Annotated in this window: 112 protein-coding genes, 1 pseudogene and 4 riboswitches; of the genes and pseudogenes, 102 read left to right on the forward strand and 11 right to left on the reverse strand. The window is 47.5% G+C overall.

Features of this window, described 5'->3' with window-relative positions; translation table 11 throughout:
- Positions 1-33: 33 nt before the first annotated feature.
- The 4 genes from AS034_RS17380 to AS034_RS23430 all read left to right on the forward strand — a co-directional run bounded on the left by AS034_RS17380 (position 34) and on the right by AS034_RS23430 (position 4089).
- Positions 34-198 (forward strand): IS3 family transposase, encoded by a 165-nt coding sequence (locus tag AS034_RS17380; protein ID WP_082641752.1) that lies wholly within the window; start codon positions 34-36, stop codon positions 196-198.
- A gap of 360 nt (positions 199-558) precedes the next feature.
- The gene (locus AS034_RS17385) at positions 559-1623 is read left to right on the forward strand and encodes an SDR family oxidoreductase (protein ID WP_058299670.1); all 1065 of its coding nucleotides are present in this window, start codon (positions 559-561) and stop codon (positions 1621-1623) included.
- 147 nt (positions 1624-1770) lie between these two features.
- Positions 1771-3537 carry a TOTE conflict system archaeo-eukaryotic primase domain-containing protein gene (locus AS034_RS17390; RefSeq protein ID WP_336433376.1) on the forward strand — a complete coding sequence of 589 codons (1767 nt, stop codon included), beginning with the start codon at positions 1771-1773 and terminating at the stop codon, positions 3535-3537.
- Positions 3538-3597: 60 nt separating this feature from the next.
- Positions 3598-4089 carry a DEAD/DEAH box helicase gene (locus AS034_RS23430; protein ID WP_336433377.1) on the forward strand — a complete coding sequence of 164 codons (492 nt, stop codon included), beginning with the start codon at positions 3598-3600 and terminating at the stop codon, positions 4087-4089.
- 102 nt (positions 4090-4191) lie between these two features.
- On the opposite strand, the gene AS034_RS17395 is transcribed toward AS034_RS23430, so the two are convergent.
- On the reverse strand, positions 4192-4602 hold the full coding sequence (locus AS034_RS17395; RefSeq protein WP_058299538.1) for a coiled-coil domain-containing protein: 411 nt from the start codon (positions 4600-4602) through the stop codon (positions 4192-4194).
- 237 nt (positions 4603-4839) lie between these two features.
- Between AS034_RS17395 and AS034_RS17400 the strand changes: the two genes are divergently transcribed.
- From AS034_RS17400 to AS034_RS17435, 9 genes are all read left to right on the forward strand, one after another.
- Complete coding sequence (locus AS034_RS17400) at positions 4840-5766, forward strand: manganese-dependent inorganic pyrophosphatase (protein ID WP_058299539.1); 927 nt, start codon at positions 4840-4842, stop codon at positions 5764-5766.
- A 199-nt stretch (positions 5767-5965) separates the two neighbouring features.
- Complete coding sequence (gene gloA2 / locus AS034_RS17405) at positions 5966-6352, forward strand: SMU1112c/YaeR family gloxylase I-like metalloprotein (protein WP_058299540.1); 387 nt, start codon at positions 5966-5968, stop codon at positions 6350-6352.
- A 207-nt stretch (positions 6353-6559) separates the two neighbouring features.
- On the forward strand, positions 6560-7462 hold the full coding sequence (locus AS034_RS17410) for a helix-turn-helix domain-containing protein (RefSeq protein ID WP_058299541.1): 903 nt from the start codon (positions 6560-6562) through the stop codon (positions 7460-7462).
- Positions 7463-7684: 222 nt separating this feature from the next.
- Entirely contained in the window at positions 7685-8581 is an 897-nt protein-coding gene (locus AS034_RS17415; RefSeq protein ID WP_058299542.1) for a helix-turn-helix transcriptional regulator, read from the forward strand.
- A gap of 219 nt (positions 8582-8800) precedes the next feature.
- Positions 8801-9703, forward strand: a complete 903-nt coding sequence (locus tag AS034_RS17420) for a helix-turn-helix domain-containing protein (RefSeq protein WP_058299543.1) — start codon at positions 8801-8803, stop codon at positions 9701-9703.
- A 1-nt stretch (position 9704) separates the two neighbouring features.
- Complete coding sequence (locus AS034_RS17425) at positions 9705-10421, forward strand: CBS domain-containing protein (protein WP_058299544.1); 717 nt, start codon at positions 9705-9707, stop codon at positions 10419-10421.
- A gap of 109 nt (positions 10422-10530) precedes the next feature.
- Positions 10531-10992, forward strand: a complete 462-nt coding sequence (locus tag AS034_RS17430) for a hypothetical protein (protein ID WP_074440075.1) — start codon at positions 10531-10533, stop codon at positions 10990-10992.
- Positions 10993-11065: 73 nt separating this feature from the next.
- Complete coding sequence (locus AS034_RS23370) at positions 11066-11191, forward strand: hypothetical protein (protein ID WP_269751569.1); 126 nt, start codon at positions 11066-11068, stop codon at positions 11189-11191.
- A gap of 120 nt (positions 11192-11311) precedes the next feature.
- Complete coding sequence (locus AS034_RS17435) at positions 11312-11869, forward strand: class I SAM-dependent methyltransferase (RefSeq protein ID WP_058299546.1); 558 nt, start codon at positions 11312-11314, stop codon at positions 11867-11869.
- 40 nt (positions 11870-11909) lie between these two features.
- Here the strand turns inward: AS034_RS17435 and murB are convergent, their stop codons facing one another.
- The 3 genes from murB to AS034_RS17450 form a co-directional block, all read right to left on the reverse strand.
- Positions 11910-12830, reverse strand: a complete 921-nt coding sequence (gene murB / locus AS034_RS17440; RefSeq protein WP_058299547.1) for a UDP-N-acetylmuramate dehydrogenase — start codon at positions 12828-12830, stop codon at positions 11910-11912.
- Positions 12831-12960: 130 nt separating this feature from the next.
- The gene (locus tag AS034_RS17445) at positions 12961-13674 is read right to left on the reverse strand and encodes a hypothetical protein (RefSeq protein WP_032086749.1); all 714 of its coding nucleotides are present in this window, start codon (positions 13672-13674) and stop codon (positions 12961-12963) included.
- 92 nt (positions 13675-13766) lie between these two features.
- Entirely contained in the window at positions 13767-15839 is a 2073-nt protein-coding gene (locus AS034_RS17450; RefSeq protein WP_082641742.1) for a bifunctional 2',3'-cyclic-nucleotide 2'-phosphodiesterase/3'-nucleotidase, read from the reverse strand.
- 236 nt (positions 15840-16075) lie between these two features.
- On the opposite strand from AS034_RS17450, the gene AS034_RS17455 reads away from it, so the two are divergent.
- From AS034_RS17455 to AS034_RS17695, 48 genes and pseudogenes are all read left to right on the forward strand, one after another.
- On the forward strand, positions 16076-16978 hold the full coding sequence (locus AS034_RS17455; protein WP_058299548.1) for a DMT family transporter: 903 nt from the start codon (positions 16076-16078) through the stop codon (positions 16976-16978).
- A 240-nt stretch (positions 16979-17218) separates the two neighbouring features.
- A complete protein-coding gene (locus AS034_RS17460; RefSeq protein WP_058299549.1) occupies positions 17219-18070 on the forward strand; it encodes a DegV family protein in 852 nt (283 codons plus the stop codon).
- Positions 18071-18320: 250 nt separating this feature from the next.
- A complete protein-coding gene (locus tag AS034_RS17465) occupies positions 18321-18872 on the forward strand; it encodes a transposase (RefSeq protein WP_074440069.1) in 552 nt (183 codons plus the stop codon).
- 162 nt (positions 18873-19034) lie between these two features.
- Positions 19035-20519, forward strand: coding sequence for an ATP-dependent helicase ComFA (locus AS034_RS17470; protein ID WP_074440070.1), 1485 nt, complete (start codon positions 19035-19037; stop codon positions 20517-20519).
- Positions 20512-21213 (forward strand): ComF family protein, encoded by a 702-nt coding sequence (locus AS034_RS17475; RefSeq protein ID WP_058299551.1) that lies wholly within the window; start codon positions 20512-20514, stop codon positions 21211-21213. Before AS034_RS17470 ends, AS034_RS17475 begins: the two co-directional genes overlap by 8 nt.
- 64 nt (positions 21214-21277) lie before the next feature.
- Positions 21278-21685, forward strand: coding sequence for a TIGR03826 family flagellar region protein (locus tag AS034_RS17480; protein WP_058299552.1), 408 nt, complete (start codon positions 21278-21280; stop codon positions 21683-21685).
- A gap of 114 nt (positions 21686-21799) precedes the next feature.
- Complete coding sequence (gene flgM, locus AS034_RS17485) at positions 21800-22063, forward strand: flagellar biosynthesis anti-sigma factor FlgM (protein ID WP_058299553.1); 264 nt, start codon at positions 21800-21802, stop codon at positions 22061-22063.
- 12 nt (positions 22064-22075) lie between these two features.
- Positions 22076-22570, forward strand: coding sequence for a flagellar protein FlgN (locus AS034_RS17490; RefSeq protein ID WP_058299554.1), 495 nt, complete (start codon positions 22076-22078; stop codon positions 22568-22570).
- Between the two features lie 23 nt (positions 22571-22593).
- Entirely contained in the window at positions 22594-24150 is a 1557-nt protein-coding gene (flgK, locus tag AS034_RS17495) for a flagellar hook-associated protein FlgK (RefSeq protein WP_058299555.1), read from the forward strand.
- 15 nt (positions 24151-24165) lie between these two features.
- Positions 24166-25071, forward strand: a complete 906-nt coding sequence (gene flgL, locus AS034_RS17500; RefSeq protein WP_058299556.1) for a flagellar hook-associated protein FlgL — start codon at positions 24166-24168, stop codon at positions 25069-25071.
- A 75-nt stretch (positions 25072-25146) separates the two neighbouring features.
- Positions 25147-25737, forward strand: a complete 591-nt coding sequence (locus AS034_RS17505) for a DUF6470 family protein (protein WP_058299557.1) — start codon at positions 25147-25149, stop codon at positions 25735-25737.
- Between the two features lie 17 nt (positions 25738-25754).
- On the forward strand, positions 25755-26201 hold the full coding sequence (gene fliW / locus AS034_RS17510) for a flagellar assembly protein FliW (protein WP_058299558.1): 447 nt from the start codon (positions 25755-25757) through the stop codon (positions 26199-26201).
- A gap of 4 nt (positions 26202-26205) precedes the next feature.
- Complete coding sequence (gene csrA / locus AS034_RS17515) at positions 26206-26427, forward strand: carbon storage regulator CsrA (RefSeq protein WP_058299559.1); 222 nt, start codon at positions 26206-26208, stop codon at positions 26425-26427.
- Positions 26428-26580: 153 nt separating this feature from the next.
- Positions 26581-27342, forward strand: coding sequence for a flagellin Hag (gene hag, locus AS034_RS17520; RefSeq protein WP_058299560.1), 762 nt, complete (start codon positions 26581-26583; stop codon positions 27340-27342).
- A 343-nt stretch (positions 27343-27685) separates the two neighbouring features.
- Positions 27686-27799 (forward strand): annotated as a pseudogene (locus tag AS034_RS17525) (flagellin); the annotation flags it as partial.
- Between the two features lie 510 nt (positions 27800-28309).
- Complete coding sequence (gene flaG, locus AS034_RS17530) at positions 28310-28666, forward strand: flagellar protein FlaG (RefSeq protein ID WP_058299561.1); 357 nt, start codon at positions 28310-28312, stop codon at positions 28664-28666.
- Between the two features lie 15 nt (positions 28667-28681).
- A complete protein-coding gene (locus tag AS034_RS17535; RefSeq protein WP_058299562.1) occupies positions 28682-30214 on the forward strand; it encodes a flagellar hook-associated protein 2 in 1533 nt (510 codons plus the stop codon).
- A 34-nt stretch (positions 30215-30248) separates the two neighbouring features.
- Complete coding sequence (fliS, locus tag AS034_RS17540) at positions 30249-30653, forward strand: flagellar export chaperone FliS (protein ID WP_058299563.1); 405 nt, start codon at positions 30249-30251, stop codon at positions 30651-30653.
- Entirely contained in the window at positions 30653-31000 is a 348-nt protein-coding gene (gene fliT / locus AS034_RS17545; RefSeq protein ID WP_058299564.1) for a flagellar protein FliT, read from the forward strand. The genes fliS and fliT overlap by 1 nt, the downstream gene beginning before the upstream one ends.
- A 10-nt stretch (positions 31001-31010) precedes the next feature.
- On the forward strand, positions 31011-31406 hold the full coding sequence (locus AS034_RS17550; protein ID WP_058299565.1) for a DUF8042 domain-containing protein: 396 nt from the start codon (positions 31011-31013) through the stop codon (positions 31404-31406).
- Between the two features lie 329 nt (positions 31407-31735).
- Positions 31736-32314: a ribosome hibernation-promoting factor, HPF/YfiA family gene (gene hpf, locus AS034_RS17555; RefSeq protein ID WP_058299566.1), complete on the forward strand. Its 579-nt coding sequence runs from the start codon at positions 31736-31738 to the stop codon at positions 32312-32314.
- Positions 32315-32434: 120 nt separating this feature from the next.
- On the forward strand, positions 32435-33565 hold the full coding sequence (locus tag AS034_RS17560) for an aminopeptidase (protein WP_058299567.1): 1131 nt from the start codon (positions 32435-32437) through the stop codon (positions 33563-33565).
- 29 nt (positions 33566-33594) lie between these two features.
- Complete coding sequence (locus tag AS034_RS17565) at positions 33595-34431, forward strand: DUF1028 domain-containing protein (RefSeq protein ID WP_058299568.1); 837 nt, start codon at positions 33595-33597, stop codon at positions 34429-34431.
- Between the two features lie 130 nt (positions 34432-34561).
- Positions 34562-34930: a hypothetical protein gene (locus AS034_RS17570; protein ID WP_058299569.1), complete on the forward strand. Its 369-nt coding sequence runs from the start codon at positions 34562-34564 to the stop codon at positions 34928-34930.
- Positions 34931-35288: 358 nt separating this feature from the next.
- Positions 35289-36398 carry a YecA family protein gene (locus AS034_RS17575; protein ID WP_058299570.1) on the forward strand — a complete coding sequence of 370 codons (1110 nt, stop codon included), beginning with the start codon at positions 35289-35291 and terminating at the stop codon, positions 36396-36398.
- 612 nt (positions 36399-37010) lie between these two features.
- Complete coding sequence (gene secA / locus AS034_RS17580) at positions 37011-39521, forward strand: preprotein translocase subunit SecA (RefSeq protein WP_058299571.1); 2511 nt, start codon at positions 37011-37013, stop codon at positions 39519-39521.
- A gap of 495 nt (positions 39522-40016) precedes the next feature.
- Positions 40017-41118 (forward strand): peptide chain release factor 2 gene (gene prfB, locus AS034_RS17590; RefSeq protein WP_141687760.1). Its coding sequence is split into 2 segments (ribosomal slippage): positions 40017-40088 and positions 40090-41118, totalling 1101 coding nucleotides; the frame shifts between segments, so codons are not numbered across the junction.
- Between the two features lie 563 nt (positions 41119-41681).
- Positions 41682-42554: a YitT family protein gene (locus AS034_RS17595; protein WP_058299574.1), complete on the forward strand. Its 873-nt coding sequence runs from the start codon at positions 41682-41684 to the stop codon at positions 42552-42554.
- 80 nt (positions 42555-42634) lie between these two features.
- The gene (cccB, locus tag AS034_RS17600; RefSeq protein WP_032086717.1) at positions 42635-42952 is read left to right on the forward strand and encodes a cytochrome c551; all 318 of its coding nucleotides are present in this window, start codon (positions 42635-42637) and stop codon (positions 42950-42952) included.
- A 480-nt stretch (positions 42953-43432) separates the two neighbouring features.
- Positions 43433-44119 carry a cell division ATP-binding protein FtsE gene (gene ftsE, locus AS034_RS17605; protein ID WP_032086716.1) on the forward strand — a complete coding sequence of 229 codons (687 nt, stop codon included), beginning with the start codon at positions 43433-43435 and terminating at the stop codon, positions 44117-44119.
- Entirely contained in the window at positions 44109-44993 is an 885-nt protein-coding gene (gene ftsX / locus AS034_RS17610) for a permease-like cell division protein FtsX (protein WP_058299575.1), read from the forward strand. Before ftsE ends, ftsX begins: the two co-directional genes overlap by 11 nt.
- A 37-nt stretch (positions 44994-45030) precedes the next feature.
- Positions 45031-46374, forward strand: coding sequence for a murein hydrolase activator EnvC family protein (locus AS034_RS17615; RefSeq protein WP_058299576.1), 1344 nt, complete (start codon positions 45031-45033; stop codon positions 46372-46374).
- Between the two features lie 266 nt (positions 46375-46640).
- Positions 46641-46729: riboswitch (cyclic di-GMP riboswitch) on the forward strand.
- 133 nt (positions 46730-46862) lie between these two features.
- Complete coding sequence (locus tag AS034_RS17620; protein ID WP_032086713.1) at positions 46863-47135, forward strand: hypothetical protein; 273 nt, start codon at positions 46863-46865, stop codon at positions 47133-47135.
- Positions 47136-47344: 209 nt separating this feature from the next.
- Entirely contained in the window at positions 47345-47920 is a 576-nt protein-coding gene (locus AS034_RS17625) for a class I SAM-dependent methyltransferase (RefSeq protein WP_058299577.1), read from the forward strand.
- A gap of 353 nt (positions 47921-48273) precedes the next feature.
- Positions 48274-48987 carry a cytochrome c biogenesis CcdA family protein gene (locus AS034_RS17630; protein ID WP_058299578.1) on the forward strand — a complete coding sequence of 238 codons (714 nt, stop codon included), beginning with the start codon at positions 48274-48276 and terminating at the stop codon, positions 48985-48987.
- A 12-nt stretch (positions 48988-48999) separates the two neighbouring features.
- Entirely contained in the window at positions 49000-49686 is a 687-nt protein-coding gene (locus tag AS034_RS17635; protein ID WP_058299579.1) for a response regulator transcription factor, read from the forward strand.
- The gene (locus AS034_RS17640; protein ID WP_058299580.1) at positions 49679-50767 is read left to right on the forward strand and encodes a HAMP domain-containing sensor histidine kinase; all 1089 of its coding nucleotides are present in this window, start codon (positions 49679-49681) and stop codon (positions 50765-50767) included. Before AS034_RS17635 ends, AS034_RS17640 begins: the two co-directional genes overlap by 8 nt.
- A complete protein-coding gene (locus AS034_RS17645; RefSeq protein ID WP_058299581.1) occupies positions 50748-51362 on the forward strand; it encodes a hypothetical protein in 615 nt (204 codons plus the stop codon). The genes AS034_RS17640 and AS034_RS17645 overlap by 20 nt, the downstream gene beginning before the upstream one ends.
- A complete protein-coding gene (locus AS034_RS17650; RefSeq protein ID WP_058299582.1) occupies positions 51355-51942 on the forward strand; it encodes a redoxin domain-containing protein in 588 nt (195 codons plus the stop codon). Before AS034_RS17645 ends, AS034_RS17650 begins: the two co-directional genes overlap by 8 nt.
- 147 nt (positions 51943-52089) lie before the next feature.
- Complete coding sequence (locus AS034_RS17655; protein ID WP_032086689.1) at positions 52090-52470, forward strand: DUF302 domain-containing protein; 381 nt, start codon at positions 52090-52092, stop codon at positions 52468-52470.
- Positions 52471-52633: 163 nt separating this feature from the next.
- On the forward strand, positions 52634-53770 hold the full coding sequence (locus AS034_RS17660; protein WP_058299583.1) for a trans-sulfuration enzyme family protein: 1137 nt from the start codon (positions 52634-52636) through the stop codon (positions 53768-53770).
- Between the two features lie 378 nt (positions 53771-54148).
- A riboswitch (SAM riboswitch) is annotated at positions 54149-54271 on the forward strand.
- 206 nt (positions 54272-54477) lie between these two features.
- Complete coding sequence (locus tag AS034_RS17665; protein WP_058299584.1) at positions 54478-55773, forward strand: O-acetylhomoserine aminocarboxypropyltransferase/cysteine synthase family protein; 1296 nt, start codon at positions 54478-54480, stop codon at positions 55771-55773.
- Positions 55774-55846: 73 nt separating this feature from the next.
- Positions 55847-56929: a homoserine O-acetyltransferase MetX gene (gene metX, locus AS034_RS17670; RefSeq protein ID WP_058299585.1), complete on the forward strand. Its 1083-nt coding sequence runs from the start codon at positions 55847-55849 to the stop codon at positions 56927-56929.
- A gap of 250 nt (positions 56930-57179) precedes the next feature.
- Positions 57180-58646 (forward strand): S41 family peptidase, encoded by a 1467-nt coding sequence (locus AS034_RS17675; protein ID WP_419184993.1) that lies wholly within the window; start codon positions 57180-57182, stop codon positions 58644-58646.
- Positions 58647-59140: 494 nt separating this feature from the next.
- Entirely contained in the window at positions 59141-59902 is a 762-nt protein-coding gene (locus AS034_RS17680) for an SDR family oxidoreductase (RefSeq protein ID WP_058299586.1), read from the forward strand.
- 15 nt (positions 59903-59917) lie between these two features.
- Positions 59918-60130: a hypothetical protein gene (locus tag AS034_RS17685; RefSeq protein WP_058299587.1), complete on the forward strand. Its 213-nt coding sequence runs from the start codon at positions 59918-59920 to the stop codon at positions 60128-60130.
- A 14-nt stretch (positions 60131-60144) separates the two neighbouring features.
- Positions 60145-61173, forward strand: coding sequence for an alpha/beta fold hydrolase (locus tag AS034_RS17690; protein WP_058299588.1), 1029 nt, complete (start codon positions 60145-60147; stop codon positions 61171-61173).
- A gap of 351 nt (positions 61174-61524) precedes the next feature.
- Positions 61525-62721: a PDZ domain-containing protein gene (locus tag AS034_RS17695; RefSeq protein WP_058299589.1), complete on the forward strand. Its 1197-nt coding sequence runs from the start codon at positions 61525-61527 to the stop codon at positions 62719-62721.
- Between the two features lie 44 nt (positions 62722-62765).
- Here AS034_RS17695 and AS034_RS17700 read toward each other — a convergent pair whose 3' ends face one another.
- A complete protein-coding gene (locus tag AS034_RS17700) occupies positions 62766-63992 on the reverse strand; it encodes a dicarboxylate/amino acid:cation symporter (protein ID WP_058299590.1) in 1227 nt (408 codons plus the stop codon).
- Positions 63993-64250: 258 nt separating this feature from the next.
- On the opposite strand from AS034_RS17700, the gene AS034_RS17705 reads away from it, so the two are divergent.
- The 3 genes from AS034_RS17705 (at position 64251) to AS034_RS17715 (ending at position 67392) form a co-directional block, all read left to right on the forward strand.
- Entirely contained in the window at positions 64251-65375 is a 1125-nt protein-coding gene (locus AS034_RS17705) for an MBL fold metallo-hydrolase (protein WP_058299591.1), read from the forward strand.
- 113 nt (positions 65376-65488) lie between these two features.
- A complete protein-coding gene (locus AS034_RS17710; protein WP_058299592.1) occupies positions 65489-66361 on the forward strand; it encodes an ABC transporter permease subunit in 873 nt (290 codons plus the stop codon).
- The gene (locus AS034_RS17715; protein WP_058299593.1) at positions 66361-67392 is read left to right on the forward strand and encodes an ABC transporter permease; all 1032 of its coding nucleotides are present in this window, start codon (positions 66361-66363) and stop codon (positions 67390-67392) included. The genes AS034_RS17710 and AS034_RS17715 overlap by 1 nt, the downstream gene beginning before the upstream one ends.
- 242 nt (positions 67393-67634) lie before the next feature.
- On the opposite strand, the gene AS034_RS17720 is transcribed toward AS034_RS17715, so the two are convergent.
- A complete protein-coding gene (locus AS034_RS17720) occupies positions 67635-68216 on the reverse strand; it encodes a VTT domain-containing protein (protein WP_058299594.1) in 582 nt (193 codons plus the stop codon).
- 130 nt (positions 68217-68346) lie between these two features.
- Complete coding sequence (locus tag AS034_RS17725) at positions 68347-69201, reverse strand: DUF1206 domain-containing protein (protein ID WP_058299595.1); 855 nt, start codon at positions 69199-69201, stop codon at positions 68347-68349.
- A 178-nt stretch (positions 69202-69379) separates the two neighbouring features.
- Positions 69380-69581: riboswitch (cyclic di-AMP (ydaO/yuaA leader) on the forward strand.
- Positions 69582-69732: 151 nt separating this feature from the next.
- Here AS034_RS17725 and AS034_RS17730 point away from each other — a divergent pair.
- A complete protein-coding gene (locus tag AS034_RS17730; protein ID WP_032086677.1) occupies positions 69733-70389 on the forward strand; it encodes a potassium channel family protein in 657 nt (218 codons plus the stop codon).
- A 3-nt stretch (positions 70390-70392) separates the two neighbouring features.
- A complete protein-coding gene (locus AS034_RS17735) occupies positions 70393-71715 on the forward strand; it encodes a TrkH family potassium uptake protein (RefSeq protein WP_058299596.1) in 1323 nt (440 codons plus the stop codon).
- 50 nt (positions 71716-71765) lie between these two features.
- On the opposite strand, the gene AS034_RS17740 is transcribed toward AS034_RS17735, so the two are convergent.
- The 3 genes from AS034_RS17740 to AS034_RS17750 are packed head-to-tail and all read right to left on the reverse strand — an operon-like array spanning position 71766 to position 74294.
- On the reverse strand, positions 71766-72377 hold the full coding sequence (locus tag AS034_RS17740) for a hypothetical protein (RefSeq protein WP_058299597.1): 612 nt from the start codon (positions 72375-72377) through the stop codon (positions 71766-71768).
- Entirely contained in the window at positions 72364-73407 is a 1044-nt protein-coding gene (locus AS034_RS17745) for an ABC transporter permease subunit (RefSeq protein ID WP_058299598.1), read from the reverse strand. Before AS034_RS17745 ends, AS034_RS17740 begins: the two co-directional genes overlap by 14 nt.
- Entirely contained in the window at positions 73404-74294 is an 891-nt protein-coding gene (locus tag AS034_RS17750; RefSeq protein ID WP_058299599.1) for an ABC transporter permease subunit, read from the reverse strand. The genes AS034_RS17745 and AS034_RS17750 overlap by 4 nt, the downstream gene beginning before the upstream one ends.
- Positions 74295-75081: 787 nt before the next feature.
- On the opposite strand from AS034_RS17750, the gene serC reads away from it, so the two are divergent.
- The 36 genes from serC to trxB all read left to right on the forward strand — a co-directional run bounded on the left by serC (position 75082) and on the right by trxB (position 115035).
- The gene (gene serC / locus AS034_RS17755; RefSeq protein WP_058299600.1) at positions 75082-76167 is read left to right on the forward strand and encodes a 3-phosphoserine/phosphohydroxythreonine transaminase; all 1086 of its coding nucleotides are present in this window, start codon (positions 75082-75084) and stop codon (positions 76165-76167) included.
- Complete coding sequence (locus AS034_RS17760) at positions 76167-77339, forward strand: phosphoglycerate dehydrogenase (protein ID WP_058299601.1); 1173 nt, start codon at positions 76167-76169, stop codon at positions 77337-77339. Before serC ends, AS034_RS17760 begins: the two co-directional genes overlap by 1 nt.
- 76 nt (positions 77340-77415) lie before the next feature.
- Positions 77416-78186 carry an alpha/beta fold hydrolase gene (locus AS034_RS17765; RefSeq protein WP_058299602.1) on the forward strand — a complete coding sequence of 257 codons (771 nt, stop codon included), beginning with the start codon at positions 77416-77418 and terminating at the stop codon, positions 78184-78186.
- 50 nt (positions 78187-78236) lie between these two features.
- A complete protein-coding gene (locus AS034_RS17770; protein WP_032086669.1) occupies positions 78237-78878 on the forward strand; it encodes an HD domain-containing protein in 642 nt (213 codons plus the stop codon).
- A gap of 73 nt (positions 78879-78951) precedes the next feature.
- Entirely contained in the window at positions 78952-79182 is a 231-nt protein-coding gene (locus AS034_RS17775) for a CsbA family protein (RefSeq protein WP_058299603.1), read from the forward strand.
- Between the two features lie 771 nt (positions 79183-79953).
- Positions 79954-81936, forward strand: coding sequence for an excinuclease ABC subunit UvrB (gene uvrB, locus AS034_RS17785; protein WP_058299604.1), 1983 nt, complete (start codon positions 79954-79956; stop codon positions 81934-81936).
- 7 nt (positions 81937-81943) lie between these two features.
- The gene (uvrA, locus tag AS034_RS17790; RefSeq protein WP_058299605.1) at positions 81944-84817 is read left to right on the forward strand and encodes an excinuclease ABC subunit UvrA; all 2874 of its coding nucleotides are present in this window, start codon (positions 81944-81946) and stop codon (positions 84815-84817) included.
- 349 nt (positions 84818-85166) lie between these two features.
- A riboswitch (SAM riboswitch) is annotated at positions 85167-85271 on the forward strand.
- A gap of 121 nt (positions 85272-85392) precedes the next feature.
- Positions 85393-86418 (forward strand): methionine ABC transporter ATP-binding protein, encoded by a 1026-nt coding sequence (locus AS034_RS17795; protein WP_058299606.1) that lies wholly within the window; start codon positions 85393-85395, stop codon positions 86416-86418.
- Positions 86408-87070, forward strand: coding sequence for a methionine ABC transporter permease (locus AS034_RS17800; RefSeq protein ID WP_058299607.1), 663 nt, complete (start codon positions 86408-86410; stop codon positions 87068-87070). The genes AS034_RS17795 and AS034_RS17800 overlap by 11 nt, the downstream gene beginning before the upstream one ends.
- Before the next feature lie 11 nt (positions 87071-87081).
- Positions 87082-87918, forward strand: coding sequence for a MetQ/NlpA family ABC transporter substrate-binding protein (locus AS034_RS17805; protein WP_058299608.1), 837 nt, complete (start codon positions 87082-87084; stop codon positions 87916-87918).
- A gap of 12 nt (positions 87919-87930) precedes the next feature.
- Positions 87931-89133, forward strand: coding sequence for a M20 family metallopeptidase (locus AS034_RS17810; RefSeq protein WP_058299609.1), 1203 nt, complete (start codon positions 87931-87933; stop codon positions 89131-89133).
- 154 nt (positions 89134-89287) lie between these two features.
- Complete coding sequence (locus tag AS034_RS17815) at positions 89288-89980, forward strand: ABC transporter ATP-binding protein (RefSeq protein ID WP_058299610.1); 693 nt, start codon at positions 89288-89290, stop codon at positions 89978-89980.
- Positions 89977-94560 carry an FtsX-like permease family protein gene (locus AS034_RS17820; protein ID WP_058299611.1) on the forward strand — a complete coding sequence of 1528 codons (4584 nt, stop codon included), beginning with the start codon at positions 89977-89979 and terminating at the stop codon, positions 94558-94560. Before AS034_RS17815 ends, AS034_RS17820 begins: the two co-directional genes overlap by 4 nt.
- Positions 94561-94741: 181 nt before the next feature.
- The gene (locus AS034_RS17825; protein WP_058299612.1) at positions 94742-95188 is read left to right on the forward strand and encodes a hypothetical protein; all 447 of its coding nucleotides are present in this window, start codon (positions 94742-94744) and stop codon (positions 95186-95188) included.
- Between the two features lie 503 nt (positions 95189-95691).
- The gene (locus tag AS034_RS17830; RefSeq protein WP_321174903.1) at positions 95692-96012 is read left to right on the forward strand and encodes a magnetosome magnetite crystal formation protein family; all 321 of its coding nucleotides are present in this window, start codon (positions 95692-95694) and stop codon (positions 96010-96012) included.
- Between the two features lie 182 nt (positions 96013-96194).
- Positions 96195-97310 (forward strand): DUF4097 family beta strand repeat-containing protein, encoded by a 1116-nt coding sequence (locus tag AS034_RS17835; protein WP_058299614.1) that lies wholly within the window; start codon positions 96195-96197, stop codon positions 97308-97310.
- Positions 97311-97478: 168 nt separating this feature from the next.
- Positions 97479-97685 carry a PspC domain-containing protein gene (locus AS034_RS17840; RefSeq protein ID WP_032086655.1) on the forward strand — a complete coding sequence of 69 codons (207 nt, stop codon included), beginning with the start codon at positions 97479-97481 and terminating at the stop codon, positions 97683-97685.
- Entirely contained in the window at positions 97682-98032 is a 351-nt protein-coding gene (locus AS034_RS17845) for a phage holin family protein (protein ID WP_032086654.1), read from the forward strand. The genes AS034_RS17840 and AS034_RS17845 overlap by 4 nt, the downstream gene beginning before the upstream one ends.
- Before the next feature lie 103 nt (positions 98033-98135).
- The gene (locus AS034_RS17850) at positions 98136-98786 is read left to right on the forward strand and encodes a hypothetical protein (protein WP_058299615.1); all 651 of its coding nucleotides are present in this window, start codon (positions 98136-98138) and stop codon (positions 98784-98786) included.
- Positions 98787-99165: 379 nt separating this feature from the next.
- The gene (hprK, locus tag AS034_RS17855) at positions 99166-100101 is read left to right on the forward strand and encodes an HPr(Ser) kinase/phosphatase (RefSeq protein ID WP_032086651.1); all 936 of its coding nucleotides are present in this window, start codon (positions 99166-99168) and stop codon (positions 100099-100101) included.
- A 187-nt stretch (positions 100102-100288) separates the two neighbouring features.
- Positions 100289-101125, forward strand: a complete 837-nt coding sequence (lgt, locus tag AS034_RS17860; RefSeq protein ID WP_058299616.1) for a prolipoprotein diacylglyceryl transferase — start codon at positions 100289-100291, stop codon at positions 101123-101125.
- A gap of 43 nt (positions 101126-101168) precedes the next feature.
- On the forward strand, positions 101169-102134 hold the full coding sequence (locus tag AS034_RS17865; protein ID WP_058299617.1) for a nucleoside recognition domain-containing protein: 966 nt from the start codon (positions 101169-101171) through the stop codon (positions 102132-102134).
- Positions 102106-102756: a pyrophosphatase PpaX gene (gene ppaX / locus AS034_RS17870; RefSeq protein ID WP_032086648.1), complete on the forward strand. Its 651-nt coding sequence runs from the start codon at positions 102106-102108 to the stop codon at positions 102754-102756. Before AS034_RS17865 ends, ppaX begins: the two co-directional genes overlap by 29 nt.
- On the forward strand, positions 102753-103292 hold the full coding sequence (locus AS034_RS17875) for an acyltransferase (protein WP_058299618.1): 540 nt from the start codon (positions 102753-102755) through the stop codon (positions 103290-103292). Before ppaX ends, AS034_RS17875 begins: the two co-directional genes overlap by 4 nt.
- A gap of 98 nt (positions 103293-103390) precedes the next feature.
- A complete protein-coding gene (locus AS034_RS23215) occupies positions 103391-103570 on the forward strand; it encodes a hypothetical protein (protein WP_074440071.1) in 180 nt (59 codons plus the stop codon).
- 33 nt (positions 103571-103603) lie between these two features.
- The gene (locus tag AS034_RS17880) at positions 103604-104785 is read left to right on the forward strand and encodes a MalY/PatB family protein (RefSeq protein WP_058299619.1); all 1182 of its coding nucleotides are present in this window, start codon (positions 103604-103606) and stop codon (positions 104783-104785) included.
- A gap of 421 nt (positions 104786-105206) precedes the next feature.
- Positions 105207-106400, forward strand: a complete 1194-nt coding sequence (locus tag AS034_RS17885) for an ATP phosphoribosyltransferase regulatory subunit (protein ID WP_058299620.1) — start codon at positions 105207-105209, stop codon at positions 106398-106400.
- Positions 106397-107023 carry an ATP phosphoribosyltransferase gene (gene hisG, locus AS034_RS17890; RefSeq protein WP_032086644.1) on the forward strand — a complete coding sequence of 209 codons (627 nt, stop codon included), beginning with the start codon at positions 106397-106399 and terminating at the stop codon, positions 107021-107023. The genes AS034_RS17885 and hisG overlap by 4 nt, the downstream gene beginning before the upstream one ends.
- Before the next feature lie 37 nt (positions 107024-107060).
- Positions 107061-108335 (forward strand): histidinol dehydrogenase, encoded by a 1275-nt coding sequence (hisD, locus tag AS034_RS17895; protein ID WP_058299621.1) that lies wholly within the window; start codon positions 107061-107063, stop codon positions 108333-108335.
- A gap of 54 nt (positions 108336-108389) precedes the next feature.
- Positions 108390-108977, forward strand: coding sequence for an imidazoleglycerol-phosphate dehydratase HisB (gene hisB, locus AS034_RS17900; RefSeq protein ID WP_058299622.1), 588 nt, complete (start codon positions 108390-108392; stop codon positions 108975-108977).
- 3 nt (positions 108978-108980) lie between these two features.
- Positions 108981-109619: an imidazole glycerol phosphate synthase subunit HisH gene (hisH, locus tag AS034_RS17905; protein WP_058299623.1), complete on the forward strand. Its 639-nt coding sequence runs from the start codon at positions 108981-108983 to the stop codon at positions 109617-109619.
- Positions 109616-110356: a 1-(5-phosphoribosyl)-5-[(5-phosphoribosylamino)methylideneamino]imidazole-4-carboxamide isomerase gene (hisA, locus tag AS034_RS17910; RefSeq protein ID WP_058299624.1), complete on the forward strand. Its 741-nt coding sequence runs from the start codon at positions 109616-109618 to the stop codon at positions 110354-110356. The genes hisH and hisA overlap by 4 nt, the downstream gene beginning before the upstream one ends.
- Complete coding sequence (hisF, locus tag AS034_RS17915; RefSeq protein ID WP_058299625.1) at positions 110350-111108, forward strand: imidazole glycerol phosphate synthase subunit HisF; 759 nt, start codon at positions 110350-110352, stop codon at positions 111106-111108. The genes hisA and hisF overlap by 7 nt, the downstream gene beginning before the upstream one ends.
- Entirely contained in the window at positions 111105-111758 is a 654-nt protein-coding gene (hisIE, locus tag AS034_RS17920) for a bifunctional phosphoribosyl-AMP cyclohydrolase/phosphoribosyl-ATP diphosphatase HisIE (RefSeq protein ID WP_058299626.1), read from the forward strand. Before hisF ends, hisIE begins: the two co-directional genes overlap by 4 nt.
- 703 nt (positions 111759-112461) lie before the next feature.
- Positions 112462-113970 carry a tetratricopeptide repeat protein gene (locus AS034_RS17930; protein WP_058299628.1) on the forward strand — a complete coding sequence of 503 codons (1509 nt, stop codon included), beginning with the start codon at positions 112462-112464 and terminating at the stop codon, positions 113968-113970.
- Between the two features lie 117 nt (positions 113971-114087).
- The gene (gene trxB / locus AS034_RS17935) at positions 114088-115035 is read left to right on the forward strand and encodes a thioredoxin-disulfide reductase (RefSeq protein WP_032086637.1); all 948 of its coding nucleotides are present in this window, start codon (positions 114088-114090) and stop codon (positions 115033-115035) included.
- A gap of 88 nt (positions 115036-115123) precedes the next feature.
- On the opposite strand, the gene AS034_RS22825 is transcribed toward trxB, so the two are convergent.
- Positions 115124-115273 carry a hypothetical protein gene (locus AS034_RS22825; protein ID WP_156416154.1) on the reverse strand — a complete coding sequence of 50 codons (150 nt, stop codon included), beginning with the start codon at positions 115271-115273 and terminating at the stop codon, positions 115124-115126.
- Positions 115274-115343 lie beyond the last annotated feature (70 nt).

Below are 115343 nucleotides of genomic sequence, written 5' to 3' on the forward strand. Positions count from 1 at the left end.
GAATCATTTCATGCGACAATCAAAAAAGAACTTATCTATCGTTCTAGATTTAAAACAAGGGATGAAGCGACAAAAGTCATTAACCACTATATTTCAAACCGGTACAACGAGAGAAGAAAACATTCAAAGCTGGGGTATCTTTCCCCAAACAATTTTGAGAGAAATTATCAGCGTTCAAACCTGGACTCAATCTCATAAATTCATCTTAGGCGTTAGAGGCAATCAATCTTGGTTTTAGATTGATTGTTTCTAATGCCCCACCAAACGAAAGTGCGGTAGGGATTTCAGCTAAAACATTCTCATTTTTAGGTGTCCATTTTCTTGACAGAAGTCCAAAAATTAAAAGATTCCGCTCCCCAACCACACAGAACGGGGAGCCAATCAATCATATAGAGACCCTAATCAACTATAAATCCAGTATGCAGCGGTAAACCTCCTTCCTTAACCTGGAAATCCCACAACATTGGCGGTAAAATCCCTCACTCTTACCAAAAAGCGCTCCGAATTATGCTATGATAGTGGAAATCTAAGAACCGACACACATCAGGAGTGATTATGTTGAATCTATTTTTAACAGGAGCTACAGGTTTTCTTGGCGGCAGGCTCATCAAGAACCTTTTACTAGATAAACAGAATGAAATCTATATTTTAGTAAGAAATGTGCAGAAAGCAGAGACTCTTCGCGAATCATTCCCGACCACAGACCAACGCAGGATCCATATCTATCAAGGCGATATCACCCAGGCGATGGCAGGGCTGTCACCTGATGATATCGAATGGCTGACCAATAAAATCGACGCTGTCTATCATCTGGCAGCGCTGGTGAAATTCGATCTCGATTTACGCGGCGAATTATTTGCAGCCAACTATGATGGCACGAAACATATTCTCGAATTGGCATCGCGACTAAATGCCAGTACGTTTTATTATGTAAGCACGGCCTACACAGTCGGGACGCTCCCGCATGGAGTGGAAGAACTTTATCCGACAGATGGAAGATTCAACAACCCGTACGAAGAGAGCAAAGTGAAATCGGAACATCTCGTTTTTAGCTACCGCGACCAGATGGACATCTCCATTTTCCGGCCGGCCATCATCGTCGGGGATTCCAAAACCGGAGAAGCCGATTCACAGTTCACATTGTACGGATTCATGCGTGCCTTGGCTGTTTTTAAAAGAAAGACGGCGAGGAGAAGCAACGAAGACCGCACATATAGACTGCTGGCTGCCAAAGAGGGAACTTCCAATCTCGTCCCGGTCGATTATGTCGCCGATATCCTGAGTCTGGCACCGCAAAAAGCAGAAAAGGATAAGATCTATCACATCACGAACCCAAATCCGCCGACAAACGCCGAACTCCTGCAGATGGTGAAAGAAGCCCTCGAGTTTCACAGTTTGTCTGTTGTGGAAAGTTCAGATGAGCAGCTGGATGAAGAAGAGATTCGCCTCAACAGTCTGATTGATGTGTTCAAAGTCTATCTTGCGGGGAACCTTAAATTTGATGATGGGAATACGCAGGAGCTGATCCAAGGGACTGACGTTAAGCACCTCAACATGACGGAAGCAATGATTGAGATGATTATCCGTGCCGGGTCCAGGGCGCCGGGGAAAGTTATGCTGTAACCAAGAAAAAGCAGGGAGGCACCCCTGTTTTTTTTATGGTTTACGAATAATAGGTTGTGACCATACTGCTAATACCTACCTTTGACTACTCGGGAAATTCTAGTATCCTTTAAATTAACTAAACTTTTAAAAAGTTGAGGTTTTAGTATGCCTGATTCTCAAATTTCTTATCAGCAGGTACTCAAAGAATGTGAGCGATTAAGACAGGAGAACCTTCGGCTGAAACAGCTTTTAAAGAAACATAAGATTCAATATGATCCGCAGCCAAACACCCCCGTCTCTTCTAAGCAGGAAATAATCAATGAACGAATGAAAATTTACAAACGTTACTTCAGGGGAAGGAACGATGTCTTTGCCCTCAGGTGGGAGTCCAAGAAAGGTCACTCGGGTTATTCTCCCGCCTGTGAACATGAATGGCATCCCACTATATGCAAGAAGCCCGAGATTAAATGCAGCGCATGTCCGCACCGAAGTTACCTGCCCCTGACAGATTCAGTCCTGTATGACCATTTAAGCGGGCGTAAAACGGTTGGCATTTATCCGATCCTTGATGACGATACATGTTATTTTCTTGCGGTGGATTTTGATAAAGGGGGCTGGAAAGAGGATGTACGGGCCTTTATCGAAACATGCAGGTTTCACCGAATTCCTTGTGCGGTTGAGCGGTCTCGTTCTGGGAACGGTTGTCATGTATGGGTGTTTTTTAACGAAGCAATTCCGGCTTCGATGGCAAGAAAGATGGGGTCGCTTTTATTAACTAAGACGCTTGAAAAGCATTATGCTTTAGGAATCGATTCCTACGACCGGCTTTTCCCAAATCAGGATAAGCTGCCTAAAGGAGGATTTGGAAATCTCATTGCACTCCCGCTTCAGGGGAGGTCCAGAAAAGAAGGGAACAGCTTATTTCTTGAAGATAATCTTGAACCCACCGCAGATCAATGGAGATATCTTGCTTCCATTCCTAAAATGAGCAGGGGGCAAATTCAGCAGTTTATTGCGAATGCCGGTGAGGAGACATTCACCCAAAAGCATACTCAAACAATGCCGGAAGAACTTATTATCGTCCTTAAAAACGGCATCGCTATAAAAAAAGATAAACTTTCTTCTTCCCTTATTAAAAAACTCATAGATCTGACGGTTTTCAACAATCCTGCTTTCTACAAAGCTCAAGCCAATAGAATGTCCACCAGCCAAATTCCACGTCTGATCAAATGTTCCGGTGAGAACGAAAAGGAAATCATCCTGCCTCGGGGCTGTCTGGAAGAAGTTCTGAAGCTGTGTGAAGATCATGATATTAAACCTATTTTGCAAGATGAAACGATAAGGGAGTTGCATGAAATAGACTTCAATGGAAGCTTGTTTCCCCAACAACAGGAAGCTGTTGAAATGTTATCCGATCATAAGTATGGAGTATTGTCTGCCACTACCGGTTTCGGTAAGACGGTTGTCGGGGCTGCCATGATTAACAAGAGACAGACCAATACTTTGATTATTGTCCATAGAAAACAGTTGCTCGAACAGTGGAAGGAAAGTCTGTCTGCTTTTCTTGGCTGTGAGAAAGATGAAATAGGCATTATCGGCGGAGGAAAGAACAAGCCGAGCGGAAAGATTGATATCGCAACGATTCAGACGTTGACATCCAAACACGAAAATCTTATGAAAGTAAGAGGGTATGGCCATATCATTGTTGATGAGTGCCATCATATCTCTGCTTTTACGTTTGAAAAAGTGATGAAAGAAGCCCGCGCCGGCTTTGTGTTGGGATTGACCGCAACCCCGACGAGAAAAGACGGCCTGCACCCGATCATGACCATGCAATGCGGCCCGATCCGACATAAAGTAAATGCGAAATCACAGGCAAAGGTCCACCATTTCGACCACTTGCTTATTCAAAGAAACACCGTCTTTCATTAAAAAAAAGAGACCATCCAGTCCCTGTTTAATGAGCTCCAAGAAGATGAGAAACGAAATGAGATGATCTTCAATGATATTTTGAAATCTCTCGACGAGGACCGCAGTCCCATCGTTTTGACAGAGAGACAGAAACATATCGATATACTGACAGAGCGTCTGCAAGGTTTTGCCAAGAACGTTATCGTATTAAAAGGCGGCTTGAGTAAAAAAGACGAGAGGGCGAGGCTGCAGCGGTTGAAGGAGATTCCTGACTCTGAAGAAAGAATCATCATTGCCACAGGGAAATATATAGGTGAAGGATTTGACGATTCGAGACTGGATACATTGTTTCTGACCATGCCGGTCTCCTGGAAGGGAACCTTGCAGCAATATGGAGGCAGGCTCCACCGTATCCATCATCTAAAGCAGGATGTAAAGGTATATGACTATGTCGATCGAAAAATCCCGGTACTGAAGAAAATGTTCGAAAAAAGGTTGAAAGGCTACAACTCTTTAGGGTATAAAGTTCAACAGGAGAAGACGGATACGAGTGAGCAAATGCAGTTATTCTAAAATAATATCCCGCCATAAATTTCACATGGCGGGATTCTTTATGGAGTATTCAATTTGAAGATATAAGAGGAATAATATTGAAGTGTTAAGAAGAAATCAGAATCAGATCAAATCCATCCCCACTCGCCGCTTCACCTTCTGAAGCTCTTTCTTGTGATCCCAATTTTCTTTCACGAGGGTCATGATGTTATCCTGGGTCTCGCGCTGGCTTTCATCGATGAGGTCCATTTTTGTTTCCAACTTGTCCATTCTGTTCTCAATGTTGTCCATCCGCACTTCCACCCCGTCCAGTCGATGCTCCAATTTATCCATCCGGCTTTCCAGGTTATCCATTCGAACTTCTAAACTATCCATCCGGTTTTCCAAGTTAGCCATTCGACCTTCCAAACTATCCATGCGAGTTTCCAACTTGTCCATACGACCTTCCAGTCTATCAAATCGTTCATTCACATTGGCTTCAAATCGGGTCATCTGATCTTGCAGTTCTTTTATCGCCTGTAATACCTGATCCATTATCATTCACCTCCTTCTACTAAAATCATACCATATATAAAATAACTTAGCCGCTTTTCCATCTGGTAAATTTCTTCCTTTTATTTGTCTTTCACACCGATATAAGATAAAATATGTACCATTTTCCTGTCTCCAAAAATCAACAAACTGACGAAAACGGCCGTGAAATATGGTACTATAAGAAAATGTAAAGAGTGAAATTCAATCATTAAAATACATAGAGTAAGGAGAATGATCATGAGTAAAACACTTATTTTCGGTCACAAAAATCCTGATACGGATACAATCACTTCGGCAATTGTATATGCCGACCTTAAATCCAAAATCGGCATGGACGTTGAGCCGGTCCGCCTGGGGGAAGTAAACGGTGAAACACAATACGCGCTGGACTATTTCAAGGTAGAGGCACCGCGTCTTGTTGAGACGGTTGCAAACGAAACGGATACGGTCATCCTTGTTGACCACAACGAGCGTCAGCAAAGTGCGAGTGACATCGAAGAAGTCCGTGTGCTCGAAGTCATCGACCACCACCGCATCGCGAACTTTGAGACAGCGGATCCGTTGTATTACCGCGCAGAGCCGGTTGGATGTACGGCAACAATTTTAAATAAAATCTACAAAGAAAAAGGCGTTGAAGTAACAAAGCAAATGGCCGGATTGATGCTGTCAGCAATCATCTCGGATTCCCTGTTATTCAAATCACCGACTTGCACAGACGAAGACGTAGCAGCAGCAAACGAACTGGCTGAAATCGCTGGAGTCGACGCTCAGGAATACGGCCTTGAAATGCTGAAAGCAGGAGCGGACATGAGCTCCAAGTCAATCGCAGAGCTTGTGACCCTTGATGCAAAAGAATTCTCCATGGGTACTTCCAAAGTGGAAGTCGCACAGGTGAACGTTGTTGATACAAATGATGTGCTTGGACGCCAGGCTGAGCTTGAGGCTGCAATGGAAACACTGATCAAGGAAAAAGGATTGGACCTTTTCTTATTGGTTGTGACAGATATCCTTGAAAACGACTCGACTGCATTGGCTCTTGGAAGCAAGCAGGCAGAAGTAGAGGAAGCGTTCAACGTAAAGCTTGAAAACAACACAGCAGTGTTGAAAGGTGTTGTTTCCCGTAAGAAGCAAATCGTACCTGTTTTGACGGATGCGATTAAGTAATATGTTATGGGAGGAAGCGGTCTTTTTAGGCTGCTTCTTTTTTTCGTAGTGATATTTCATCACGTACGCTGTTGTGCCAGGAACAAAAGGACGTGTTTGTGCCAGGCACAAATGCAGGGTTCTGTGTCTGGCACAACTCCCTTACCACAACTACCCGCTATGGTGCCGGGCATCACTATAAAACGCAAAGGGGATTACCATGAACTTAAAACGCATTCACCATATTGCCATCATATGCTCGGACTACGAAGCATCAAAAGATTTTTATGTAAACAAACTGGGGCTGGAACCGATCAGAGAAATGTATAGAGAAGAAAGACAGTCATATAAATTGGACCTTGCTTTAAAATGGGAGTACGTCATCGAACTCTTTTCATTCGCGGAAGTCCCTGACCGGCCAAGTTACCCGGAAGCACGCGGTCTGCGCCACTTAGCGTTTGAGGTGGATGATATAGAAGAGTCCATCTCGGAACTGAAGCGGAACGGCATTGAGACCGAAGAAATCAGGCTGGATCCTTATACTGAAAAACGATTCACCTTTTTTCAAGATCCGGATGGTTTGCCTTTGGAGTTATATGAAAAATAGGTCCATAAAAAAGGACACTTCCCATAAAGAGAAGTGCCGTCAACAGGTATTGTAATTTGTCGTTATGGTTATTAAAACATAGATAAGAAATCCCTGCATTCTCATTCTCGGTCGATTAACTGTCGAAATGTCAGTCGATTTGAAATTTATTTACGGTTATCTGGTAAAATATAAAGATATTAATATTTAAAGAATGGAGGGATGGACTTGGACTATTCAGCCATTGGGACAAAGATTCGTGAGCTAAGGAAAGAGGTTGGACTCACGCAGGGGGAGCTGGCAAAAGATATTTGTACCCAGGCATTGATCAGCCGTATCGAAAAAGGGGACATCTATCCAAGTGCTGCATCTCTCTATCAGATATCCAAGAAATTAGGGGTGGATGTCAATTATTTCTTTGAAATTGGTTCTACACCGAGGCTGGATTATATCAAAGAAGTCGAACGTCAGTTAAGGGCCTTGAGAATTAAGTTGAAATACAACGAAATGATGGATGTTGTAAAACTGGAGGAAAGAAATCCCCTTTTTTATAATGAACCCGCTAATCTGCAGCTTCTTTTGTGGCATAAGAGCATTTTTCTCTTTGAAGTGGAAAAGAATCATGCGAAAGCGATCCAGCTTTTAAAAGAGGCATATGAACTCACTGCAGGACCCAAAAAGCTGCTGAGTGAACGGGAAATTGAAATCCTTATGACCCGCGGGGTTTTTGAATTTAATCTTGGTAACCTTGAAGAATCAATGGTCCTCTATGAGCAAGTAAATGACGCCCTAAAAACGCTGGAGCATCTTGCTGATAAATCGATCAAAACAAGGCTCCTTTATAATATTGCCAGAAGTTTAACCCGTTCAGGGAAGTATGAGGAGTCAACCAAGTATTGTCAGGAAGGCATACGATGGTGTGTGGAAGAGGAGCATTTCTGGGGGCTGGGTGAACTCTATTATCATATCGGACACAACTATGAACAGGAAGGGAAGCTGGACGAGGCACTGCCCTTTATAGAAAAAGCAATGGTCATATTCGAAATGCGTAATAACAACGGATATCATTCATTCCTTGTGAAGAAAAAAGAGCAAATCATGGTTATGATGAAGGAGAGAGCCGAAGGTTAAAAAAGAGCACTTCCCATAAAGAGAAGTGCCGTCAACAGGTATTGTAATTTGTCGTTACCTTCATTAAAACATATACAAACAAACCTTGAATTCACGAATATGGTGCATGTGCAGTGGTTAAGGGTGGTCTGAGGATTCTTTTTGGCTCTTTTCTCAAACAATATAAAAATATTAATATTTCGTTTATAACGAAGAACTTTCATTTTCTGGGGAAGTGATTAAATGGATTATTCATTGATTGGCAAGAAAATAAAAGAGCTTAGGAATATCTCAGGATTGACCCAGGGTGAACTGGCTGAGGGGATTTGCACCCAGGCACTGATCAGCCGTATTGAAAAAGGAGCTGTCGATCCCAGTGCTGACGTTCTTTATAGAATTTCAACCAGACTTGGTGTTGATGTAAACTACTTTTTTGAAATCGGGTCTACTCCAAGATTGGATTATATCAGGGAAGTGGAGAGGCAGCTTCGGAAACTGAGGGGGAAATTATTATATGAGGATATTATGGACATCGTCAAAGCGGAAGAAAAAAATCCGTTGTTCATGAATGATGCTTATAATAAACAACTTCTCCTTTGGCACCGAGGCATTTACGCTCAAGAAATAGAAAAAGACGGGGATAAGGCGTATCGCTTGATGGAAGACGCCTTGATGCTCACTTATGATCAGAAGAGAGCGATGTCAGAACGTGAAATGACCATTTCCATCAGTCTCGGCATCATTGAATTCAGCAGGTGTCATTATGAGGAAGCGCTGAAGATGTATGATAAAGTGGGGCAATCGATACGCCTTGCAGTGTATTTGCATGATAAATCGATAAAGACCCGTCTCTACTATAATATCGCCAGGGTTTTTACGAGACAGGGGCGTTATAAGGAATCAATCGAATATTGCAAAGAGGCATTGAAATGGAATATTAAGGTGGAGAACTTATATGGATTTGCCCATTTGAATTATCACATTGGTTATAATCTTGAACTGCAAGGGTTATGGGAAGAGGCCTTGCCATATCTCAACAAAGCAGAAATGCTTTTCAGAATCCAGGGCAATCAGAAGCTCGTTTCCTTCATTCATTCAAAGAAGGAAGAGCTGTTAGAGAAAATAAAAGATAACACCTAAAAAAAAGCACTTCCCATAAAGAGAAGTGCATCAACAGGTATTGTAATTTGTCGTTGAATCTATTAAATCATAGTATGAAAGAAGATGGATTTGGACTCTGGCGTCATGAGAGGGGACTCCTGCTTCTTTTTCAAAGCAATCGACAGGTTTCCTTATAAAATATAAAAATATTAATATTCCACCTAACAAAGGCTGGGGAGAGTGAAGGGGAGTGGATGTGTGGATTATTCCTTGATAGGTACGAAAATCAATGAACTACGCAAGGTTGTCGGACTGACACAGGGGGAGCTTGCAGAAGGCATTTGCACTCAGGCCCTGATCAGCCGGATTGAAAAGGGCGATATTTTTCCAAGCTCCACCACCCTTTATCAAATCTCCAGGAAACTGGGAGTGGACGTAAACTATTTCTTTGAAATCGGCACAACGCCAAGGCTTGATTATATAAAAGAGGTCGAGCGGCAGTTGAGGAAGCTGAGAATACAGCTTAGGTATGAAGAAATGGTGGAGGTGATTTGGGCCGAAGAGAAGAATCCCATCTTCTTCAAGGATGATTACAACCTGCAGCTCCTCCTTTGGCATAGGGGGATCTATACGTTTGAAATTGAAAAACAGCGAGAAACCGCGATAACTATTTTCTGGGAAGCATTCCACCTCACTTATGACAGTAAAAAAGCGCTTTCTGAAAGAGAAATGGAAATTCTCCTCAGCATAGGTGCAATGGAACTTACCGGCGAAAATTATGAAAAAGCACTGGAGATCTACAATAAAGTACGCCAAGGGTTAAAGAAGTTTGACCAATTAAATGATAAGTCAATAAAAACAAGGATGCTTTATAATATAGCGAGAGTTCAAACCCGTCTGGGCAATTACGAGGAATCAACAGCACGGTGCCAGGAGGCAATCAGGTGGTGTCTTGAAGAAGAGAATTTATACGGATTGGGACAATTGCACTATCAAATCGGTTATAATTATGAATTGGAAGGGCAGTTCGAGAAAGCACTGGACTATCTGGAGAAGTCTATATTGATTTTCGAGATGGTTCAAGATGATCAGCACATGCCTTATTTGGTAAAGAAAAAGGAAGAGATCTTATCCAAGCTGGACGTACAGGAAGGAATTTAAGATGAATACAACGACCTACTCACTATCCGAGCGATACGAAGTGGCATTCAATCAAATCCATGATGCATTAAAAAAGCAGTTGAAATCCAGATCGGACAGATTCACAAGCCTTGTTCATTCGGGGCGGCATCATAAGATCATCAGTACCTATCAGGATGAACTCTTTCAATATGCCAAACTGCGAAATGCGCTTGTTCATGAAAAAACGGAGCTGGGCTATTACATAGCGGAACCCCATCCGGAAGTAGTGGAAAGAATCGAGAAAATCGCAAGGGTCTTACACAGCCCCAATTATGCATTGACAATTGCGACAAAAGAAGTGATTTTCTTTCACCTGGAAGATCGTATAGAAGATGTCATCAGTGCGATAAAGGCATGTAACTATTCTCAATATCCAGTGTATGAAGGAAATAGATGCCTTGGTCTGCTCACCGCTAAAAGCATCGTGAAATGGCTCGCTGAGCGTATGATGGGAAGCATTGTCGATTTATCCGATGTCAAGATACAAGATGTATTTGAAGTTGAGAAGAGACCACCGTTAACGTTTCAGGCTAGAACCTCCACCATTTTTGATGTAGAAGAATGTTTTGAACACTATCATCAGCAAAAACTGGACATTGAAGCCGTCATCATCACGGAAAATGGCAGGGATGATGAAACTCCACTTGGGATCGTCACAGCCTGGGATTTGATCGAAATTGACTATACGTCAGACTAACCTTCTTGATTATTTTCAGGGAGGTTTTTTATTTAATCTCTGAATACCACATACGGGAGGGCAGTCCATCATAAAAATGATTGTAAAAGATCAAGACAGGGGTGAAAGGATGCGGAGACGGAAAAATCCGATTCCTCTTTTACTAATGGGCATCGTCGGTATGATTCTCCTCTTCCTTTTCGTAAGTGTGCTTGGGAGCGGTGAGGGGGATTCGCCTGAGCAAGTCATTGAGGAATTTTACGATTATGAGCGGAAGGGTGACTTTGGGAATTCGTGGGAGCTGTTTCATTCTGAAATGAAGAAGAAATTCGGAAAAGCATCTTATGTCCAAACGAAGAATCATGTGTTCCTCGGCCATATGGGAGTGGATTCCTTTGAAGTGGAAGTGGGGGACATCGAAGAAATAGAGGATTTTGAGTTCAGTAAAGATGGACCGACGTTCAAGGATGTGAGGTCTGCGAAGGTGGACCTGCTGTTTGACAGCCAGTTTGGCGAGATGACGATCAGCCAGATTTGTTATGTGGCGCGGGAAAAAAATGAATGGAAAATTTTGTGGGACTATGATTTTTAAACTTTTGAGTTTTAGAGTTTACTCGCTGGGTATACAGAAACTAACTAACCAATTTTAAAAGGAGGGCTAGGCTGTGTCCCTTTTATACGTGAAGGCCCGCGAAATGATGGAATTCGATGCGAAAGTCCAGCAGTCGCAAAACACGAACATCCGCCTCTTCCGTAAACCGAAGCCTGCACCTGTTCAGAGAAATAAATAAAGCCAGCGGAACCTTCAGGCAGTCTAATTTTATTAGGCTGTTTTTTTATGTCTGCAAGTCTTTTAAAGGTATTTCGTGTTTAATATAGAATGAATATAGAACGAAAAGGAGTGAAGGGAAATGCCTGGACAAAAGGAAAGCCGTGTGGTGATAGGTGCAGGAGAGTATTCCAACAATCCAACATGGATGCAAACACAGGAAGAAGTACTTAACCTATTAAATCAAGAAGATTGGGCAGGTTTATTCAATGAGCACAGCATACAAGCTATCTTGGCAGAGCATGTATGGGAGCATTTGACTTATGAAGAAGGTGTGAAGGGTGCCAGGAATTGCTACACCTATTTAAAATCAGGTGGATACGTGCGTTGTGCGGTGCCGGATGGCAACTTTCCGAATGAAGAATATCAAAAGGGGGTTCAGGTTGGAGGGCCGGGACCAGCCGATCACCCAGCAGCAAGTCATAAAATTGTACATACTTATCAAACTCTTGCCAGGATGTTTGAAGAAGCCGGATTCGAAGTCCGGCTGTTGGAATATTGCAATGACAAGGGAGAATTCATTTATAATGATTGGGATGAAGAACACGGTTTTATTTATCGATCGAAACGCTTTGATCATCGGAATAAAAATGGGGAATTAGGTTTCGTATCCTTGATCGTCGATGCGGTGAAGAGATAAAAAAATCAGGGCCCACTAGTTGGGACCCTGATTTTCTTCTTTATTCCAAATCCTCACCAATGATACGGACTTCACGCTCCAGCTCCACATCGAACTTCTCTTTCACCGTCTTCTGCACATGCTCGATAAGTGAAATATAATCCTTCGCCGTTGCATTGTCTTTATTGACAATGAACCCGGCATGCTTTGTGGAAACCTCGGCACCGCCAAAGTTCGTCCCCTGCAGGCTGCTGTCCTGGATCAGTTTACCGGCAAAGTATCCCGGCGGTCGTTTAAAGACACTTCCGCAGGATGGATATTCAAGCGGCTGCTTCGATTCCCTTTTATACGTAAGGTCATCCATGACGGCCTTGATATCCTCGTATTCCCCCGGCTTTAAGCTGAAGGTAGCCTCAAGGACGATATCGCCATTTTCCGAGATATTGCTGTGACGGTAATCAAGCTCGAGGTCCGCAGCCGTGCGTTTAACAAGTTCACCGTGACGGTCGACCACGTAGCAGTAGTCGAGTACGTCCTTGATTTCCCCGCCGTAAGCGCCGGCATTCATAAATAGCGCGCCGCCGACAGTACCAGGGATCCCGCATGCAAATTCAAGTCCTGTCAGGCGTTCAGCCAGAGCCCTTCTTGAAACATCAATGATCGCTGCCCCGCTCTGTGCCACGATCTGCTGGTCGTTTGACTTGATATCGTCGAAGTTTTTCAGGTGAAGCACAATCCCACGGATCCCGCCGTCCTTGACAATCAGGTTCGAGCCGTTCCCGAGCAGCGTGAACGGTACGTCCACCTTATTGGAAAGCTTCACGATGTTCTGCACTTCTTCATACGTTGTCGGAGTGAGGAAGAAATCGGCCTTCCCGCCAAGCTTCGTATAAAGATGGTCCCTCAGCATTTCATCGCGCTTGATATTCTCTTCATGCATCACATTCAATAATTCTTTATAAACAGTTTCTTTATTGTACATTCCTGATCAGTCCCATAATTAATTTTTCTCTGGTTATAAATTCTACCCTCCCATTATATGATGAAAACCCATGAAAGTTAAATGGTTTCGATTGGCAGGGTGAAAACTACTTCTAAGGTAGGATGTTCATTTATAGTCCGTCAGAAAAATAGTAAGCATCATTGAAGATATGCCTGAAAGAAGTATTCCCGTCGAAGAATCGCGATTTGAGCCCTTCATCCGCATCCGGATCCTTCCCGTTTCTCGTGATGGCAATTCCGCTTATCGACTGAAAAACGGCTCCGTGGGTGAAATAAATCACGTCCCGGTCTGCTATGATGATCGAGTAAATGCCTCCGGATTCCCTCAGGCGCCCCATCTTGTCAATCGCCCTGGCTGATAAAATAGGTCTTAGTTTTTCCTGGTCATATGTATGTGTAGAGAATTCATCTCCAATGCTGATCTGCCCATTATCTACTGCCTGAAACAAGGCATCGGAAACAGTTGTATAGTCAGCCTTATGGAATATGAAGGTTGTCTCCTGGTTTAGTCCGATTAAAAACAGGAAGGGAGTAATAAAACAAAATGCTGTGGTCTTCAGCAGTTTTTTCCCAATCCCTTTCTTCCCCACACTCAAAATGAAAAGCCATAAGAGGGCTACTCCAAGAATGCCGAGAGCGGGCAGGATGAGCAGAAATGTGATAAAGAATTCCCCGACAGCCAGTTTTGCATACAACACCATGAAAGTTCCGCCCATATAAAGGAGAAGGGGTACTTTGATTCTGTTCCAATCGCTCTTTCCGTTTAGTAAAAAAGCGATATATCCAAGGAGCAATGTGACGAATAAAATCAGTATTACAATCATCGATTCTACCTCTCTCAGTTTATATTAACCCCAGTCTAACAGTTTGAAGGAGATAAATGTAAAAAGAACCCCCGTCAGGAGGTTCTTTTCTGCTATTTAATGAAGTTAAACGTCTGCGCAACGGAAGAGATGAAGTTTGTCAGGAAATTCCCTTTGGACTCTTTCTTTTCCTGTCCCGGATTGGTTGCATCGCTTTGCTTGAACTTGATGGAGTACTTGGCAAAACCGCTGTCTTCTGTTCCGAGATACTTAAACGTTCTGGAATCATGGATATATTTCTGCGCCTCAGGTGAACTTTGGAATACGACATTCACATCATCTTTGATGGCAGCGAAATTCCAGTTGCCGTCCGCCTCAGGGTTGATTGTGCCTTTCTCCATGATATAGTCGATGATGACGTTTCTATTCTCGTCCGGCGACTGGATGATGATATTCGAGCCGTCGATGCCAGGGAAGTGACCGCCGCCGCTTGCACGGTAGTTATTCGTCGCGACGATGAATTTTTGATCGGGATCAATCGCTTGTCCATTGTATTTAAGGTTCTTGATTCTATGTGAATCTTCATTAATCAATTTTCCGTCAGTATTATATCGGAGTGGTTTTGTCACATCGATTTCATATGTCACTCCGTCGATGACATCAAAGTTATAGGACCTGAAATCCCCATTAACCAGCGGCTGCTCTTCGGTCGTTGAAGTGTTGATTTGATTGAACTGACCTGCTGACATTTCGAGCCATTCCTTCACCTGTGCACCATCGATCAGCACGGCTTGGAGTGTATTAGGATATAAATACAGGTCTGCAACGTTTTTGATGGCAAGTTCGCCTGCCGGGATATCCGTGTAATAGGAAGCGTCACCGCGTGTACCCGCTTTGAACGGTGCACCTGCTGAGAGCACCGGGATGCCTTCATATTCAGTGCCCTGGATGTATTTCTCTACGTACCATTTCTGCGCATTCGTCACGATCTGGATGGAGGGATCGTCCTTTACCTGAGCAAAATAACTGTTGATTGGTGCTTCGGTTTCCCCGACGGCACTTCTGACCCAGTCGATTGTGTGATTGTGATCTTCTTCAATTGCGCCGAATACTTCTTCGTCACGGTCGACCAATGGATTGCCGTCTTTATCTGCAATTCCACGGGTGGATGATTGTGAATCGGCCACGGACCATTCCCCATTATTAAGCTGAAGTTCTAAATCAACCAGGCCGAGATGGCTTCCCCAGTAGCCGGGCATGACGGATGCAGTGCCATTGATCGTGCCTTTCGCAGTATCGACACCTTCAATCCCTGCATATGATTCAGATGGGAAAACCCCGTGAGAATGACCGAACAGGATTGCATCGATGCCGTCCACTTTTGACAGGGAATACGTGACGTTCTCTTCCATGCCTTCATCCGTGACGCTGCCGATACCGGAGTGAGGGATTGCAACGATGATATCGGCTCCTTCTGCCTTCATCTGCGGAACGAATTTATTGGCCGTCTCTACGATATCTTTTGTGATCACTTTTCCTTCGAGGTTGGCCTTGTCCCACTGCATGATCTGAGGCGGAGTGAATCCGATGACGCCAACCTTCAAAGTGTGTTTTTCACCGTCTTCATCGACGACTTCCTTATCAAGGATTGTATAAGGGTTAAAATAGTTTTCGTCGTTGGTCGGGTCACTGTCCCCGTCATCCTTGTATACATTCGCATTGACATAAGGGAAGTTGGATCCCTTCAATGATTTTCCGAGAAAGTCCAGACCGTAGTTGAACTCATGATTTCCGATATTCGCTGCGTCGTAATCAAGGAGGTTCATCGCTTTATATACAGGGTGGGTTTCCCCATCCTGAAGCGGGTCTACTTTGGCAACATAATCACCAAGCGGATTTCCCTGGAGGAGGTCTCCGTTGTCGAACAGAAGGCTGTTGGCGGCTTCTTTTCGTGCATTTTTAATGAGGGTGGCTGTTTTCACAAGGCCATAGCTGTTTGTCTCTTTATCCTGGTAATAATCATAATTGGCAAGGTTTACATGTATATCCGTCGTTTCAAGGATACGAAGCTTCACCACATCCTGGTCCATCACATCTGCGTACGTTATGGAAGGTGCGGCTGCAGGGATAATAAGTCCTAAGGCTAGAGCGGCAGAGGCTGCTTTTTTCATGTTCTTCTTCATCATGATCTCCCCTAAAATATGTATTTAGTTGCAAACACTTACATAGTAGCATTTTGTTGTAAAAATAGAATGGTTGAAAAGTAGTGTTTTTGTAATTGTTTGTAAATGCGGGGTGTAAATTGGGGCTACCTTTCAGGGGGAAAATAAGATAGGATGGAAAATATATAGTATAACATCTATTTAACTATTAAATTGTACAACGTAAACATACACTTAAAGATAAGAAAGGAGGCGCCGCCATGGCACGCCTATACACAGCCTTAATCGGACTCAGTCTCATCTGGGGTATGTCCTTCGTCTTCATCAAATGGCTCATCGAACCGGCCGGCGTCTGGGGTACGGTATTTCTTCGCTGCATCGCGGGGGCGCTTGTGCTGCTGCCGATCTTCTTCATTCAAAGACGAAAAGGGGAGAGAAAGCCGCTTCCAATATGGAAACTGATTGTGGTGGGCATTGGGAACGCAGCCCTTCCATGGACGCTGATTGCACTCAGCGAAACGCAGATTAACAGCAACACCGCGTCGATCCTGAACGCAACGACCCCGATCTGGACCGGGCTCCTCGGATTCCTGCTGTTCTCAGCCGTGCTGACAAGCTTTCAGTGGATCGGCATCCTAGTCGGCTTCTTCGGCATTTTAGTGTTGATGAATTTTGAAGTGAGCGGGATCTTCAGTTCTGATTTCGTCGGCGTGGGGACGATGATTCTGGCCACCGTGAGCTACGCATTTTCCTCTCATTTCACAAAAAAATACCTGGCCGGAACAAGCGTCGTGACCATCTCGACTTTTCAGCTGCTGATCGGTGCCGCGATTGGTTTCATCGGGATACTTGTGACCCAGCCGATTGATGTTGGCAGCCTTTTAACGGGGGAAGCATTACTCGGTATCATCGGTCTTGGCTGCTTCGGATCGGGAATTGCTACATTATTGTATTTTTATATCATGACCAACGGAAGTCCCGAGTTCGCCTCGACGGTTACATACCTGATCCCGGGAACGGCGATGATCTGGGGATTTTTGCTGCTGGGGGAACCGGTCACGCATAACCTGATCCTCGGCCTTCTCATCATTTTTGCAGGGGTATTTTTATCATCCCGGAAGTCGAAAAAAACGATCGCTTCCCTTACGGTGGGGACGCGGTGAGAATTTAAACAAACGTTTGATTAAAGTCTGAAACCTCAGTGTTGACGGGGTTACCGGACTTAAACAAACGTTTGTTTTATTTTCAGGGTGGTTGTTCTTCGGGAAAGAGGTGCATTCGAAACAACTTTCATATAAAATGGTTAAGATACATAGGTTAGAGTAGACGAGCTGTCGGCAGGTGCTTATTAGGGCATGCTGCCGATCGACATAAAAGACTAAAGAATAAGAGAGGTAACTATTATGAAAACGGCAATTGTAACGGATAGTACAGCCTACATCCCGAAAGAATTGCGCGAGTCTCTAAACATACACATGATCCCGCTGAGCGTCATCCTCGGCGGCGAATCATATCGCGAAGAAATTGACATCACAGCCGGTGAATTCTATGAAGAAGTCACAAACCAGGACAAGCTCCCGACCACATCCCAGCCGCCGGTCGGCGAATTCGTCGAGCTGTTCGAAAAATTGTCCCGTGACTATGATGCGGTCATTTCCGTACACCTTTCAAGCGGCATCAGCGGTACCTATCAGGGAGCCGTGCAGGCAGGCGAAATGGTGGACGGAATCAAGGTCTATCCTTATGATTCGGAAATCAGCTGCATGATACAAGGGTTTTATGCTCTTGAAGGTGCCAAGCTTGCGCGTGAAGGCAAGGGAGCCGAAGAGATCGTTCGGCTGTTGGATGAAATGAAGGAGACGGTCCAAGCATACTTCATGGTTGATGACCTGGCGCACTTGCAGCGCGGTGGACGTTTGTCGCAGGCTCAGGCGATCATAGGAAGTCTGCTGCAGGTAAAACCTTTGCTGCACTTTGTGGATAAAGTGATCGTTCCTTTTGAGAAGATCCGTACTCGTAAGAAGGCGTTGAAAAGGGTGGAAGGATTGCTGGAGGATGCAGTGAAGGACGGAGGATCTTATCAGGCTTCGATCATACATGCGAATCGTGAGGAAGAAGCGATTGAGTGGATGAAGGAACTGGCTGAGAAGTATCCTAATGTTGAGTTTAATGTGAGTTATTTTGGTCCGGTGATCGGTACCCATTTGGGTGAAGGCTCGATGGGGATGGGCTGGGCTAAGAGGCTGGCGGAATAGGTTGTTTGGGGGTCAGGTGCTGGTTTGGGTGCCTGGCTTTTTTGTGGAGTTGTGCCAGGAACAAAACGGGGTGATTGTGCCAGGAACAATTCAGGTGGTTTGTGCCAGGAACAAATACGACAAATTATGCCTGGCACAAATCGACCAATCTGTGCCAGACACAGACTTTATTTAATATGAAAAGCAGGAAAATGAAGAAGAGTGTCGAATATATGTAGTTGGTCATTATTAATCTAGAAAGGATGATTCAATGGGAAGAAAACCTCGAGTATGGTCACCTGGTACGATTTATCACATTACTGCACGAGGGAACAGGAAAAATAATATTTTTAGGGAAAGCAAGGATTACCACCACTATCTATCACTTCTATTAAGAGCAAAACTCCGAATGCCCTTCATCTTACACTCTTTCTGCCTAATGCCTAACCATATCCATTTAGTAATCGAAACCATCAATCATTCCCCTACTGAGATCATTCATTATATCCATTCCATCTATGCAAGATATTTCAATAGAAAATACAATTATGTTGGACATGTGTTTCAAGGTCGCTACTATTCCAAGGAAATTAAAAATATGAAGCAGCTTCTGGATACCAGCAGCTATGTTCACTTAAACCCTGTGAAATCCAGGAATTCTAATATGCCTGAGGAATACCGCTGGAGTAATTATAAGAGTTATATCAGTAAGTTTGATGACAAACTTACTGATAAGGAAAAGCTCTATGAGACTTTAGGTGAAAATCCCCAGCAAAAGTATCAGTTCTATGTTGAATCAAAATTGAAAATTAAAGATTGGTAGAAAACACCTACTTAGAATATTGAAGATTTGCATTTGCTGGGGCCAGGCACAATTAACATGTATTGTTCCTGGCACAAAACGTCCAAATTGTGCCAGGAACAAATAGGGCATTCTGTGCCAGGCACCACCCCTTGAATTTACTTAACCAAAGGAGGAACCAAAATGAGGTTTAAACAAGAATCCACCCACCTAACCCCAGAACAGCTACTCCCCAACCAATCAACACCTCTCAAAAAAATCTCCACGATACAAATCCCGCCACCAACCCCACCAAACCCATCATTCCAGTATTCCACCGAACTCCAACACTACCTATCCGGCCGCTCCCTCCTCCCAGACGAACTGTCATTCTCGATAGAGGACCTCCACGAACACTACCTCAACGGATACATCACTTACGGAAAAGGGCTGAATAACTATCACTGCCACCGCTGCGGCAATAGAAAAAAACATTTATTTGCACGTTTTAACTGTTTTCGCTGTCAGGGAGAGTGCACCTACTGCAGAAACTGCATCATGATGGGGAGGGTATCGGAGTGCACCCCACTTATTTCCTGGACTGGACCACCGCCGACCTCCGTCAATTTAACGCTCTTTGACTGGACCGGCACCCTCTCCAAAGCACAGCAGGAAGCATCAAATAGAGTAGTAGACACTGTCAAAACCAACGACAATCTACTAGTCTGGGCAGTCTGCGGAGCAGGAAAAACGGAAGTCCTGTTCCAAGGTATCCACGAAGCTCTCTCCAAAAACAAGCGGGTCTGCATCGCAGCCCCGAGGACCGATGTCATACTCGAACTTTCTCCGCGTCTTCAAAAAGTCTTTCCCAACACATCTATCACCACCCTGTACGGAGGCTCTGATGACCGTCACGAATACGGCCAGCTCGTCCTCACAACTAGCCATCAGCTGTTCCGATACAAAAGAGCCTTTGACTTCATCGTCATAGACGAAGTAGATGCCTTTCCCTACAGTTACGACCCAACACTGAAATACGCTGTGGAAAAAGCGCGCAAATCCAAGTCGGCCATTGTCTATTTAACAGCGACCCCTGACTCCCAGACCCAGAAAAACTGCTCTTCAAAAAAGCAAAACCACATCCGCATCCCAGCCCGTTACCACCGACATCGCATCCCTATGCCCCGGCTCGTCTGGTGCGGCAATTGGAATAAGGCTTTTGAGAAAAACAGAATCCCATCCATATTGAAAAAATGGACGCTTCAAAGACTCCAGCAAAACAAACAGGCCTTTATCTTTTTTCCTTCAGTGAAAATAATGGAAAAGGCACTCCCTCTTTTTCAAAAGTTGAATCCCGCCATAGAAGCTGTGCATGCAGAAGAACCCCACCGAAAAGAGAAAGTTCAAAAGATGAGAAGCGGGGAAACCCCGATCCTTCTCACCACCACCATTCTAGAAAGGGGTGTTACCATTCCCAATATCGATGTCGCCGTATTGGGAGCTGAAGAATCTATTTTCACCGAAAGTGCTCTCGTCCAAATTGCTGGCAGGGCAGGGAGAAGTGCCGAATATCCAAAAGGGGATGTGGTCTATTTTCATTACGGTAAAACAAAAGGAATGATTAATGCCATCATGCACATTTACAGCATGAACAAAGAAGCAGGGAAGCGGGGGTTGATCGATGGGTAATCATTGTCTGTACTGCCAAAGTACCATTAAAGAAATCATCACATGGAAAGGTCTCTTTCGCAGCGATCCTCAATACCTTTGTGGGGAATGTCAAAAAGGACTGCAGCCGATAGAGGGACAGAGGTGCTCCTACTGCTCACGCTCGCTTGAAAAACTTCCGGATGAATTGAAAAAAGATGAGGTGTGTTTAGACTGCTACCGTTGGGAGGAAGAGCCAAGCTGGAAAGGCATCCTTCAAAAAAATACATCGCTCCTTGAATACAACGACTTCCTCAAGGAATATCTAGCACGATATAAATACCGGGGCGACTACATACTGGCAAAAGCATTCGGAACTCAACTTGCTAATCACCTTAAGCCACTCCAATTCGACCACATCATCCCCATCCCACTCAGTAACGAACGCCAATACGAACGAGGATTCAACCAATCAGCTGCCCTTTTAGAAGAAGCAGGAATCTCTCTCACGCATCTCCTAACCAGATCACACTCCGAAAAACAATCCAAAAAATCACGCCAAGAAAGGTTGCAACAGAAACAGATTTTCACTCTAACTGAAGTAAACCTCACCGGCCAATCCATCCTCCTCTTCGACGACATTTACACCACTGGCACCACCCTGAGACAAGCAGCCAAACTGCTAAAAGAAGCGGGTGCCAAACAAGTCACATCCCTAACTCTCGCACGGGGCTAACAGATTTCATTTTCCTTCCGATATAAGATATAAGAAGAAAGAAGAACACCGGGAGGAAACCAAGATGTCAGAAATCACAAATTGCCCGCGCTGTAATGCGCTTTTTATGAAAAATAAATTCCGAGATGTATGCGAGAACTGTTTTAAAGAAGATGAGAAGATGTATGAGAAGGTATATCAATTTTTAAAGAAAAGAGAGAACCGTGCGGCAACGATGGAGACGGTCATCTCCCAAACTGGGGTTGAAGAAGAACTTCTATATAAATGGGTGAAAAAGGGACGGATTCAGACGAAACTGTTCCCGAATCTGGGTTATCCTTGTGATAAATGTGGAAAGGTTATAAATAGTGGCAAGCTATGTCAGGGATGTACGGATTCATTGAAGAGAGACTTGCAGCAGTTTGAGGCGAATAATGAATGGAAAGAAAAGATGAAGGAACAGCGTACGTACTATACGACACGTGACAAGTGAACCAGAATGAAAAATAGGAAGAACTCACCAGTCGAGAATCCTAAACAAATTCGGAAGATTACCGATATACTTATATAGAGACACTTTGAGCGTGAGGAAAGCGAGGGAAACAATATGAAAATCAATAATATTGGGAACCAGAATATCAATCCGTATCAGCGAAACATGAATAAGCTAAATGCAGCGGAGAAATCAGGGAAATCACCTTCTGATAAAATCGAGATTTCGACTGCTGCGAAAGAGATGCAGGAAGTTTCAAAGCTTGGCAAGGAACGTCAGGCAAAGGTAGAGGCACTGAAGGATCAGGTACAGAGCGGGAATTACACCATCGATCCGAAAGCCATTGCCAAAGGGCTCAAGAATTTTTACCAAAGCTAGGAGAGAGCGGACATGTCAGCATCCACATTAATCGCGACACTTGAAAAACTGTATAAGCTGAACAAAAGTTTGCTTGATCTATCTGTAAGGAAAACAGATGCGGTTAAGAGCGGCGATATGAAAGGGCTCGACGAACTGTTAAAAGATGAGCAGAAGCATATCGCTGCGATCAATACGGTCGAGAACGAGCGGCAGCGGCAATCTGCAGGATACCTGACTTCACTCGGTCTGCTGACAGAAGCGCCGCCGACCCTATCTCAATGCATTGAGTACAGTAAACCTGACGATCAGGCCGTACTCCTTGATTGGCAGCGCAAAATGACAGAGTTGATCTCCCAATTGAAAGAACGGAATGAACTGAATCAGAAACTTGTCTATCAATCCCTGCAGTTTGTGAATATGAATCTATCAATCATGCAGCCGCAGGACCAGCAGACAACCTACGCCCGGCCAAACGGGGAGAAAAAGTCACCCCGGCAGCGATCACTCTTTGATTCACAGGCTTAAAACTTTGAAACGGAGGCACCACCATGCGATCTACTTTCCACGGCCTTGAAACCGCGAAACGCGGCATGTACACACAGCAAGGCGCCCTTTATACGACAGGCCACAACATTTCCAATGCGAACACGCCAGGCTACAGCCGCCAACGTGTGAATTTTGAACAGACGACACCTTACCCGGCTCCATCCATGAACAGACCTGATATCCCTGGCCAAATGGGAACAGGGGTTGAAGCAGGGTCTATTCAGCGTGTGCGCGATTCGTTCCTTGATGTTCAATACCGCGGTGAAAATAACAAGCTTGGGTATTGGGAGTCGAAGATGGAAGCGATGAAGAAAATGGAGGAAGTTATGAACGAGCCGTCAGAGTCCGGCTTGTCCAAAACGATGGACATGTTCTGGCAGTCACTCCAGGATCTTGCCGTCAATCCCACGAATGCAGGTGCCCGTTCGGTTGTCCGTGAAAGAGGTATCGCAGTTGCCAATACTTTTAATTATTTGTCGACATCTCTTACAGGGGTGCGCGGTGATTTGAAGAATGAGCTGTCCGTCACCGAAAAGCAGATCAACTCACTGACAAGCCAGATCGATAAAATAAACAAGCAGATCGCCGATGTCGAACCGCATGGCTATTTACCGAATGATCTCTATGATGAACGAGACCGTCTACTGGATGAACTATCACAGCATGTCACCATCCAAACGAGCTATCAGTCAAGCGGCGGAGCATCTTCACCGATTGCAGAAGGACAGGTGACCGTGAACCTGGTCGGCAAGGATGGGAATTTCGCCGTAAATCTGGTTGGGAAAAACGGTGTGAACTCATTAAAGATAACCTCTGAAGGACCGCAGGGTACAGTGGATTCCGTGACCATCGGAAATCAGAAGCTGGACGTGAACGACTTCTTATCCCAAGGTGAAGGGAAGCTAAGGGCCCTCATCGATACATATGGATACACAGACAAAAACGGTGAAGCAAAAGGTTCTTATATCACCATGCTGAATGAACTCGACAGAATGGCATATGAATTCGCGAAGGCTTTTAACGAGCAGCACCAAAAAGGGGTGTCACCGGCTCAGCTCAAAGACCCAAGTATTGAAACACCGAAGTTCTTCCAGGATGCCAAGAATGCTTCTGCTGACTTGGAAGACGTTGATAAAGCAGGGTTTGCACAGCGTATGCAAATTGCGGATGAACTTAGCAATCTGGATATGATCGCAACGGCAAGTGCTGACAATCCCACTCTCGGTGACGCAGCCAATGTGAGTGCACTAGCTGATATCATAACAACGACCGAGCTTCCATACGGTGAAAAGCCTGCAACTTTCAGGGCTCACTTCGAATCGGTTATCGGCTCAATGGCAGTCGAATCACAGGAAACAGTCCGTCTGACTCAGAACTCAGGAGTCCTGCGCGGTGCGGTGGAAGAACGGAGGATGTCCGTGAGCGGCGTTTCGCTTGATGAAGAAATGACGGATATGATCAAATTCCAGCATGCCTACAACGCCTCTGCAAGAATGATCACACTCCAGGACGAAATGCTTGATAAAATCATCAACGGCATGGGGACCGTAGGAAGATAGGAAGGTGAAATCTAAATGCGCGTAACACAAAGCATGTTAACCAATAATTCAATGAGAAATCTGAGCTCCTCCTATGCCCGTATGGGACAGCTCCAGGACCAGCTCGCCACTGGTAAAAAAATCACCAAGCCCTCCGACGATCCGGTTGTTGCGATGAAGGGGATGTTCTACCGGTCGAATTTGACAGGGATCGAACAGTATAAGCGAAATCTTTCAGAACTTTATTTATGGATGGATAATTCTGAAGCTGGGATCGACCAAGCCAATCAGGGGCTTCAGCGTGTACGGGAACTGACGCTGCAAGGTAAGAACGGCACGTTAAGTGAAGAGGATATGAAAGCAGTTGCAGTAGAAATCGGGCAGATTAAGGCGGACCTGGTCGGAGTGGCAGAAACGAAGGTTGCAGGACGGTACATTTTTCACGGGACTGATGTAGACAATTCACCTATAAAAGATGGAAATCCGGCAGACGGCACTGCCCCTCAGGTTGCAAATAATCTGACAAGTGCCGTGATTGGTAATTATAATGTTGAAGTTTCACAGGGTGTATCCTTAAAAGCCAACGTAAACCCGGGCAATGTTTTCAGCCAGAAGCTGTTTGATACGGTCCATAATATTCAAAAAGCGTTGGAAACAGGGGATACGGATGCTCTTGATACAGAACTTGGGAACTTGGACGATGTCATGGAAACCCTGTCTGCAGAGCGCTCAGAACTGGGTGCCCGTTACAACCGCCTGGAAATGATCGACGACCGCCTTGGTCAGCAGGAAGTAGTGGCTAATCGAATCCTGTCTGACAACGAAGATGCAGATATCGAACGGGTCATCACCGATTTGAAAACCCAGGAAAGCGTCCATCGTGCTGCCCTGGGGGTCGGAGCAAGAATCATCCAGCCTTCACTAATGGACTTTTTAAGATAAATGCTAGGGGACCAACCCTTTAAGGTGTTTCGTCACCTAAGGGGGTGGTCCCCTTTTGAATAGAGGAGAGATACGATGAACTTTCCACAGATACGGCTTCAATCCACACCCGCCTCCATCGAGATAAAAACAACACCGGGCAAGCTGGAAGTTGAAACACCTCCGCCTGCCCTCGATATCCAGCAGCCGGAAGCGAAGATGGAAATAGAACGCCGACCATCAAAGCTGACGATTGATCAGACGGAAGCGCGAGCCGATATGGATTTGAAATCCGTGCGGCGCAGGATAGAGGATTTCTCAAGACAGGGGTATGAAGACTGGTTATCCGGTCTCGCCCGCATGGCGCAGGACGGCGACGAGCTCATGATGATTGAAAACGGCGGAAACGCGGTTGCAGAACAGGCAAAACGAAACAGTGAAGGCCCGATGTATGACTTTAATATCGGCTGGATCCCTTCGGCGGGGAGTGTGAAAATCCAATACGATCCAGGTGAGGTGAAGGTCCGGTTTGAACCTCAGAAAGTGATTAATAATACACAGGTTGTAAAGCCGAACGTAAATGTGTCTAAGGCACAAGTAGATATAAGCCTGCAGAGATATGCCGATTTGGAAATCGATTTTGTGAACCTTAAGCATGTAGGCGTCAATTACGAACAGGAAATATAAGATAAAGGAATGAGAGTATGAAAATCAATACGAAGTACCATGGCGAGATAGAAGTGAAAAAAGAAGACATCCTGAAGTTTGAGCAGGGGATACCCGGATTTGCAGAAGAGAAAGGGTTTATGTTGCTGCCGCTGCCGGAGAACGATTGGTTTCATATCCTGCAGTCAGTCTCCACACCGCAGCTTGGATTCGTTGTAACCGATCCGTTCTTGTTTACAAATGAGTATGATTTTGAGTTGGAAGCGGAAAGCGTCGACTTACTGGGTCTTACCTCCGAAAAAGATGTAAAAGTACTCACCATTTTAACGATGAAAGAAGCACTGAACGATTCAACAGCCAACCTCCAGGCCCCGATCATTATCAATCTAGCCAGCAACAAAGCAAAACAAGTGATCCTGAACAACACGAACTACAAAACAAAACATTTCATCTTTGCTCAGCCAGAGCAATCCGGTAAGGAGTGAGACGATGCTGGTACTGACAAGAAAAACAGGTGAAGCCATCCAAATCGGGGAAGATATCGAAATCAGTGTGGTATCGGTAAAAGGAGATCAAGTGAAACTCGGCATCAACGCACCGAAGAACGTCGAAATCCACCGAAAAGAAATCTACCTAACCATCCAGGAAGAAAACACCGAAGCCTCCAAAGGAATCGACAACCTCCTCAACATTTTGCCGAAAAAACAATAATTTTTCTATAAATCTATTAAACCCTGATAAAAACGACCGATAATAACCATGTAAGCAAGGAAGAAAAGGGCGGCCGACCTTTCTGTTCTTTGTAAACCAAATACTAAACAGTTCACAAGGATGTGGACTTACTTTCAAGGAGGAAATTTTGTAATGAGAATTAATCATAATATTGCTGCTTTGAATACTTATCGTCAGCTTAATAGTGCAAATGTAGCACAAGGAAAATCAATGGAGAAATTGTCTTCTGGTCTTCGTATTAACCGTGCTGGAGATGATGCAGCTGGTCTTGCGATCTCCGAGAAAATGCGTGGTCAAATTCGTGGATTAGATCAAGCATCTCGTAACTCTCAAGATGCAATTTCTTTAATTCAAACTGGTGAAGGTGCATTAAATGAAACACATGATATTCTCCAACGAATGAGAGAACTAGTAGTTCAAGCAGGAAACACAGGAACTAATGAAACAGAGGATTTACAAGCAGTTCAGGATGAAATTACTGAGTTGATTAATGAAGTAGACGGAATAGGCGATCGTACACAATTTAATGGAAAGACATTGCTTGATGGTAGTTGGGATGGAACAGCTGGAGATGGTACTGATGATTTAGTGTTTCAAATTGGAGCTAATCAAACCCAACAACTGACATTAAATCTTAACAGTATGAAGGCTGCAGATTTAGGTACAACTACAACAATTGCTAACATTGATGTAACGGACTTTGCCACTACTTCTTTTGATAATCAGCTAGCGGGTATTGATGAGGCAATTAATTCTGTTTCAGCAGAACGTTCTAAAATGGGCGCATATCAAAATCGATTAGAGCATACTATTAATAACCTAGGTACTTCGTCTGAAAACCTAACTGCTGCAGAATCACGTATTCGTGACGTAGATTATGCTTTAGCTGCTTAGCAGCGACAAGCACAGTCGTCCTGACTGGGAACGGTCAGAGATCATAATTGGGTGAATTGCTGGAAACCCCTAAGAGCTTTTCTTGCCACAACGTAGTTGGAAACGACAAGCGTGATGGTTAGATAAAAGAAAAGATTGGGCAATCAGCAGCCAAGCTCCTGTGAGGAAACTCTGGAGAAGGTTCAACGACTAGGATAGACCATCTAAGGCGAAAGCTATGGTGATGAAATCCGTAGGTGAAACAATGGTCATCAGCATTGTGAATCCGAAGTGCCCAACCCCTACTGGAATGCCAGAGGGTGAAGATATAGTCTGGTCATTTATGAAAGTAAATGTTCGCACGATGGCGAAAGAAATGATGAACCAAACAAAGAATTCTATTCTTGCACAAGCATCTCAAGCAATGTTGGCTCAATCCAATCAAATGCCTCAAGGAGTTTTACAACTTCTGAGATAATTGATTAGAGGGCGTCCAGTTTTGGTAACGAGCTGGAGTATAACTGGGTGAATTGCTGGAACTTCCTAAAGCTTCATCAACCACAACGTAACTGGAAACGGTAAGCGTGTTGGTTTGAAAATGATGAGGATGATACAATGGATAATCAGCAGCCAAGCTCCTGTGAGGAAACTCTGGAGAAGGTTCAACGACTAGAATGTACTGTCTAAGGCAATCGTTATGACAATGAGATTCGTAGGGTGATGGAAATCATTCGAAGTGCCCAGCCCCTTACATATAAGGGTGAAGATATAGTCTATTCTATGATCGAAAGACATAGTCGCAAAGCAAGCGAACCAACAACCACAAGGAGTTTTACAACTTCTTCGTTAATTTTAAGTTGTTATTTGAAAGAACCCCAAACCTTAATGTTCGGGGTTCTTTTTTGCCTGCATATGTAATGTTAATTAGCTCTAAACTTTCCCCCAACTCTTCCGATATAACCCATATAACCCCAAGGAGGATCAAACAATGATTGAAAAAGTGACAGGCACCATCCAACCCACACAATCATTTACCAAACTTGAAAACAATCAAAACGAAGCAGTGACATACATACAAGGACAGGAACGACTCCAAGAAGAAACCAACAACCAGCCTGTAACGCGAGAAAAAGTGGAGGATGTCATTCAGGGGATGAATGAGTTTTTGCATGCTTCCAATACCCATCTCAAATTTGAATTTCATGATAAATTGAAGGAATACTATGTAACGATCGTTGATGAGCAGACGAAGGAAATCGTCCGGGAGATCCCGGCAAAGAAAATGCTAGATATGTATGCGGCGATGACTGAGTTTGTTGGACTGATCGTTGATAAAAAGATATAAGGAAGGTGATTCTTAATGGCAGATATGAGAATCGGCGGGCTTGCGAGCGGAATGGACACCGATCAGATGATAAAGGATTTAATGAAGGCGGAACGTATCCCACTTGATAAATTGCAGCAAAAAAAGCAGTATCTTGAATGGCAGCGTGATGATTACCGGGATATGAACAAGATGATGTTTGATTTTAGTAATCTTATATTTGACGGAGTCATGAAGAAGTCTACTTATATACAGAAGTCAGTCACTATTTCAGACCCAAATGAGGTTTCGGTGAAGAATATAAATGCTACCGGCGATTTTTCCGGAACAATCAAAGTGGAATCATTGGCTACCGCAGCCACGATGTACAGTTCAGCCGCTATCACTCAATCGGACGGAGGGGCTTTTGACCCTAAGAAGAAGTTGAGTGAGTCATTCGGTTTGACAGGCGAACAAACGATCAGAGTCAAAGCCATCCAGAAAGACGGCACGATGGCAGCTGATTTTACTGAAATCAAGTTTGATCCTGCGGAAGAGAGCATGGACAGCCTTGTGACAAAAATAAATAATCAAACCGGTGTCACGATGTTCTATGACTCACAGACTAAACAAATGTCAGTGATGAGTAAGAATACCGGAAGCAACGGGGCAGGAGCCGAGATTGAATTGCAGGGCTCATTGTTCAGTACTCATCTGAAGCTGGATGCAGACAATGACACTGCTGAAGCTGCCGGCAGGGGTTCAGCTGGTGAGAACGCAGTATTTGCCTATAATGGGATGAAGACGGAACGGGCTTCCAATACATTCACCATAAATGGTTTTGAGTTGACGTTGAAAAATGCGTCAAACACGAATGTATCATTCAGTTCACAACCCGACACCGACAAAATCCTAGAAAAAATCGTCAAATTCGTAGACGAATACAACAAGCTGATTGAAAAGGTAAACGGCGAACTCAACGAAAAGAATTACCGTGACTTCAAGCCTCTGACCGCCGAACAAAAAGAAGCAATGGAAGAAAAAGAGATTGAGTTGTGGGAAGAAAAGGCACGGAGCGGAACCCTTCGCAACGATTCGGTTCTTTCTTCTGCGATGAACAAAATGCGGATGAATATTTACACGCCAGTTTCGGGCGGTACGTCAGGGACCGACCAGCTGTCTCAGATCGGTATCAAGACTTCCAGCAACTATTTGGAACGCGGAAAATTGATCATCGATGAAGCCAAGCTGCGGGAGGTCATTTCAAAAGACCCCAATGCCATTTATGAGATTTTCGCAAAAGACGGTGCAACAACGGGTGAACAGGGAATCGCACGCCGCTTGCGGGAGACATTGAAGGATACGATAGACAGTGTAGAGAAAAAAGCAGGTAAAGCCTCCAGTACGAATAATACCTTCGCTTTGGGACGTTTGTTAAACAATACAGACAATCAAATCGACCGCTTCGAAGACCGCATGATCCAAGTGGAAGACCGCTACTGGCGTCAATTCACCGCGATGGAGAAAGCGATCCAGCGGGCGAATCAGCAGTCCATGTACCTGATGCAGCAATTCGGCGGAGGTATGTAATATTTTTAAACAGTAGCAAAAAAGGAGTGTCAATATGGCCATCAACAACCCGTATGCAGCCTATCAGAATAACTCGGTCTCTACGGCGTCACCGGGTGAGCTCACGCTTATGCTTTATAACGGAAGCCTGAAGTTCATTCATATAGCAAAGAAAGCCATTGAAGAGAAAAACATTGAATTGAAGAACACCAACATCCAAAAAGCACAGGCCATCGTCAGCGAGCTGATGGTCACGCTTAATACGAATCTTGAAATATCACAGAATCTCATGTCACTTTACGACTATATCAATCGCCGCTTAACGGATGCGAATGTGAAAAACGATTGTGCTATTTTAGAAGAGGTCGAGGGTTTGATTACTGAATTCCGCGATACTTGGAAGCAGGTCATCCAGCTTAACCGGCAGAAACAGCATGCAGGGCAAGGCGGGCAGGCATAATGAGCTCGGTTCTGCTCTGCCACTCGATTACCAAGCAGCTAAAAGAAGCCGTTGAAGGACTGGCAGATGCTGATCGTGAATCAATCATCGAAACAATTGAGAAGCTGCTGGCGGAAAGACAAACTCTTCTGGGCAGCATAAAGCCTCCATTTTCAGTAGATGAGCAGCTGCTCGGCAAGGAAATGATGGAATGGAATCAGGAAATCGACCGGAAGTTGATTCTCCTGCGTACAGAAATCAAGCGCGACATGAACGGTTTAAACAAGAAAAAATCTTCTGCCCAGAGATACACGAATCCTTACCAATCCCTGCAGCATGACGGAATGTTCTACGATAAAAAGAAATAGGTGATTCTCTTTGACCAGCACAGTAATACTGGATGAGAAGCAGTTTGAGTTATTGCAGCGATATGTTGGTATGCTTGAGACAATCGAGGAAGCTTTGACGTATGTAACGGATAGTTTTAAAGAGATTGAAAAAACAGAAGGTGACCGCGTCCTGGCTGATGTATTCGAGTCATTTGGGCAAGTATCCGAGAGTAATGAGCTTATTAAAGCGTTATTTGAGAAAAGCCCTGAAGTTGTAAGTGTGCTGAGCCGGTTCAAGCAGGTCATCGATCAGACAATGAAACTGGACGGTCACTTGGGAGAGAGCAATATAAAAGAAGAAATCGTGAAGGGCAAACTTTCGCCTGCATTTTCTGCGTGGAAGCTGGAGATTGATCGAGTCCTGAAACCACTATTGAATAATTAAGTACGGTCCCGAAATTAATCGGGGCTTTTCTTTTTTTTAGTCACAAACCTGTCTCAAAACATCCACCAATCTTTCAAAAATATCCCGATTACCATCCGGATTCAGTGAGATAATAATAGTAGAAAGAGTGATTGTTCACTAACCAGCTCCACACCCTTTCACTCTTCCCATTCTTCAATCCCTTATGTACCAACACTTTCGACATATTTCAAAGTCCTGCAACAAAATTCCTTTTGAAATGACAAAAAATTTTGAAAGTTTAAGCAGGAATATTTGAGGGAATGAAGAATATATACAACATAGCTTTATTTTTAAAAGGAGGAGTTTACATGTTGAATTACAACATTCGAGGCGAGAACATTGAGGTAACTCCAGCGATTCGCGAACACGTGGAGAAGAAGATTGGCAAGTTAGATCGTTACTTTAATGAAACTCCTGATGCAAATGTACATGTTAATCTGAAAGTGTACCCTGATAAAAATACTAAAGTTGAAGTGACTATTCCAATGCCGCACCTGGTCCTTCGCGCGGAGGAACGCAACACGGACATGTATGCGGCCATTGATTTAATAGTGGATAAATTAGAACGCCAGATCCGCAAGCATAAAACAAGGGTGAACCGCAAAATGCGTGAAAAAGGCAGCCCGAAGGAGTTCTTTGCAGCTCAGGAGGACCTGAACCATGTTTCTCCAAATGGAGCCGCTTCCATTCAAGTTGAGGACGAGACTGATTCAGAAGTAGTGCGTACAAAGCAGTTCAACCTGAAGCCGATGGACAGTGAAGAAGCCATCCTGCAGATGGACCTGCTCGGTCACAGTTTCTTCGTTTTCACGGATGCCGAAACAAACGCGACTAACATTGTGTACAAGCGTCGCGACGGTAAATATGGATTAATTGAAACGAACTGATTATACAATCGAAAATCCTGCAGTCACTTTTGACTGCAGGATTTTTTGCAGGCTCGATAGAGGGTTTTTCCAATTTTTGTCGAAAATTAGACAGTAGACAAAAATAGAGGGGGAACCAAAGTGAGAGATCCACGATTAGGGAAATTGGCTGAAGTCTTGCTGACGCATTCATTGAAAATGAAAGAAGGAGAAAAGCTGCTGATTACAGGTGAATATACTACGAAGCCGCTCGTGAAGGAACTGCTTCGTAAAGCATATGATTTGGGCGTCATCCCGTATTTTGAATTCGGAGATCAGGAATTGACTCGCATCATGGCGACAAATGCGAAAGAGGAACAGATGATCCTGATGAACAAATGGAATATGGACAAGTATCAGGATCTCGATGCATTCATCAGCATATCGAGCGACCCGAACGATGCCGAGATGAGTGAGGTCCCGGGCGAGCAGTGGCAGCTCCTCATGCCTCTCGTAAAAGAATCAAATGATTACCTTGTCCAGAAAAAGAAATGGGTTCTATTAAACTATCCGAATCCGGCACTTGCCCAGAAAGCAAAGATGAGCTATGAAACGTTTTTCGACTATCTTCTTGAAGTATGCACCGTCGACTACAAACAGATGGAAGAGGCCCAAAAGCCGCTCAAGGATTTGATGGACCGCACGGATAAAGTGAGGATCACCGGAGAGGGGACGGACCTTACTTTTTCCATAAAAGATATCCCGTCGGTCATGTGCTTCGGGGAAAGGAACATCCCGGACGGGGAAGTGTATACGGCTCCGGTCAAGGATAGCGTGAATGGTACGATCACTTACAACACGCCAACGCTGTACCGCGGTTTTTCGTTTGACAATATATCACTGACATTTCAAAGCGGGCAGATCGTGAAAGCGACAGCTGATAAAACAAAAGAACTCAATGAAATTCTGGACACCGATGAGGGAGCCCGGTTTATCGGGGAGTTCGCAATCGGTGTGAACCCGAAGATCAAGGAGCCGATGCTGGATATCCTTTTTGATGAAAAAATCGAAGGGAGCTTCCACTTCACCCCGGGACAGGCTTATGAGGGAGCGGATAACGGGAACCGTTCCAGCGTGCACTGGGATATGGTATGCATCCAGCGTCCCGAGTACGGCGGAGGCGAAATTTACTTTGATGACGTGTTGATTCGGAAGGATGGACTGTTTGTTATAGAAGAATTGAAAGGGTTGAATCCGGACGACCTTACTGCAGGAGCAACCGTGGAAGTTTAAGAGAGTCAGAATAAAAGGAGGACGTCAACATGACATATTCCATCGTCGGATATGATCCTGAAGAGAAAGAATGGGGAATTGCCGTTCAGTCCAAGTTTCTTGGTGTCGGCTCGGTCGTCCCGTTTGCCAAAGCAGGCGTCGGGGCGGTGGCAACCCAGTCCTATGCCAACACGGCATATGGCCCCCATGCGCTGCAGCTGATGGAAGAAGGGAAGACGGCAGAAGAAGCACTGGACATCATCAGGAAAGATGATCCAGAGCGTCATCTCAGACAGGTAGGGTTGATCGATGCCTGGGGTCATTCGGCGACTTTCACAGGAGAAGGTTGTTATGACTGGGCAGGCGGAATGACGGGTAAGTATTTTACGGCGCAGGGAAATATTTTAGTAGATGAAAATACGGTCAAAGCGATGGCGGAAACCTTTGAATCCACGGAAGGCAGCCTGGCTGAAAGGCTGCTTCACGCACTCGATGCCGGACAGGATGCAGGCGGGGACTCCCGCGGCATGCAGTCTGCTGCTCTTTTAGTCGTAAAGGAAAAAGGCGGATACGGCGGATTCAACGACCGTTACATTGATCTGCGGGTTGATGATCATTCATCTCCTATTAAAGAGTTGAAGAGAATCTATCTGATGCATCAACTCTATTTTAAAGAATCAGATCCCGGGAGAGTGGTCCTCCTGGAAGGCGAAGTTCGGGATGCCCTTGAAAAAGAACTGAAACGCCATGGCTATGCTGATGGGAGCAACTCCCTGCACCAGGCATTGAAGGACTACCTGCACACCGAGAACTTCGAAATGCGCGAGCAGGAAGAGAATTATATTGATTTGGATGTATTGGATTATATGAAGAAACAGGGTAGATAAGTTAGATAAAAAGTTATTCTTTAGGTTATTGGTTAACCTAAAGAATAGCTTTTTTTATTTTTAGTATGAAACTCATCATTCATTAATACTATTAACTTAAGAGATAAAATTAAATAAGGTAGGTGTTCCCATGAAAAATCTGTTTTCTAAAGTTGTTGTCATAACCGTCATCCTTACTTTTGTCATTGGAGGAGCAGCAGGGGCACTTGTTTATCATGTGAATGATGCGGCAGAGGTGTTAAAAAAAGATTATGAGTCCAAGGTATCTGCTTATTTTTCTGAAAGAGATGGAAAAATAAAAAACGATGTAGAGGGACTTACACAAAGTGAAATCCAGAGACTTAAAGATGAAACGAATCAATACCTCACTAGTAAACTCAATGAGGATTACCAAGGTGAATTGAACCAGAAATCAAATGAAATCACCCAGGTGACCGATCAGAAAATCGAAGAAATAAAGCAGTACATCGACGGGCTGATAAAAAGTAAGAACCAATAGGATAATGATGTTGGAGCCGTTTTTAAGGGGTGTGCCCTTAGAAACGGCTCTTTTCTATGGGTGAAAATAGATATCAGTCATCTCCAGCTTTTGATTGTAGTGCAAGACGAATACTCCTGCGGGAAACGCGAGACTAGTGAGACCGGGAGCGCGGCGACGAGGAGCTCACCGTCCGCCCGCGGAAAGCGAAGTCCTGCATGGAGATCAAAAGCGGATTAGAAGGGGATTAACAGTACTAATCCGCGTTTCAGCACCACTGGTTGTATTTACATCCTTCAAAACAGTTTAACCAAACCCAAAAGTGTTATATAATGAACATTTGTGAACGGGACTCAACAATTCGGAGGTAAGAACAAGCATGAGTACAGTCGGAAGAAATGAACCGTGTCCTTGCGGGAGCGGTAAGAAATATAAGAAATGCTGTGAAAAAGAAAATGTCGTGAATATAGATTCAATGGTGAACCAGGAGCTTGACGTGCTGCAGGCGCAGCTCTATGATTTCATCGCCACTGCGCAGGATCCCAAGATGGAGGAAGCGTACCATGAATATCTGAAGAAGATGGACCTGATGAAGGCCGATCCGGATATTTATGAAATGGCGTTCGTCAGCTGGTACGGATCTACTCAAAAAGATGAAGAAGGAGTTCGTCTGATCGACCGCTTTATCGATAAGTCGGATGGTACGGTGACCCGCCCGCAAACGGCTGCCGTCCTTGAATCCTGGAGAAATCTGCGTGTGACTGCTGGTACGGTTGAAAAAGTCGATGACAGCACGCTTCATGTTGAAGAAGTCATCACGGGTGAAAAATTGGTCGTAAAAGAGAGATTTGGCAATCTGGAAGAAAACAGTTTCTTCCTTGCACTTCTTTTACCGAACGGAGACAAGTATCTCCCATTTGCCCAGTATTTCATCTACCCATCGATTGAAAAAGCAGCAACGGAACTAGTGAAGATCCGCTTTGAACAGGGGGAATTCGAGAATCTGCAGGATTACCTGGCAGATCAATATATGATACTTGCCGACGTCGGATTTGTTTTATACAGTGCGGAAAAGAAAAAATCCGGCAAGAAGGCTGCAGTTGATTCGGAAGGTACTGAAATCGAAGCACCGGCTGAAGCGGAAGCCCCTATCGAAGGCGTGGAAATCTGGATGACGCCTGAATATAACGAAGCGATCACTTCCCTGAAAACTTTCCTTACTGAAAAAGGGGAAGACAAAGCGGAAAGCGAATTGCTCGTTTCTGTTCTGGAGAAATACTTCTACACAGAACGCCCGACGATCCGCAACCCGAAAATCTATTCAGGCGCCCTCGTCGACATGGCCAAGAACATCGACGAAATCAGCATCCGCCACGTCCAAAAGGAACTCGCCGAATACTTTGACGTATCCGCCAACAGCATCTCCAGACGAAGCAAACAGATCTGGGAAAGCTATCAGGATACAGTTTATGAACTGTTAAAGAAATAAAATAGTCCATAAGAGACTGCATTAAGTTTAATTAAAACCCGAACTAACAGGAATCACTGAATTCCTATTAGTTCGGGTTATTTAGTTTTAGGTAATCCCAGCGGTTGATTGGAGTGCAAGGCGAATACTCCTGCGGGAAAAGTGACTAATGTGAGACTTGTCTAGTTGCGGGGCTTAGAGGCACATGTCATAAGCCAAACCGACCAAGAAAGCAAAGAACGCCTTCGTGGCCGATTCGTCTTATGCCACACGCCTCTGAGCAAAGCCCCTCCACTTTTCCTTCCCACAAGAGCGCATGCGATGAGGAGGCTCATGGGTCACCCGCGGAAAGCGAAGTCTTGCACGGAAATCAACCGCGGCATTAGAAGCCTAAACAAAAATTCACGACTAAAACGCCCCCATCCCCCTTAAGTTGTAACAGGGTAACGTTAATGGTAGAATTAACAGGAATGAATTGTTTTTGAAGCAGGATTTACAGGGCTTTTAGCGAATGTGTAGTAGAGATGTTTTAAGACTGGGAAATTTATCTTTTCTCATGGAATTCTCATTTACTTTCGCTATAGTGATGAGTGTAATTAGGCTCTACTTATACAGGATAAAGGAGCGTTATACATGCTTGGGATTTTAAACAAAGTGTTTGATGCGAATAAAAGAGAGATCAAAAGGCTTGAAAAGATAGCCGATCAAATAGAAGAACTGGCTCCGGAAATGGAACGCCTCTCGGATGATCAGATCCGAGAGAGAACGGAACGCTTTAAGGAACGTTTTCAAAAAGGCGAGGACCTTGACGGTATGCTTGTCGAAGCATTCGCGGTCGTACGCGAAGCTGCACGCCGTGTCCTCGGTCTTTATCCATACCGCGTCCAGCTGATGGGTGGGGCATCCCTACACGGCGGTAACATTTCCGAGATGAAAACCGGTGAAGGTAAAACCCTTACGGCAACGATGCCTGTTTACCTGAACGCGATCACTGGAAAAGGCGTTCATGTTGTAACGGTCAACGAATACCTTGCCAGCCGTGACGCCGAGGAAATGGGCCAGCTTTACAACTTCCTTGGACTGACTGTCGGGTTGAACCTCAACTCCATGTCAAAAGAAGAGAAGCGTGAAGCATACAAAGCGGATATCACATATGGAACGAACAACGAGTTCGGTTTCGACTATCTTCGTGACAATATGGTCCTTTACAAAGACCAGATGGTTCAGCGCCCGCTGCACTTCGCCGTAATCGATGAAGTTGATTCGATTTTAATTGACGAAGCACGTACACCACTGATCATTTCCGGTAACGCACAGCGCACGCCTCAGCTTTATATCCAGGCGAATGCGGTTGTGCGCACACTGAAAAAAGACGAAGACTTCACCTATGATGAGAAAACCAAAGGTGTTCAACTGACTGAAGATGGTATTACAAAAGTGGAGAAAGCCTTCCACATCGATAACCTTTTCGATATTTCACACGTCACCCTTAACCACCACATCAACCAGGCGCTGAAGGCACACGTCAGCATGCACCGCGATGTTGATTATGTGGTTCAGGAAGGCGAAATTGTCATTGTTGATTCCTTCACGGGACGTCTGATGAAAGGACGCCGTTACAGTGATGGTCTTCACCAGTCCATCGAGGCAAAAGAAGGACTCGAGATTCAGAACGAAAGCATGACGATGGCAACGATCACGTTCCAGAACTACTTCCGTATGTACGAAAAGCTCTCCGGTATGACCGGTACGGCGAAGACGGAAGAAGAGGAATTCCGCAACATCTATAACATGAACGTCATCGTGATTCCAACGAATAAACCGATCGTCCGTGATGACCGTGCCGATCTGATCTACGCTTCCATGGAAGGTAAATTCATGGCGGTCGTAGAGGATATCAAGGAACGCTATGAAAAGGGACAGCCTGTTCTTGTCGGTACAGTGGCCGTCGAAACGTCAGAGCTGATTTCCAAACTTTTAACAAAAAAAGGCGTACGTCATAACGTATTGAATGCGAAGAATCACGGCCGCGAAGCCGAAATTATTTTAGAGGCAGGCCAAAGAGGCGCGGTTACGATCGCGACGAACATGGCCGGCCGTGGTACGGATATCAAGCTTGGCGAAGGCGTGATCGATCTTGGCGGTCTTGCCGTCATCGGTACAGAGCGTCACGAATCCCGCCGTATCGATAACCAGCTCCGCGGGCGTTCAGGACGTCAAGGGGATCCTGGTGTGACTCAATTCTACCTCTCAATGGAAGATGAATTGATGCGCCGCTTCGGTTCCGACAATATGAAGACAATGATGACCCGCCTCGGCATGGATGATTCCCAGCCAATCCAGAGTAAGATGGTCAGCCGTGCCGTTGAATCCGCCCAGAAACGAGTGGAAGGAAACAACTTCGATGCACGTAAGCAGCTCCTTCAATATGATGATGTCCTTCGTCAGCAGCGCGAAATCATCTACAAGCAGCGTTACGATGTCATCGAATCAGAGGACCTGCGCGAAATTGTTGAAGGTATGATCAAATCCGTCATCGAGCGCCAGGTTGCCGCCCATACGGCCAACGAAGAAATCGACAGCTGGAACCTGCAGGGTATCATTGATTACGTCAATGCGAATCTTCTTCCTGAAGGGGACGTCACAGTTGACGACCTCCGCGGGAAAGAAGCAGACGAAATCATGGATCTCATCTGGGAAGACGTGAAAGTCCGCTACGATGAAAAACAAGAAGAAATGGGCGCAGAACAAATGCGTGAATTCGAAAAAGTCATCCTTCTCCGCGCGGTCGATACGAAATGGATCGATCACATCGATGCGATGGATCAGCTCCGTCAGGGTATCCACCTGCGGGCATACGGTCAAAATGATCCGCTTCGCGAATACCAGCATGAAGGGTTCGCCATGTTTGAAAGCATGGTATTGGCCATCGAAGAAGATGCTGCCAAATATGTCATGAAAGCCGAAATCAGAAACAACCTTCAGCGCCAGGAAGTAGCCAAAGGCCAAGCCGTCAACCCGAAAGAAGAAGGCGGCAAAGCCAAGAAGAAACCTGTGCGCAAAGAAGAAGAAGTCGGCCGCAACGAACCATGCCCATGCGGCAGCGGCAAAAAATACAAACACTGCCACGGCAGAATGGGATAAATGCTAGACCGGAGAGGATACCTGGTACTTACTTAGGAGTGCCAGGTACTTTTCCGTTTTAATGCGGGGACTCGTTTTTGCAGGGTTTTGGTGCCGGGCACAGATCGACTGAATTGTGCCAGGAACAACCGGCCCTTTTTGTGCCAGACACAGTGACTGGCAGAATTTTGAGCCTGGCTCAATTTCGATGTTTTGAGCCAGGTTCGGAATCGGAATGCCTGTCCCCGTTACATTAAATCGAGGCTTACCTGGTACCCTCTCATAAAAATAATGCAGTGTGATTTTATAATGCAGCACAAACCAGCTGGTGATTGGAGTGCAAGACGAAGACTCCTGCGGGAAAAGCGAAGCTGGGGAGACCCCGCAGGAGCGCAGCTCCGAGGAGGCTCCCCGCTCGCCCGCGGAAAGCGAAGTCTTGCACGGAAATCACCAGCGGCATTTAATACAGTAAGATAAGATAAATAAATATCAAAATAACCACAGAGGTGACCAATCATGGAACTAGCAGAAATCAGATCAGAGTTAGAAAAAACAGCTAAGACATTAGCGGACTTCAGGGGGTCTCTTTGACTTAGAAAACAAAGAGGCACGAATCCAGGAACTTGATGAAATTATGGTAGAACCCGATTTCTGGGATGACCAGCAAAAAGCGCAGGGACTCATTAATGAAGGAAACGGACTTAAAGCCCTCGTGAATGATTACAAAGCAATGCTCGAAACGCAGGAAAACCTTGAACTCACGCTTGAACTTATAAAAGAAGAGCCGGATGAGGATCTTCAGCAGGACCTAGAAGAAGAACTCGGCGACCTCATGAAGCGCCTGAGCGACTATGAACTTCAGCTTCTTCTCAGCGAAGAATACGATAAAAACAACGCCATCCTTGAGCTTCACCCGGGGGCCGGCGGAACCGAGTCACAGGACTGGGGCTCCATGCTGCTTCGTATGTATACACGCTGGGCTGAAAAAAGAGGATTCAAAGTCGAGACTCTTGATTACCTTCCAGGCGATGAAGCAGGTATCAAGAGTGTCACTCTCGGAATCAAAGGCCATAACGCATATGGCTATCTGAAAGCGGAAAAAGGTGTACACCGTCTTGTGCGTATTTCTCCCTTCGATTCTTCCGGACGCCGTCACACATCCTTCGTTTCATGCGAAGTGATGCCGGAGTTTAATGAAGAAATCGAAATCGATATTCGCACAGAAGATCTTAAAATCGACACGTATCGTGCGAGCGGTGCCGGCGGTCAGCATATCAATACGACCGACTCGGCTGTCCGTATCACCCACTTGCCGACCAATGTCGTAGTGACATGTCAGTCAGAACGTTCGCAGATCAAGAACCGTGAATCTGCCATGAAGATGCTGAAAGCAAAGCTATATCAGAAGCGAATCGAAGAGCAGGAACAGGAACTGGCTGAAATCCGCGGCGAGCAAAAAGAAATTGGCTGGGGAAGCCAGATCCGTTCTTACGTGTTCCACCCGTATTCCATGGTCAAGGACCACAGAACCAACACAGAATCCGGAAACGTACAAGGCGTGATGGACGGCGATCTAGATCCGTTTATCAATGCGTATCTGCGTTCGAAAATTCAGTAATATACAAAGCTGAACCATCCTGTCAGGGAGGTTCAGCTTTTTTGTTTTAAAATTTGGGAAGCGGTTGTGCCTGGAACAAATCACATACTCTGTGTCTGGCACCGAAACCGTAAATCGAGCCAGGCTCAATCCACCCAATCTGAGCCTGGCTCAAACGCACCGAATTGACCCTGGCTCAAATCCACCATTTTGAGCCAGGCACCACCACGGAAGGGAGCGGCACCACACCCTGGCCACCCCCCGCCAAAGCACCCCAATCCAACCCTACTACCAACCAAACACCACCCCATCCCACTAATGCTTCACCACGTCACCTCAATGTCATTTACACGTTTCGACACCCATGCTATACTCTCAAAGGTTGTGACAGAGCAAGCCTCGAGCCCAATGTCAACGCGACATGGCAGCAACTCACAATTAAAAATCAACTAATAAATGATAAAGAGTAATAAGCAATTCCCCATTCAATGGAAGGTCAGCAAACGACGGCTACCAGTGATAAGGGATGATTTACCCTGCTTGTACTCATACTATCAATACATATACAGAAGGAGTCGTACGGAATGGGTTTGAAGCAAAAACGTCGAGAGCAGTCATTTAATCCGAGGAAAGAGAAGTTTTTGGAGTATTTGTTTGTTGTAGCAGGGTCAGCGATTGTGGCCATTGCATTCAATGTGTTCCTGCTTCCGAATGAGGTGGCATCGGGAGGAGTCAGCGGGATTTCTACTATATTAAAGGGGCTGTTTGATTGGAAGCCTGCATTCGTGCAGTGGGCATTCAATATTCCGCTTTTCATTGCGGGGCTCATCTTCCTGGGGCTTCAATTTGGAGTGAAAACAGCAATCGGTACTGTGTTTTTACCGTTAGTCGTTTACCTCACAGAAGACTGGCAGCCGTGGACAGAGGATCCGCTGCTTGGTGCGTTGTTCGGTGGAATCGGAGTGGGACTTGGGCTTGGAATCGTGTTCCGTGGTAAAGCTTCGACCGGGGGGACCGACCTTGCCGCCCAGATCGTAAATAAATTCACAGGTCTTTCACTCGGAACCTGTGTGGCGATGATTGATGGGATGATCGTATTATCTGCGGCAATCGTGTTTGATATCGAAAGAGGACTGTATGCGCTGATCGGCCTTTATGTGACGAGTAAAACGATCGACCTCGTACAGGTCGGGGTGAGCCGTTCCAAGATGGCACTTATCATCACGAACCGCCAGGAAGAAGTTCGTGAAGGAATCTTGAATAAAATCGACCGCGGTGTGACAAAACTATCAGCATACGGCGGATATACGGATGATGAACGTCCGATTCTGATGGTCGTGGTCGATCAGACAGAATTCACAAAACTGAAACAACTGGTTAAAAGCATTGATGCCTCTGCATTTGTGGTCACTATGGACGCTTCAGAGGTATTGGGCGAAGGTTTCAAACGGGTTTAAGCTTGGTATAATTATCTATAGGAGAGAGAATTCACCACGGTCTATTCTTACTCTGAAATTTTTTCCTAGGAGGAGAAAACATGAAGAAAAAGCTTTTAGGCATTCTTTTAGGAACTTCATTGGTGCTTGCAGCTTGCGGCGGCAATGACGGCGGCGACAGCAAGGAAACGAGCTCCGGCGGTGTCGATGCTGAAAAAATCGTGAACAACAAATGTACCAGCTGCCACGGCGGTAATCTGGAAGGCGGTATGGGGCCGGCTCTTAAAGACGTTGGTTCCCGATTGGATAAAGATCAAATCCTCGAAATCCTTAAAAACGGTAAAGGTCAAATGCCCGCAGGTCTTGTAGAAGGTGAAGAGGCGGACGCAGTAGCTGAATGGCTGGCAAATAAAAAGTAAGCATGGAAAAGGGGGAATCCTGTATAGGATTCTTCTTTTTTTATGGATAAAGCACTTATTCACAACTATTTGCATTTTCTTTTTTAAAACTATGTGACAAAATTTGATATTATCCTTTTCCTCTTAATTCTCTCCCTGACTCCCTCTATCAATGAGATTGGAAGCAATCCCCATCTATCTTTTTTACTTGTTGTTAGTACCTGTTACTAGGAATAAAATACTATATAAATATCGAGTTTTAGGTATAATCGGCAATAAAAAAGGTAAATATTTCTCAAAAAGTGTAGTTTTGAAATGAAACTGTAATAATATTTTTCCTTAACATCGTAAGAAGTGATGTTATAATATTTTCGTGAGCGAAATTCGAGCAATTTCACCATTTTATGTCTAATTTGGTAAAGACGATGAATTTCATATCACACACATAGATACTACACAGCCAAGAGGGGAACTACATACTACAAATTAGGTGATTTAATAATGATAGAAATGAAAGACGTCTATAAGCAGTATAATAACGGTGTTATGGCTGCGAATGGGTTTAACGTCCACATAAAGCAAGGCGAGTTTGTTTATGTCGTGGGTCCGAGTGGCGCAGGAAAGACAACGTTCATCAAGATGATGTACCGGGAAGTGAAACCTTCTAAAGGTGATATCATCGTAAATGGAATAAATTTGGCGAAAATAAGGAACGGCAAAGTACCTCAACTTCGACGAAATATAGGGGTGGTCTTCCAGGATTTCAAACTGCTTCCTACATTGACGATCTATGAAAATATTGCATTTGCACTCGAGGTAATTGAAGAGCAGCCGAAACAGATCAAGAAGCGTGTAATGGATGTACTTGAGCTGGTAGGCCTTAAACATAAAGCAAGGATGCTTCCGAATGAGCTTTCAGGTGGAGAGCAGCAGAGGGTCTCGATTGCGAGGTCGATTGTCAATACACCGAAGCTGGTGATTGCGGACGAGCCTACAGGGAATCTCGATCCTGAAACCTCTTGGGACATCATGAATATCCTTGAGGAAATTGCAAACCGCGGTACTACCGTGATCATGGCTACACATAACCGTGAAATCGTAAATACAATCAAGCATCGGGTAATCGCCATCGAGAATGGCCGGATTGTCCGTGATGAACAGCGAGGTGATTACGGTTATGAAGGCTAGAACGTTTGCCCGTCACTTCAGGGAAAGTTTTAAGAGCATCGGCCGAAACGGCTGGATGACCTTCGCATCCGTCAGTGCAGTAACCGTCACATTATTACTTGTTGGTGTTTTTATCGTCTTGATGCTAAACATGAACAAGGTGGCAACCGATATAGAGAAAGATGTCGAAATTCGCGTACTTCTCGAAATTGGGACGAAGAAAGAAGAAGTTAAAGTCATAGAAGACAAGATTGATAAAATAAGTGGAGTCGAAACCGTCGAATATTCCTCCAAAGAGGAAGAACTTCAGAATCTGGTAAAAGATCTCGGTGACGATTTCAGATTATTCGAGCAAGATAACCCGCTTTATGATGTATTCATCGTTAAAGCGAAAGATCCCCGTGATACAGGCAAGATTGCCGCTGAAATAGGCAAGTATGAAAATGTCAACGAAGCATTATACGGGGAAGCGAAAATCGAAAAGTTATTCAATATCCTTGAAATGAGCAGAAACGTCGGATTGGTGCTGATCATCGGTCTATTGTTCACAGCGATGTTCCTCATCTCAAATACGATAAAAATAACGATCGTCGCTAGAAGAAGAGAAATCGAGATAATGAAACTCGTGGGTGCAACCAACTGGTTCGTCCGCTGGCCGTTCGTCCTTGAAGGATTATGGCTTGGTGTTTTAGGTTCTATTATCCCGATTGCTCTTGTTACAACTGGTTATTACTACGCTTACAATTTTATTGAGCCAAAACTTCAAAATAACTTTATTCAGATATTGGACTTTACCCCGTTCATCTATCAGGTAAACGGATTGATCCTCTTAATGGGATGCCTGATCGGCGCCTGGGGAAGCTTCATGTCTGTACGTAAATTCTTAAAAGTCTAAATTAACAGGTTGATAGAAGCTGAAAGGAGCGAGCCGCTTGAACAAGAAGCATTTTGTATCATTAGCAATTGCAGCAGCATTAACAATCGGCAGTTTCCCGGCAATGGGAACAACGGCCAACGCTACATCCGTAGAGGATCTGAAGAAGAAACAAGGAGAGGTTTCTTCTCAAAAAGATAAAATCAACGGTGAAATTAATAAAAAGAAATCAGAAATCAACGCAAACATCAGCAAGCAGCAGGAAATCAAAGCGAAAATCGCTGAGTTCGATGCGAAGATAAGAGATACAGAAAATAAAATCGCTGAAAAAGCGAAAGAGATCGATGAAACAAATGCAGAAATCGATCAGTTAAAAGAAGAAATCAAAGAGCTCGAAGAAAAAATCAAAGAGCGTAACGAACTTTTAAAAGAACGTGCACGTGCGATTCAGGAAAAAGGCGGCTCTGCAAACTATCTTGACGTCCTTCTCGGCGCTGAAAGCTTCGGTGACTTCATCAACCGAGTCACTGCAGTAAACACGATTGTGAGTGCAGATAAAAAAATCATGGACGAGCAAAAGAGAGACCAGGAAGAATTAGAGAAGAAGAAATCACAAGTTGAAACGAAATTAGCAGAATTAGAAAGCGATAAAGCAAGCCTTGAAACATTGAAGCAAGACCTTAACAGCGAAAAAGCCCAAAAAGCTGAATTGTTCAAGCAGCTTGAAAAGCAGCAGGCTTCACTTGAAAAAGAAAAAGTGAACTTGCAAAAAGAATCTAACGAATTAGCTAAAATGGAACAGCAAATCGGCGGAGAAATCCAAGCAGAACAGGCCCGTTTGGCTGAACTTGCCCGCCAGCGCGAGCTTGAGAAGAAGAGACAGGCAGAAGCTGCAGCTGCAGCGGCGGCCAAGAAAGCCCAGGCATCAGCAAGCAGCAGCGGCGGCGGCTCTTCCGCATCGGCTTCAGCACCAGCAAGCGTTCCTGTAAGTTCCGGAGCATGGACAAGACCAGCATCCGGTGCCATCACGACTGAATTTGGTTGGGATACTTTGAACGGGGAATCCCGCTACCACTACGGTACGGATATTGCAGCTCGCGGAACTGTTCCAGTTGTTGCAGCAGCAGATGGATATGTCATCAAGAGTCATTACAGCTCAAGTTACGGAAACGTTGTATACATCACGCACTCAATCAATGGACAAACCTTTACTACAGTGTATGCCCATATGTCTTCTGCCCTGGTAAGCTCAGGACAGCCTATCGATAAAGGTCAGCAAATCGGTTACATGGGTAATACAGGATATTCTTTCGGACAGCATCTTCACTTCGAACTTCACCAAGGTTCTTGGAATGCGGCGAAATCAAATGCTATAAACCCGCGTAGATATATCAATCTTTAATAGAATAGCAGCTTGAGAGAATCCTGCCATAGGTTTATGGCAGGATTTTTTTGGATAAAAACATACCAAAAGAAACCCTTATCCTTGAGGATATTCATAAAAGAATAATTCCTTCCCCTTACAAACCATACGCAATCATGTATAATGAAATTAATGTCGAAAAAAGAAAATTTTCACACAAAAAACACTTTTAAAACATGGGTAATGCTGGCACTATAGTATTATTATAAAAACTCAAATACACATCATTTGTACTACGTATCAACCTGCGATAAAGGCAAACTAATTCGAAAGATTAGGACGCAAAGCCACGGATCTAACGTTTTTTTGAAACTATGACCGCCGGGCTGCCGAAAAGGATTGGAAGATAAATGACGCTGTTTCATCATTTATTGCCTGCCATTCTTTTTGGCGGGCAATTTTTATTTTAGATTAGCCTACTGTCTCTGAAGCCTAAGGAAGTTCAGGTTTAGAAAGGAGAAGTGAAGATGGAACAAGGGAATATTTCTGACATAAGAAGACAGTTGCGCAGCTTTTGCCGGAGAAACCGTTCCACTTTGAAAAAGTTCAGCTCCTACACTGCAGAAGAAATCAGTGACATGGTATTAAGCAGGCTGGGTTATGAAGAGGTTAAGAGGATCGTGGACGACATCAAGGTGATCGACCGCCGCGGAGGCAACACAGGCTTTTACTTAATGATGATCCTGGAAGCACTGAAAGGATCCCAATCGGCCGATTCAAAAGATAGAGCCATTATATGATAAACTCCGGGTGTCCACTTTGACAGCCGGTTTTTTTGATTCCTGAGAGCAATTACTTGATTGCCTGAAAGATACATATCATACTCTAATACATAAAGGGGTATCGTAAGGCGATTTTCCTTTTAAAAGTCTATTTACCAGGAAAAACGAAGACAATAGAGAAATAAGCAGTCTATGGAAACGTATCTTATTAACAGGAGGGACCAATCATGGAAGGACACGGACATTTATTCGAACATCACAAAGCTTCAAAACTGCTCGATCCAAAGCGTCAGGAAATGGTGCCGGTGGAAAAAGTACTTCAGCTTCTTCAATTAAAAAAAGATGACCTCGTCGCAGACCTCGGCTGCGGAAACGGCTATTTGACACTGCCGATCGCGAAGGAAGTCGATACCAAAGTACATGCCGTCGACCTGCAGCAGGAAATGCTCGAATATCTCCAGCACCGTGCAGGGGAAGCTGGCGTAACGAACATCGAATATGAAAAATCTTCGCTAGAATACCTAAGCTTCAACAAGAAGACCTTGGATAAAATCGTATCTGGCTTTGTTTTACATGAAGTGCCCAATCTCACCAAAGTATTCCAAGACCTTAGCGACATGCTGAAAGACGAAGGACTCTGGCTGATCCTGGACTGGGAGGCAGTGGAGTCAGAAATGGGACCGCCGCTGGAAGAGCGGATTCCATCTGGTGAACTGACACAGCAGCTCGAGACAGCCGGATTCGAAACAGAAGTCGGGCATTTGCACCCTTCAGTGTATTATATTGTGGTGCGTAAGGGCTAAGGATGGAGGGTTGCTGGTGCCAGGAACAAATAGGCCGGATTGTGCCTGGCACAATAAGCCGGTTTTGTTCCAGGCACAAATCACCCAATCTGTGCCTGGCACCAATAATGCAGAATGTGTACCTGGTACAAACCGCTGGAATTGTACCAGGTACAAAATCGAGCCAGGCTCAATCCCCCGTAATTGAGCCTGGCTCAAAACACCGAATCTGAGCCAGGCACCACCCCCCACGCAACCACGACAACCAACACATCCCAACCCCCCCAATCCTAAACAACAAAAAAATCCCCACCCCTTAACAATCCCTTAACATTCCCCCGCCATACTATTGGTATAAAAGGAGTGAACAATGTATGGTAGAAGTATCAATTTGGTTTGCGCTCGCAGCAGGGGCGCTGTCGTTTTTCTCGCCTTGTGTGTTTCCGCTCTTGCCGGCTTATGTGAGTCATTTGACCGGCGGCCAGGCGGAGGGAGGAAGGATTCAGGTGGAGAGGAAAGTGGTGTTTATCCGGTCATTCGGTTTCATCGCCGGTTTTTCTTTCATCTTCATTCTGATGGGGGCTTCCGCAAGCCTGCTCGGAGGGTTATTTTCGGAATACAGATTATACATAGAACAGATCGCCGGGATCCTCATTATCGTCTTCGGCCTGCAGATGATGGGCTGGATTTCGTTTTCCTTCCTGATGAAGGGAGGGAAGCAGTTTGAGGTGAAGAAAAAAGGGACCGCCTTCGGTTCCGTTATGCTTGGAATGGCATTTGCGAGCGGATGGTCCCCGTGCGTTGGGATCACGTTATCATCAATCCTGCTGCTTGCCGGGGCCAGCTCGACCCTGACGCAGGGAATACTGCTCCTCATCGTGTATTCACTGGGACTCGCGCTTCCGTTCCTGATCATTTCACTGATGATTACGAAGACATTCACCGTGATGAAAAAGGTGAACAGGATCCTGCCGAAGCTTGCGAAGTTCAACGGGGCCCTGATGGTTGCGATGGGGCTGCTTGTTTTCAGCGGTAAGATGCAGCAGATTTCTGCTTATCTGTCTGTGTTCAGTTTGTTTTCAACATAGGAGGAAATTGTCGTGAACGTTCAGAATAAGAGCATCCTTGTCGTGGAGGATGATGCTAAGATCAGGAAACTGATCAGGATTTTTCTTGAAAAAGAAGGCTATGAAGTATTCGAGGCAGAGGACGGAGAAGAAGGGAAGCGTCTGTTTAAGGAGTGCGATCCCTGCTTTGCGATCCTCGACTTGATGCTGCCGAAGATCCAGGGTGAAGAGCTGTGCACCTGGATCCGCGAGGAGGAAAAAAGCGATATCGGCATCATCATGGTGACGGCGAAAACAAGTGAATTCGACCGGATAACGGGGTTGAAGACAGGGGCGGATGACTACGTCACAAAGCCCTTCAGTCCGAGCGAGCTTGTGACCCGGGTCGAAACGGTCCTCCGCAGAACATCCGACCGCTGTCAAAAGCTGAGCCGGAACGGTCTTGTACTCAAAGCCAAAAAAGGTGAAGTGTCATATAAGGGGAATCCCATAGATCTCACTGGTTTCGAATTCAGGATCCTGCACCTTCTCATGAAGCATCCGGGACAGATCATCTCACGTCAGCAAATCCTGGACAACCTGTATGAACTCCACGAAAAAGTGGTTTCGGAACGGACGATCGATGTTCACATCCGGCACCTCCGGCAAAAACTCCAGGCGTGTACGAGCATGAATTTTATTGAAACGGTAAGGGGAATGGGGTATAAATTCAATGGATAACCGCAGAAAACCGGGCAGTCTCCTGACCCAGCTCACGTTTCTGAACACGATCATCATTGGGGCCGTCATCCTGATTGCCGGATTCACCGTGAAAAATTATGCCTGCAATCTCGTGAATCAGCAGCAGATCACAGGCTCGAACCTTGAAAGTCTGCTGAATGACTATCTGATCAAAGTGAGTCTGCTCGCGTTCATCCTGGCCGGGGGATTTCATTTCTTTTTTATAAAATGGCTCACCAACCCATTGAAGAAGCTGACGGAAGCCACTCAAGTCCTGAAAAAGGGAGGGAATCCGGAGCGGTTGAAGCAGCCTCTTATCTATGAAGTGAAGGAGCTGAGTGAAGCGTTCAATGAGCTTTCGGAGACGACGGCACATGTGAAGGCGAGGCAAAACCGACTGCTCCGCGACCTGTCGCATGAGCTTAGGACGCCGCTCACCAATCTGACCGGCTACCTCGAAGGGCTTGAAAAAGGAATCATAGAAGGGGACAGGGAAATTTACCGCTCCCTCCAGGAAGAATCCGGTCGCATCGAGCGGCTCTTAGAACAGCTTGTACATATCAACCAGTGGACTGCCGATACCGATTACAATCAGGAAGTGCTTCATATTCATGAACTGTTAAAAAGAAGGCTCACGGCATTTCAACTGAAATTCATGCAAAAAGGGATCGAGGTAGAGACGGATCTCGTTCCTTGCTCCCTTCAAGGGGACAGCGACGGCCTTCAGCAGGTATTCAACAATCTGCTTCAGAATATCGCCGACTATGACGTCGGAAAGAAGCTGTCGGTAAAAGGATTTGTGCAAGGTCATGATTATGTCGTACAATTTTCTCATCAAGGAAAAGAGATTCCCGCAGAAGAAGAAGAACTTATTTTTGAACGGTTCTACCGGGTCGATCCATCCCGTTCGACCATGACCGGTGGAGCGGGACTTGGCCTGGCGATATCGAAGGAAATCGTGGAGTCGCACGGAGGATCCCTGACCCTTCAAAGTGACGGGGAGCACCACGTATTCGAAGTGCGCCTCGGAATCCCTCCACATGATAAAAAGGAGAATCATCATGAACCAACAATGGTATAACATCGGCGCATTCACGTTCCCCGGTTCATGGGCAGCGGTCATAGCCTCGTTCCTTCTGACCTTCCTGTTCCTCTTTTTCTGGAACAGAAAAGCGGGCGACTGGTATTCGAACGCCGTCTTTTATTTCATCCTGACCTGGAAACTGAGCATCATCATCGTAGACTTCCAAACGGTCATCAAGCACCCGCTCACGATCCTTTATTTTCATGGAGGAACATTCGGATATTGGCTAGGCATCGCCGTTGTTTTGATTTATACATTTGTTAAAAAAGAAAATCCTTATCATGCGGCCGCTGCCTGGATGTTGACCGTGCTTGTATATGAAGGCGTGTTCGACTTCCTGCATGGGTCTTATATGACAGGCGGTCTTCAGCTGGCGGTTAACCTGATTCTGTTTTTGTTTTTACTGAAAAAAATCGGCGGGGAGGATAAGCGGATTTGGTCGATTCAAATTCTGACCATTTTCACCCTGGCCCAGCTGTTATTGAACGCATTCGGCGGTTTTGAAATCGGTACGCACCTTTTGACCTACATCACGGTTTCCGCCGTTCTGCTTTTGCTACTTATAAAACAAGGAGGAAAATCCAGTGAATAAACGTAACTTTGCTTTGGCCATCGTGGCACTCCTGGTCGGGATTTTCCTGGTGAACCTATTTCAGGATCAACAGGAAAAGAAAGAAAAGGAAGAAGCAGCGCAGCTAGCCAAGGAATCGATGGACCTTTCCAATGCGGCCGCTGAAGAAGGACTTTCAAAAGGCGCAAGTGCCCCGGATTTCGAGCTTACGACGCTGAACGGCGAGAAAGTGAAGCTTTCCGATTACAAGGGCAAAAAAGTGATCCTCAACTTCTGGGCGACATGGTGCCCGCCGTGTAAGGCGGAAATGCCTCATATGCAGAAGTACTACGAAAAAAATGCTGAAAAGGAAAACGTCGAGATCCTCGCGGTGAACCTCACCAGCATGGATGACGGCAAGGACAAAGTCCAGGAATTCGCGGATGGCTATGAACTCACATTCCCGATCCCGCTTGATGTGGACGGGGCAATCGGCGAAGAATACCGGGCCTTCACCATCCCGACCACCTATATGGTCGACACCAAAGGGCTGATCCAGCACAAAATCGTCGGCCCGATGAACGAAGACATGATGGCTGAAATGGTCTCCGGAATGGACTGACGCATTAATCCACTGAGGGACGGGCCTTTAGCTCGCTAAAGGCCCGTCCCTGTGTTTAACTATATACGCCTTGAGGTATGTAACAAGTATGCAATCGATTATCTTGCAGAAACTATGTTTGGATAGAAATCGAAGGAGGAATCTTGAATGTTTCACTACACAAAAGAAGTATCAATGTCTGTGAAGGAAGCGTCTGAAAAGGTGGAGGCATCCCTGAAGGAAGAAAGCTTCGGCGTACTTTGGAATCTGGATCTTGCCGGCAAGCTTGAGGAAAAAGGCCTCGATTTTAACGAAGAAGTGGTCATCCTTGAAGTATGCAATCCGAAGGAAGCGAAGAAAGTACTGGAGCAGAGCATGCTCGTCAGCTATTTCCTGCCTTGCAAGATCAGCATCTATACCGAAAACGGCACGACCAAAGTCGGAATGGCGAAGCCGAGCAAGCTGATTGAACTGGTCGATAATGAAGAATTGAAAAATATTGCGCTGGATATTGAAGAGCGATTGATTGCTTGTATCGAAAAAGTATAAGAATGAGGAGCATCTGTTGCATCGGCGGCAGGTGTTTTTTATTTGTTAACATCTGAATTTCCATAAAAAATAATACGTCACCCGAAACATTTCTCTTCCTCCGAATCTTCTGAATATGGTACACTCTTTAAAATACCAACCGCAAAGAGGAAGGATGACACACATGAAATTCACAACGAAAGTCGTACATAGCCAGCTGAAAGGCACCGAAGAAATCCGCAGCAAGACCACACCGATTTACCAGACTTCGGCGTTTTCATTCAAATCGTTGGAGGAACTTGAAGGATTCTATGAAGGGAAATCCCCTTATCTTTATACACGGACGGGAAATCCGAATACGGACGAGCTCGGCGGGATGGTCGCTGCCCTCGAGGGGGCCCCGGCCGGTGTCGCCACGTCATCCGGTTTGTCGGCGATCCTTGCCGCCGTGCTTGCCGTCGTCCAGTCAGGCGACCACATCATCGCAGCGGAAGACCTGTACGGAGGCACCTTCCATATGCTGAAAGAAGAGCTGAAAGGCTTCGGAATTGAAACGACATTCGTCGATTTCACGAGCCGAGAGGAAATTGAACAGGCCATCACGCCCCGGACCAAATTGCTCTACAGTGAAACGGTCACCAACCCGTTCATGAGAGTGGAGGATATCCAGCAGCTCGTCGAACTTGCTGAAAAACATAACCTCAAAACGATCATCGACAACACCTTCGCCACACCATACCTTCGCCAGCCGTATCTTGAAGGTGTAGATCTGGTGGCCCACAGCGCCACCAAATACATCGGCGGCCACAGCGATATCACCGCAGGCGTGGTGACAGGAAAGGAAGAGCTGGTAAAAAAAGCACGGGAAAAAGTGGTAAACATGGGCTCCAACTTAAGCCCGTTCGAAGCATGGCTCACGGCTAGGGGAGCAAAGACGCTCGGCCTCAGGATGGAAGCCCAGGCCCGCAATTCCGGCATCCTGGCAGACAACTTGCGATCGAACCAGCATATCAAGCACGTATACTATCCGGACAATCTGTCCGAAAAAGGACACGGTGCCATCGTCACCATCGAACTCGACGCGTCCTGCAACATCAGCGCATTTTTCAAATCGCTCGGCTGGATCAAAATCGTGCCGACCCTGGCAGGAGTCGAAACCACCGTCTCCTACCCACTAGGCACCTCCCACCGGGCCCTGCCCAAAGAAGCCCAGCAAAAACTCGGCATCAACACCCACGTCGTCCGCATCTCCCTCGGAATAGAAGACGCCGAAGACATCGTGGCCCAGTTCAACGAAGCAATCGAAAAATCTGTTGGTTAGTATGTTTTTGAAATTTTCTATGAGGTTTTTTAAGGCTGCTGAGTGGCAGGGAAATTTGTTTTTTAATAATTTTTTTTGAAGCATAAAACTATATTTCACCGCTTCCAGCAGTTGATTGGAGTGCAAGACGAAGACTCCTGCGGGAAGAGTAGCTGATGTGAGACCCCGCAGGAACGAAGTGACGAGGAGGCTCACGGGCTACCCGCGGAAAGCGTAGTCCTGCACGGAAATCAACTGCGTATAAAGAACCCCCTATCCAAGTAAACGAAAATAATCAAAATACCAAAATAATAAAAAAAATCAGAAAATACTCTTGACGATGAAACAATCAGCCTTTATAATTCATCTCAACGCACTACTTAAAAAACAACTAAATCGCTCTTATCCAGAGAGGCGGAGGGACTAGGCCCGATGAAGCCCGGCAACCTTCATGCCTGCGAACAACTCGCAGCTGCATGAAAAGGTGCTAATTCCTGCAGACGAAAGTCTGAAAGATAAGAGGAGGACCCTATTAAATTAGACCCTCTTCTTAGGAAGGGGGTTTTTCATTTTCCTCTTCTTTCAACACTCCTAGAAGGATGGCCGGCCCGGTCAAGCCAGCTGAAAGTACCAGCTGAAACGAAACCGGCAGCGTCCATCGCAAGCCAATACCCTAAAAACCAAATTAGCAATGGAATCCAAAAACCAAACCCAGGGAGGAATTAACAATGACAAAACAATTCGATATCGAAACAGTATTACTGCACGGAGGCCAGGCACCGGATCCGTCGACAGGTTCACGCGCCGTCCCGATCTACCAGACAACATCGTACGTTTTCGACAACAGCGAGCATGCAGCAAAATTATTCGGGCTGGAGGAAGAAGGGAACATCTACTCCCGTATCATGAATCCGACGGTGGACGTCCTTGAAAAACGGATCGCCCTTTTGGAAGGTGGAATCGGGGCGCTCGGCGTTTCGTCCGGAATGGCCGCAATCTCGCTGTCCATCCTGAATATCGCAGGAGCGGGGGATGAAATCGTAGCTGCGACTAATCTTTACGGAGGCACGTACAACCTGTTCTCCACGACGCTTCCGAAATACGGCATCAAGGTGCATTTCGTCGACCCTACAGATCCGGAGAACTTCCGCAATGCGATCACGCCGAAGACGAAGGCCGTTTTTGCCGAAACGATCGGGAATCCAAGTCTTCACGTGCTGGACATCGAAGCGGTGGCGAAAGTCGCGCATGACAATGAAATCCCGCTCATCATCGACAACACCTTCGCTACACCGTATCTGACGAAGCCGATTGAATGGGGCGCTGACATCGTCATCCACTCAGCCACGAAATGGATCGGAGGCCACGGCACGGCGATCGGCGGACTCGTGGTTGATGGAGGGAAATTCAATTGGAACAACAAAAAATTCCCGGGCTTCGTGGAAGAAGACCCGAGCTATAACGGAATCCGCTTTGGAATCGATGTCGGCGAAGCAGCCTTCATCACCAAACTGCGGGTGCAGCTGCTGCGTGATTTCGGTGCCTGCCTGAGCCCGCAGAACGCATTCCTGCTGCTGCAGGGGCTTGAAACACTGCATCTCCGGATCGAAAGACACACGGAAAACGCACAGAAAATCGCCGAGCATCTCGATCAGCACAGCGGAGTGGCGTGGGTATCCTACCCGGGCCTCGCTCAGCACCCGTCCCACTCACTGACGCAGAAATACCTGAAAAAAGGTGCCGGCTCGATCGTCGTCTTCGGCATTAAAGGGGGCAGGGACTCAGGCCGGAAAGTGGTCGACAACATCACACTCTGGTCACATGTGGCGAACGTCGGCGATGCGAAATCACTCATCATCCATCCGGCTTCGACGACACACCAGCAGCTGAACGAACAGGAACTGCGCTCAACCGGCGTAACCGAAGAATTGGTGAGGTTGTCAGTCGGACTGGAATCAGCCAAAGATTTGATTGAAGACCTGGATCACGCAATCGAAGCGGCACTTGCAGCGTCACCGGTATAATCAATATTTTTAAAAAGGGAGATCCGGCCCGAAAAGCCGTCTCCCTCAATTACTGAAAAAAGGAGGCGGCGGAATGGAGAATCCCCACACCCGAGCGGCCCGATACGAAGTCAACTCCATTACGATCCCAACCCTGACGCTTGAAAGCGGGGAGACCCTGAAGGGGGTCGAGCTTGCCTATGAAAAAACAGGATCAGCAAACGGCCCGGTCATCCTCATTTGCCACGCCCTTACAGGGAATCATATTGTAAAAGGGACGCCGGGCACCAAAGGCTGGTGGGACGGACTCATCGGCCCGGGTTCGTACCTGGATACCGATGAATATACGATTCTTTCATTCAATGTCCTTGGCGGCAACGACGGCAGCACGGGTCCGGCATCGATCGACCCGCCGACCGGCAGGCGGTATGGCCGGGAGTTTCCGGGCGTCACCGTTAGGGACATGGTGAAAGCTCAATACCTGGCGTTGAAGGAACTGAACATCCCGCACGTTCACGCAGTCATCGGCGGTTCACTCGGCGGGATGCAGGCACTCGAATGGGGGATGATGTTCCCGTCCTTCGTCGATAAAGTGTTCGCCCTTGCCGTCACACCGACTCTCAGCGACTACGGCCTTGCCTTCAATCATATCGGCATCCAGGCGATCGAATCGGATCCCGATTTTCAAAACGGTCAATACCCCGAAGGCGCACATATAAAAGGTTTGGAGATTGCGAGGATGGCCGGCATGGTCACATACAGGACGCCGCTCCTTTTCGACGACCGTTTCAAGCGTGAAGAAGCGCAGTCCGGTTTTCAAGTGGAAAGCTATTTGAACTACCAGGGCAGGAAGCTTGCATCTCGATTCGATCCAAACAGCTACCTCACCCTCCTGAAAGCCATGAACTCGCATGACTTGAGCAGGGGCCGCGGCTGCACGCTCGATGACATCGCCGAACACTATCCAACCGAGCTGATCACCATCAGTTATGAGGGCGACCTCATCTACTCCCCGGAATACATGGAACGTTTTACAAAACGGGTGCGGTCGGGGAGGCATTATTTCGTTTCCACAGCTTTCGGCCACGACGGGTTTCTGGTCGAATTCGAAAAATGGGGCAGCATGATTTCCTCCCATTTGAAAAATGTTCAGACAAAACGGGTTGTGAACGGCTGACGTATCATAACCCGTCCCCCTCCGGCATATAGTTTAATAAGCAAAGACATCGCACCGCGGAATCGCGCGTTTTTGTGCGGTGTCTTTTTTATAAAAAAATGGTGAGTGTCCGGCTCGATTAAGGTACTCAGGATGTGTTTGCCCCGGACAGGCAGTCAGCCCGCGGCTGATAAAAGGACAAACCATCCCTCGCGCATGCCGGCGCTTTTCGTATCAGCCATGACAACAAGTTGGAGGGGGAAATATGGAGTTGAAAGGCAGAAAGCTTATCATCACAATCCTGATCAGCATGCTGATCGGGGCAGGCGGAATGTACGGCGGATTCACCCTGTTTGATTTCGGCAATTCAGGGGACGAGCTCACAGAGTACAGCGGTAACGGGGATGTCGCTGACAAACTCCACAAAGTGGAAGTGGCCTATGACCTCATCAGCGAGAAATTTTTTCAGGACGTGAATAAAGGGGAACTAGTGGAAGGGGCCATCCAGGGAATGCTGAAAACCCTGAATGATCCCTACTCGGTCTACATGAACGCCGAGACGGCTTCACAGTTCAACGATGCGCTCGACTCTTCCTTCGAAGGGATCGGGGCGGAGGTCACGATGATGGACGGGAAACTGGTCATCGTTGCACCTTTTAAAAATTCACCTGCAGAAGAAGCTGGGCTGAAACCTAATGACCGCATTGTCAAAATCGATGGCAGCAGCATCGACGGCCTCGATTTATATGAGGCGACTCTTAAGATAAGAGGGAAAAAAGGAACCGAAGTGAAATTGGAATTGCTGAGGGAAGGCGTCTCCGAACCGATCGAAGTCTCCGTCAAACGCGATGAGATCCCGGTCGAAACCGTCCACTCGGATGTGAAAAAAGTGAACGGAACCAAAACAGGCTATATCCAGATCACCACCTTCTCTGAAAACACCGCCGCAGACTTCAAGAAGCAGCTGGCAGAACTCGAAAAGGATAAGGTGAAGGGACTTGTCATCGACGTTCGCGGCAACCCGGGCGGACTGTTATCCAGCGTCGAACAGATCCTTCAGGAGTTCGTCACAGGGAAGAAGCCTTATATCCAAATCCAGGAACGAAACGGCGAAGTCATGAAATCCTTCTCTGATAAAAAAGAAAAGAAAGCCTATCCGGTCGTCGTCCTCATCGATGAAGGAAGCGCATCCGCCTCCGAAATCCTTGCCGGGGCACTCAAGGAAACGGAAGGCTATCCGCTTATCGGGACAAAGAGCTTCGGAAAAGGAACCGTCCAGCAGGCCGTTCCGATGGGAGACGGCAGCAACATCAAGCTGACAATGTACAAATGGCTCACACCGAACGGAAACTGGATCCACAAAAAAGGGATCAGACCAGACGTCGCAGTGAAGCAGCCGGCTTACTACTACGCCCACCCGCTTCAAATCGAAAAACCGCTGAAGCCCGAAATGAACAACGAGCAGGTGAAAAATGCACAGGAAATGCTGAAAGGCCTCGGATTCATGCTCGACCGCTCCGACGGTTACTACAGCAAGAAAACAGAACAGGCCGTCAAGGAATTCCAAATCCAGCAGGGTCTCGACTCTAACGGCATCATCGACAGCAAAACAGCCGAACACCTGCAGGCCGAAATCTACCAGCAAATCCAAAACGAAAAGAACGACCTCCAGCTCCAAGCCGCCATCGAATACGTAAACCGCATCGCAAAGGCCCAGGCAGCGAGAGGGTCGGAATAGTAAGTTGGGATGATCGCCTTCCTTTGGGGAGGCGGTTTTTTTGTGCGTTTTGTGTGTACCTGGTACAGGGAGCTTTGATTGTACCTGGTACAATGACTGCTTCGTGTACCTGGTATACTGCCCGCCGATTGTACCTGGTACAAAAAAGCGGATCCTGTACCCTGGTACACAACCGTAAAACCGGTGGCCATCGGCTGTTCCTGGCACAAAACCGGTGATTTGTGCCAGGAACAAAACCACCCGATTGTGCCTGGCACCAAATAAAAAACCGCTCCATCCCCCGCGAGCCAGGCTCAAACACCCCAATCTGAGCCAGGCTCAAAACCCCCAAATCGAGCCAGGCACCCCCAACTCACCCACAACTCATTCCCATCCTCTCCCCATCACAGGCAAATCAATCATTTCTACCCATCCACCCGTGAATCTATGCACTATTTCTCAACCAAAATCTATTATATAGAGTGAAACAATTTTAATAGAAAGGAGGCAAATACATGTTTGATATAAAAGGAAAAGTGGCGGTTGTGACGGGAGGCGGAAGGGGCCTCGGGAAAGAGATGGCGCTTGGCCTGGGTGAAGCGGGTGCGCATGTTGTAGTGTGCTCTAGGAATCTGGCAGCCTGCGAAGAAGTGCGGGATTCCCTGATGGCACTGGGTGTGAAGTCTCTTGCTTTCTCCTGTGATGTCACGAAAAAAGAAGATGTCGTCCATATAATAGAAGAAACAGTGAAAGAGTTTGGCAGGATTGATATTTTGATCAATAACAGCGGGACTTCGTGGGCGGGTCCGTTTTTGGATGTGCCTGCTGATAAATGGGACAAGGTCATGGATGTGAATGTGAAGGGGACGTTCCTGTTTTCGCAGGAAGCGGCGAAGGTGATGGTGAAGCAGAAGTCGGGAAAGATCATCAATATCGCATCGGTGTCAGGTTTTGGGGGTACGGATCCAAGGCTGATGGACACCGTTCCTTACAATGCTAGTAAAGGTGCGGTCATCACGCTTACAAAGGATCTTGCCGTTAAACTTGCCTCTCATAATATCCAGGTGAATGCGATTGCGCCGGGCTTCTTCCCTACTAAAATCACCAAACAGCTTTTTGCAGAGCAGGGGAATGCGATCATGCAGCATATCCCAGCGAAACGATTCGGTGAAGGAGAAGACCTGCGCGGGATTGCTGTCTTTCTTTCATCGGCTGCCTCTCAGTATGTGAATGGCCATATTCTAATCGTGGACGGCGGAATATCCGCCCAGGCATAAAAGGAGAAATGAAGAATGGATGAATGGTATAGAGAATTAAAGGTTGCGGGGACGCGTGCCGAGTTTGAGATCAATCAGGCAATCAAAGCCGAAATCAATCAGAGGGAAGTCATTGAAGCATACAAAACGGTGACGGAAACGATCATGAGTATTCTTCAAATCCTGACTTTTGTGCTGCTGTTTGTCGAATTTCTCAATCAAAGAATGCTGATCGAACATGTCAGCTAAGGGGGGTGAAGCGAATGGAAGATAATCTGGACTTACTAAAAGAAATAGAGCGGTGGAAAGGGTTTTTCAGTACGATCTCAATGAATGAGGAATGGAAACCGAACTTCCCTAGGGAGGCTATCTGGAAAAAGGGGACATGCACGCTCTGGCACTACCGGCAGGAAGAACCCAACGGCAAGATCCCGATGTTCTTGCTGTATTCACCGATCAACAAACCGAGCATTCTCGATTTGACTAAGGATTACAGCATGGTCGGAGGGTTCCTCGAGGAAGGATATGATGTATACCTTTTTGAATTCGGAGCACCGTCGCAGGAGGACCGTTCCATCGGTCTCGAAGAATACTTGTTTCAGTACATTGATCAGGCGATAAAACAGATGCTGGTGCACAGCGGGCAAGCCAAGATGTCCCTTGCCGGTTTCTGTCTGGGTGGGACGCTTGCAGCCATCTATGCATCCCTGCGGCCGGACATCGTGAAAAACCTGCTCCTTTTCGTCACACCGGTCGATTTTCAGTCGGTGCCGGAATTCAGCGAATGGATTGAAGCGCTGAAAAGCGGGGAGCTGGATTTCAGACCGCTGATTGAACAGAGCGGGACGATACCGGCTCACGTAATGAAAGCAGGAATGCGTCTGTTGACTTCCCCGGTCTATTTTTCACCCTATCTGTCCCTGTTGACGAAATCCTATGATCCGGGGCATGCCTATTATTGGTATCGTTTCAATCAGTGGACCAACGACCATATCCCGATGACAGGAGCTTTCGCACTGGATATAACCGAGTACTTTGTGAAAAGGAATGTCCTTTTGAATGGAGGCTTCGAGCTCGGCGGGGAAACGGTCGATTTGAAGAATATCACTTCGAATATGTACATGATTTCATCAAGGTACGATCAAATGGTCCCCAGCGATATTTCGTCCCCGCTGATGACTCTCGTTTCCAGCCGTGACACGCACCTGGAACTGGTGGAAGGCGGGCATGCAAGCTTGATAAAAAACAGCATTTCCCAACATCTGAAAGAGTGGCTTGGGGAACGCGCATAAAGGAGGGAAGCCATGTATCACGTAGAAATTGAGGACGATTTCCCGTACGGTTATCTGGGCTTTGCGTTTGTCGTGTTCAAACAATTTTGGACACAATATATCCAGTAGAAGAATGAGCCGGAGGAGATTTCTCCTTCCCGGCTGATTTTTACATAGGGGAGAAATTCCGACATCATTTCCCGGGAAAATATCGGGTTTGCTGTCGAAATAACCGAAGGCTTTGCGTATATCCGGGAAATTCCCCGCGTGGATTTCCGGTTGTAATAGAATCAGAATAAAATTGCAATAGGTTTTGGAGGGGGATTTTGATAAAATAATAGATAACAGTTTAAAAGAGGGGGTGACGTTTCATTGGTCGAGGTTTGGTTACTGGACGTCTTGAAGGCTTTGGGTAAATTCATTCTGCATCCGGTATTATTTTTATCGGTGCTGCTGGCAATTATGACGGGTTATTTTCGCGTGAAAAGGGAACGAAGGGATTTTCATACGCGGCTTCTGGATGGATATAATGATCTGCGTGTCCTTTTATCGTATGGAATCGCAGTCGGGCTGGTATTTTCATTGATCACCATAGGAGCGGGGCTGGTCATCCCGGTGTTTGCCCTGACGCTCATTGGTGCTTTGAGTGTGCTCTTTGCACTCACAAGGAATTTTCATCTTGTGTCTGCAGCGATCACTACCGGATTTTCTTATTTCCTTCTTGTAACGGTCCATTATTTTGACTTGGAAATACCTTTTGTACATACGTATTTGGAAGATTTGAATCTAGGGCTCCTCAGTTCGGTCATGGTCCTAGCGGGGGTTCTTACCCTTATTGAAGGGATCCTAATCAAACTGAACGGATGGAAACATACTTCCCCGCGCCTGATCAAAAGTGAGAGGGGACTGAAAGTCGGGGTCCACAAAAGCAAGAAGCTTTGGCTGGTGCCAATGTTCGTGCTGCTTCCGACAGGCAATCTGACACTGCCATTCGACTGGTGGCCGGTGTTCACACTCGGCACAGAGAGTTATTCGCTGCTGTGCGTCCCATTCCTGCTCGGTTTTCAGCAGCTTGTGAAAAGCACCCTGCCCGAGGTCGCCATCAAGCAAATGGGCTCTCATGTATTCTGGCTCGGAGCCTTCATCCTGACACTTGCAGTCACGGGCTTCTGGGCACCGATGTTTTCAGTGGCAGCAGGAGTGATCGCGATCCTGGGCCGAGCCTGGCTCATATATCGCCACCGATCCGCCGAAGATTCCAAGCCTTATTATTACAAAAGGCAGTCGAAAGGCGTCATGATCCTCGGAATCCTTCCAGGTACACCGGCCGAAAAATTGTCACTCAGTATCGGGGAAATCATTTTAAAAGTGAACGGAACAGACGTGAATACGGAAAGGGGATTCTATGAAGCCCTCCAGAAAAACGGTGCCTACTGCAAACTCGAGGTCCTCGGCACGAACGGGGAAAACCGGTTTGAACAGGGCGCGCTGTACGAAGGGGATCACCACGAACTCGGGATCCTGTTCGCCGATCAGGATTCAGGCTGGGAACGTCATCATGTTTCATAAAAAAAGCTTGCAGAATCAATTTCTGCAAGCTTTTTTACATTTACTTAAGTGGAACGGTCTTCTTTTTTCTCTGTCTTATCAATGATCGCGGTCCCGACAAGGTCACCTGTCACATTCAGGGCCGTTGCCCCCATGCCGACAAGAGCGTCGATGGCCGTCAACAGCGCCACGGTTTCCATCGGCAGGCCGAGCTGTGCAAAGACCGTGGCGATCATGACGATACCGGCGCCCGGAACCCCGGCAGTCCCGATCGATGCGAGTGTCCCGATCAACACGACGACAAGCATCTCCGTCAGCGTCAGCGGTTCACCGATTACATTTGCAGCAAAAACGGCGGAGACTGCAATGCGTATCGCTGCCCCGTCCATATTGATCGTTGCCCCGAGCGGAAGGCTGAAGCCGTACAGGCTTTTTGACAAGCCAAGATTTTTCGCGGCATCCAGCGTCAGCGGAAGCGTCCCTGAGCTGCTTTGTGTGACAAACGCAGTGATCATTGGCGTGCGTGCCTGTTTGAAAAATTTCCCCGGACTGATCTTGAAGAAGATCATGAACAGGATATAGAGTCCAATCTGAACGGCTATCGCCGCGTAAAGGACGAGCACCATATTGCCCAGCGATACGAGTGTGTCCAAGCCTTGATTCCCGACCGTATTTGCCATGATGGCAAAAATCCCGATCGGAACGTATTGCAGGACGGCTTTCATGATCACAAGCACCGCTTCATTCAATCCTTCAGCGAGCTTGTACACATGCTCACCCAATTCATGAAACTGTTCACTCGATCGCAGCCACGAGATCGCAATCCCAAAGGTGAGGGCGGTGAAGATGATCCCGAGGAGGTTAAACTCTGAAAAAGCAGTCACGATGTTTTCCGGGATGATATTCAATAATACACTCACGAGTCCCGGGTTTTCAGGTACTTTGAACGATTCGTCCGTATTGAGCGTCATCCCGGTCCCCGGATTGAACAGACTGGCGACGGCAATGCCGACGATGATCGCCAGTGCAGAAGTAAGAACATAGTATAAGAACATTTTTCCACCCATGCGGCCGAGACTGCTCACGTTTGTCTGGTTGACCCCGACAATCAGCGTAAACAGGATCAGCGGCAGGATGACGAACTTAAGGAGCCTTAGCAGGACGTCGCCAAGCGGTGTGAGGACGGACGCATCTTTTCCGAAAATGAGCCCGGCAATCACACCGAGCACGAGAGCCACGGTGATTTTTAAAATAAGGGATGTTTCGAGGTATCCCTTCCATATCGCTTTCATAAAATTCCTCCTTTATATGTTAGTTTTCCCCAATGGATTCCATAAGAATCTTCTATTTAGAGCATTCCGCACATTCCTTTAAAAGCGGCCGGAACAATTTCATATTAAAGCACATTGAAATAGTCGGGATTCAATTACGATACAATACACTATCACATCTGTCAAAAGAATCGTTTTTCCATTACAATCTTACGTTTGGTAAATACGGAACAGGGTATATATGATATATAAACATATCATTGGGAGGAGATTACAACCATGTCACTTCAACCACTTGAAGTAAAAGATCTAGTAAAAAAAATCATGAAAAATGAAGAAGTCTTTATCCTGGACGTGCGCGGGGAAGACGATTATGAAAACTGGAAGATTGAAGGAAAGTCTGTCACCACCATGAATATCCCTTTGAAGGAGATCAAACAGGATCCCGGAAAAGCGAAGGAGAAGCTGCCGGATGAAGGACCGATTTATGCCGTGTGCGCGAAAGGGATTTCATCGCAGGACGGAGTGGAGATCCTGAAAGAAGCAGGCGTCTCTGAAATAACCCATGTGGTCGATGGGATGAACGGCTGGAGCGAGCATCTCGAACCGGTCAAGATCAGCAAGCTGCCCGGGGAAGGCGGGGCACTCTATCAATTTGTCCGTCTCGGGAAAGGATGCTTATCCTATATCATCGAATCTGACGGGGAAGCGGTCATCGTGGATCCCAACCGGATGACGCATTTTTACACAGACTTCGTTGAGGAACAGGGTCTGAAAATCAAAGCAGTCATCGATACGCATCTTCATGCCGACCATATTTCGGGAGGGCGTGAAATTGCCAAGCAGTACGATGCCGAATACTATTTTCCCGATAAAGATGATGAAGGGGTGGAATTCGAGTACAATCCGCTGAAGGACGGCGACGAAATTAAAGCAGGTGCGGCGGCTCTCAAGGCATTCTATTCACCGGGCCACACGATCGGCAGTACGAGCCTCATCGTGAACGATGAATTCCTGCTCACCGGTGATATCCTGTTTGTCGAATCAATCGGCCGGCCGGACCTTGCCGGGAAGGCTGAAGACTGGGTGGAAGACCTGAGGGAAACATTGTACGACCGCTACAAGAATCTGGCGGGTGATTTGACCGTCCTTCCGTCCCACTTTGGTGAGATGAGCGAGCTGAATGAGGACGGGAGTGTGTCGGACAAATTGAACGCTCTCTACGAAAAAAATAAAAAACTGAACGTGGATGATGCCGGGGAATTCCGTCATATGGTCACGGATAATCTTCCTGAGCAGCCGAACAGCCACGAAGAAATCCGGAAGACGAATATGGGGAAATCCCACCCCGATCCTGATGAAAAGCAGAGTATGGAGACAGGTCCCAACAACTGTTCAGTGTAAAATAAAACGGGCAGGCAGCCTCATCAGGCGGCCTGCCTTATTTATTTTTCCTTCCAATCAATCTATCTTTTGGTATAATTTTACTAATGATGGAGTTAATAGGGAGGTTTGCAATGAAACTGCTACATATAATCAAAAATTTTATTTTATCTGCAGCCGGAATCATCTTGATGGGCGGCCTGCCGGTGCTCATCTCCGGACTTGCTGCCAAGGAGGTGCACTGGCACGCCTATTGGACGACGATCCAAGAGATTCTGTATGCCATCATCCACCCATCCGAGCTTACATATAAAGTGATCGGCGGGCAGAAAGAGCGCGATTTGTTCCCATTTTTGTGGGAGCCGATCCAGTATTCACTGACCGTCTTGTTTTCGTCCTTCTTTTTGGCCATGCTTATGGCCGTCATCCTCACGATCCTCACCATGATGTTCTCGGAGAAAATCAGACAGTCTATCAAATTCGGGTTCTATCTTCTGGAGTCACTGCCCGATCTTCTCATCATCCTGATTCTGCAGCTTGCCATCCTTGCTTACTATAAACAATCCGGACAGGTCGTCGTGGGGATTGCCGCCACTTATGAGGAAAGGATTTATCTTCTCCCGATCCTGGTGCTCGCCATCCTGCCGTCCATCCAGCTGTACCGTTTGACGATCATGACGTTTGAGAAGGAAGAGAAGAAGGATTACGTGCAGCTTGCCAAATCAATCGGGTTGGGGAAATTTTTCATCTTGATCGTACATATCCTGCGGAATGCTGTCATTTCCGTATTCTTTCAGTCTAAGAAAACGGTGTGGTTCATGCTGTCGAATCTATTCGTCATCGAGCTGCTGTTCAATATTCCGGGCATCACCCGGTTCCTTATGTCGACGCTGCAGCCGACATTATTCACGCTCGCTTTATTCAGCATCTTCATCCCTCTTTTCCTTTTTTACAACATCGGGGAGTTCGTGCTGTCCCGTAAGGCAAACAGAGGGGAGGAATTATGATGAAACGAAGTATATGGAAGAATCCCATGTTCCTCAGCGGCTTTTTGTATTTGTTCCTGCTGATCCTGGCGAGCTTTCTCTATACCATCCTCTGGGATGATGAGGTAAGGCGGCTTTATTTTATTTCTGAAAATGGATTCCCGGTGGAGTCGGCGCCGATCTCGCCAAAATGGAATTATCCGTTCGGCACCGATCCGCTTGGCCTGGATATGTTAGGGAAGATTCTCATCGGCGCGAAATACACGCTGATCCTTTCCTTCATCATCGCCTTCCTGAGAGTCGTCATTTCCCTGCCGATTGCACTTGTCCTCGGCACCTATCTGCAAAGGTTCAAAAAATCGATCAACGGGACGATCGATTCGTTTCATTATATCCCGTTGTCCATCATCGCTTACTTCCTGCTGCATCCGGTGTTGTGGGAGCCGTTCAATGGCTTTCCGACCACGATGACGGAACGTTTTATCATTGAGATTCTTATCCTGACCGTCCTCATCGTGCCGATCCTTTCGTCACTGCTTGGAAATGAAGTATCGATGGTGTACAAGGAAGAATTCATCCTCAGCGCGAAAGTACTGGGAGCAAGTAAATTCAGGATCATCTTCAAACATATCCTGCCATCACTGAAAGACAAGCTTGTCGTCCTTTTCGGTCAGCAGATCATGCAGACGCTGGTCATCTTCATCCACCTCGGACTGCTGAAGCTCTTCGTCGGGGGGACGGACGTCGATTACTCGTTCGTACCCGATCCGCCGCAGTCCAGCACCAATGAGTGGTCAGGGCTGATCGGTGACTCGTTCCGCTACCTGCAGGGGGCCCCGTGGGTGCCGCTCACCCCGATCCTCTTCTTTGCGAGCGCCATGTTCGCCGTCGCGCTCATGATCGAGGGATACGTTCGTGCAACGTCTGGCCACTCCCATTTTTATAAAAAGTTCAGGGAGAAATATAATGGGGAAGCTGTGGAGAAAAAGGACGAGTTAAAAGCTGCTGATTTTAAAAGGGTGAGGTCTGAGGGGGAAACGTTTGGAGGATGAAAAGAGGGGGGCGTGTTTTATTCGATTACAGGGCAAGATCCATTGATTGGGTGCCAGGCACAAATCACCCGTTTTGTGCCTAGCACAGGACCGGTCGCCTTCGTGTACCAGGTACATCGTGTCCGATTTGTACCAGGTACAATTAAGCCCCCGTGTACCACGTCCAAAACCACCACCCTGTACCAGGTACACTCCACCAACACAAAAAATCGGCCGCACCCAAGCTGGGTCCGGCCGATTATTCATTTTTCCCCCCTCAAATGTCCATACCGGACAGCGGCATAACCGAGCCCCAGCAATGCTGCCGCCCCCAATAGGATCCACGTTCCCCTTGATGATTCAATCACATTTACAACGATCAGAGCTTCAAGCAGGAGTGCAGGAATTTTCCCCGCAGTGCTCACCACGGTGAAAGCAGCAGCTGAGATGCTGCTGAATGCAGCGGCGACCGTCACGACCCCTGAAGGGACAAAAGGGAAGATCCGAAAGACAAAGAGTAGGAAGATCCATTCCTTTCCTTCTGCCTGCTTGAGTTTTAAAAAATAGCGGTTTTCCGATATTTTATCGAGTTTCGCCACCGACATCCCTTTCCGATAAAGGACAAAACTCACGACCGCACCGAGGGATTCCCCGATGATGGAGAGGAGGATCCCTGTTTCGAGGCCGAAATATGAAATATTCAAGGCCGTGATGAAAAAACTGGGCAGGAAGCCGGCAACACTGATGACAATGTTCACCCCTACGCTGAATAAGGCGATCAGGACAGCACTTCCGCTGAGATGATTCTCGATGATTTCTTTTATCGTAAGTGCCAGCCAGCCCAATTGCCTCAGTCCTTCATCATGGTCTAATAATCCGGTGCGTTTTAATTCCTTTCACATTGTACTATATTTTGACCAAAAAGAAACAGAGCCGGGAAAGCCCGGGCTCTGTTTTGTGTGAAAATCCATATTATCAATACATACTCAAATGCCGGTTCTTCCCCTTTAAAATCTGATACACCCCGTAAAGGAACAATCCGGCCGCGACCACGGCCAGTATCCACTGGCCGTATGGCTGCTGGGCGATTTTTGAGAGGGCGCCGTCGAGTCCTTTTGTTTTATCGGGGTCTGCGGTGATGGCCGTCTTGATGAAGAAATAACCGACAAATAGGAAGACGAATCCACGCGAGAATAATCCCATTCTTCCGGCGTTACTGCCTAACTTCCATTCTTTGTCAGACATTTCATGCCGCTTAAAATGCTTTGTAAACTTTCCAGTTACGGCGATGTACATTTCATGAAGAGCGAAGCCGATGATGATGGCGCCGACGATGCCGACGATCCACTGACCGAACGGCTGTGATAAAAGCTTAGCAGAGATGGATTGTTTGGACCCGGAGCCCGATCCGCTCTTGGCATGCATCGCGATCATGAATGCATTATATGAAAGTGCACTGTAGATGATTCCGCTAATGACATGGGTGAGCCTCCTGAATGCCGATTTCATCAAACCGTCGGAATGTCCGGGGTCTTTGACTGCTTCGATGAAGCTCCACATGACGATGCCGATGATCCCGAATCCGACGATCCACAGAAGTACCTCACCGAAAGGAGCCTGTGCAACCGCACTGAACGCCCCGCTGGAATCGGACATGCTTCCGCCTGCCCCGAACGCGGCCATCAGTGCGAGCGCCCCGATCATCAGGTAAACACTGCCCCTTGCGATATATCCTACCCGTGCAAAACCACGTATCCAGGGCTTGATGTCAGACGAGCTTTGATTGTTTTTATTTGTATCGTTAGAAATGATCGTTGAAAGATCAGCCATTTTCCTACTTCCCTTCTGGTACTTATCTAGCATTACTTATGTAGGCTTTTCCCCATAAAAATGAATTGGAAACCTCCCGGTGTATGAAAAATCCCTTCCAATTGAAGGGCAGAAATTTTTACAAAAAACATATTTACAACTCACGGTACGGGGAGTATGATAACTAACATCAAACAAATATTCTTTATCGCTTAATTCAATTTGAAGCGGGGGACCCGAGTCACAGGGGTGAATCCACATCGCTGCAAGGTTCTTGATCTGAAAGGCATAGGCCGGTGCGCCCATGCTGAAAGGGGAATCCTTGTTTGCGGCTTGAGGTAGGGCTACTTCCATCGCCCGAATCCGTCAGCTAACCTCGTAAGCGTAATGGGAGAGGATGATACTCGTGATCAAAAAATGATGACCACAGGGTGTATTCCTTGTGGTCTTTTTGTGCTGTTTTTTAAGTTCGATTGCCGCTGTTCTGTTCGGAGCGGAGTTGAATAACATCTATTGGTTAAGCTAATAAAAAGGTTTTGGAGGGTGTACATCATGAAGAAGCAATTTGCAGTCATCGGTTTGGGCCGGTTCGGGGGAAATCTTGTACAGGAGCTGGCAGCGCTCAATGTGGAGGTGCTTGCGATCGATATCCACCACGAAGTCGTCCAGAAGTTCCAGGATATTGCGACACATGCCGTGCAGGCGAATGCGATGGATGAATCGGTGCTGAAGTCACTTGGACTTAGAAATTTTGACCATGTCATCGTTTCATTTGGTGAAAATATCGAGGCGAGTATCCTGACGACGCTCCAGCTGAAGGAAATCGGCGTCAAAGAGGTGTGGGTCAAGGCATCGAATGCTTACCATCAGAAAGTGCTGGATCGCATCGGCGCGGATAAGGTCATTCATCCGGAACGAGATATGGCGAGAAGGATCGCCCATCACATCACGTCTGAGAAAATCATCGATTATATCGAAGTATCGAAAGAACATAGTATCGTCGAAGTGCTAGCAACCAGGAAGGTCGCCGGGAAGAATCTGATCGAGCTGGATGTTCGCGCGAAGTACGGCTGCAATATCATCGCCATCCACCGCGGTGACGAGGTCATCGTCTCGCCGTCCGCGGATGAAGTCATCCAAAAGGAGGACCTCCTGATTGTGATTGGTCATAACCGCGATATCAATCGCTTTGAAAAAGAAGGTGTATAAAAGATGAAGGGGAAGATCACTCCCTGGACCCCGCCGCAGCTGCTGGTGGTCACGTTCATTTTTTTCAGTATCCTCGGGATGTTCCTCTTGAAGCTGCCGTTTGCGACAGAGGAGGGCATTTCGATGCTCGACGCACTGTTCACATCGGTTTCAGCCATGACCGTCACCGGGCTGATTGTTGTGGACACGGGCAGTGTGTTTACCACGTTCGGTGAAGTCATCATCATGTGCCTGATCCAGATCGGCGGGCTCGGGATCATGTCGTTTGCCGTCCTGATCTTCATGATGATCGGCAAGAAAATCGGCTTCAAGGAGAGACTGCTGATTCAGCAGGCGTTAAATCAGACTTCGGTCGGCGGCGTCATTAAACTCGTGAAATATTTATTTTACTTTTCTTTTACTGTGGAGGCGGCCGCCGTCGTCCTGCTGGCGACACAGTGGGTGCCGGAATATGGATGGGGCAGGGGACTTTACGTCAGTTTGTTCCACTCCATCTCTGCATTTAACAACGCAGGATTCTCCATCTGGGCGGACAGTCTGATGGGATACGCGGGGAACCCGGTCGTGAATCTTGTGATTTCGCTGTTATTCATCATCGGCGGTATCGGGTTCACTGTTCTGGTCGATCTTTATAAAAAGAGATCGCTGAAAAAGTTGTCTCTTCACACTAAAATCATGCTGTGGGGAACGCTGATCATCAACACGGCAGCGATGATCATTCTCTTCATCCTTGAATACAACAATCCCCACACGCTCGCGAATCTGTCGCTGTTCGATAAAGTGCAGGCGGCTTATTTTTCAGCTGTGACACCGCGGACCGCCGGATTCAATACGCTTGACTATGGAGTCATGGAGCGGGATTCGATTTTCCTTACGATCCTCCTCATGTTCATCGGGGCGGGGAGCGCGTCCACAGGAGGGGGCATCAAGCTTACAACCTTCATTGTCATATCGCTGAGTGTCTTTGCATTTTTAAAAGAAAAACGTGAAATCCGGCTGTTCCGCCGCACGATCAGTGAGTTCCATATCTTCAAAGCCCTTGCTGTATCGATGATGAGTGTATTCCTCGTGTTCAGCGCACTGTTCGTGATGAACATCAGTGAAAAAAGCGCCGAATTCCTGCCGATCCTTTTTGAAATCGTCTCTGCATTCGGCACGGTCGGCCTGTCGATGGGGATTACCGGATCTCTTACAGACTTAGGGAAGAGTGTCATCATCATCGTCATGTTCATCGGAAAACTCGGGCCGCTGACGCTTGCATTCTCGCTGTCGAGACCTGACAAAGAGAAGATCCGATATCCGAAGGAGGATATCATGACAGGATGATCTATACAAAAAAGACCTGTGCTTCGTCGCACAGGTCTTTTTTGCATGAATCACAAGGAAGGACGCGCTTTTTCCTGGCTTTCATTCAGATCCCATTTCCCTTGATAAAATCCTCCGTCATTAAGGTTCGGAAGGGGGGCGAATAAAGCGATTCCGGTCATTTCCGATTGATCAAGTTCATAGTTGAAAACACCTTCGCTCCCGCCTATGTTTTCACCTTTTTCCCCGTACTGATCCTTCACCGCCGGCGGCTGCAGCTCCGGCCTGAATTGGATGGATACCTGATATCTCTTCTGAGGGGCGCTTCGTTTCATGACAATCAAAAAGGTCCCGTCTTCCCCGATTTCACCCGTTTCGGAGACCTTCGTCTCACCAAGTGGCTCCGCTTCCGCATTCATGACCTGCTGCAAGGTGACCGTGTCAGGATATTCCGTCAAGCTCGCTTCGATAACCGCCCCCTGGGGGAGATCCGTCTCTCCGCGGAAAACCAGTTTATCCTTGCTGAACTGGACTTTTGATTGCAGCGAAATCGGCTCTTTTCCTTTTGGTTCGGGTTCACCTTCTGCTTGTTTTAGTGTTTCATCGACCAGGACGACCCGGCAGCCTGACAGAAGAAAGAGGATGGAGAGTGACAAAGCAGTCAGCAGTCTATACGGTTTCACGATGATCCCTCTCCCTCCCCGCAGTGAATTGAAAATCCTCGACACTCTGCTTAGAAAGGGCAGCTTGCCCGCGGCCGCCTTTTTCAACAGACCCGGCTTTGACCGCTTGCCCTTCGATCAGCACCTGCCTCAGAACGGAACTGATTTGATTCACGCAGTAAATTGATACCGCAAAAAACAGCAGCGGTGCGAGCAGGAGCATCGGCTTGTTGAAGACTTGCTGGATGTTGATGCTCATCGTGGCGGCCCATTCATTGGTCACCGAGAAATACTGCGGGATGAACTCCATGACCCCGAAGTTTTCCGTGATCAATCCTCCCAATGTAATATGCAGGATTCCTAGCTGCACAAGAAGAAGGAGAGTCTGAGCGAGCTGTTCCGAGAACAGCACGATCGACTGGCGGCTGAAATACGGCCACAAATGCTTCCGGATCAGATGAAAACGCCCGGCTCCCATCGTCCTCGAAGCCGATATGAAATCCTGCTTCAGGAAATCATGCATCCCCTGTCCGACATACATCCCGAGAGATGGGATGACTATCAGGGCGATCATGATCACCTCGATCATCAGGAACCTGAAGGAGGGAAGCGACCCTCCCGCGAATGCAAGCTGGAGCGGATACAGCAGTATATAGACAACGATGGCAAGCGGGATGAAATTAAATGTGTCCAACAGTCCTTTTGCCCCTGTCCGGATCCAGCGGGGTAGAAAGGCATACAGCACACCCGTGATAAATCCGCCCGTCATTCTTAATAAGGCGATGACGATTGCCGATAACAGCGTGTATTTAGCACCTGCCAACAGGATGATGAATAGATTCCTTCCAAGCTTGTCACTCCCGAGCGGCGGCATTTCGGAAATGGAATAAACAGGTGCCGCAGTCACCCTGCCAGTTTCCTCATCTTTCATATAAGCCGGTCCTGATTCGAGAAAGTCAGGATTCAGCACAGGGACGAGGTAACTCCCGATGATCATGGCAAGCAGGATCAAGATCGGAATCCAAAATCGAATATGTTTGAATACACTCATGCTTCCGCCTCCTCATGGATGCCCGTATATTTTGTCAATAAAAGCTGACCAAGGCTGAATAAGATGAAGAAAGGGATATACACCATCAGCATCCCGATGAAAAATGCACTCGGCTTGCTGACTGCAGTCGACAGCATCGCCACCATGAAACCATTGATATTGAACAGAATTTCAATGATTAACAGATTCGAGAGCATCAGCAGGAATATCGGCTTGATATGATAATAGAAGCTGACCCACACGTTCCTGAACAGATGTACCCACAGTGTATAAGCCTTCGAGAACCCTTTGGAAAAAGAAAATTCCACGTACGGTTTATCTCCTTCTTCCCGCAGCTGGAACAAGAAATTTTTAACGAGAAACGCAACCGGCATCACCGCTAAACAGAAGATCGGCAGCATATAGATCCTCTCTTCCCCGAGGGCATAGATATCGAAAAAAAGAATGCCGGTCTTCTTAAACAGAAAGATGATGAACAACTGCAGGAACACAACTACGAGCACATCCGGCAGCGAATCCAGCAGCTCGAGGATCCTCAGAAAAAACCGGTGGGCCCTGCGGGGGAGCAGCATGGCCAGATAGCTTAATAGGGCAGCACTCACAGCCGCAATGAAAAAAGCCGTCACCAGCAGCAGGAATGAGTAGCCGAACAGTTTCAGCATCATCGGGAATATCGGATACTCCTTCCCGTCCGCTTCAACTTGTACAAATATGGAACCCGGATCGAGCAGGTCCTTTCCGACCAGTTGCAGTGTATGAATATATTTAGCGATATGTATCACAAGTTCATGATCGTACATGAGCAGCGACCCGGCCCCGCTGAATAGGAATAGACCCAGACACGTCAGGATGAATTGAAGGGGCAGCCGGAGGAGCTGTTTTTTCATAAATATCCCTCCCTGAATAATGATGCTTTTGATTACAATTATATTACAAAATTTTCAAACTATTTACCTATTATACTATATCATTTCCACTTTATTCCTTCAATGTCTTGATAGACCCATTGAGGAGGCAATCGAAATACAGACAGAATAAGATGAAATAACATACCGGAACAACAAAAAAACCTCTATCTAATGGAAGTGTATTTTAGTGTTGGTCTCTAAATACCGCTATTGATTTCCGTGGAAGACTTCGCTTTCCGCGGGCGGTTGGTGAGCCTCCTCAGCTTCGCCTGCGGGGTCTCACCTAACACGCTCTTCCCGCAGGAGTCTTCGTCTTCCACTCCAATCAACCGCTTGGACAAGCTGAAATAAAAAGATGAAAAAAATATACAAACCCGCACTTAATTGATTCTTTAAATACAAATAAGCGGGTTTAACAAGACACGATGGCCCCAGCCTCTTACCTCATATCTTAATGGTATTGCGGCTTTTAGGTTTGGTATCATATTAAATCTCCATCGAAAACTTGCATCATCAGTCGTATTGCTAGGGGCAAATAAGGCGATTACGGTGAAGCTAGTCCCGGTATATTCGTAATTAAAAAGTCCCTCGCTCGTTGACCGCCTCTCTATTTTCAAAAACACATAGAACGATACGATGAATAGGAAAATGGACAAAAAAGGGGGTGATTAAGCGTTTACATGTGGGGAGAGTGGGATTGACGCAGAGGCGGGATTTCACTATAATTTGAAAAAATTCGGAACTTTCTGAGAGGGTGGTGTCATAGATGAAAACTGTTTATAATTTCTCGGCGGGTCCTGCGGTGCTGCCGAAGCCGGTGCTTGAGAAAGTGCAGGAGGAAATGCTTGATTACGAAGGGACTGGGATGTCCGTGATGGAACTCAGTCACCGTTCTGGTGCGTTCCAGGAAATCATTGACGGGGCTGAAGCGCTCCTCAGGGGACTGCTCCGCATCCCGGACGATTTTCACGTGCTGTTCATGCAGGGCGGGGCTTCCCTTCAATTTTCGATGATTCCTCTGAATCTGCTCGGCCCGGGCCAGACCGCCGACTATATCGTCACCGGCAGCTGGTCGAAAAAAGCGGTGAAGGAAGCGGAAAAAGTCGGTGAGGTGCGCACGCATCTGCCAAATAGTCAACACAGCATCCCGCAGTTCTCCCGTGATGATTTTTCAAAAGACGCCCGGTATGTACATATCACCTCGAATAATACAATAGAAGGAACGCGCTTCAGCGGGTATCCCGACACTGGGGAGATCCCGCTGATCGCCGACATGTCCTCGCATATCCTGTCAGAGGAACTGGACGTATCGAAGTTCGGGCTCATTTACGCCGGAGCTCAAAAAAATCTCGGGCCGTCGGGAGTCACGGTCGCGATCATCCGCAAGGACCTTGTCGGCCGTGCGCCTGAACATTGTCCGGCGCTCCTGGATTACGAAACCTATGTAAAGCACGGCTCGCTGTTCAACACCCCGCCGACTTTTGCCATTTATGTATTGAAGCTCGTGCTTAAATGGGTGAAAGAGAATGGCGGTTTAGAGGGGATGGAAGCTCGCAACCGGGAAAAAGCGGAGCTCTTGTACTCGGCGATCGATCAGTCCGGTCTCTTCCATAACCCGGTTTCACCTGAAAACAGGTCCCTGATGAACATCCCTTTTTCTGTAGAAAAAGATGAAGTGAACGCAAGATTTTTAAAAGAAGCAAAGGAAGCAGGCTTTGAGTTCCTGAAAGGTCACCGTTCTGTCGGGGGCATGCGCGCAAGCATTTACAACGCGATGCCGCTTCAGGGTGTGAAGGAGCTCGTCGATTTCATGAAGAACTTTGAACGCGAACTGAGTGAAGGAGGATCATGATGCTGACAATCAATACGTACAATGCGATAGCCAAAAGCGGACTTTCATTAATAGAGGATGATCTCAACTATCTCCTGAATGGGGAGGGAGATCCCGACGGACTGCTCGTCAGGTCGAAGAATCTCCATGATTTCTCATTCCCTCCATCGTTAAAAGCAATTGCGCGTGCCGGTGCGGGTGTGAACAATATCCCGGTCGATGACTGTACCGAGAAGGGGATCGTCGTGTTCAACACGCCGGGGGCGAATGCAAATGCCGTGAAGGAACTTGTGCTTGCCAATCTGATCGCTTCTGCCCGCAATCTTTATTCAGCGGTGGGCTGGGCACAGACGCTTCATGGTGAAGAAGATGCAGCCTCGGTCGTCGAGGCAAAGAAAAAGGAATTCGTAGGCAGTGAAATCAAAGGGAAAAAGCTCGGGGTCGTCGGTCTCGGCGCCATCGGTGTCCTTGTCGCGAATGACGCCCTCGCACTCGGAATGGATGTCGTCGCCTACGATCCGTTCATTTCGGTCGATGCCGCATGGAGACTCTCACAGGATGTGAAACGCGCTCATAACATCGAAGACGTCTGGGCGCAGTGCGACTTTGTCACATTCCATATCCCGCTTACGGACAAAACGAAGCACTTCGTGAACAATGACAGCTTCCTGCGCATGAAAAAAGGCATCACCCTCCTCAACTTCTCACGCGGGGAACTTGTGGATGAGCATGCCCTCGGTGATGCATTGAACGCAGGTACCGTCAAAAAATACGTCACCGATTTTCCGAATGAAGCGGTCCTGGGATTGAAAAATGTCATCCCTGTTCCGCATCTCGGTGCTTCCACCGTCGAATCCGAAGAAAACTGCGCGGTGATGGCAGCGCAGCAGCTGAAAGCGTATCTGGAGACAGGGAACATCAAGCATGCCGTCAACCTGCCAGATGTAGACCTTCCATACAGCGGCAAGATGCGACTGACCGTCATGCACAAAAACATCCCGAACATGGTCGGAGGCATCACGACGACCTTATCCGGCTATGCCGTCAACATCGCCGACATGATCAACCGCAGTAAAAACACATGGGCCTACACGATGATTGACCTTGACCAAAAGCTGAACGAAGAAGAGCAGAACGATGTCAAAACAAAACTGAAAGCCATCGATGGCGTCGTATCGGTGCGCCTCATCTAAATAGCATGACTAGAACTCCCTTATCCCGAGAAGAATGTGTAAGAGACACTACTCGGAATAAGGGAGGTTTTTATATATGCCAAGCATACCTTATCAAGGCTCCAGTCTATATTTCGACGATATCGGAAAAGGGACGCCGCTGCTATTCATTCATCCACCCGGAATGGGGAGGGCAGTGTTTTCAAAACAGCACTCCCTTGCCAGTCATTTCAGGCTGATCATCCCGGACTTATCGGGACACGGAGATTCCCCGACCCTGAAGCCGTTCGTCAGCCTAAATTCCTTTGTGGATGAACTTCTTTTCCTTCTTGATCATTTACAGTTATCCACATGTGTACTCCTCGGATATTCAGCCGGAGGTGTGATCGCACAAGAATTCGCCGCGGCATATAATGAAAGAGTAAGCGCCATGATCTTGATCGGGGCTTACCCGAAGGTTGTCCACAATAAGCTGAAAATGATGCATCTGATCGGGATGAAGATGGTCCGTCATAATCCGGTACGGCTCGCTAAAATCATTTCAAAGGCCCATACGAAAGTTAAGTCGGAACGCAAAGAACTCGTCCTTCACATGAACAAGGCGAATCCGGAAGTCTGGTATCATTTTTACAAGCAGTCACTGTGCTATGACGGCATCGAAAAAATGAACCGCTGTAAGGTGCCGCTTATGCTGATATACGGGGAGAAATCGGACTGGGTCAATGATCAGCTGGAGTGCTATAAAGACTGTCATCCGAAGAAAGTCTATATCATACCGGGGGCATCCCACCAAATCCCGACCCTGCATCACGATGCACTCAATGCCATCCTGGCCGGGGAAGTGGAAGGGCTGGTTTCTTTTAAATAAAAGAAGGGTAAGGATACAACCCGGAACGATACAAGAGAGAGGAGAATACTATGGGAATTCATCACTATTTTAAAAGCCTGTCCGACCTCGAGACGCTCGTGCGCTGTCCGGGGAGGTTCAAATATCACGAACATAACGTGGCTAGCCACTCCTTCAAGGTGACCAAGATCTCACAATTCCTCGGGACCGTGGAGGAACAGAATGGACAAGAGGTCGACTGGAAGGCCCTTTACGAAAAATCGCTGAACCATGACTATGCCGAGTTATTCACAGGCGACATCAAAACGCCTGTGAAATATGCATCGGCAGAACTCCGCGAACTGTTCAGCCAGGTAGAAGATCAGATGGTCAAGAAATTCATCGATACCGAAATCCCGCCGCAGTTTCAGGATGTATACAGGGAACGGTTTAAGGAAGGAAAGGATGCATCACTCGAAGGCCAGATCCTGTCGGTCGCCGATAAAATCGACCTTCTTTATGAATCATTCGGAGAAATTCAGAAAGGGAATCCAGACCCGTTATTCATGGAGATTTACGAGGGAGCCCTGTCGACCATCATGAAATTCAGGGAGCTCGAGTGCGTCCGATATTTCCTCGACTACATCCTCCCCGACATGCTCTCGGAAAAATTCATCCCCCACAGTGAATTGAAAGAACGGACGGAGCGGCTGATCCAGTCAGCGGACGAATAGCGAGAAAAACCTTTCATATATAGACGTTATTCGTTAAAATATGGTTATTCCCGTCATTTGAGGAGAGTGGACCGTGTCTAAAATCATACTGGGTATCTTTTTGCCGGGATTGCTCGTGATTCTGTTCGCCAGAGTCACCTACAATCATTACGTCGGACTCATACTTACCGTAGCCCTGATCGCTGCATCCGTATCAAAAGGATATACCGACTCCTGGGGACTGATCGTCGTCGACGCAGCATCCCTCACCGTCGGATTCTGGTACAGCAATCGAATGATGAACAAAGCGAAACAAAAAACCTGAGCACTGTGGACAAACCGGTGCCCGGGTTTTTCTTTTTGAGGGGATTGTGGATAACTGTTAGAGAATTGTGAATAAACAAGTTTGTTTTAAAGTTATTCACACTGTGAATCCGGATTCATACACATTATTCACAGGTTACAGTCAGATTTGTGGATAAATATTGTTTTTTCCACAAATAACGAGTAGTTATACACATAGTTATTAACAAGTTGTGTGTATTGTTTGGGCTCGTCATCGATCGCAGTCGTTCTATTAAAGCAGCTAGTGCAGAGGTGTGGAATTTTTGGGATTTATTTCTATTTGACGGAATTATCTTGGAAATTAAAAGATTATCGGGCTGAATTCGAAGAATAATGGTTAATATTGAAAGATTAAGGGTCAAAATTAAAAGATTCCAGCCTGAAATTCGAAGATTCCGGCTTCAACGGCCCATTCCTCATATGCTTGTCGCCTCAGAACAATCCCCCTCCGTGAATTAATTGGGACAGCCCCATATAAATTGATCGCCATCCCCTCCCGCCGCCCTGGAAACTGATCCGAAGGCGTAAAAAAATCAATTAATTCATACTCCATAGTTATCCACATATCCCCTACACCGCTCTTTCCCTTTCCAAGAACCTCCTGACTAAATAAACGAACTTTTGTTCGCTTTTTGTTGGTTATTTCTGTACGATATGTGGTAGAATGTGTATAGATGAATGGACTGTGTTTATTATGTGAATAAATAGGTAAATAACAAGGTACGGATTCTTTTGTACAGGAGGTTTCACGGTGAAGGAACAATTTCAGTTAAAGTCCAAATACAAGCCGGAGGGCGATCAGCCGAAGGCGATTGACAGATTGGTTCAGGGAGTTAATGAAGGGAAACGTCATCAGACGCTCCTCGGGGCGACAGGTACCGGTAAGACCTTTACCGTTTCCAACGTGATTCAAAAAGTGGAGAAACCGACATTGATTATTGCCCACAATAAAACACTTGCCGGTCAGCTATACAGTGAATTCAAGGATTTTTTCCCTGATAATGCTGTCGAGTATTTCGTCAGCTATTACGATTATTATCAACCTGAGGCGTATGTTCCCCAGACCGATACATTTATAGAAAAAGACGCAAGCATCAATGATGAAATCGATAAGCTCCGCCACTCGGCTACATCCTCTTTATTCGAGCGGAGGGACGTCATCATCATCGCTTCCGTCTCCTGCATATACGGGTTGGGTAACCCGGAAGAATACCGCGAGCTTGTCTTATCCCTCCGTACAGGGATGGAAATCGAGCGGAATCAGCTTCTCCGCAAGCTTGTGGATATCCAATACGAACGAAACGACATCGATTTTCAGCGCGGGACCTTCCGCGTACGCGGTGATGTTGTGGAAATCTTCCCCGCTTCTCGTGATGAACACTGCATGCGCGTGGAGTTTTTCGGAGATGAGATCGACCGCATCCGCGAAGTCGATGCCCTGACAGGCGAAATTATGGGAGACCGTGATCACGTCGCCATCTTCCCGGCATCCCACTTCGTAACACGTGAAGAAAAGATGCAGGTGGCGATCAAAAATATCGAAAAAGAACTGGAAGAACAGCTGGCGATCATGAAAGAAGACGGCAAGCTTCTCGAAGCCCAGCGTCTCGAACAGCGGACCCGCTATGACCTTGAAATGATGAGGGAAATGGGCTTCTGTTCAGGAATCGAAAACTATTCCCGTCACCTTACATTGAGGCCGCCGGGTTCCACACCATATACGCTCCTTGATTATTTTCCGGATGATTTCATGATCGTCGTGGATGAGTCACACGTGACTCTGCCTCAGATCAGGGGGATGTTCAACGGGGACCAGGCACGGAAAAAAGTGCTTGTCGACCACGGCTTCCGTCTGCCTTCAGCGATGGATAACAGACCGCTCAGGTTCGAGGAATTCGAAGAAAAGGTCCAGCAGCTTCTCTATGTTTCCGCAACGCCGGGCCCTTATGAACTTGAACACAGCCCTGAAATGATCGAGCAGATCATCCGTCCGACAGGTCTGCTTGACCCCGTCATCGAAGTTCGCCCGATCGAAGGGCAGATCGATGACCTTCTCGGTGAAATCAATGAGCGGATCGAGAAAAATGAGCGCGTCCTCGTGACGACATTGACAAAGAAAATGTCAGAGGATCTTTCCGCTTATTTAAAAGAAATCGGCATCAAAGTGCAATACCTGCACTCGGAAATCAAGACGCTCGAGCGGATCGAAATCATCCGCGACCTGCGCCTCGGGAAATTCGATGTTCTCGTCGGGATCAACCTGCTTCGTGAAGGACTCGATCTCCCTGAAGTTTCGCTGGTATCGATCCTTGACGCAGATAAGGAAGGATTCCTTCGCTCTGAACGTTCACTCATCCAGACGATCGGACGCGCCGCGCGTAACTCAAACGGTAAAGTCATCATGTACGCCGATAAGATGACGGATTCGATGCAGAAGGCGATCGATGAAACGAAACGCCGCCGTGAAATCCAGATTGAATACAACGAAAAGCATGGAATCACGCCGACGACGATCCAAAAAGAAATCAGGGATGTCATCCGTGCGACCCATGCTGCTGAAGAAGCAGGGGTTTATGAGGGGAAAGAGACAAAAGTATCAAATATGTCCAAACCGGAGAGACAAAAACTTATTACTAGCTTGGAAGTGGAAATGAAAGAAGCAGCCAAGGCGCTCGACTTTGAACGTGCAGCCCAGCTTCGCGACACCATTCTTGAGCTTAAGGCGGAAGGATGAAACAGGAATGGCCAAAGACCAAATTATCGTACAAGGAGCAAGAGCTCATAATTTAAAAAATATAGATATCAAAATCCCAAGGGATAAGCTGGTCGTCCTGACCGGTTTATCCGGATCCGGGAAGTCCTCCCTTGCATTTGACACGATCTACGCAGAAGGGCAGAGACGTTATGTCGAGTCACTGTCTGCTTATGCACGTCAATTCCTGGGACAGATGGATAAGCCGGATGTCGATTCCATCGAAGGATTATCCCCGGCGATTTCGATCGACCAGAAAACGACAAGCAAAAACCCGAGGTCGACGGTTGGAACGGTCACTGAAATCTATGACTATCTGCGACTGTTATTTGCCCGTGTCGGGAAACCGATCTGTCCGAATCACGGCATCGAAATTTCTTCCCAGACGATTGAGCAGATGGTCGACCGGATCCTTGAGTATCCCGAACGCACGAAGCTTCAGGTTCTCGCACCTGTGGTGTCCGGGCGGAAAGGGACCCACGTCAAGACGCTTGAAGACATCAAGAAGCAAGGGTTCGTCCGTGTCCGTGTAAACGGCGAGGTTCAGGATCTTGGGGAAGAGATCAAACTTGAAAAGAATAAAAAGCATACCATCGAAGTCATCATTGACCGGATCGTCGTGAAAGACGGTGTGGCAGCGCGATTATCCGATTCATTGGAAACGGCCCTCCGCCTGGCAGACGGCCAGGTCGTCATCGATGTGATCGGAGAGGAAGAGCTCCTGTTCAGTGAACATCATGCCTGCCCTTATTGCGGATTCTCGATCACGGAGCTTGAACCGAGAATGTTCTCTTTCAACAGTCCGTTCGGGGCATGCCCCAGCTGTGACGGCCTTGGAACGAAGCTTGAAGTGGACAAGGACCTCGTCATCCCGAACTGGGACCGCACATTGAACGAGCACGCGATCGCCCCGTGGGAGCCGACCAGTTCACAATACTATCCATCCCTTTTGAAGGCAGTCTGCGATCACTACAGCATCCCGATGGATGTGCCGGTCAAGGATATCCCGAAAGATAAAATGGATAAAATCCTGAAGGGGTCGGGCAGGGATGAAATCTACTTCCGCTATGAAAACGACTTCGGCCAGGTGCGCGAGAATTATCTCCGCTTTGAAGGAGTCATGAAAAATATCGAGCGGCGCTACCGTGAAACAAGCTCGGACTATATCCGGGAGCAGATGGAGAAATACATGGCGCAGCAGGACTGCCCGACTTGTAACGGCCACCGCCTGAAGGAAGAAAGCCTGGCGGTGAAGGTGGACGCTCTCCATATCGGGGAAGTCACTGCATTCTCGATCGAGGAAGCGGACAACTTCTTTGCACAGCTTGAACTTTCCGAAAAAGACATGAAAATCGCAAGGCTGATCCTGAGGGAAATCCGTGAGCGGCTCGGCTTCCTAGTGAATGTAGGGCTTGATTATCTGACATTAAGCCGTGCCGCAGGAACCCTTTCCGGAGGGGAAGCACAGCGGATCCGTCTCGCGACCCAGATTGGATCGCGCCTGACGGGAGTCCTGTATATCCTGGATGAGCCATCCATCGGACTTCATCAGCGGGACAACGACCGCTTGATCGATACACTCAAGAATATGCGTGATATCGGCAACACGCTGATTGTCGTCGAGCATGATGAGGATACGATGCTTGCAGCCGATTATCTGATCGATATCGGTCCCGGGGCAGGGGTGCACGGAGGGGAAGTCATCTCTGCAGGGACCCCTGATGAAGTCATGAGTGACAAGAATTCATTGACCGGACAATATTTATCCGGGAAGAAATTCATCCCGCTGCCTCAGGAGAGACGAAAGCCGGACGGCAGATATATCGAAATTGTCGGGGCAAAAGAGAACAACCTGAACAATGTGAAAGCGAAGTTTCCGCTCGGCGTCTTCACCGCGGTAACCGGGGTTTCCGGTTCCGGTAAAAGTACTCTGATCAATGAGATCCTTCACAAATCCCTGGCGCAAAAACTTCATAATGCCAAAACCAAACCTGGTGAGCACAAAGAAGTGAAAGGGATCGACCATCTCGAAAAAGTCATCGATATCGATCAGTCACCGATCGGACGTACCCCAAGATCGAATCCGGCAACCTACACAGGGGTATTCGATGATATCCGTGATGTCTTTGCAACCACCAATGAAGCAAAGGTGCGCGGGTATAAAAAAGGCCGCTTCAGCTTCAACGTAAAAGGCGGAAGATGCGAAGCCTGTCGCGGTGACGGAATCATCAAAATCGAAATGCACTTCCTGCCGGACGTGTATGTTCCATGTGAAGTATGTCATGGAAAACGATACAACCGTGAAACGCTTGAAGTGAAATACAAGGATAAGAATATTGCGGATGTTCTTCAAATGACAGTGGAAGATGCGGTGAAGTTCTTCGAAAACATCCCGAAAATCAAACGGAAGCTTCAAACGATCTTTGATGTCGGGTTAGGCTATATCACACTCGGCCAGCCTGCGACGACCCTTTCAGGAGGAGAAGCGCAGCGTGTAAAACTGGCATCCGAGCTGCACCGCCGTTCAACCGGCCGTTCGCTTTACATCCTGGACGAACCGACAACGGGTCTCCATGTCGATGACATTTCACGTCTGCTCACCGTCCTTCAGCGCCTTGTTGATAACGGCGATACCGTGCTCGTCATCGAGCACAACCTCGACGTCATCAAGGCGGCCGACTACATCGTCGACCTCGGACCTGAAGGCGGTGACAAAGGCGGAACCATCATCGCCAGCGGAACCCCAGAAAAAGTGGCGGAAGCCAAAGGATCCTACACAGGCAAATACCTGAAACCGATCCTCGACCGCGACCGCGAACGCATGAAAAAGAAAATCCGCGAAAAAGAAGAAGTAACAAGTTAGATTGATGAAAGAGAGTTAGGAGAAATCCTGCTCTCTTTTTTTTGCTGTTGGTTATGAAGAATTTTCTCTTGAATTAGTACACTGAGTGGATTGGAGCGGAAGGCATTTGACTCCGACGGGATTTAGAGGAAATGTCGAGACCCCGCAGGCAAAGCCGAGGAGGCTCGCCTTCCTCCCCGCGGAAAGCAAATGCCTGGAGAGCAAAGGAACGGTCAAAGTTTACACGGAAATCAACTGCGGTGATTAAAATCAAAATTCTTCAAAAACAGGATTGACAAACCAATTAGAATCCTTTACCATTACCCTAATGCTTAAACGCATCATAACTTTAACTTAATAAAGCGATATCTTCTTATCCAGAGAGGTGGAGGGACTGGCCCTGCGAAACCTCGGCAACGGGTTCTTATGAATACCGTGCCAATTCCATCAAGTCATATGACTTGAGAGATGAGAAGAGCGGGACATATACATATTTGTGCCTCTCTTCTTATGAAGGGGGGCACTTTTTATTTTTCATCCATGTCCTTCAAATACCGGCATCAAGAAGAATACACAGTGAAAGGAGCAAGTCCTGTATGATCAGAGTTCAGAATGTTACGAAAGTATTCGAGACAAAAGACGGTCCGTTCACCGCATTGAAGGATGTTTCTTTTGAAGTGAAGAAGGGAGAAATATACGGCGTGATCGGGTTCAGCGGAGCGGGAAAAAGCACGCTTGTCCGCTGTCTCAATTTTTTAGAGAAACCATCATCGGGTGATATTTTCATAGAGGGGCGCAGTCTGAAAGATCAGTCGGCAATCGATCTGAGGAAAGAGCGGCACCGCATAGGGATGATTTTTCAGCACTTCAATCTGTTCCAATCCCGGACGGTGGCAGGGAATATCGCTTATCCTCTGAAACTGGCAAAATGGCCGAAAGAAAAAATCAACGAGAGGGTAGATGAATTGCTCGCGTTTGTCGGACTTGAAGATAAAGCGAAGCATTATCCGGATGAACTGTCGGGAGGGCAGAAGCAAAGGGTGGGTATCGCAAGGGCCCTTGCGACATCCCCTTCGATCCTGCTCTGTGACGAAGCAACATCGGCACTTGATCCACAGACGACGGAGTCTATCCTGAACTTATTAAAGAGAATCAACGCGGAGTATGGCATTACGATTGTGATGATCACCCATGAAATGCAGGTCATCCGGGAAATCTGCGACAAAGTCGCCGTCATGGAAAATGGGAAAATCGTTGAAGAGGGCAGTGTCTTCGATATCTTTTCCAACCCGCAGACCTCTACAACGAAAAACTTCGTGAAGAGCGTCATGAATGATCAGCTGCCGGCATCGGTTCTCAACAAATTGAATGACAGCAAAGAAGGGCGCGTCTGCCGCCTGATTTTCAAAGGAGATTCGACCGGCACGCCGATCCTGTCCGAAACGGCAAAGAAATTCAATGCCCACATCAATGTATTATTCGGCCAGATCACGGAACTCCAGGGAAAGCCGTTCGGGAATCTCATCGTACAGATCATCGGCAGCAAGAAAGAAACGGAAGAAATCCTGGATTATTGGAAGAACAGATTATTCGTAAGCGAGGTGGAGAAGCGTGCAAGTTAACTGGGAATTATTCTGGCCGAGAATCATAGAAGCTACATGGGATACCGTGGCGATGGTGTCATTCTCCCTCCTGTTTGCAACGTTGATCGGGCTTCCGCTCGGCATCATCGTTGTAGTGACGAGGAAAGGGCACTTACTTGAAAATAAAGCCGTCTTTTCCGTATTGAGCAGCATCATCAATGTGTTCCGTTCAATCCCGTTCATCATCTTGATGGTAGCGATCATCCCTTTTACAAGATTGGTAGTGGGGACATCGATCGGGACAGCGGCAGCAGTGGTACCGCTTGTCGTATTTGCCGCTCCTTATATTGCGAGATTGGTAGAGAGCTCACTCCTTGAAGTGGAACCGGGGGTCATCGAAGCGGCTGAGTCCATGGGAGCGGGACCGTGGCAGATCATCTTCGGGATCCTTATCCCGGAAGCACTGAGTACGCTGGTCCTGAATATCACGATTGCCACCATCGGCCTTGTCGGGGCTTCGGCCATGGCCGGGGCAGTTGGAGGCGGAGGCCTCGGGGATCTCGCCATTGCGTACGGATATCAGCGATTTGAAACGTCCGTCATGATCGTAACCGTCATTATTTTAGTGGTGATGGTGCAGGGACTGCAGACAGCAGGAAACACATTATCAAAAATCATCAGGAGACGATAGGAGAGAAAAATATGAAAAAATCAATTAGTCTGGCAAGTATAGCTATTTTATTATTCACCCTTATTTTGAGCGGCTGCTCGGGAGACAGTGCATCCGGTTCAGGGGAAAAAGAAACCGTTAAAGTCGGAGTGAATGGATCGGGCGTGCCGATCTGGGAGTATATGAAAGAGAAAGCAGCGAAGGAAGGCATTGAAATCGAGATTGTGGAGTTCGCGGATTACGTGAGACCGAACCAGGCGCTTGCCGATGGGGATATCGACCTCAATGCTTTCCAGACGATTTCGTATTTTGATTCTTTCGTTGAAGAACATAACCTGGACCTTGTGCCGATCGGCTCGACGATCATTGCGCCGATGGGAATTTACTCAGAGAAATATAAATCGGTGGATGATCTGCCGAATGGAAGCAAGGTTGCCCTGCCTCAGGAAGCAACCAACATGGGGCGCGCACTCCTTCTTTTACAGGAAGCAGGTTTGATCCAACTGAAAGAAGGATTTGATCAGTCACAAGGTCTTGATGCAATCAAAGAAAATCCGAAGAATCTTGAGTTCACACCTGTCGTCGCAGCGCAGACTCCAAGGGTGCTGCCGGATGTAGCGGCATCCATCATCAATAATGGTGTGGCTGTCGAAGCGGGCCTCATACCTGTTGATGACAGCATCTACATCGAAGGGGCGGAATCCAAGCCTTATATCAATATCATCGCTGCACAGGAAAAAGATAAAGACAATAAGACCTATAAAAAAATCGTCGAGCTGTATCAGGAAGATGACGTAGCGGAACATATCAAGAAAACATATAAAGATTCCCTGATCCCGACATTCGTGCCGGTCAGTGAATTACATTAGGAGGGAGAAGAGATGAGTCAACCAGCAGCAGTTGCCGATCGTAAAAACAACATCGTCTCGGCCGTGGATCAATTGGCTGTGAAACTCGTGTCGACCAGCCACCAGATCCACGACCAACCTGAAATCGGAAACGAAGAATTCTTCGCTTCAGAGACCTTGACCACCCTCCTTGCAGCCCACGGGTTCTCTATCGAAAGGGGAGTGGCGGGTCATGAGACTTCCTTTGTGGCACGTAAACATTCAGGGAAAGAAGGGCCGGTCATCGGCTACCTGGCTGAATACGATGCCCTGCCCGGCCTGGGTCACGCCTGCGGCCACAATATCATCGGGACGGCAAGCTGCGGGGCGGCCATCGCCCTGTCGTCCGTACTCGATGAAACAGGAGGGGAAGTGGTGGTGTTCGGGACTCCTGCAGAGGAAGGCGGCCCGAATGGAAGTGCGAAGGGCAGTTTTGTAAAAGCAGGCCTGTTCGAAGGAGTGGATGCGTGCATGATGGTCCATCCGTTCAACCGGACGACACCTACAGGCAAAACGCTCGCAGTCGATCCACTTGATTTCGAATTCAAAGGAAGGTCTGCCCATGCAGCAGCCTCCCCCGAAGACGGCATCAATGCACTTGACGGTGTGATTCAGCTGTTCAACGGCATCAACGCCCTCCGTCAGCACGTGACGGATGATGTGCGGATCCACGGCATCATCACCCACGGCGGCGACGCTCCGAACATCGTCCCGGACTATGCAAAGGCCCGCTTCTATATACGCGCCGCAACCAGAGAAGCGTGCAATGAAGTCACGAAGAAAGTGAAAGCGATCGCTGAGGGATCGGCACTTGCCACCGGGACGGAATTGAATGTAATCAAAATCCAGAACGAAGTCGACCACTTCCAGCTCAACAGCCGTTTCGATCAAGTATTCCAACAGTCCATCGAGTCACTCGGCGAATACTTTGACGATACGGAACGAAAAGGCCTCGGCTCCTCCGATGCCGGCAACGTCAGCCGGGTGGTCCCGACCATCCACCCCTACATCAAAATCGGCCCCGAATCCCTCGTCGTCCATACGAACGAATTCAGGGAAGCGGCCAAGTCCACCGAGGGGGACCGTGCACTTGTGATCGGAGCAAAGGCATTGGCGCTGACGGGGTATGAACTGTTGACGGACGCCCGGCTATTAACGAATATTTGGGATGAATTTAAGTTGCAGCAGAATAAATAAGGTAAAGCATGCAGTCCAATAGAGGGCTGCATGTTTTTTGCTGCTTTTAAATTATGAAAATAGTGAAAACAAATATTTTACATTAAACCCACATATTTGTAATGTTTTTGTTATAATTATAAAAATATTCTTAAAATTGAGATGAGGTTGTAAAATGAGTCTATCGATTGTCATGAAGCAGGTGACTAAATCATTTAAAGGAGAAGGGGTGGAGACCAAAGCCCTATCGAACGTATCCATAGAATTCAAGGCCGGTGAGTTTGTATCGGTCGCAGGTTCATCAGGATCAGGAAAATCGACGCTCCTCAGCCTCATAGGGACGCTGGACCAGTCGACCAGCGGGGAAATCCTGTATGACTCAGTAAACGTCAATAAACTCAGTCAAAAGCAGCTGGCCGATTTCCGTTTTGCCAATATTGGTTTCATCTTTCAGCAATTTCATCTGATTCCGACGATGACATCCCTTGAGAACGTCATGGCTCCCCTGTTTTCAAGGAAAGTTCCTTATGATAAGAAGGAACGTGCACAGGAATTATTGAAAAAGGTAGGGTTGGGGGACAAGCTGAACTCGCTGCCTTCCCAGTTATCCGGTGGCCAGCAGCAGCGTGTGGCCATCGCCCGGGCACTGATTCATGAGCCGAAGTGGCTGCTTGCGGATGAACCTACAGGGAATCTCGATACGGCGACGGGAGATATCATTTTCTCCACCTTATCGGCATTGAATAAAGAAAAAGGGTGCGGTGTCATTTTTGTCACGCATGATCCTGCCCTTGCGGCTAAGGCAGACCGGATGATTGAGATGAAGGATGGGATCATCATTGCCGACAGAGAGGGTATGCACCCATGATCCGGTTTATTTGGAACTCATGGTGGAGGAACAAGGACAGGTTCATCCTGCTGATCATCGGGGTCCTTTTGCTCAGCGTCGGCCTCAGTTATCTGGTCGGTGTGACACAATCGAATAATGGCACCATCGTGAATGAGCTGCAAAAAAGGTGGAAGTCGTCCTACCATATTGTCGTCAGGCCGCCCGATTCACGGAGTGTGACGGAGGATTTGCATCTTTTAGAACCCAATTATTTAAGCGGGCTGCATGAAGGTATATCCATGGAACAGTATGAAACAATCAAAGGGATGGATAACATTGACATAGCCGCCCCTATTTCCATGATGGGCTCAATCGGTAACTACGTTGAACTCGGGAAGGCAGACATTACTGATCCGGGTGTTTATCGTGTAAAACACATTGAAACGGTCGACAACGGGGCAAGCGAAGATATTTCGGAGGGCGAATTCTACTTTACCGTCGGTGGATGGGATGCGATGAGCGCCGGTATGGATTATGGTGTGCTTGTATATGACGGTGAAATGGAATACGGGACAGATATCATGGTCGCCGGTATCGATCCCGAGCAAGAAGCGAAACTTGTCGGATTGGATGCTGCCGTACTTGAAGGAAAGACAAGCAGGTATTTAGAGGAAGACGACAAATCGGAACAAATTGAAATAGAAGCTGGGCTGGTGGAAACCAATATTCCGGCTCTCATGAGCAACAAGGAATTTGTAGATGGTGAAATGACGTATGTGTTTGAAAAGCTCGATCTCCCTTTTGGACCGGAAGAGCATTCTGGCACGATGGAAGAGGTAAAGAAGAAGGGCGGAGAGGATTTCCTTAAAACCGTTGAGGGCACGGTTGTGAAAGAATATTCCTACACAGCTAAGGAAGCACATAAGAAAATGGTGAACCGGGTGATGAACCCGAGCTATATGGACGGTGACAGAGGCATGAACTGGCTGGCTGCCAAACCGTCGGCGGTGGAATACCGGCCGGTCAGCAGTCCATTCCCGGACAGGTGGGCATACAGTTACGAAGTGACTCCGTATGATATACCGGAAGATTCAATCCTGCCATTCGAGCAAGCATTTCGCCCGGTCGAGCTTTATGGGGAAAAATCATCCGACTGGCCGAGACTGAATATTGATATCAAGGGGATATTCGACCCTTCAAAGCTCAATATATCGAAAGATCCGCTGACCGAACTTCCGGTGGAGACGTACTTCCCTTCCAAGGCCAGCTGGGTTCTCGATAAGAACGGGGAGCCCGTGAATCCTCCTTCAAAAATGAAACCGGCCAATAATCCTTATGGCTTCCTGACAAGGCCTCCGCTCATGCTGACAACAATTGAAGCAGCTTCAAAGGTCATGGGGAATAAGCCCATTTCCGCCATCCGGGTGAATGTTGCCGGGGTGGAAGAGTTCAATGAAGAAAGCGAGGCACTTCTTCAGGAGGCGGCGGATAAGATTGAACAGGAGACGGGATTGATTGCGGATGTCACGCTCGGTTCTTCTCCCCAGCCGGCGCTGACCCGCATTCCGGGTATAGAAGGGGAAGAAAGCATAGGATGGATCGAGCAGCCATGGATCAAGATCGGATCGTCCATGACGATATTCAAGGAAGCGAAGCTGGGGATCAGCGGAGTTGTGGGCAGTGTGGTGGCTGTGGCGATCGTCTATGTATTCTCGTCAAATCTGATCATGATGTATGGAAGGAAGAAGGAATTTGCCGTCTTTCTATCGCTCGGATGGAGGCCGGGGCAGCTGTCGAAACTACTGCTGCTGGAAGCCACCTTCCTCGGACTGACTGTATCGCTCATCAGTTGGCTGATCCTCGGGTGGTTCCTATATACCTCCCCGATTGAGACGTCGGGTCTGAGGATCTTCCTGATTGGTCTCCTCGGATTGTTGATCTACTGGCTCGGGGCCCTCATACCGGCAGTTTTGGTCAGGAAGATCAAACCGTATGAAACGATGAAGACCGGGGAGGTGTCAACGGCACGGAAGCGAATGGTGAAATCCAGATCGGTTACGGGAATGGCGCTTAACGGGCTGCTTTCGAAATGGAAGAGGACGATGCTCTCGGTCTTCTCGATCGGCCTTCCGACAGGGATGCTCCTGTTCTTCCTTTTTGTCACGTTCCGTTTGAAGGGTGTCATGTTTACGACGTGGCTGGGAGAGTACGTAGCGATGGAAGTGAGCTCGATGCATTATGTAGCGATGGGAATCGCACTGATGATCGCCATTTTGACAACCGCAGAGATCATCTGGCAGAACGTATCCGAAAGACAGCCCGAAATCGCTGTTTTGAAAGCGCTCGGCTGGAGAAACGGCACGATTAGGAGGCTGGTCATGCTTGAAGGCGCCATTTCCGGGCTGTTTGCAGGACTGCTTGGCCTTGTGTTCTCCTTCCTGTTGATCTGGGCCATGTACGGTGAGATACCGTTCGGACAGATCTGGCTTTACGTCCTGACGATGTTGATCCCGATGATCACCGGAACCCTAGCCAGTATCCTGCCTGCGCAAAAAGCAGCGAGGATTTCCCCTTATCAGGGACTGAGCGGCGGGGTGCAGAACAGCAGGAAAGTGGAGAAGCAGTTTAAATTCATTCTTTCGGCCGCGGGGGTTCTCCTTTTTCTTGGAGTCGCCTCCCTTGTCACATATGCCGTATCAAATATCAAACAAGCGGAACCCGTCTCCGGCATGGCCTCTCCTGAAGAGGAGAAAGGGACGGCAGGAGAAATCACGGATGATTCCAAGGAGAAGAAGAAAAAAACAGGCGGGGAGAAGAAAGATGATTCTTCAGCTTCCAAAAGTGATTCAACTTTGCTCAGCGGGATTAAAGCTTCCGCCTACAGGTCTGCCATGCTTGGGGAGAGTATTTTGAATGATGAAGAACAGTACCATTTCGGGAAGCTCGTGAAAACCCCGGACAATGTGAAAGCCGCCAAAAAAGGATACAAGCATATCACGGTTCCGGTCGAGGCAGAGTTCCTTCATTCATTCAATGGAAAGATTGATTATAATCCAAATATGTTCCATTTGATCGATGAAGATAATAACACGTATTATACCGTAGATGCACAAACGTTGGACGCAATCAATTTCAAATCAGGCGTCATAACGCCTCCGGGAATGGTCAGTGCCCTTCTCACATTTGAGGTGCCGGAGAAATACGACCACTTCATTTTCAAAGGCGGAAAGATTAGTCAGCCGGGTCCTTTTGCTATAGAAATAACGAAAGAAGATACTGCTGCAGAAAGAAAAGCATATACACCGGGGATTGATCTTGGAAAACGGATGAATGCCAGAGCCAACTATTCTATTGATGTCTCACTGGGAACAGATGATATGTTTACGATAAAATCGACCGCGGCTGTCAGCAATCAATCGGATGAAGTTTGGGAGGATGCCGGATTCTACTTCATTCCCAACGCCTTGACTGAAGGTGAAAAACCGTCTTCAGTGAAGGGGGCAGCCGAAACAACCATCTTATCCGTCAAGAGTGTAGATAAAGAACTTGATTATTCACTTGAAAACGATAAGCTGCTAGTCTCGCTTGATGAAAAACTGAAGCCGGGCGAAAAGAAATGGATCACTGTCAGCTATACGCTGAAGGTTCCGGAAGAAGGCCTCAGGCTATCCAGGAAAGGGAACAGTTATCATCTGGCGCAGTGGTATCCGATGATTGCTCCTTATGATGGGGGATGGAAGCTCCAGGACTTTGATCCGAAAGGTGAATCCTATCATACCTCATACGGCAATTATAAGGTTAATTTTCAACTTCCAGGGGATTATTTAATCGCAAGTTCCGGCAAGGAAATGAAGATTGAACCGGTTAAAGAAGGGGAAATAGAAGCATTTACAATCAAGGACTTTTATCTCTCTTTCCTGGATCCTGCTGAGTGGGAGGAAACATCCATCGAAGCAAGTACGGGAATCGTTTCGAAATCAGATCTTCGATTATTCCTTCCGAAAGAGAAAGGGCAAATGAGCAGTGAAATGCTCTCTTTCGCAAAAGAAGCATTCGAATTCTATAATAGTAATTTAGGAGTTTACCCTTTTGAGCAATTGGATATCATCGCGAATATGGGGAACATGGAATATTCAAACGTGATAGAGGTCTCAAACGAAGCCGGCGGATTCCAGCACACACTTGCGCATGAGATCGCTCACCAATGGTTTTACTATATGGTTTCGAATGACCCCTATCAGGACGCCTGGCTTGATGAAGGCATTACTGAACTTGCTTCCTCCATCTTTTTGGAAGAATACTATGGTAATGAAGCCAAAGCCTATGCTTTCTCTGAAGGACTGGCCGGCCAAAATACCGGTGACGGGAAAGTGAACCGGGGGCTGAATGAATTCGGAAAGGACTATATTTCCGTTGTATACGGAAACGTACCGCTCCTCTTACGTGATTATTTTGAAAATAATGGAGGGAGAGGCGATGCCCTCAGTTTCCTTTCAGACTATTTTCAAACTTTTCAATTCAACGAAGTCGACACCCGGATCTTTGCCGAATTTTTCGACCGCCGCTTTGACGGGGATCAAAAAGAATTTTTGGATCAGTGGCTTAATACTGAAGAGTGAGCTGAAGCCTGCAGCCCGGACCCTTATGGGGGGTTAGGGCTGCGGCTTTTTTTAGTTGGAATTTAGCTGATAAAGGTTAAAGCCTCGGTAACTTGACATATTCCAATGTTTAGCAAAACCACTCATAGGATAATGAATAAATGAGAGAAAGTATCGTAGCAACCAAAGAAAGGAGAATAGCATGAAAAAACTAATGATAGCAGGAAACCTTATTTTCGCACTCTCGATACTGGGGGCATGCGGTTCAGAAGATGCCGAACCTGAAGAAAATTCCTCAAGCGATACGGCAGAAATGAATGACCAGCAGGAATCCCAGGATATGGACGAGCCGGCAGCCGATCTGCTCGGCAGTGAGAAGCTGCAGGAACGGATCCAGAAGGGGATGGACCTTGATGCCTATTCTGCTGAATTGACAGCGATGGAAGAGAAAGGCGAAACCACCGTCCTCAAAAAATACAACTTGTCCGGGAATGAAGAAATCAAAGCACAAGTTCTCCAATCCTCAGACGGATTTGTCGCAGTCGAAACCGACGGACTTGAAGTATCGGATGTTTCAAACTTCAAATCAATGAAAGAAGTCGAGGATCATTTGAAAGAAAAGGACATGGAAGAAGACAAGAGCGAATAAATGTTTCTCACCACAAAAGAGAGCAATAGATATCTTTCTTAAGCAAAAACCGAACTAATTTGGAATCAGGGAGTCAAATTAGTTCGGTTTTTTTAGTGTATCTATTTTAACTTGTTCAAGCGATTGATTGGAGTACAGGACGCAGACTCCTCCTTTCCTTACTGATGATAATTGTCCAGTTGCAGGGCTTAGAGGCACATGTCATAAGCCAAACCGGTCAAGAAGGCAAAGTACGCCTTCGTGACCGATTCGTCTTATGCCACCTGCCTCTCTTCAAAGCCCTTCCGCTTTTCTGATGGAAAGCGGAGTCTTCCACGGAAGTCAATAGCGGAATTCAAAGTTGCATATATAAAATCCCTCAAAAATACCTCCAGATACCCACCTAATCTCAGACCTAAGATGGAGCCGTAAAAAGAATGTCCCATGAGAAAATGATCATAAGAGGAATTCCATAAGAATGAAACCTTTTTGAAAACGTATCGTAGATAATAGTAAAGGAGATGATGAAAGTGGAGACCAACAAGATTTTATCAGCGCTTTGCTATTTCAGTATATTTTTTGCAGGATTTATATTTCCGATCATCGTCTATTTCGTAACAGACAACCCGCATGTGAAAAAAGATGCCAAGTCGGCCTTGATTTCTCATATCATACCGATCATCGCGATACCCCTGTTATTTGCAGGATTGTTTTTAGACATAGGCATTTTTGCCACAGGCTCCGGAATTCCGGTCTTTTTCTTATTGATGATCGGCCTGTTCATCATAGTCAATATCGTCATCGTCATTTGGAATGTGTACAAAGGAATCAAAGTACTTCTGTAAGGCTCTTTTCGCAAACGTTGTTGCTTTAGAAAGTACCTGAATAAAAACTGCACTTCATTTTGCATCGGGTTCGAAAAGAGCACGTGTACTCACTTCGTTAGAACGTTGCATGCTGTCCGAAAACAATATTTTGTCAGTAATCAGCCTTTTGTAATAACTCAATGATAAGGGGATGAAGAAACATGAATGAAGAACGCAAACGGATTCTCGATATGGTGGAAAAAGGGACACTCACGGCACAGGAAGCATTGACCCTGTTAGAAGCGCTCGACAAAAAGACAGAACCGGCAAAGGAAAAAGAAAAGGACTTCCTGGATGAGTTCGTATCTATCTTTGATGATAAAAAGAGTGACGGCAGCGGCTACAAAACGGATAAAACAAAGGACAAAATCCTCGATTTCATGAACACCGCCTTCTCTAAAATCAAAAACTTCGACTTCGATTTCCAGTGGAATCAGTCGGTCGAAGTGTCCCACGTCTTCCAGCAGCCGGACATATCATTCAAGAAAGTCGATGTGGATGTCGCGAACGGAAAAGTGGAACTAATCCCATGGGACGGGGAAGAAGTGCGGGTCGAGTGCCAGGCGAAGGTGTACCGCACCGAAGACCGCGAAGAAGCACGCAGGCAGTTCATGGAGAATACCTCGTTTGCCGTCGACAGGGATACGCTCTACTTTGCCACCCAGACGAAATGGATGAAAGTAGACTCGAAGCTTTATATACCGAAGCATCAGTATGAAAAAGTATCCGTGAGACTGTTCAACGGCGGACTGAAGGCTGAACATATAGAGGCAGAGGATTTCCGCGCCAAATCGGCAAATGGAAAAATCAATATTGACCATCTGACTAGTAAAAAAGCAGAAGTTGAAACGTCGAACGGGGCCATTACGATCCTCAACGCGAAAGCGGAAAAGGTCGAAGCGGAATCGATCAACGGCAAGGTTCAGGTCGAAGGGGATATCCACTATACTGATGCCCAGTCCCTGAACGGCAACATCATCTGCGCCATAACTGGTGCAAAAGCAGATACCGTCCACGCCAAAACCGTGACTGGAAATGTCGATCTTTACGTCCCGGGATCCATCAACATCGCAGGCGAAGCAAAATCCAATCTTGGGAGTTTCAAAATTGAACTCGAAGGAATCGATGTCGTCGAAGAGAAAAATGATGTTGTCCAGAAGCAAATCAAATTCAACCGCAAAACGGATTCGGAAGATAAGCTTCACCTCTTTGCAGAAACAAAGACAGGTTCTGTCCTAATTAAAAAGGCAGAAGACAGGAAAGCGGACAACATCTGATCAAGGACCCATCCACCTGTTTTAAGCTCCCGCTCGAAGGGAATAAAGGTAGTATTGAAATCAAACATCATCCATTGCGCAAAAACATCCCATTCTCCCCTCATAAAAAAGGACGCGGAGAAGAATGTTAAGAAGGACAACGCATAAGATGAGAAGGAAGTGTTCTGTATGAAAAAACAATTAGCACGCTCAAGGTCCAATCGCAAGTTCGCCGGCGTAATCGGCGGCTTATCCAGATTCACAGGAATCGATGCGACGATCCTTCGGGTGATTTTCATTATTTTATTGATTCCGACGGGTTTCTTCCCGCTGGTCGTCGTGTACGGTTTATTGGCCTTTGTGCTGCCGAATGAGGAGGAAGCCATCAGAGAATGAGATGGATAGTTGGTATTTTGATCAACGCAGTTATTTTTATCGCATTGGCAGGATTTTTTGACGGGTTCAATGTATCAGGTTTCGGGTCGGCGGTGATCGCAAGCATCGTCTTATCGATTCTGAACGTTTTGATCCGCCCGCTCCTGATCCTCCTGACACTGCCGGTGACCATCCTGACGCTCGGGTTGTTCCTGTTCGTCATCAACGCGGTCACCCTGCTGCTGACAGACGGGATCATGGGGGATGCATTCGAGTTATCAGGATTCGGAATGGCCTTCCTTGCATCGATCATCCTTTCCCTTGCCAATTTAGTCATTCAAAAAGCTGTGTTTGAACCTAAAAAGTAGAAAAGGACTCCGGCCGGTCACGGCTGGGGTTTTTTCTTATGGGAGAAAAGAGGATTTTCCCTTCGATTACTAGAAATAGTTGGAAAGAAGAGGGGGAATCTGCATGAACGTAACATCATCAAGTATAAAAGGGATGAAAGTCGAAGTCCCATATCGATTATTAAGCAATTCGGTCAACCCAAAAGGCCTTGCCATTTTCTTTCCGGGAATGGGATACACCGTCATGGGCCCGCTCCTCCACTACCCGACAGGAATGTTCCTGAATGAAGAATGGGACGTGCTTCAAATAAATTATGAATACAAGTCGGAGGAAGTGAAGGATTTGACTGACGAGGAATTTGATAAGATGGTGGTAAATGATTGTAATAAAGTCATCGATACCGTGGTAGAGACCAGCGGCTACGGTTCCTATTTCCTGGTGGCAAAATCAATCGGAACCATCCCCATGAGCGCCGAACTCCAGCGCCCTGCCTTCAAAGACGCCCGGGCCATCTGGCTCACACCGCTCCTGAACGAACAAACCGTCCATGGCTCCATGATGAACAGCCGCCAAAAAGCCATCTGCTTCATCGGAGACCAAGACCACCACTACAACCAGCAACGCTTCAACGAACTAACCAAAAACCCAAACCTCAAGCTCCACCTAATCCCAGGAGCCAACCACAGCCTCGAACAAAACTTCAGAGTGCTGGAATCCATCAACACCCACAAAGAAATAATGGAAACAATACAAACTTTCATAAAAGAAGCATAGCCCACGGCTGTGTTTTTTCTTTTCTCTTTCCACCCCCTCCAGCTGCGCGTCATTGTTATGGAGAATGGCCATATCCTCAATAAAAGGCACAATCCAGCTTTTGATTGGAGTGGGAGACGAAGACTCCTGCGGGAAAAGCGAAGCAGTGGAGACCCCGCAGACGCAACGCGTCGAGGAGGCTCCACGCTCGCCCGCGGAAAGCGAAGTCTCCCACGGAAATCAAAAGCGGTATTTAAAGGCAATGCCATGTTAATGCGGCGCCTCTCCCATAACAACCGACGCGCTTGCGCTTTTCCTCATAATTGCTAAAATAGGAAAGAGCACAATAAAGATTCGAAGAACGAACAATTGACATAGAGAATCAAAGGAGGAGCTTGCTTTGGCAAAAGTTCGAACAAAAGATATAGTAGAAAAATTCAACCTGGAACTCGTAGGCGGAGAAGACGGATTACATAGACCGATCACCACAAGCGATATCTCGCGCCCCGGGCTCGAAATGGCCGGCTACTTCAACTACTACCCCGCAGAGCGGATCCAGCTGCTCGGAAAAACCGAGCTTTCATTCCTCGAACTGCTCGACGAAACAGAGCGCAAGCGGCGCATGGAGGCACTGTGCACGGATATCACGCCAGGCATCATCATCTCCCGCGATCTTGAAATCCCGGATGAACTGGTGGAAGCGGCAAATCGCACGGCCGTCCCGGTGATGCGATCGGATATGAAGACGACCCGTTTTTCCTCCAGATTGACCAACTACCTGGAAAGCAAGCTCGCTCCAACGACCGCTGTGCACGGCGTCCTTGTGGACATTTACGGAGTAGGTGTGCTGATTACTGGTAAGAGCGGCGTCGGTAAAAGTGAAACCGCCCTCGAACTTGTTAAACGCGGACACCGCCTTGTCGCAGACGACTGCGTCGAGATCCGACAGGAAGACACCGACACCCTGATCGGAACTTCCCCGGACTTGATTGAGCACCTTCTAGAAATCCGCGGTCTCGGGATCATCAACGTCATGACCCTCTTCGGTGCAGGTGCCGTGCGCAATTACAAGCGCATCACCCTCTGTATCAACCTTGAGCTGTGGGACCAGAAGAAACAGTATGACCGCCTCGGCCTCGAGGAAGAGAAGATGAAGATCATCGACACCGACATCACGAAATATACGGTCCCTGTCCGTCCCGGGCGGAACCTGGCAGTCATCATCGAAGTCGCTGCGATGAACTTCCGCCTGAAGCGGATGGGCGTGAACGCAGCCGAACAATTCACGAACCGCCTCTCCGAAGTCATTGAAGATGGGGAAAACGAAGACATTTAATTTTAACAGAAGGCTGTTTTTTAAAAGATTGCTGCAATTCGAACAACATATAGAAATTTAATGAAGTAAGTACACGTGCTCTTTTCGAAAATGCTTGGTTTAAATCACGAAAATACCCAAGTACCGGAATTTTTTCATATCTAAAGCAGAAAAGACTGCGAAAGAGCCTAATTAAAGGAGCGAAATCATGGACCAAACGATCACACCCATCGATCCGATTGCCTTCCAGCTCGGACCCTTGCAGGTACACTGGTACGGCGTCATCATCGGACTTGGAATAGCTTTAGGACTATATCTTGCAATTTCTGAAAGCAAGCGGCTCGGGCTTCACCCCGATACGTTCGTCGACCTGCTTGTCTGGGCGATCCCGATTGCCATCCTGTCGGCAAGGGCCTACTATGTTGCTTTTGAATGGGACTATTATTCCCAGAATCCCGGCGATATCATTAAAGTCTGGAACGGCGGCATCGCGATTCATGGAGCGCTCATCGGTTCCGTAATCACAGCCCTCGTTTTTGCAAAAATAAAAGGCATCTCTTTCTGGAAACTAACTGATATCGCAGCACCGAGCATCATCCTCGGGCAGGCGATCGGACGCTGGGGCAACTTCATGAATCAGGAAGCCCACGGCGGCGAAGTCACCCGTTCATTCCTTGAGAACCTGCATCTGCCCCAGTTCATCATCGATCAGATGTACATAAACGGGACCTATTATCATCCGACGTTCCTCTATGAATCACTCTGGAACATCGCAGGCTTCATCCTTCTCCTGATTTTAAGGAGAAAAGCGAACCTCCGCCGCGGGGAATTGTTCCTGTCCTATGTCATCTGGTACTCGATCGGCCGTTTCTTCGTGGAAGGAATGAGGACGGACAGCCTCATGCTGACGGAATTCCTGCGGATCGCGCAGGTCATCTCGCTTGTCCTGATCGTCGTTGCTGCCGCCCTGATCATCTTTAGAAGAAAATCAGGTCTCGCGTGCCATGCCTATAATGATAAAAGCAATGAAGAAGTAAATATGTAATTAAAAATAGTAAAAAGACAAATAGTTAAGGGGAGAAGAGAGAATGTGGATGTCATCGATTAAGCAGGGCGGTCAGACTGGATTAAAGACAACATGGTCCCTGGGAAAAGTCATTTTCCCCATCACGCTGATTGTATTTGTGCTGCAGTATACGCCCGTGCTGCCATGGGTGATGGAAAAAATCTCGCCGTTCATGAAGCTGCTTGGACTGTCGGGTGACGCAGCCATTCCTCTTGTTCTCGGGAACTTCCTGAACCTGTACGCTGGAATCGCAGGGATCCTGTCCCTGGACCTGACCGTCAAGGAAGTTTTCATTGTGGCCGTCATGCTGTCATTTTCACATAACCTGCTGATCGAGTCGACGGTTGCCGCCAAAGTCGGCGTCAAGATCTGGCTGATCGTCGCGGTCCGGATCGGACTCGCGCTCATCTCGGCGGTCGTCATCAACCTGTTTTGGAAAGGCGGATCTGAAATGGCCCAATACGGCATGATGCCGCCGCAGCAGGCAGAGCCAAACGACTGGGGAGAAATCCTTCTCCTCGGACTTGAAAAAGCAGGGTATGGCGTGCTTCAGCTCGCACTGATCGTCATTCCGCTGATGATCATCATCCAGATCATGAAAGACCTCGGATGGATGGAAGTCTTTTCACGCTGGCTTGCACCTGCAACCCGCGCACTCGGCATGAACGCAAATACATCGACTACGATGGTCGCGGGGCTCGTTATCGGGCTCGCTTACGGCGCAGGCGTCATGATCCAGGCGGTGAAAGAAGACGGCGTGAGCAAGAAGGACGTCACGATCGCCTTCATCTTCCTCGTCTCCTGTCACGCAGTCGTCGAGGATACGCTGATCTTCATCCCGCTCGGCATACCGGTCCTTCCGCTTCTGATCATCCGTCTTGTGACGGCTATCGTCCTGACCATGATCGTCGCGTACTTCTGGAACCGTGCCGATGCAAAAAAAGAAAGGAAGAATCACTATGAGCAGAATTACAACAGTATTATTTGACCTGGACGGAACACTGATCAACACAAATGATCTGATTATTTCTTCCTTCCTCCACACCTTGAACCATTATTATCCGGGACAGTACGCCGAACCGGACGTACTCCCGTTCATGGGCCCGCCGCTCGAGGAATCCTTCGGCGGCCTGGATCCCGAAAAAACAGAAGAAATGTGCGCACATTACCGCGCGTACAATCACGAACACCATGACGAGCTTGTAACTGAGTTCGAAGGTGTATACGAAACGGTCGAAGCCCTGCACAAGCAAGGATACAAACTTGCCATCGTCTCGACAAAAGTGCGCGACGTCGTCCTGAAAGGTCTCGACCTGATGAATCTGCGTCAATTTTTCGACGTGGTGATCACCCTGGATGAAGTGGAAAACGCCAAGCCTCATCCGGAACCGATCCAGAAAGCCCTCCTCGAACTGGGCTCATCCCCTGAGGAAGCAGTCATGGTCGGCGATAACCACCATGACATCCTGGCCGGTAAAAATGCAGGCTGTCTATCCGCAGGAGTCGCATGGAGCGCGAAAGGCCGAGATCATCTCATGCAATATGAACCGGATTTTATGCTCGATACGATGACTGACCTGTTGAAGGTGGTCGGGGTACCGACAGCATGAGACGGACGACCCGCTATCCGGTGACGGGAGCCAATTCCCTGTGGCATGTCTACAAAACCGTGCCGTTCTTTAAAGTCGTCAAGAACTTCATCGTCATCCAGGCGGCGCGCTACACCCCGTTTCTCGGGTTGAAAAACTGGCTATACAAGACGTTCCTGAAAATGAATATAGGCGACCAGACATCATTCGCCCTCATGGTCATGCTGGACGTCATGTTCCCGGAAAAAATCTCAGTCGGCAGGAACACGGTCATCGGTTACAACACCACGATCCTAGCCCACGAGTACCTGATCAAAGAATACCGACTCGGCGAAGTGCAAATCGGCTCCGAAGTCATGATCGGGGCGAACACCACCATCCTGCCAGGCATAAAAATCGGCGACGGCGCCATCGTCTCCGCCGGCACCCTCGTCCACAAAGACGTCCCGCCAGGTGCCTTCGTCGGCGGCAACCCCATGCGAGTCATCTACACCAAAGATCAGCTCGCCGAACGCTGGCAGGATGATGAAATCTATGGTGTGAAAACGGAAGAATAGATTTAAGGCAAAGACAAATCACCGGATTCTGTCTTTGCCTTTTTATTTTGCATAAGAAAATAAAACAGATCTTCTGCGAAATTAGCTGGATCCAGCGGTTGATTGGAGTGCAAGACGAAGACTCCTGCGGGAAGAGTAGCCTATGTGAGACCCCGCAGGCTTGCCGAGGAGGCTCACGGGCTACCCGCGGAAAGCGAAGTCATGCACGGAAATCAATAGCGTTGTTTAACAGTCCTGAACATAAATTAGCTATTCCCCCTCCCATCAATCTGTTATAAAGTAAGAACAGAGACTAACTGGGGGGCATGGACATGAATTGGAATGATTGCATCGAAAGAACAAACACGCACTCGGTCAAATGGTCGTTTCCTGAAGAAGAAGACGTCATCCCGATGTGCATCGCCGACATGGACTTTCAGGTGGCACCGGCCATCGCGGACGCACTTAACCAGAAAGCCAGGCATGGAATATACGGTTACACGACTTTCAGCGACCGGTATTTTAAATCGATCATCTCATGGTGGAAAAAACGGTTCGACATGCCGATCGATAAAGATTGGATCTGCTTCAGCCCTGGGATCATTCCCGGTATCAACGTACTCTTGTCTGTGCTGACGGAACCTGGGGACGGGGTGATCATCCAGGATCCAGTCTACTATCCTTTCTACAGCACGATTGAAAACCACGGCTGCAGCGTCGTGAAAAACACTTTGATTTACATGGAAGGAAAGTATTCGATCGACTTTGATGATTTGGAAGAAAAGGCAAGCGAGCCCCGTACCAAACTTCTGATCCTCTGCAGCCCGCACAACCCGGTGGGGAGAGTGTGGACCCCAGAGGAATTAAACAGAATCGGAGACATCGCCAAGCGCCACAATCTATGGATCATTTCGGATGAAATGCATGGGGACCTTGTCTATAGCGGCCACGAACACAAACCACTTTTTAAAGCAGACGAAAGCATCATAGAGAACAGCATTCTATGTGCTGCGCCAAGTAAAACATTCAATATAGCGGGCCTCCAGACATCGATCCTCCTGATCCCGAACGAAGAGCTCAGGGAAAAGTACAATGAAAAACTCACAGGGTTCGGCCTGATGAGACCGAATGTATTCGGGATCGAAGGGACGATCGCAGCTTATGAAGAAGGCGAGCCTTGGCTGAATGAACTTCTCATGGTACTCGAAGACAACAAGCAGTACGTCTTCAATTATCTGGAGCAGCATCTGCCTGAAATGAAGGCAATCACACCCCAGGCTACCCACCTGATCTGGATCGACTGCAGCGGGCTGGGTATCGAGGGTGAAGAGCTCTGTACATTTTTCCTCGAAAAAGCCAAGGTGAAATTCGACGAGGGCTTCAAATTCGGTGAATGCAGCGGCTCCTTCGTCCGCATGAATATCGCCTGCCCGAAAGAACGGATCGACATGGCACTGAGAAGGATGAACCATGCCGTCCTTGAGCACCGTAAGAACAGGCAGGCTTTGAAATAACAAGGATTGAAAATGAAAGAATAAGGGAAAAGGCAAAAATGGATTAGTGACAATCCATTTTTGTCTTTTTTTAGATCCGGAGGGGGGTTTTTAACGAAAACCCTATGTTGATTGCTCCACCGGCTCTTAATTCGAAGCGCTCCCGCATGAGATTGGGCCGAAACCAACATAATTCTGCCGAGTTCCCAGTAATTATGCCACTTGTTGAATTTTCTCGGTCACCCATCATCACGAACTCAATCCACATCGACAAAATCCTCTTTTAACTGTTGACGAATAAAACAAGAAAGGCTAAACTAACTAATAACTTTATTTTATTAGCACATTAGCGAACTAAAGGATTTCCGAATAATCAACTATTAGTAATCCCCATTGCATAGGGGAAAATAAATCAATATTCAATTTGCCGAAGGTGGTTCTTATGACGAAGCTATTCATGTTTGAAAAGCCGTTGGGAATGAGGGACACATTCCCTGACTTATATGAAATAAAAGACCGCACGAAAAAGAGAATGGAAGGTGCGATGAAGCGATGGGGCTACAAATTCATCGAGACGCCGTCGCTTGAATACTACGAAACGGTGGGGGAGGCGTCTGCAATCCTCGATCAGCAGCTGTTCAAACTGCTTGATCAACAGGGTCACACGCTTGTCCTCAGACCTGATATGACGGCTCCGATTGCCAGAATCGCAGCATCGAAACTCCTCAAGGACCAGGCGCCGCTGAGGCTCGCCTATTCGAACAGCGTCTTCCGCGCACAGCAGCGCGAAGGCGGACGGCCGGCGGAATTCGAACAAGTCGGCATCGAATGCATCGGGGATGACTCCGTCAGCGCGGACGCCGAAGTCATTGCCCTGATGGTGTCCGTCTTGAAGGAAGCAGGGCTCGACAATTTCAAGATTTCGATCGGCCATATCGGCTTTGTACAGGAACTCTTCAAACAGATCGTCGGGACAGAGGAAAGGGCCGAGACGCTGAGAAGATTCCTTTATGAAAAAAATTATGTGGGATACCGCAAGCATGTCAATGAGCTGACGTTATCCTCCATCGACAAGCAGCGGTTGTTCAGCTTCCTGAAACTGAGGGGATCGGACAATGTATTCGCCGAGGCCCATTCCCTTTTGGAAGGTGAAAAAGGACTTCAGGCCCTCGAACAGTTGAAGGAGTTATGGAGCATTTTAAAAGACTACGGCGTGGAACAGTACATCAAATTCGACCTCAGCCTCGTCAGCCATATGAGCTACTACTCCGGCATCCTGTTCGAAGTGTACGGAGAGCATGTCGGATTTGCGATCGGCAACGGGGGCAGATACGACAAGCTTCTTGAAAAATTCGGCAAGACATCCGGTGCGACCGGATTCGGCCTGCGACTCGACTATGTACTGGAAGCGATGAAGGTCGAATTGACGTCCTCCGAGCAGGAGTGCGTTCTGTTCAGCGACGAACGCAGGAAAGAAGCGATCATGCTCGCATCAGAGCTGAGGGGTGAAGGTAAGGAAGTAGTCCTGCAGAACTGGAAAGGCGTCGGGGACGTCGATGAATTTACGAAAGGCTTCAGCAATGTCCATTTTGTGGTGGGCCGTGACTCGAACGGAAATGGCGGTGAGAAACGATGAGCAGTTTGACGATTGCCATGCCTAAAGGCAGGATTTTTGAAGAAGCAGTCGAACTTTTACGAAAAGCGGACTACGACCTGCCGCCGGAATTCGATGACTCCAGAAAACTGATCATCGAAGTGCCGCAGGAAGATCTTCGTTTCATCCTCGCAAAGCCGATGGATGTCCCGACATACGTCGAGCACGGTGTCGCAGATCTCGGCATCGCAGGGAAAGACGTCATGCTTGAAGAAGAGCGGGACGTGTACGAACTGCTTGATCTTAAAATCAGCGGCTGCTACCTCGCCGTTGCCGGGCTCCCCGGTACGAAGATGAGCGATGTGGCGCCAAAGATCGCGACCAAGTATCCGAACGTTGCCTCTTCCTACTTCCGGGAGCAGGGTGAGCAGGTGGAAATCATCAAACTCAACGGGTCGATTGAACTGGCCCCGCTCATCGGACTCGCCGACCGGATCGTCGATATCGTGTCGACCGGCAGGACGCTGAAGGAAAACGGGCTCGTTGAATACGAAACGATCGTTGATATCACATCTCGCCTGATCGTGAACCCGGTCAGCTACCGTATGAAGGATGAGAAAATAGAAGATTTGGTGGCAAGGCTGACACGCATCATCGAAGGTTGATGGAGAACTTTTTTATTCAAAAAGGCTGGTGGAATACATGAAGATTATCAAAGAGGTCGAAGAAGCGTCGATTAAGCGCTCGGTCGACAGCGGAACCGAAGAACAGCGAAAAGCAGTGAAAAAAATCATCGCCTCCGTCCGTGAGAAAGGGGACGATTCCCTTAAAGAATACACGGAAAAATTTGACGGAGTTACAATAGAAGAACTTAAAGTATCAGAAGTGGAAATCGCAGATGCGTTTGCCGAAATGGACACCGGGATGATCAAGGTGATCCAGGAAGCGGCGGACAATATCCGCGACTTCCACGAAAAGCAGAAGCAGTCCTCCTGGTTCACCACCAGGCCGGACGGTACGATGCTCGGCCAGAAGCTGACGCCGCTTGATTCAGTCGGGGTCTATGTGCCCGGCGGGACGGCCGCTTATCCGTCATCGGTGCTCATGAACGTGCTGCCGGCAAAAGTCGCCGGGGTCGGGCGGATCACGATGGTCTCGCCACCGGGAAAAGACGGCAAATTGTCAGCAGGCGTCCTCGTCGCGGCAAAAATCGCCGGAGTCGAAGAGATTTACAAAGTCGGCGGGGCGCAAGCGGTAGCTGCTCTCGCATACGGGACGGAATCGATTTCTCCGGTTGATAAAATAACAGGTCCCGGTAACATCTTCGTCGCGCTTGCCAAACGGGAAGTGTTCGGCGACGTCGATATCGATATGATCGCAGGACCGAGCGAAATCGTCGTGCTCGCGGACGGCAGTCAGCATGCGGATGAAATCGCGGCGGATCTGTTGTCGCAGGCGGAGCATGATGCACTCGCATCGGCGGTCCTCGTGACGACAAGTGAAGAACTGGCTGAAGAGGTATCGAGGGAAGTCGAGCGTCAATTATCGACGCTGCCGAGGGAAGAAATCGCCCGCCGATCAATCAACGACTACGGTGCCATCTATGTCACTGAGGATTTGGAGAAGGCCGTGGATCTCGTCAACAATCTGGCACCGGAGCATCTTGAGATCCTGACAGCGGATCCATTCGAAACAATGGCGGGCATCCGCCACGCAGGTGCGATATTCCTGGGCCGCTACAGCTCGGAGCCGGTCGGAGATTATTTTGCAGGGCCGAATCACGTCCTGCCGACGAACGGGACGGCACGATTCTCAAGTCCCCTGAACGTGGATGAATTCATGAAAAAATCAAGCATCATCTCCTACAGCGAAAAAGCGCTGAGGGAGAATGGAGATAAAATAGCGGCATTTGCAAGGCTCGAAGGACTCGAAGCCCACGCACGTGCAGTCGAGATACGATTCAATAAGAGGGGCTGATGCTTTAGCACGCTAAACGCCCGTCCCTCTGTACATTAAAGGAGTGAAGCAGCGATGGAAAGAAGAGCGGAGATTGTGAGGAAGACGAATGAAACGGATATTCGTTTGAGTTTCGGGATTGACGGGGAAGGAAATTCGGAGATTGAGACGGGTGTTCCGTTCATGAGTCATATGCTCGACCTGTTCACAAAGCATGGACAGTTCGACTGTAAAATCGAGGCGAAAGGCGACACGGAGGTGGATGACCACCATACGACCGAGGATATCGGGATCTGCCTTGGACAGGCACTCGTGAAGGCACTTGGCGACAAAAAAGGCATCAAGCGATACGGTTCTGCGATGGTGCCGATGGATGAGGCGCTCGCAACCGTCGTCGTCGACCTCAGCAACCGTCCGCATCTTGAATTCAGGGCAGAGGTTCCGAGCCAGAAGGTCGGGACATTCGATACGGAAAACGTCCACGAATTCCTCTGGAAGCTGGCGCTTGAAGCAAGGATGAACCTGCACGTCATCGTTCACTACGGACACAACACGCACCACATCATCGAGGCAATCTTCAAGGCACTCGGCCGTGCACTCGATGAAGCGACCACCATCGACCCGCGGGTCAAAGGGATTCCTTCTACGAAGGGGATGTTGTAGATCATGATTGGCATCGCAGATTACGGAATGGGAAATCTGTTTTCAGTCAGCAAAGCGCTCGAGCGGCTGAACGTCCCTTATTTTATCAGCGACGACCGCGAGAAGCTGCTGGCGGCGGACGGTCTGATCCTGCCGGGGGTCGGCGCATATAAGGATGCGATGAATCTCCTTGAGTCGACGCATCTGAAAGAAACGATCCTGACCTTTGCCGAAAGCGGAAAGCCATTGCTCGGCATCTGCCTCGGCATGCAGCTTCTTTTTGAAAAAAGTGAAGAGAACGGCAACACACCGGGGCTCGCACTGCTTCCGGGGGAAGTCGTCCATATCCCGAAAAAGGACTCGGAAGGGAACGAATACAAGGTTCCCCATATGGGCTGGAATCATCTATCGTTTAAAAAAGACTCTGCCCTTCTTCAAGGCTTGGAGGAGGGATACGTTTACTTTGTCCATTCCTATTATGTAGAGGGTTCCGAAGAGGTCCTGACAGCGACGGCGGACTATGCAGGGGTTGAAATCCCGGCGGTGGTCAGCAGGGAAAACATATACGGCATGCAGTTCCATCCTGAGAAAAGCGGGCAGCTTGGCATGCAGCTGCTGGAAAACTTCACACGGAAAGTGAAAGAATCGGAGGCAGTATCATGAGTTTTACAATCTATCCCGCAATCGATATGCGCGGCGGAAAATGTGTACGGTTGATCCAGGGCGATTACAATCAGGAGACGGTGTACGGTGATTCTCCTTTCGATATGGCAAAAAAATTCGCGGATGAAGGTGCGGAGTGGATCCACATGGTCGACCTCGACGGAGCCAAGGAAGGTTCCCGCATCAATGATGAATACGTCCTCGCTGTGGCCGAAAAGCTTGACGCGAAAGTTCAGATCGGCGGCGGGATCCGTTCCGCGAAAGACATCGAACACTATCTGGACCGCGGCGTGGACCGCGTGATCATCGGCAGCATCGCTGTGTCGAACACAGAGCTTGTGAAGGAATGGCTTGCTAAGTACGGCGGCGAAAAGATCGCAATCGGACTGGACGCAAAAGATGGCTATGTAGCGACGCACGGCTGGATCGAAACGTCTTCCCTGAAGGCGGTGGATCTAGGAAAAGAATTGGTCGAAGCCGGTGCGGAGACATTCATTTTCACCGACATTGCAACAGACGGCATGCTTTCCGGACCGAACATCGAAGCGGTAGCCGAGCTTGCGAGGGAAACAGGGAAATCAGTGATCGCATCCGGCGGCGTGAGTTCGTTGGAAGATCTCGCTGCCCTGAAAAAATACTGTGATCAGGGAGTGTCCGGTGCGATTTGCGGCAAGTCCCTTTATACCGGAAAGTTCACCGTTACCGAGGCGCTGGAAGAGGTGAAGGGATCATGCTGACAAAACGGATCATCCCCTGCCTCGATGTAAAAGACGGCCGCGTCGTAAAAGGTGTTCAATTTGTTGAACTTAGAGATGCCGGAGATCCCGTCGAACTGGCAAAAGTGTACGATGAACAAGGCGCGGACGAGCTTGTTTTTTTAGATATATCAGCCTCCCATGAGGGCCGGAAAACGATGGTCGAGGTCGTGCGCCATGTAGCGGCGGAACTCGCCATCCCGTTCACGGTCGGCGGCGGGATCAATGCCGTCGGAGATATGAAAGCCATCCTAAGAGCCGGGGCCGACAAGGTTTCCCTGAACACGGCAGCCGTCCTGCGTCCCGAACTTGTGCGCGAAGGCGCGCAGTATTTCGGCTCACAGTGCATCGTTGTTGCGATTGACGCGAAGTACGATGAAGAAAGCGGCGGCTGGAAGGTCTACACGCACGGCGGCCGGAAGCTCCGAGACCTCGATGCAGTCGAATGGGCCAAGCAGGTTGAAGAACTGGGAGCAGGCGAGATCCTGCTGACATCGATGGACAGCGACGGTGAGAAAAAAGGCTTCAATGTGGCGTTGACCCGCGCGGTAAGCGAAGCTGTCTCGATTCCGGTGATCGCATCGGGCGGAGCCGGCAACGCAGACCATTTTAAAGAAGTATTCACCGATGGAAAAGCAGATGCCGCCCTCGCAGCGTCGATTTTCCACTATAAAGAAACAAGTGTCGAAGAAGTGAAGAGCTATTTGAAAGAGCAGGAGGTGCATGTACGATGACGAACAACGATTGGATAAGTGACGTGAAATACGACGAAAAAGGACTCGTGCCGGCAATCGTACAGGATGCCGAAACGAAGGAAGTCCTAACCCTTGCCTACATGAACGAAACATCCCTGGCGCGTACCCTTGAAACGGGGGAAACCTGGTTCTACTCACGCTCCCGCCAGGAACTCTGGCATAAAGGCGGGACAAGCGGTAACACGCAGACGGTGAAAAGCATCGTGTGGGACTGCGACAAAGACGCGCTGCTTGTCCTTGTCGATAAAAAAGGACCGGCGTGCCATAAGGGGGAGGAGAGCTGTTTTCATGAGAAGGTGTTCGGCGAGGAGCCGGGTGCAAGTACGGATCATGCGTCCCCTTCAAAGGAAAACATCCTCCTGACCCTGGAGAAGCTGATCGCCGACCGCGAGAAACAGCGGCCGGAAGGCGCCTATACGACTTATCTGTTTGAAGAGGGAGTCGACAAAATCCTGAAGAAGGTCGGCGAAGAAGCGTCAGAAGTCATCATCGCCGCAAAAAACAGAGATGCCGAAGAACTGAAATGGGAAGTCGCCGACCTGTTCTACCACGTACTCGTACTGCTGCGCGAACAGGAACTGCCGCTTGAGGAAGTCCTCGGTGTATTGGTGGAGCGTCATAATAAGTGATGTTGATAGATGGAGGGACGGGCCTTTAGTTGGTTAAAGGCCCGTCCCTTTTTGTTTGTTTTTTTTAAAAAAGACAAGATTTCGATTTGGAAATCAGGCTGGGCTGGATCCTTCGTGATTAGTGGGATTGAGTTAAAGATTGCGGTAGGGCCCCTATTAAATAATTGCGCCGGAATCCAGATAATCGCGCAACTTTCCAAATTATTGCGCCTGTTTCATCATAATTGCGCCACTTTCACGATTATTGCGCCAACCCCACTGGCAGCAGGCATGATTCCCGTGTCAACTTACTATCTTATTTACTAATTCTGCCTTTCATCCAAACAATTCTACCCTTCCCTAAAACAATTACACCCTTCCGCTACCCGATTCTACCCTTCAACCAATTAATTCACCCTTTCAAAAAAATAATTGCGCCCTTCATGTGGAAAAATCTCCACCCGGAGCGCATCCGGACAAACCTCAATCCACACCGCCACCCCCATACCAAACTCCCATCCCCTCAAAATATGGTAGTTTAGTCCAACTTTGTTGTGTGTTATACTATCTTAGTTATAGGATTAATACTTTAAATAATCGTGCTCTATCCGCAAAGGTACTACTAAGCGGCCCCGGCAAACGAACGGAACTCCCAGCCGGCCGGCCCCGCTGAAAGTCTGCAGGAAAGAGCCTGGATATACTATGAACGTTTCGGAGGACTTTGATGAGAAAAGGGTCAAAATTAAGAAGTGAGCAAGCCAAGGTATTGTCTTTTGTCCCTACTGGTGAGTATTACTACAACAAGGGAATGAAAGCTTATCAGCGCCGCGAGCTAAAGCGGTCGTTAAAATATTTTAATAGAGCGTTTCAACTGGAACCGCTTGAACCGATGATTGCGTGTCAATTGTCGATTGTGTATACAGAGCTTGGAGAGTTCAAGCGTGCGAATGAATTGCTGCATGAGATCCTGAAGAACCTTGATCCGTATATGGTGGAGTGTCATTACTTCCTCGCCAACAACTACGCGCATCTCGGTTTGTTCAAGGAAGCGTATGATCATGTGAGCATCTACATGGATAAAGCGGAGCACGGCGAGTTCGCTGAGGATGCCGAAGATCTTCTCGAACTGCTCGAGCTCGATTCGGATCTTACGGTGGAAGATCTTTACGAACACGATGATTTGATCGTCCAGCAGGAGAAGGCGAAGGACCTGCTTGAGTCCGGCCATTTCCAGAAGGCTGTTGATACATTGAAAAAAGTGATCGAAGAATACCCGGAATTCTGGTCGGCCTACAACAATCTGGCCCTGGCCTATTTTTATCTCGGTGAGGTGGAAGAAGCTTCTGCCACGCTTGAAGAGGTGCTGGAGAAGAATCCGGGGAATCTGCATGCACTCTGCAACACGGCTGTGTTTTATTACTATCAAAAGAGACAGGATGAACTGGATGAGCTGATTATGGGTCTTGAAAAGGTCCGCCCGCTCCTTCATGAGCACAGATTCAAGCTTGGGGCGACGTTTGCACTGATTGGACATTCCGAGAAAGCCTTTGAATGGCTTAAGTCGCTGCAGAAGATCGGCTTTGAAGGGGATGCGAGCTATTATTACTGGCTTGCACATTCCGCTTATGAAACCGGCCGCATTCAGACCGCGCGCAATGCGTGGAAGAAAGTCGTCGAGATCAATCCTGAAAAAGAGGGCAGCGAGCCTTGGAATGAAGATCGTCCGGCTGGCTTCGAGAATCACGTGACGTCTATTCTGAAGAAGCTGCAAAGTGAGTATACAGAAGAGAAGCTGTTCGGACTTTTCCTCACATCCGTTTCGGAGCACCAGAAATCCGTGCTGACTCATGCCGATTTCTGCGACGTCGAGGAGCTCTCGATCGTGGAAAAGGTATACCTCGCCCACGTATTGAACAGAAATGTCAACAGCTCGATCAAAGTGAATCAGGAAATCAAGAATATGCATGAGGTCGCGCTGCACCTCTATAAATCCAACCACCCGATTTCGAGTGTGGATTCCGGCCTGTTCCTGACGTGGTTCACGGTTGCCTACCGCGGTCTTAAAGAGCGCGAAACTTTCAAGAATACGAAAGCGTTCGCGGCGGCTGCCTATTATGTGTGGAACCGCCTCAGAAATGAGAAGGTGACGAAGAAGCAGGTTTGCGACAGCTACAGTGTTTCTGCGAGTACGCTGACTAAATACATCACCGTCGTGGAAAACTACCTTCCATGAGCATATTTTTGGACGATACAACCCTGATTTTTATAGGATAATGATAGCAAGTAAATACTATATGGGGAATACGATAAAGCATGCTTACAAGAACGTTTGCGGAAGGAGAATATCAGTATGTCTGAAGAAAAAATTTATGATGTAATCATTGCCGGGGCCGGTCCTGCCGGTATGACAGCGGCTGTTTATACATCCCGTGCAAGCCTTTCAACGCTGATGCTTGAAAGAGGTGTGCCGGGCGGCCAGATGGCCAACACGGAAGAAGTGGAAAACTATCCTGGTTTCGACCATATCCTTGGTCCGGACCTGTCGAATAAAATGTTTGATCACGCGAAGAAATTCGGCGCGGAATACGCATACGGAGACATCAAGGAAATTGTCGACGAGGGCGATTACAAGCTTGTCAAAGCGGGATCGAAGGAATACAAAGCACGTGCCATCATCCTTTCGACCGGTGCCGAATACAAGAAGATCGGCGTCCCTGGTGAAAAAGAACTCGGCGGACGCGGAGTATCCTACTGTGCCGTATGTGACGGCGCATTCTTCAAAGGGAAAGATCTTGTCGTTGTAGGCGGCGGGGATTCTGCCGTGGAAGAAGGCGTGTACCTGACCCGTTTCGCGAACAAGGTGACGATCGTTCACCGCCGCGATGAGCTTCGTGCGCAGAAGATCCTTCAGCAGCGTGCATTCGATAACGAAAAAGTTGATTTCATCTGGAATCATACAATCAAAGAAATCAATGACAAGGACGGCAAGGTAGGAAGCGTCACCCTGGTTTCCACTGAAAACGGCGAAGAGACAGAATTCCAAGCAGACGGTGTCTTCATCTACATCGGAATGATTCCTCTGACGAAGCCATTCCAAAACCTTGGAATCACAAACGACATGGGCTACATCGTGACCAACGAACAAATGGAAACGAAAGTCCCTGGCATCTTCGCAGCGGGCGACGTACGCGAGAAAGAACTGCGCCAGATCGTTACGGCTACTGGCGATGGAAGCATCGCGGCTCAGGCGGCTCAGCATTATGTAGAAGAATTGAAAGAAAAAGTTAAAAACGGTTAATGGAAAAAGCCCCGGGACTCGGATCCCGGGGCTTTTTTTGCAAGAAAAGCGGCTGCAGCAGGACATCTGCCATTTTAACGGGTTCCCTTCAAGATTTCCTAAGATATTTATCATACAAAGCCACAAGTTCAGTGAGCGTCCATTTTTCTACATCCGGTCCTTCTGCAATCCCATTCTTCACCAGAAGACGAATAAAATGCTCGCGCTGCTTTTGGACGGCTTCTCTTAAAAATGGCATGTCATCCACTCCTTTTGAATGTATTGTAAAGCCTTCCGCGCCTGGTTTCTGCAACTTTGTCAGGTTTCCT

Origin of the sequence: [Bacillus] enclensis, assembly GCF_001456935.1 — a bacterium.
In the GTDB taxonomy this organism is placed as follows: Bacteria; Bacillota; Bacilli; order Bacillales; family Bacillaceae_B; genus Rossellomorea; species Rossellomorea enclensis.

Excerpts from the sequence above, each read along its gene's own strand:
- AS034_RS17770 (WP_032086669.1), top strand. The coding sequence starts at position 78,237 with ATGGGAATTCATCACTATTTTAAAAGCCTGTCCGACCTCGAGACGCTC.
- serC (WP_058299600.1), top strand. The coding sequence starts at position 75,082 with ATGAAAACTGTTTATAATTTCTCGGCGGGTCCTGCGGTGCTGCCGAAG.
- AS034_RS17445 (WP_032086749.1), bottom strand. The coding sequence starts at position 13,674 with ATGATTGTAATACTGATTTTATTCGTCACATTGCTCCTTGGATATATC.
- uvrA (WP_058299605.1), top strand. The coding sequence starts at position 81,944 with ATGGCCAAAGACCAAATTATCGTACAAGGAGCAAGAGCTCATAATTTA.
- ftsE (WP_032086716.1), top strand. The coding sequence starts at position 43,433 with ATGATAGAAATGAAAGACGTCTATAAGCAGTATAATAACGGTGTTATG.
- AS034_RS17835 (WP_058299614.1), top strand. The coding sequence starts at position 96,195 with ATGAATGAAGAACGCAAACGGATTCTCGATATGGTGGAAAAAGGGACA.
- AS034_RS17575 (WP_058299570.1), top strand. The coding sequence starts at position 35,289 with ATGAGTACAGTCGGAAGAAATGAACCGTGTCCTTGCGGGAGCGGTAAG.
- hisF (WP_058299625.1), top strand. The coding sequence starts at position 110,350 with ATGCTGACAAAACGGATCATCCCCTGCCTCGATGTAAAAGACGGCCGC.
- AS034_RS17735 (WP_058299596.1), top strand. The coding sequence starts at position 70,393 with ATGAAGGGGAAGATCACTCCCTGGACCCCGCCGCAGCTGCTGGTGGTC.
- AS034_RS17690 (WP_058299588.1), top strand. The coding sequence starts at position 60,145 with ATGGAAGATAATCTGGACTTACTAAAAGAAATAGAGCGGTGGAAAGGG.
- flgK (WP_058299555.1), top strand. The coding sequence starts at position 22,594 with ATGCGATCTACTTTCCACGGCCTTGAAACCGCGAAACGCGGCATGTAC.
- AS034_RS17815 (WP_058299610.1), top strand. The coding sequence starts at position 89,288 with ATGAGTCTATCGATTGTCATGAAGCAGGTGACTAAATCATTTAAAGGA.
- AS034_RS17865 (WP_058299617.1), top strand. The coding sequence starts at position 101,169 with ATGTGGATGTCATCGATTAAGCAGGGCGGTCAGACTGGATTAAAGACA.
- AS034_RS17665 (WP_058299584.1), top strand. The coding sequence starts at position 54,478 with ATGACAAAACAATTCGATATCGAAACAGTATTACTGCACGGAGGCCAG.
- trxB (WP_032086637.1), top strand. The coding sequence starts at position 114,088 with ATGTCTGAAGAAAAAATTTATGATGTAATCATTGCCGGGGCCGGTCCT.
- hisIE (WP_058299626.1), top strand. The coding sequence starts at position 111,105 with ATGACGAACAACGATTGGATAAGTGACGTGAAATACGACGAAAAAGGA.
- hisB (WP_058299622.1), top strand. The coding sequence starts at position 108,390 with ATGGAAAGAAGAGCGGAGATTGTGAGGAAGACGAATGAAACGGATATT.
- AS034_RS17395 (WP_058299538.1), bottom strand. The coding sequence starts at position 4,602 with ATGGATCAGGTATTACAGGCGATAAAAGAACTGCAAGATCAGATGACC.
- AS034_RS17725 (WP_058299595.1), bottom strand. The coding sequence starts at position 69,201 with ATGGCTGATCTTTCAACGATCATTTCTAACGATACAAATAAAAACAAT.
- fliS (WP_058299563.1), top strand. The coding sequence starts at position 30,249 with ATGGCCATCAACAACCCGTATGCAGCCTATCAGAATAACTCGGTCTCT.
- fliT (WP_058299564.1), top strand. The coding sequence starts at position 30,653 with ATGAGCTCGGTTCTGCTCTGCCACTCGATTACCAAGCAGCTAAAAGAA.
- AS034_RS17400 (WP_058299539.1), top strand. The coding sequence starts at position 4,840 with ATGAGTAAAACACTTATTTTCGGTCACAAAAATCCTGATACGGATACA.
- AS034_RS17490 (WP_058299554.1), top strand. The coding sequence starts at position 22,076 with ATGTCAGCATCCACATTAATCGCGACACTTGAAAAACTGTATAAGCTG.
- AS034_RS17810 (WP_058299609.1), top strand. The coding sequence starts at position 87,931 with ATGAGTCAACCAGCAGCAGTTGCCGATCGTAAAAACAACATCGTCTCG.
- flgM (WP_058299553.1), top strand. The coding sequence starts at position 21,800 with ATGAAAATCAATAATATTGGGAACCAGAATATCAATCCGTATCAGCGA.
- AS034_RS17730 (WP_032086677.1), top strand. The coding sequence starts at position 69,733 with ATGAAGAAGCAATTTGCAGTCATCGGTTTGGGCCGGTTCGGGGGAAAT.
- AS034_RS17655 (WP_032086689.1), top strand. The coding sequence starts at position 52,090 with ATGTTTCACTACACAAAAGAAGTATCAATGTCTGTGAAGGAAGCGTCT.
- AS034_RS17875 (WP_058299618.1), top strand. The coding sequence starts at position 102,753 with ATGAGACGGACGACCCGCTATCCGGTGACGGGAGCCAATTCCCTGTGG.
- AS034_RS17885 (WP_058299620.1), top strand. The coding sequence starts at position 105,207 with ATGACGAAGCTATTCATGTTTGAAAAGCCGTTGGGAATGAGGGACACA.
- hpf (WP_058299566.1), top strand. The coding sequence starts at position 31,736 with ATGTTGAATTACAACATTCGAGGCGAGAACATTGAGGTAACTCCAGCG.
- AS034_RS17565 (WP_058299568.1), top strand. The coding sequence starts at position 33,595 with ATGACATATTCCATCGTCGGATATGATCCTGAAGAGAAAGAATGGGGA.
- flaG (WP_058299561.1), top strand. The coding sequence starts at position 28,310 with ATGATTGAAAAAGTGACAGGCACCATCCAACCCACACAATCATTTACC.
- ppaX (WP_032086648.1), top strand. The coding sequence starts at position 102,106 with ATGAGCAGAATTACAACAGTATTATTTGACCTGGACGGAACACTGATC.
- hisA (WP_058299624.1), top strand. The coding sequence starts at position 109,616 with ATGAGTTTTACAATCTATCCCGCAATCGATATGCGCGGCGGAAAATGT.
- hisG (WP_032086644.1), top strand. The coding sequence starts at position 106,397 with ATGAGCAGTTTGACGATTGCCATGCCTAAAGGCAGGATTTTTGAAGAA.
- AS034_RS17465 (WP_074440069.1), top strand. The coding sequence starts at position 18,321 with ATGGGAAGAAAACCTCGAGTATGGTCACCTGGTACGATTTATCACATT.
- hisD (WP_058299621.1), top strand. The coding sequence starts at position 107,061 with ATGAAGATTATCAAAGAGGTCGAAGAAGCGTCGATTAAGCGCTCGGTC.
- AS034_RS17505 (WP_058299557.1), top strand. The coding sequence starts at position 25,147 with ATGAACTTTCCACAGATACGGCTTCAATCCACACCCGCCTCCATCGAG.
- AS034_RS23430 (WP_336433377.1), top strand. The coding sequence starts at position 3,598 with ATGATCTTCAATGATATTTTGAAATCTCTCGACGAGGACCGCAGTCCC.
- AS034_RS17660 (WP_058299583.1), top strand. The coding sequence starts at position 52,634 with ATGAAATTCACAACGAAAGTCGTACATAGCCAGCTGAAAGGCACCGAA.
- AS034_RS17795 (WP_058299606.1), top strand. The coding sequence starts at position 85,393 with ATGATCAGAGTTCAGAATGTTACGAAAGTATTCGAGACAAAAGACGGT.
- hag (WP_058299560.1), top strand. The coding sequence starts at position 26,581 with ATGAGAATTAATCATAATATTGCTGCTTTGAATACTTATCGTCAGCTT.
- AS034_RS17880 (WP_058299619.1), top strand. The coding sequence starts at position 103,604 with ATGAATTGGAATGATTGCATCGAAAGAACAAACACGCACTCGGTCAAA.
- AS034_RS17850 (WP_058299615.1), top strand. The coding sequence starts at position 98,136 with ATGAACGTAACATCATCAAGTATAAAAGGGATGAAAGTCGAAGTCCCA.
- hisH (WP_058299623.1), top strand. The coding sequence starts at position 108,981 with ATGATTGGCATCGCAGATTACGGAATGGGAAATCTGTTTTCAGTCAGC.
- AS034_RS17390 (WP_336433376.1), top strand. The coding sequence starts at position 1,771 with ATGCCTGATTCTCAAATTTCTTATCAGCAGGTACTCAAAGAATGTGAG.
- AS034_RS17620 (WP_032086713.1), top strand. The coding sequence starts at position 46,863 with ATGGAACAAGGGAATATTTCTGACATAAGAAGACAGTTGCGCAGCTTT.
- AS034_RS22825 (WP_156416154.1), bottom strand. The coding sequence starts at position 115,273 with ATGCCATTTTTAAGAGAAGCCGTCCAAAAGCAGCGCGAGCATTTTATT.
- AS034_RS17450 (WP_082641742.1), bottom strand. The coding sequence starts at position 15,839 with ATGATGAAGAAGAACATGAAAAAAGCAGCCTCTGCCGCTCTAGCCTTA.
- AS034_RS17765 (WP_058299602.1), top strand. The coding sequence starts at position 77,416 with ATGCCAAGCATACCTTATCAAGGCTCCAGTCTATATTTCGACGATATC.
- AS034_RS17685 (WP_058299587.1), top strand. The coding sequence starts at position 59,918 with ATGGATGAATGGTATAGAGAATTAAAGGTTGCGGGGACGCGTGCCGAG.
- AS034_RS17715 (WP_058299593.1), top strand. The coding sequence starts at position 66,361 with ATGAAACGAAGTATATGGAAGAATCCCATGTTCCTCAGCGGCTTTTTG.
- AS034_RS17680 (WP_058299586.1), top strand. The coding sequence starts at position 59,141 with ATGTTTGATATAAAAGGAAAAGTGGCGGTTGTGACGGGAGGCGGAAGG.
- AS034_RS17415 (WP_058299542.1), top strand. The coding sequence starts at position 7,685 with ATGGATTATTCATTGATTGGCAAGAAAATAAAAGAGCTTAGGAATATC.
- AS034_RS17760 (WP_058299601.1), top strand. The coding sequence starts at position 76,167 with ATGCTGACAATCAATACGTACAATGCGATAGCCAAAAGCGGACTTTCA.
- csrA (WP_058299559.1), top strand. The coding sequence starts at position 26,206 with ATGCTGGTACTGACAAGAAAAACAGGTGAAGCCATCCAAATCGGGGAA.
- ftsX (WP_058299575.1), top strand. The coding sequence starts at position 44,109 with ATGAAGGCTAGAACGTTTGCCCGTCACTTCAGGGAAAGTTTTAAGAGC.
- AS034_RS17820 (WP_058299611.1), top strand. The coding sequence starts at position 89,977 with ATGATCCGGTTTATTTGGAACTCATGGTGGAGGAACAAGGACAGGTTC.
- AS034_RS17830 (WP_321174903.1), top strand. The coding sequence starts at position 95,692 with ATGAAAGTGGAGACCAACAAGATTTTATCAGCGCTTTGCTATTTCAGT.
- lgt (WP_058299616.1), top strand. The coding sequence starts at position 100,289 with ATGGACCAAACGATCACACCCATCGATCCGATTGCCTTCCAGCTCGGA.
- AS034_RS17640 (WP_058299580.1), top strand. The coding sequence starts at position 49,679 with ATGGATAACCGCAGAAAACCGGGCAGTCTCCTGACCCAGCTCACGTTT.
- AS034_RS17470 (WP_074440070.1), top strand. The coding sequence starts at position 19,035 with ATGAGGTTTAAACAAGAATCCACCCACCTAACCCCAGAACAGCTACTC.
- AS034_RS17625 (WP_058299577.1), top strand. The coding sequence starts at position 47,345 with ATGGAAGGACACGGACATTTATTCGAACATCACAAAGCTTCAAAACTG.
- metX (WP_058299585.1), top strand. The coding sequence starts at position 55,847 with ATGGAGAATCCCCACACCCGAGCGGCCCGATACGAAGTCAACTCCATT.
- AS034_RS17825 (WP_058299612.1), top strand. The coding sequence starts at position 94,742 with ATGAAAAAACTAATGATAGCAGGAAACCTTATTTTCGCACTCTCGATA.
- AS034_RS17930 (WP_058299628.1), top strand. The coding sequence starts at position 112,462 with ATGAGAAAAGGGTCAAAATTAAGAAGTGAGCAAGCCAAGGTATTGTCT.
- AS034_RS17570 (WP_058299569.1), top strand. The coding sequence starts at position 34,562 with ATGAAAAATCTGTTTTCTAAAGTTGTTGTCATAACCGTCATCCTTACT.
- AS034_RS17480 (WP_058299552.1), top strand. The coding sequence starts at position 21,278 with ATGTCAGAAATCACAAATTGCCCGCGCTGTAATGCGCTTTTTATGAAA.
- AS034_RS17840 (WP_032086655.1), top strand. The coding sequence starts at position 97,479 with ATGAAAAAACAATTAGCACGCTCAAGGTCCAATCGCAAGTTCGCCGGC.
- AS034_RS17845 (WP_032086654.1), top strand. The coding sequence starts at position 97,682 with ATGAGATGGATAGTTGGTATTTTGATCAACGCAGTTATTTTTATCGCA.
- AS034_RS17750 (WP_058299599.1), bottom strand. The coding sequence starts at position 74,294 with ATGAAAAAACAGCTCCTCCGGCTGCCCCTTCAATTCATCCTGACGTGT.
- murB (WP_058299547.1), bottom strand. The coding sequence starts at position 12,830 with ATGTACAATAAAGAAACTGTTTATAAAGAATTATTGAATGTGATGCAT.
- AS034_RS17430 (WP_074440075.1), top strand. The coding sequence starts at position 10,531 with ATGCGGAGACGGAAAAATCCGATTCCTCTTTTACTAATGGGCATCGTC.
- AS034_RS17425 (WP_058299544.1), top strand. The coding sequence starts at position 9,705 with ATGAATACAACGACCTACTCACTATCCGAGCGATACGAAGTGGCATTC.
- AS034_RS17630 (WP_058299578.1), top strand. The coding sequence starts at position 48,274 with ATGGTAGAAGTATCAATTTGGTTTGCGCTCGCAGCAGGGGCGCTGTCG.
- AS034_RS17435 (WP_058299546.1), top strand. The coding sequence starts at position 11,312 with ATGCCTGGACAAAAGGAAAGCCGTGTGGTGATAGGTGCAGGAGAGTAT.
- AS034_RS17475 (WP_058299551.1), top strand. The coding sequence starts at position 20,512 with ATGGGTAATCATTGTCTGTACTGCCAAAGTACCATTAAAGAAATCATC.
- AS034_RS17745 (WP_058299598.1), bottom strand. The coding sequence starts at position 73,407 with ATGAGTGTATTCAAACATATTCGATTTTGGATTCCGATCTTGATCCTG.
- AS034_RS17460 (WP_058299549.1), top strand. The coding sequence starts at position 17,219 with ATGAAAACGGCAATTGTAACGGATAGTACAGCCTACATCCCGAAAGAA.
- AS034_RS17700 (WP_058299590.1), bottom strand. The coding sequence starts at position 63,992 with ATGAAAGCGATATGGAAGGGATACCTCGAAACATCCCTTATTTTAAAA.
- AS034_RS17455 (WP_058299548.1), top strand. The coding sequence starts at position 16,076 with ATGGCACGCCTATACACAGCCTTAATCGGACTCAGTCTCATCTGGGGT.
- AS034_RS17535 (WP_058299562.1), top strand. The coding sequence starts at position 28,682 with ATGGCAGATATGAGAATCGGCGGGCTTGCGAGCGGAATGGACACCGAT.
- AS034_RS17645 (WP_058299581.1), top strand. The coding sequence starts at position 50,748 with ATGAACCAACAATGGTATAACATCGGCGCATTCACGTTCCCCGGTTCA.
- secA (WP_058299571.1), top strand. The coding sequence starts at position 37,011 with ATGCTTGGGATTTTAAACAAAGTGTTTGATGCGAATAAAAGAGAGATC.
- AS034_RS17805 (WP_058299608.1), top strand. The coding sequence starts at position 87,082 with ATGAAAAAATCAATTAGTCTGGCAAGTATAGCTATTTTATTATTCACC.
- flgL (WP_058299556.1), top strand. The coding sequence starts at position 24,166 with ATGCGCGTAACACAAAGCATGTTAACCAATAATTCAATGAGAAATCTG.
- gloA2 (WP_058299540.1), top strand. The coding sequence starts at position 5,966 with ATGAACTTAAAACGCATTCACCATATTGCCATCATATGCTCGGACTAC.
- cccB (WP_032086717.1), top strand. The coding sequence starts at position 42,635 with ATGAAGAAAAAGCTTTTAGGCATTCTTTTAGGAACTTCATTGGTGCTT.
- AS034_RS17705 (WP_058299591.1), top strand. The coding sequence starts at position 64,251 with ATGTCACTTCAACCACTTGAAGTAAAAGATCTAGTAAAAAAAATCATG.
- fliW (WP_058299558.1), top strand. The coding sequence starts at position 25,755 with ATGAAAATCAATACGAAGTACCATGGCGAGATAGAAGTGAAAAAAGAA.
- AS034_RS17710 (WP_058299592.1), top strand. The coding sequence starts at position 65,489 with ATGAAACTGCTACATATAATCAAAAATTTTATTTTATCTGCAGCCGGA.
- AS034_RS17595 (WP_058299574.1), top strand. The coding sequence starts at position 41,682 with ATGGGTTTGAAGCAAAAACGTCGAGAGCAGTCATTTAATCCGAGGAAA.